This window comes from Streptomyces spirodelae, from assembly GCF_017676385.1.
In the GTDB taxonomy this organism is placed as follows: Bacteria; Actinomycetota; Actinomycetes; order Streptomycetales; family Streptomycetaceae; genus Streptomyces; species Streptomyces spirodelae.
Genome location: NZ_JAFFZN010000002.1, coordinates 228,620 through 341,060, shown reverse-complemented (window position 1 = coordinate 341,060; position 112,441 = coordinate 228,620). Strand labels below are relative to the sequence as shown.

103 protein-coding genes, 1 other RNA gene, 1 pseudogene and 1 riboswitch (1 of these 106 only partly in view) are annotated in these 112,441 nt (G+C 72.3%); of the genes and pseudogenes, 53 read left to right on the top strand and 52 right to left on the bottom strand.

Annotated elements, in window-relative coordinates; all coding sequences use genetic code 11:
* The 9 genes from JW592_RS03825 to JW592_RS03785 form a co-directional block, all read left to right on the top strand.
* Positions 1-1,216: the 3' portion of an NHLP family bacteriocin export ABC transporter peptidase/permease/ATPase subunit gene (locus JW592_RS03825; protein ID WP_229375172.1), read on the top strand. It extends 902 nt beyond the left edge of the window; 1,216 of the gene's 2,118 nt are visible here — the last part of the coding sequence; its start codon lies off the left edge, out of view; it ends in the stop codon at positions 1,214-1,216.
* Between the two features lie 50 nt (positions 1,217-1,266).
* A complete protein-coding gene (locus tag JW592_RS03820; RefSeq protein ID WP_372446446.1) occupies positions 1,267-4,215 on the top strand; it encodes an NHLP bacteriocin export ABC transporter permease/ATPase subunit in 2,949 nt (982 codons plus the stop codon).
* Positions 4,216-4,354: 139 nt separating this feature from the next.
* A complete protein-coding gene (locus tag JW592_RS03815; protein ID WP_209263397.1) occupies positions 4,355-5,533 on the top strand; it encodes a substrate-binding domain-containing protein in 1,179 nt (392 codons plus the stop codon).
* A 156-nt stretch (positions 5,534-5,689) separates the two neighbouring features.
* The gene (locus JW592_RS03810; protein ID WP_307805275.1) at positions 5,690-7,039 is read left to right on the top strand and encodes an ABC transporter substrate-binding protein; all 1,350 of its coding nucleotides are present in this window, start codon (positions 5,690-5,692) and stop codon (positions 7,037-7,039) included.
* The gene (locus JW592_RS03805; protein ID WP_209263396.1) at positions 7,036-8,049 is read left to right on the top strand and encodes a carbohydrate ABC transporter permease; all 1,014 of its coding nucleotides are present in this window, start codon (positions 7,036-7,038) and stop codon (positions 8,047-8,049) included. Before JW592_RS03810 ends, JW592_RS03805 begins: the two co-directional genes overlap by 4 nt.
* Complete coding sequence (locus JW592_RS03800) at positions 8,046-8,912, top strand: carbohydrate ABC transporter permease (RefSeq protein WP_209263395.1); 867 nt, start codon at positions 8,046-8,048, stop codon at positions 8,910-8,912. The genes JW592_RS03805 and JW592_RS03800 overlap by 4 nt, the downstream gene beginning before the upstream one ends.
* Before the next feature lie 44 nt (positions 8,913-8,956).
* Entirely contained in the window at positions 8,957-9,967 is a 1,011-nt protein-coding gene (locus JW592_RS03795; protein ID WP_209263394.1) for a hydroxyacid dehydrogenase, read from the top strand.
* Entirely contained in the window at positions 9,964-11,997 is a 2,034-nt protein-coding gene (locus JW592_RS03790; protein ID WP_372446445.1) for a DUF2264 domain-containing protein, read from the top strand. Before JW592_RS03795 ends, JW592_RS03790 begins: the two co-directional genes overlap by 4 nt.
* Positions 11,998-12,089: 92 nt before the next feature.
* Positions 12,090-13,337, top strand: a complete 1,248-nt coding sequence (locus JW592_RS03785; RefSeq protein WP_209263393.1) for an MFS transporter — start codon at positions 12,090-12,092, stop codon at positions 13,335-13,337.
* A 33-nt stretch (positions 13,338-13,370) separates the two neighbouring features.
* Here the strand turns inward: JW592_RS03785 and JW592_RS03780 are convergent, their stop codons facing one another.
* A complete protein-coding gene (locus tag JW592_RS03780) occupies positions 13,371-13,616 on the bottom strand; it encodes a hypothetical protein (RefSeq protein ID WP_209263392.1) in 246 nt (81 codons plus the stop codon).
* 144 nt (positions 13,617-13,760) lie between these two features.
* Between JW592_RS03780 and map the strand changes: the two genes are divergently transcribed.
* Both map and JW592_RS03770 read left to right on the top strand, forming a co-directional pair.
* Positions 13,761-14,618, top strand: a complete 858-nt coding sequence (gene map, locus JW592_RS03775; protein ID WP_209263391.1) for a type I methionyl aminopeptidase — start codon at positions 13,761-13,763, stop codon at positions 14,616-14,618.
* A gap of 145 nt (positions 14,619-14,763) precedes the next feature.
* Positions 14,764-15,462 (top strand): biliverdin-producing heme oxygenase, encoded by a 699-nt coding sequence (locus JW592_RS03770; RefSeq protein ID WP_209263390.1) that lies wholly within the window; start codon positions 14,764-14,766, stop codon positions 15,460-15,462.
* A 127-nt stretch (positions 15,463-15,589) separates the two neighbouring features.
* Here JW592_RS03770 and JW592_RS03765 read toward each other — a convergent pair whose 3' ends face one another.
* Positions 15,590-15,769 carry a hypothetical protein gene (locus JW592_RS03765; RefSeq protein WP_209263389.1) on the bottom strand — a complete coding sequence of 60 codons (180 nt, stop codon included), beginning with the start codon at positions 15,767-15,769 and terminating at the stop codon, positions 15,590-15,592.
* A gap of 235 nt (positions 15,770-16,004) precedes the next feature.
* Between JW592_RS03765 and JW592_RS03760 the strand changes: the two genes are divergently transcribed.
* On the top strand, positions 16,005-17,198 hold the full coding sequence (locus JW592_RS03760; protein WP_209263388.1) for an RtcB family protein: 1,194 nt from the start codon (positions 16,005-16,007) through the stop codon (positions 17,196-17,198).
* Between the two features lie 105 nt (positions 17,199-17,303).
* Here the strand turns inward: JW592_RS03760 and JW592_RS03755 are convergent, their stop codons facing one another.
* Genes JW592_RS03755 through JW592_RS03745 form a run of 3 tightly spaced genes read right to left on the bottom strand, consistent with a single transcriptional unit; the run spans position 17,304 to position 19,473 of the window.
* A complete protein-coding gene (locus JW592_RS03755; RefSeq protein WP_229375099.1) occupies positions 17,304-17,876 on the bottom strand; it encodes a TetR/AcrR family transcriptional regulator in 573 nt (190 codons plus the stop codon).
* 9 nt (positions 17,877-17,885) lie between these two features.
* Positions 17,886-19,265 (bottom strand): amidase, encoded by a 1,380-nt coding sequence (locus JW592_RS03750; RefSeq protein ID WP_209263387.1) that lies wholly within the window; start codon positions 19,263-19,265, stop codon positions 17,886-17,888.
* Positions 19,252-19,473: a hypothetical protein gene (locus tag JW592_RS03745; RefSeq protein ID WP_209263386.1), complete on the bottom strand. Its 222-nt coding sequence runs from the start codon at positions 19,471-19,473 to the stop codon at positions 19,252-19,254. The genes JW592_RS03750 and JW592_RS03745 overlap by 14 nt, the downstream gene beginning before the upstream one ends.
* Positions 19,474-19,543: 70 nt before the next feature.
* Between JW592_RS03745 and JW592_RS03740 the strand changes: the two genes are divergently transcribed.
* On the top strand, positions 19,544-20,455 hold the full coding sequence (locus tag JW592_RS03740; protein WP_209263385.1) for an MBL fold metallo-hydrolase: 912 nt from the start codon (positions 19,544-19,546) through the stop codon (positions 20,453-20,455).
* Positions 20,456-20,464: 9 nt separating this feature from the next.
* Here JW592_RS03740 and JW592_RS03735 read toward each other — a convergent pair whose 3' ends face one another.
* Complete coding sequence (locus tag JW592_RS03735) at positions 20,465-20,827, bottom strand: MerR family transcriptional regulator (protein ID WP_209263384.1); 363 nt, start codon at positions 20,825-20,827, stop codon at positions 20,465-20,467.
* A gap of 83 nt (positions 20,828-20,910) precedes the next feature.
* Positions 20,911-21,684: an SDR family NAD(P)-dependent oxidoreductase gene (locus JW592_RS03730; RefSeq protein WP_209263383.1), complete on the bottom strand. Its 774-nt coding sequence runs from the start codon at positions 21,682-21,684 to the stop codon at positions 20,911-20,913.
* Positions 21,685-21,996: 312 nt separating this feature from the next.
* Between JW592_RS03730 and JW592_RS03725 the strand changes: the two genes are divergently transcribed.
* Positions 21,997-23,547, top strand: coding sequence for a sugar transferase (locus tag JW592_RS03725; RefSeq protein ID WP_209263382.1), 1,551 nt, complete (start codon positions 21,997-21,999; stop codon positions 23,545-23,547).
* Between the two features lie 122 nt (positions 23,548-23,669).
* Here JW592_RS03725 and JW592_RS03720 read toward each other — a convergent pair whose 3' ends face one another.
* Complete coding sequence (locus JW592_RS03720) at positions 23,670-24,653, bottom strand: GDP-L-fucose synthase family protein (protein ID WP_209263381.1); 984 nt, start codon at positions 24,651-24,653, stop codon at positions 23,670-23,672.
* Positions 24,654-24,751: 98 nt separating this feature from the next.
* Here JW592_RS03720 and gmd point away from each other — a divergent pair, with 98 nt between their 5' ends.
* From gmd to JW592_RS03700, 4 genes are all read left to right on the top strand, one after another.
* Positions 24,752-25,768: a GDP-mannose 4,6-dehydratase gene (gmd, locus tag JW592_RS03715; protein ID WP_209263380.1), complete on the top strand. Its 1,017-nt coding sequence runs from the start codon at positions 24,752-24,754 to the stop codon at positions 25,766-25,768.
* A gap of 233 nt (positions 25,769-26,001) precedes the next feature.
* Positions 26,002-28,092, top strand: coding sequence for a CBM96 family carbohydrate-binding protein (locus JW592_RS03710; RefSeq protein WP_209263379.1), 2,091 nt, complete (start codon positions 26,002-26,004; stop codon positions 28,090-28,092).
* Entirely contained in the window at positions 28,089-28,589 is a 501-nt protein-coding gene (locus JW592_RS03705) for a hypothetical protein (RefSeq protein ID WP_209263378.1), read from the top strand. Before JW592_RS03710 ends, JW592_RS03705 begins: the two co-directional genes overlap by 4 nt.
* A 41-nt stretch (positions 28,590-28,630) precedes the next feature.
* Complete coding sequence (locus JW592_RS03700) at positions 28,631-29,479, top strand: glycosyltransferase family 2 protein (RefSeq protein ID WP_209263377.1); 849 nt, start codon at positions 28,631-28,633, stop codon at positions 29,477-29,479.
* Here JW592_RS03700 and JW592_RS03695 read toward each other — a convergent pair.
* Complete coding sequence (locus JW592_RS03695) at positions 29,436-30,632, bottom strand: glycosyltransferase (RefSeq protein WP_209263490.1); 1,197 nt, start codon at positions 30,630-30,632, stop codon at positions 29,436-29,438. The two genes, JW592_RS03700 and JW592_RS03695, sit on opposite strands and share 44 nt — an antisense overlap.
* Positions 30,633-30,716: 84 nt before the next feature.
* Between JW592_RS03695 and JW592_RS03690 the strand changes: the two genes are divergently transcribed.
* Positions 30,717-32,249, top strand: coding sequence for an O-antigen polymerase (locus tag JW592_RS03690; protein ID WP_209263376.1), 1,533 nt, complete (start codon positions 30,717-30,719; stop codon positions 32,247-32,249).
* On the opposite strand, the gene JW592_RS03685 is transcribed toward JW592_RS03690, so the two are convergent.
* The 3 genes from JW592_RS03685 to JW592_RS03675 all read right to left on the bottom strand — a co-directional run bounded on the left by JW592_RS03685 (position 32,222) and on the right by JW592_RS03675 (position 36,883).
* Complete coding sequence (locus tag JW592_RS03685; RefSeq protein WP_229375165.1) at positions 32,222-33,520, bottom strand: MATE family efflux transporter; 1,299 nt, start codon at positions 33,518-33,520, stop codon at positions 32,222-32,224. The genes JW592_RS03690 and JW592_RS03685 overlap by 28 nt on opposite strands.
* Positions 33,521-33,746: 226 nt before the next feature.
* Positions 33,747-35,408 carry a lipopolysaccharide biosynthesis protein gene (locus tag JW592_RS03680; RefSeq protein WP_209263375.1) on the bottom strand — a complete coding sequence of 554 codons (1,662 nt, stop codon included), beginning with the start codon at positions 35,406-35,408 and terminating at the stop codon, positions 33,747-33,749.
* Positions 35,405-36,883: a glycosyltransferase family 4 protein gene (locus JW592_RS03675; RefSeq protein ID WP_209263374.1), complete on the bottom strand. Its 1,479-nt coding sequence runs from the start codon at positions 36,881-36,883 to the stop codon at positions 35,405-35,407. Before JW592_RS03675 ends, JW592_RS03680 begins: the two co-directional genes overlap by 4 nt.
* 162 nt (positions 36,884-37,045) lie before the next feature.
* On the opposite strand from JW592_RS03675, the gene JW592_RS03670 reads away from it, so the two are divergent.
* Positions 37,046-37,510, top strand: coding sequence for an FAD synthase family protein (locus JW592_RS03670; RefSeq protein ID WP_209263373.1), 465 nt, complete (start codon positions 37,046-37,048; stop codon positions 37,508-37,510).
* Here the strand turns inward: JW592_RS03670 and JW592_RS03665 are convergent.
* Positions 37,501-38,250: a CDP-alcohol phosphatidyltransferase family protein gene (locus JW592_RS03665; RefSeq protein WP_209263372.1), complete on the bottom strand. Its 750-nt coding sequence runs from the start codon at positions 38,248-38,250 to the stop codon at positions 37,501-37,503. The two genes, JW592_RS03670 and JW592_RS03665, sit on opposite strands and share 10 nt — an antisense overlap.
* A gap of 128 nt (positions 38,251-38,378) precedes the next feature.
* On the opposite strand from JW592_RS03665, the gene JW592_RS03660 reads away from it, so the two are divergent.
* Positions 38,379-39,365, top strand: a complete 987-nt coding sequence (locus JW592_RS03660) for an SCO2278 family lipoprotein (RefSeq protein ID WP_229375098.1) — start codon at positions 38,379-38,381, stop codon at positions 39,363-39,365.
* 159 nt (positions 39,366-39,524) lie between these two features.
* Here JW592_RS03660 and JW592_RS03655 read toward each other — a convergent pair whose 3' ends face one another.
* Positions 39,525-40,412, bottom strand: coding sequence for a bifunctional DNA primase/polymerase (locus JW592_RS03655; RefSeq protein WP_229375097.1), 888 nt, complete (start codon positions 40,410-40,412; stop codon positions 39,525-39,527).
* Between the two features lie 215 nt (positions 40,413-40,627).
* Here JW592_RS03655 and JW592_RS03650 point away from each other — a divergent pair, with 215 nt between their 5' ends.
* Positions 40,628-41,500, top strand: coding sequence for a glycerophosphodiester phosphodiesterase (locus tag JW592_RS03650; RefSeq protein WP_229375096.1), 873 nt, complete (start codon positions 40,628-40,630; stop codon positions 41,498-41,500).
* 59 nt (positions 41,501-41,559) lie between these two features.
* Here the strand turns inward: JW592_RS03650 and JW592_RS03645 are convergent, their stop codons facing one another.
* Positions 41,560-42,177, bottom strand: a complete 618-nt coding sequence (locus tag JW592_RS03645; protein ID WP_209263371.1) for a TetR/AcrR family transcriptional regulator — start codon at positions 42,175-42,177, stop codon at positions 41,560-41,562.
* Positions 42,178-42,320: 143 nt separating this feature from the next.
* On the opposite strand from JW592_RS03645, the gene JW592_RS03640 reads away from it, so the two are divergent.
* Positions 42,321-42,491, top strand: a complete 171-nt coding sequence (locus JW592_RS03640; RefSeq protein WP_209263370.1) for a DUF6243 family protein — start codon at positions 42,321-42,323, stop codon at positions 42,489-42,491.
* A gap of 145 nt (positions 42,492-42,636) precedes the next feature.
* Positions 42,637-43,443: a dimethylargininase gene (gene ddaH, locus JW592_RS03635; protein WP_209263369.1), complete on the top strand. Its 807-nt coding sequence runs from the start codon at positions 42,637-42,639 to the stop codon at positions 43,441-43,443.
* 81 nt (positions 43,444-43,524) lie between these two features.
* Here ddaH and JW592_RS03630 read toward each other — a convergent pair whose 3' ends face one another.
* From JW592_RS03630 to JW592_RS03620, 3 genes are read right to left on the bottom strand one after another with little or no spacing between them, the layout of a single operon-like run.
* The gene (locus tag JW592_RS03630) at positions 43,525-44,550 is read right to left on the bottom strand and encodes a small ribosomal subunit Rsm22 family protein (protein WP_209263368.1); all 1,026 of its coding nucleotides are present in this window, start codon (positions 44,548-44,550) and stop codon (positions 43,525-43,527) included.
* 43 nt (positions 44,551-44,593) lie between these two features.
* Entirely contained in the window at positions 44,594-45,769 is a 1,176-nt protein-coding gene (locus JW592_RS03625) for a serine hydrolase domain-containing protein (protein ID WP_209263367.1), read from the bottom strand.
* A complete protein-coding gene (locus tag JW592_RS03620; RefSeq protein ID WP_209263366.1) occupies positions 45,751-47,079 on the bottom strand; it encodes a multidrug effflux MFS transporter in 1,329 nt (442 codons plus the stop codon). The genes JW592_RS03625 and JW592_RS03620 overlap by 19 nt, the downstream gene beginning before the upstream one ends.
* Before the next feature lie 201 nt (positions 47,080-47,280).
* Here JW592_RS03620 and JW592_RS03615 point away from each other — a divergent pair, with 201 nt between their 5' ends.
* Both JW592_RS03615 and rnpB read left to right on the top strand, forming a co-directional pair.
* Complete coding sequence (locus tag JW592_RS03615) at positions 47,281-48,066, top strand: SDR family oxidoreductase (protein ID WP_209263365.1); 786 nt, start codon at positions 47,281-47,283, stop codon at positions 48,064-48,066.
* Positions 48,067-48,129: 63 nt separating this feature from the next.
* Positions 48,130-48,541, top strand: an RNA gene (rnpB, locus tag JW592_RS03610) — RNase P RNA component class A.
* 140 nt (positions 48,542-48,681) lie between these two features.
* Here the strand turns inward: rnpB and JW592_RS03605 are convergent.
* From JW592_RS03605 to JW592_RS03585, 5 genes are all read right to left on the bottom strand, one after another.
* Positions 48,682-48,912: a hypothetical protein gene (locus JW592_RS03605; protein ID WP_209263364.1), complete on the bottom strand. Its 231-nt coding sequence runs from the start codon at positions 48,910-48,912 to the stop codon at positions 48,682-48,684.
* Complete coding sequence (locus JW592_RS03600) at positions 48,909-49,064, bottom strand: hypothetical protein (RefSeq protein WP_209263363.1); 156 nt, start codon at positions 49,062-49,064, stop codon at positions 48,909-48,911. The genes JW592_RS03605 and JW592_RS03600 overlap by 4 nt, the downstream gene beginning before the upstream one ends.
* Entirely contained in the window at positions 49,057-49,281 is a 225-nt protein-coding gene (locus tag JW592_RS03595; protein WP_209263510.1) for a hypothetical protein, read from the bottom strand. Before JW592_RS03595 ends, JW592_RS03600 begins: the two co-directional genes overlap by 8 nt.
* 308 nt (positions 49,282-49,589) lie before the next feature.
* The gene (locus tag JW592_RS03590; RefSeq protein ID WP_229375095.1) at positions 49,590-49,838 is read right to left on the bottom strand and encodes a hypothetical protein; all 249 of its coding nucleotides are present in this window, start codon (positions 49,836-49,838) and stop codon (positions 49,590-49,592) included.
* 100 nt (positions 49,839-49,938) lie between these two features.
* Positions 49,939-51,192, bottom strand: coding sequence for a helix-turn-helix domain-containing protein (locus JW592_RS03585; protein ID WP_307805272.1), 1,254 nt, complete (start codon positions 51,190-51,192; stop codon positions 49,939-49,941).
* A 430-nt stretch (positions 51,193-51,622) separates the two neighbouring features.
* On the opposite strand from JW592_RS03585, the gene JW592_RS33120 reads away from it, so the two are divergent.
* Positions 51,623-51,754 (top strand): hypothetical protein, encoded by a 132-nt coding sequence (locus JW592_RS33120; RefSeq protein ID WP_267877955.1) that lies wholly within the window; start codon positions 51,623-51,625, stop codon positions 51,752-51,754.
* A gap of 265 nt (positions 51,755-52,019) precedes the next feature.
* Here JW592_RS33120 and JW592_RS03580 read toward each other — a convergent pair whose 3' ends face one another.
* From JW592_RS03580 to JW592_RS03570, 3 genes and pseudogenes are all read right to left on the bottom strand, one after another.
* Positions 52,020-52,436 carry a nitroreductase/quinone reductase family protein gene (locus tag JW592_RS03580; RefSeq protein WP_209263361.1) on the bottom strand — a complete coding sequence of 139 codons (417 nt, stop codon included), beginning with the start codon at positions 52,434-52,436 and terminating at the stop codon, positions 52,020-52,022.
* 441 nt (positions 52,437-52,877) lie between these two features.
* Positions 52,878-53,543: pseudogene (gene erm / locus JW592_RS33290) on the bottom strand (23S ribosomal RNA methyltransferase Erm); the annotation flags it as partial.
* 562 nt (positions 53,544-54,105) lie between these two features.
* Entirely contained in the window at positions 54,106-54,414 is a 309-nt protein-coding gene (locus JW592_RS03570; protein WP_209263360.1) for a hypothetical protein, read from the bottom strand.
* 273 nt (positions 54,415-54,687) lie between these two features.
* Here JW592_RS03570 and JW592_RS03565 point away from each other — a divergent pair, with 273 nt between their 5' ends.
* The 3 genes from JW592_RS03565 (at position 54,688) to JW592_RS03555 (ending at position 57,097) form a co-directional block, all read left to right on the top strand.
* Positions 54,688-54,840 carry a hypothetical protein gene (locus tag JW592_RS03565; RefSeq protein ID WP_307805271.1) on the top strand — a complete coding sequence of 51 codons (153 nt, stop codon included), beginning with the start codon at positions 54,688-54,690 and terminating at the stop codon, positions 54,838-54,840.
* 243 nt (positions 54,841-55,083) lie between these two features.
* The gene (locus JW592_RS03560; protein ID WP_229375163.1) at positions 55,084-56,382 is read left to right on the top strand and encodes a radical SAM protein; all 1,299 of its coding nucleotides are present in this window, start codon (positions 55,084-55,086) and stop codon (positions 56,380-56,382) included.
* Between the two features lie 103 nt (positions 56,383-56,485).
* Entirely contained in the window at positions 56,486-57,097 is a 612-nt protein-coding gene (locus JW592_RS03555; RefSeq protein WP_209263358.1) for a dihydrofolate reductase family protein, read from the top strand.
* A 17-nt stretch (positions 57,098-57,114) separates the two neighbouring features.
* Here JW592_RS03555 and JW592_RS03550 read toward each other — a convergent pair whose 3' ends face one another.
* Together JW592_RS03550 and JW592_RS03545 are read right to left on the bottom strand one after the other, a co-directional pair.
* Positions 57,115-57,627, bottom strand: coding sequence for a DinB family protein (locus JW592_RS03550; RefSeq protein WP_209263357.1), 513 nt, complete (start codon positions 57,625-57,627; stop codon positions 57,115-57,117).
* Between the two features lie 90 nt (positions 57,628-57,717).
* The gene (locus JW592_RS03545; RefSeq protein WP_209263483.1) at positions 57,718-58,287 is read right to left on the bottom strand and encodes a Uma2 family endonuclease; all 570 of its coding nucleotides are present in this window, start codon (positions 58,285-58,287) and stop codon (positions 57,718-57,720) included.
* Positions 58,288-58,511: 224 nt separating this feature from the next.
* Here JW592_RS03545 and JW592_RS03540 point away from each other — a divergent pair, with 224 nt between their 5' ends.
* The 3 genes from JW592_RS03540 (at position 58,512) to eda (ending at position 61,763) form a co-directional block, all read left to right on the top strand.
* Positions 58,512-60,065, top strand: coding sequence for an FAD-binding oxidoreductase (locus JW592_RS03540; RefSeq protein WP_209263356.1), 1,554 nt, complete (start codon positions 58,512-58,514; stop codon positions 60,063-60,065).
* Between the two features lie 80 nt (positions 60,066-60,145).
* Positions 60,146-60,943, top strand: a complete 798-nt coding sequence (yaaA, locus tag JW592_RS03535) for a peroxide stress protein YaaA (protein WP_209263355.1) — start codon at positions 60,146-60,148, stop codon at positions 60,941-60,943.
* Positions 60,944-61,016: 73 nt separating this feature from the next.
* Positions 61,017-61,763: a bifunctional 4-hydroxy-2-oxoglutarate aldolase/2-dehydro-3-deoxy-phosphogluconate aldolase gene (gene eda / locus JW592_RS03530; protein ID WP_209263354.1), complete on the top strand. Its 747-nt coding sequence runs from the start codon at positions 61,017-61,019 to the stop codon at positions 61,761-61,763.
* On the opposite strand, the gene JW592_RS03525 is transcribed toward eda, so the two are convergent.
* Genes JW592_RS03525 through JW592_RS03515 form a run of 3 tightly spaced genes read right to left on the bottom strand, consistent with a single transcriptional unit; the run spans position 61,732 to position 64,692 of the window.
* Positions 61,732-62,988 carry a bifunctional RNase H/acid phosphatase gene (locus JW592_RS03525; RefSeq protein ID WP_209263353.1) on the bottom strand — a complete coding sequence of 419 codons (1,257 nt, stop codon included), beginning with the start codon at positions 62,986-62,988 and terminating at the stop codon, positions 61,732-61,734. The genes eda and JW592_RS03525 overlap by 32 nt on opposite strands.
* A gap of 25 nt (positions 62,989-63,013) precedes the next feature.
* A complete protein-coding gene (locus JW592_RS03520; RefSeq protein ID WP_209263482.1) occupies positions 63,014-63,757 on the bottom strand; it encodes a zinc ribbon domain-containing protein in 744 nt (247 codons plus the stop codon).
* A complete protein-coding gene (locus JW592_RS03515) occupies positions 63,754-64,692 on the bottom strand; it encodes a Nif3-like dinuclear metal center hexameric protein (protein ID WP_209263352.1) in 939 nt (312 codons plus the stop codon). The genes JW592_RS03520 and JW592_RS03515 overlap by 4 nt, the downstream gene beginning before the upstream one ends.
* 249 nt (positions 64,693-64,941) lie before the next feature.
* Here JW592_RS03515 and JW592_RS03510 point away from each other — a divergent pair, with 249 nt between their 5' ends.
* A complete protein-coding gene (locus tag JW592_RS03510; protein ID WP_209263351.1) occupies positions 64,942-66,327 on the top strand; it encodes a hypothetical protein in 1,386 nt (461 codons plus the stop codon).
* A gap of 328 nt (positions 66,328-66,655) precedes the next feature.
* On the opposite strand, the gene JW592_RS03505 is transcribed toward JW592_RS03510, so the two are convergent.
* The 6 genes from JW592_RS03505 to JW592_RS03480 form a co-directional block, all read right to left on the bottom strand.
* Positions 66,656-67,564: a 3-oxoacyl-ACP reductase gene (locus tag JW592_RS03505; protein WP_209263350.1), complete on the bottom strand. Its 909-nt coding sequence runs from the start codon at positions 67,562-67,564 to the stop codon at positions 66,656-66,658.
* Between the two features lie 194 nt (positions 67,565-67,758).
* Positions 67,759-68,847, bottom strand: coding sequence for a Zn-dependent alcohol dehydrogenase (locus JW592_RS03500; RefSeq protein WP_209263349.1), 1,089 nt, complete (start codon positions 68,845-68,847; stop codon positions 67,759-67,761).
* A 13-nt stretch (positions 68,848-68,860) separates the two neighbouring features.
* A complete protein-coding gene (gene chsH3 / locus JW592_RS03495; protein ID WP_209263348.1) occupies positions 68,861-69,721 on the bottom strand; it encodes an enoyl-CoA hydratase ChsH3 in 861 nt (286 codons plus the stop codon).
* 234 nt (positions 69,722-69,955) lie between these two features.
* A complete protein-coding gene (locus JW592_RS03490; protein ID WP_209263347.1) occupies positions 69,956-71,392 on the bottom strand; it encodes an MFS transporter in 1,437 nt (478 codons plus the stop codon).
* Positions 71,393-71,433: 41 nt separating this feature from the next.
* Positions 71,434-72,732 (bottom strand): hypothetical protein, encoded by a 1,299-nt coding sequence (locus JW592_RS03485; RefSeq protein WP_209263346.1) that lies wholly within the window; start codon positions 72,730-72,732, stop codon positions 71,434-71,436.
* On the bottom strand, positions 72,729-73,910 hold the full coding sequence (locus tag JW592_RS03480) for a hypothetical protein (RefSeq protein WP_209263345.1): 1,182 nt from the start codon (positions 73,908-73,910) through the stop codon (positions 72,729-72,731). Before JW592_RS03480 ends, JW592_RS03485 begins: the two co-directional genes overlap by 4 nt.
* Positions 73,911-74,064: 154 nt before the next feature.
* Between JW592_RS03480 and JW592_RS03475 the strand changes: the two genes are divergently transcribed.
* The 4 genes from JW592_RS03475 (at position 74,065) to JW592_RS03460 (ending at position 77,956) form a co-directional block, all read left to right on the top strand.
* On the top strand, positions 74,065-74,706 hold the full coding sequence (locus tag JW592_RS03475) for a class I SAM-dependent methyltransferase (protein WP_209263344.1): 642 nt from the start codon (positions 74,065-74,067) through the stop codon (positions 74,704-74,706).
* Between the two features lie 222 nt (positions 74,707-74,928).
* Positions 74,929-75,816, top strand: coding sequence for an N-acetylmuramoyl-L-alanine amidase (locus tag JW592_RS03470; protein ID WP_209263343.1), 888 nt, complete (start codon positions 74,929-74,931; stop codon positions 75,814-75,816).
* Positions 75,817-75,937: 121 nt separating this feature from the next.
* A complete protein-coding gene (locus JW592_RS03465) occupies positions 75,938-76,825 on the top strand; it encodes a DUF5336 domain-containing protein (RefSeq protein WP_209263342.1) in 888 nt (295 codons plus the stop codon).
* A gap of 123 nt (positions 76,826-76,948) precedes the next feature.
* A complete protein-coding gene (locus tag JW592_RS03460; protein ID WP_209263341.1) occupies positions 76,949-77,956 on the top strand; it encodes an LLM class F420-dependent oxidoreductase in 1,008 nt (335 codons plus the stop codon).
* 34 nt (positions 77,957-77,990) lie between these two features.
* On the opposite strand, the gene JW592_RS03455 is transcribed toward JW592_RS03460, so the two are convergent.
* From JW592_RS03455 to JW592_RS03445, 3 genes are read right to left on the bottom strand one after another with little or no spacing between them, the layout of a single operon-like run.
* On the bottom strand, positions 77,991-79,058 hold the full coding sequence (locus tag JW592_RS03455; protein ID WP_209263340.1) for a prenyltransferase/squalene oxidase repeat-containing protein: 1,068 nt from the start codon (positions 79,056-79,058) through the stop codon (positions 77,991-77,993).
* Positions 79,055-79,834, bottom strand: a complete 780-nt coding sequence (locus JW592_RS03450) for a class I SAM-dependent methyltransferase (RefSeq protein WP_209263339.1) — start codon at positions 79,832-79,834, stop codon at positions 79,055-79,057. The genes JW592_RS03455 and JW592_RS03450 overlap by 4 nt, the downstream gene beginning before the upstream one ends.
* Before the next feature lie 59 nt (positions 79,835-79,893).
* Positions 79,894-81,264 carry a glycosyltransferase family 4 protein gene (locus JW592_RS03445; protein ID WP_209263338.1) on the bottom strand — a complete coding sequence of 457 codons (1,371 nt, stop codon included), beginning with the start codon at positions 81,262-81,264 and terminating at the stop codon, positions 79,894-79,896.
* 262 nt (positions 81,265-81,526) lie between these two features.
* On the opposite strand from JW592_RS03445, the gene JW592_RS03440 reads away from it, so the two are divergent.
* Positions 81,527-82,186 (top strand): TetR family transcriptional regulator, encoded by a 660-nt coding sequence (locus tag JW592_RS03440; protein WP_229375093.1) that lies wholly within the window; start codon positions 81,527-81,529, stop codon positions 82,184-82,186.
* Positions 82,187-82,200: 14 nt separating this feature from the next.
* Here the strand turns inward: JW592_RS03440 and JW592_RS03435 are convergent, their stop codons facing one another.
* From JW592_RS03435 to JW592_RS03425, 3 genes are read right to left on the bottom strand one after another with little or no spacing between them, the layout of a single operon-like run.
* Positions 82,201-83,088, bottom strand: a complete 888-nt coding sequence (locus tag JW592_RS03435) for a 5-oxoprolinase subunit C family protein (protein WP_209263337.1) — start codon at positions 83,086-83,088, stop codon at positions 82,201-82,203.
* Positions 83,088-83,858, bottom strand: a complete 771-nt coding sequence (locus JW592_RS03430) for a 5-oxoprolinase subunit B family protein (protein ID WP_209263336.1) — start codon at positions 83,856-83,858, stop codon at positions 83,088-83,090. Before JW592_RS03430 ends, JW592_RS03435 begins: the two co-directional genes overlap by 1 nt.
* Positions 83,855-84,634, bottom strand: a complete 780-nt coding sequence (locus JW592_RS03425; protein WP_209263335.1) for a LamB/YcsF family protein — start codon at positions 84,632-84,634, stop codon at positions 83,855-83,857. The genes JW592_RS03430 and JW592_RS03425 overlap by 4 nt, the downstream gene beginning before the upstream one ends.
* Positions 84,635-84,757: 123 nt before the next feature.
* Between JW592_RS03425 and JW592_RS03420 the strand changes: the two genes are divergently transcribed.
* The 5 genes from JW592_RS03420 to JW592_RS03400 all read left to right on the top strand — a co-directional run bounded on the left by JW592_RS03420 (position 84,758) and on the right by JW592_RS03400 (position 89,132).
* Positions 84,758-85,468 carry a GntR family transcriptional regulator gene (locus JW592_RS03420; protein WP_209263334.1) on the top strand — a complete coding sequence of 237 codons (711 nt, stop codon included), beginning with the start codon at positions 84,758-84,760 and terminating at the stop codon, positions 85,466-85,468.
* A gap of 73 nt (positions 85,469-85,541) precedes the next feature.
* Positions 85,542-86,336, top strand: a complete 795-nt coding sequence (locus tag JW592_RS03415) for a DUF969 domain-containing protein (protein ID WP_229375092.1) — start codon at positions 85,542-85,544, stop codon at positions 86,334-86,336.
* Positions 86,333-87,301, top strand: coding sequence for a DUF979 domain-containing protein (locus tag JW592_RS03410; RefSeq protein ID WP_209263333.1), 969 nt, complete (start codon positions 86,333-86,335; stop codon positions 87,299-87,301). Before JW592_RS03415 ends, JW592_RS03410 begins: the two co-directional genes overlap by 4 nt.
* Before the next feature lie 35 nt (positions 87,302-87,336).
* Entirely contained in the window at positions 87,337-87,999 is a 663-nt protein-coding gene (gene pcp, locus JW592_RS03405) for a pyroglutamyl-peptidase I (protein ID WP_209263332.1), read from the top strand.
* A 20-nt stretch (positions 88,000-88,019) separates the two neighbouring features.
* Positions 88,020-89,132 (top strand): DUF2891 domain-containing protein, encoded by a 1,113-nt coding sequence (locus tag JW592_RS03400; RefSeq protein WP_209263480.1) that lies wholly within the window; start codon positions 88,020-88,022, stop codon positions 89,130-89,132.
* 54 nt (positions 89,133-89,186) lie between these two features.
* On the opposite strand, the gene JW592_RS03395 is transcribed toward JW592_RS03400, so the two are convergent.
* The 3 genes from JW592_RS03395 to JW592_RS03385 all read right to left on the bottom strand — a co-directional run bounded on the left by JW592_RS03395 (position 89,187) and on the right by JW592_RS03385 (position 92,015).
* Positions 89,187-90,095: an LLM class flavin-dependent oxidoreductase gene (locus JW592_RS03395; RefSeq protein ID WP_209263331.1), complete on the bottom strand. Its 909-nt coding sequence runs from the start codon at positions 90,093-90,095 to the stop codon at positions 89,187-89,189.
* Positions 90,096-90,198: 103 nt separating this feature from the next.
* Entirely contained in the window at positions 90,199-90,432 is a 234-nt protein-coding gene (locus JW592_RS03390; protein WP_209263479.1) for a ferredoxin, read from the bottom strand.
* A gap of 95 nt (positions 90,433-90,527) precedes the next feature.
* The gene (locus tag JW592_RS03385; protein ID WP_209263330.1) at positions 90,528-92,015 is read right to left on the bottom strand and encodes an aldehyde dehydrogenase; all 1,488 of its coding nucleotides are present in this window, start codon (positions 92,013-92,015) and stop codon (positions 90,528-90,530) included.
* A 209-nt stretch (positions 92,016-92,224) separates the two neighbouring features.
* On the opposite strand from JW592_RS03385, the gene JW592_RS03380 reads away from it, so the two are divergent.
* The 7 genes from JW592_RS03380 (at position 92,225) to JW592_RS03350 (ending at position 101,463) form a co-directional block, all read left to right on the top strand.
* Positions 92,225-93,406 (top strand): MBL fold metallo-hydrolase, encoded by a 1,182-nt coding sequence (locus JW592_RS03380; RefSeq protein ID WP_209263329.1) that lies wholly within the window; start codon positions 92,225-92,227, stop codon positions 93,404-93,406.
* A 103-nt stretch (positions 93,407-93,509) separates the two neighbouring features.
* A riboswitch (cobalamin riboswitch) is annotated at positions 93,510-93,621 on the top strand.
* Between the two features lie 198 nt (positions 93,622-93,819).
* The gene (locus JW592_RS03375; RefSeq protein WP_209263328.1) at positions 93,820-95,235 is read left to right on the top strand and encodes an SCO2321 family membrane protein; all 1,416 of its coding nucleotides are present in this window, start codon (positions 93,820-93,822) and stop codon (positions 95,233-95,235) included.
* A gap of 53 nt (positions 95,236-95,288) precedes the next feature.
* Positions 95,289-96,035 (top strand): SCO2322 family protein, encoded by a 747-nt coding sequence (locus tag JW592_RS03370; RefSeq protein WP_209263478.1) that lies wholly within the window; start codon positions 95,289-95,291, stop codon positions 96,033-96,035.
* A 2-nt stretch (positions 96,036-96,037) separates the two neighbouring features.
* Complete coding sequence (locus tag JW592_RS03365; RefSeq protein ID WP_209263327.1) at positions 96,038-97,438, top strand: CbiQ family ECF transporter T component; 1,401 nt, start codon at positions 96,038-96,040, stop codon at positions 97,436-97,438.
* Positions 97,435-99,177, top strand: a complete 1,743-nt coding sequence (locus tag JW592_RS03360) for an ABC transporter ATP-binding protein (protein ID WP_209263326.1) — start codon at positions 97,435-97,437, stop codon at positions 99,175-99,177. Before JW592_RS03365 ends, JW592_RS03360 begins: the two co-directional genes overlap by 4 nt.
* A 161-nt stretch (positions 99,178-99,338) precedes the next feature.
* The gene (locus JW592_RS03355) at positions 99,339-100,214 is read left to right on the top strand and encodes an ECF transporter S component (RefSeq protein ID WP_307805284.1); all 876 of its coding nucleotides are present in this window, start codon (positions 99,339-99,341) and stop codon (positions 100,212-100,214) included.
* A gap of 673 nt (positions 100,215-100,887) precedes the next feature.
* Positions 100,888-101,463 carry a TetR/AcrR family transcriptional regulator gene (locus JW592_RS03350; RefSeq protein ID WP_209263325.1) on the top strand — a complete coding sequence of 192 codons (576 nt, stop codon included), beginning with the start codon at positions 100,888-100,890 and terminating at the stop codon, positions 101,461-101,463.
* A gap of 96 nt (positions 101,464-101,559) precedes the next feature.
* Here the strand turns inward: JW592_RS03350 and JW592_RS03345 are convergent, their stop codons facing one another.
* On the bottom strand, positions 101,560-102,729 hold the full coding sequence (locus tag JW592_RS03345; protein ID WP_209263324.1) for a steroid 3-ketoacyl-CoA thiolase: 1,170 nt from the start codon (positions 102,727-102,729) through the stop codon (positions 101,560-101,562).
* 324 nt (positions 102,730-103,053) lie between these two features.
* Here JW592_RS03345 and JW592_RS03340 point away from each other — a divergent pair, with 324 nt between their 5' ends.
* On the top strand, positions 103,054-104,301 hold the full coding sequence (locus JW592_RS03340; RefSeq protein ID WP_209263323.1) for a cytochrome P450: 1,248 nt from the start codon (positions 103,054-103,056) through the stop codon (positions 104,299-104,301).
* Here the strand turns inward: JW592_RS03340 and JW592_RS03335 are convergent.
* Entirely contained in the window at positions 104,292-106,409 is a 2,118-nt protein-coding gene (locus JW592_RS03335; protein ID WP_229375152.1) for a bifunctional glycosyltransferase 87/phosphatase PAP2 family protein, read from the bottom strand. The two genes, JW592_RS03340 and JW592_RS03335, sit on opposite strands and share 10 nt — an antisense overlap.
* A 311-nt stretch (positions 106,410-106,720) precedes the next feature.
* On the opposite strand from JW592_RS03335, the gene JW592_RS03330 reads away from it, so the two are divergent.
* Positions 106,721-107,092 carry an antibiotic biosynthesis monooxygenase family protein gene (locus JW592_RS03330; protein WP_209263321.1) on the top strand — a complete coding sequence of 124 codons (372 nt, stop codon included), beginning with the start codon at positions 106,721-106,723 and terminating at the stop codon, positions 107,090-107,092.
* An 18-nt stretch (positions 107,093-107,110) separates the two neighbouring features.
* On the opposite strand, the gene JW592_RS03325 is transcribed toward JW592_RS03330, so the two are convergent.
* The 4 genes from JW592_RS03325 to JW592_RS03310 all read right to left on the bottom strand — a co-directional run bounded on the left by JW592_RS03325 (position 107,111) and on the right by JW592_RS03310 (position 111,955).
* Positions 107,111-107,770: an HAD-IA family hydrolase gene (locus JW592_RS03325; RefSeq protein ID WP_209263320.1), complete on the bottom strand. Its 660-nt coding sequence runs from the start codon at positions 107,768-107,770 to the stop codon at positions 107,111-107,113.
* Positions 107,771-108,022: 252 nt separating this feature from the next.
* Positions 108,023-109,057, bottom strand: coding sequence for a peptidoglycan-binding domain-containing protein (locus tag JW592_RS03320; protein ID WP_209263319.1), 1,035 nt, complete (start codon positions 109,055-109,057; stop codon positions 108,023-108,025).
* A 233-nt stretch (positions 109,058-109,290) separates the two neighbouring features.
* Positions 109,291-111,291, bottom strand: coding sequence for an MDR family MFS transporter (locus JW592_RS03315; protein WP_209263318.1), 2,001 nt, complete (start codon positions 111,289-111,291; stop codon positions 109,291-109,293).
* An 82-nt stretch (positions 111,292-111,373) separates the two neighbouring features.
* Positions 111,374-111,955, bottom strand: coding sequence for a TMEM165/GDT1 family protein (locus JW592_RS03310; RefSeq protein WP_209263317.1), 582 nt, complete (start codon positions 111,953-111,955; stop codon positions 111,374-111,376).
* Positions 111,956-112,441: the final 486 nt, after the last annotated feature.

Genomic DNA, 112,441 nt, shown 5'->3' with positions numbered 1-112,441 from the left:
GCTGAACGTGGTGGCGATGCGGGTGGTCGTCCGGCTGCGGGCCACCGGGACGCAGAAGCTGCGCGCCGACCGGGCCAAGCTCACCAACACCTCCTACAGCGGTCTCCAGCTCATCGAGACGATGAAGGCGACCGGCGGCGAGGCCGGTTACTTCCGCCGCTGGGCCGGCCAGCACGCCACCACGCTCGACACCCAGCAGCGGCTCGGGGTTCCCAGCGCCGCGCTGGCCGTGGTCGCGCCCACGCTGGCCACGCTCAACAGCGCCCTGATCCTGCTGATCGGCGGGATGCGCGCCGTGGAGGGCGCCATCACGGCGGGGCTGCTGGTCGCCTTCCAGGCGCTGGTCACCAGCTTCACCGCGCCCCTGACCCGGCTGAACTCGGTGGCGGGCCGCATCCAGGACTTCGCAGCCGACGTCGCCCGGCTCAAGGACGTGGAGGCATTCCCCGCCGACCCGCTCTACACCCGCCGCGAACCGGCCGCCAGCACCCGGCGGCTGGCCGGCCATGTGACGCTGGAGAACGTCACCTTCGGCTACAGCCCGCTGGACAAGCCGCTGCTGACGGGGCTGTCACTGGCCGTGGGTCCCGGGCAGCAGATCGCGCTGGTCGGCGGCTCGGGCAGCGGCAAGTCCACGGTCTCACGGCTGATCGCGGGCCTGTACACGCCGTGGGAGGGGATCATCCGGATCGACGGGCAGCGGCTGGAGGACCTGCCGCGCGGGGCGCTGGCCGCCTCCGTCTCGTTCGTCGACCAGGACGTGTTCCTCTTCGAGGGCACGGTGCGGGACAACGTGGCGCTGTGGGACCCCTCCCTCACCGACGACGCGGTCGAGGAGGCGCTGCGGGACGCCGCGCTGTACGAGGACGTGGCGCGCCGCCCCGGCGGTCTGCACAGCCGCGTCGAGCAGGACGGCCGCAACTTCTCCGGCGGCCAGCGGCAGCGGCTGGAGATCGCCAGGGCGCTGGTGCGGCACCCCAGCATCCTCGTACTGGACGAGGTGACCAGCGCGCTGGACGCCGAGACCGAGGCGGTCATCATCGACAACCTGCGGCGGCGCGGCTGCGCCTGTGTGGTGATCGCGCACCGGCTGAGCACCGTCCGGGACAGCGACGAGATCGTCGTGCTGGACCGCGGCAGCGTCGTGGAGCGGGGACGGCACGAACAACTGCTCGCGGCGCAGGGCGCGTACGCCCGCCTCGTCAAGGAGCACTGAGGTACTTGTATCCGACGGCAGACCCGCAGCACCACTCAGCGGCGCCCGACGTGGTGGTCGCGCACTTCGGCCGGCTCGGCGAAGCGGTGCAGCACACGCCCGGCAGCGGCCTGGCGCTGGAGGGGCCGCATGTGCTGTGGCTGGTGGCCGAGGGCGCGATGGACGTGTTCGCGGTGGACGTCGCCGGGCAGGGCCACTGGCACTTCCTGGGCCGGCTGGAGGCCGGCACGCTGCTCCTCGGCCCCGTCCAGGGACCGCGGCACACCCTGGTGGGCCGTCCGGTGCGCGGCGGGGTGCTGCGCCGGATACCCCTGATGGAGCTGTTCCACCAGTCCGCCGCGCAGGGCGGCTTCGGCGGGTACGGCACCGCGGACCCGTACGACACCGGGAGCCACACGGTGTACGAGACGGGCCGGTACCCGGCGTACGACACCGGCTCCTACCCCGCCTACGACACCGGCTCCTACCCCGCCTACGACACCGGCCAGTACCCGGCGTACGGCGGCCAAGCCGGGGCCTGGGAGCAGAGTGGTGGTGTGCTCGGGCCGCTGGAGGACGCGTTCGCGCGGGGTGTCGGGCGCGGCCTGCGCGTGCTGTTCGAGGCGCCGCTGGACGGGCAGCCGGGGCACGAGCCGCACGCGGACCAGCAGGCGCCCGCCACCGACGACGACATCCTGTGGATGCCCGTGGCGCCCGGCAGCGTACGGTACGGCAGCTCGACCGAACTGCTGATCGACGGTACGACCTGGCAGCTCATGGTCGACCAGCTCTCCCGGCTGCTGCTGACCCTGGACCGCTGGATCGACCGGCTGGAGCGCGCACACGAGGACCGTACGGCAGCCGGTATGGAGGCGGGCGAGAACGTCCGCGCCGAGGCCGACGAGGCGCTGCTCGCCGCGATCGACAAGTCGGCGGGCGGCAGTCGAGGCAGCCGGCAGACCGACGACAGCACGGTGGCCGTCTGCCGGGCGGTCGCCGAAGCGGCCGGAGTCACCCTGCGGCTGCCGCCCGAAGGACTCTCCTCCGACGACCGGATGGACCCGGTCGAACGCCTCGCCCTCACCTCGGGACTGCGCACCCGCGCGGTGAAGCTCTCCGGCGACTGGTGGAAGGAGAACACCGGTCCGCTGGTCGGCTTCCGGGCCGCGAGCGGCGCGCCCGTGGCACTGCTGTGGCGGCGCGGCCGGTACGAGGCGGTACAGCCCGGCAGCGGCAGCCGCTGGCGGCTCGGCAAGCAGAACGCGGCCACCCTCGCCGCCCGCGCCGTGATGTTCTACCGGCCGCTGCCCGAGAAGCCGCTGCCCGCACGCCGTCTGCTCCGCTTCGCGCTGCACGGCGCCCGCGGCGACCTGCTCACCCTGGTGCTGAGCGGGCTGGTCGCGATCGGCCTCGGCACGCTGGTGCCGGTGGCCACCGGGCAGGTGCTGGGCGAGTACGTGCCCCGCGCCGAGAAGGGCCTGATCGTGCAGGCAGCGGCGGCGCTGATGGGCACCGCGGTGATCGCGGCCGCATTCATGCTGCTGCAGAACACCGCGCTGCTGAGACTGGAAGGCCGCATCGAGGCCGGCCTCCAACCGGCCGTATGGGACCGGCTGCTGCGGCTGCCGACCCGGTTCTTCGCCGAACGCTCCACCGGGGAACTGGCCAGCGCCGCCATGGGCGTCAGCGCCATCCGGCGGGTGCTCTCGGGCATCAGCTCGATCGTCGTACAGTCCGGCACCATCGCCGCGGTCAATCTCGTGCTGCTGCTGGCCTACAGCGTGCAGCTCGCCCTCGCCGCGCTCGGTGTCCTCGCGGTGGTCGCGACCGTGTTCGCCGCCACGGGACTGTGGCAGCTGCGCTGGCAGCGCCGCCTGGTGAAGCTCAACAACAAGCTGAACAACCAGGCGTTCCAGACCCTGCGCGGCCTGCCGAAGCTGCGCGTGGCCGCGGCCGAGTCCTTCGCGTACGCGGCGTGGGCCAAGGAGTTCGCACGCAGCCGGGAACTCCAGCGCCGGGCCGGACGCATCCGCAATCTGAGCACCGTCGTCAACGCGGTCTATCTGCCGCTCGCCACGCTGCTGCTGTTCGTCCTGCTGAGCGGCCCGGCGCGGGGCGCGCTCTCCCCCAGCGGGTTCCTCACCTTCACCACGGCGATGACGATGCTGCTGACGTCGGTCACCCAGCTGACCAACGCGCTGATCTCCTGCGCCGCCGTGCTGCCGATGTACGAGCAGATCAAGCCGGTGCTGCACGAACTGCCAGAGGTGCGGGGCGGCAGCGTACAGCCGGGCACCCTGTCGGGAGCCGTCGAGGCGCGGGAGCTGACCTTCCGCTACTCCGAGGACGGGCCACTCGTCCTGGACGGCGTCTCCTTCCGCGCCGAGCCCGGCGAGTTCGTCGCCGTCGTCGGCGCCAGCGGCTGCGGCAAGTCGACGCTGCTGCGGCTGCTGATCGGCTTCGACCGGCCCACCTCGGGGGAGGTCCGCTACGACGGGCAGGATCTGGCGGCGCTCGACCAGTCGGCCGTACGCCGCCAGTGCGGCGTCGTCCTGCAGAACGCCCAGCCGCATGCCGGCTCCATCCTGGAGTGCATCTGCGGCGCCGAGACCTTCCCCCTGGACGAGGTGTGGGAAGCCGCCCGGATGGCCGGAGTCGCCGACGAGATCAAGGCCATGCCCATGGGACTGCACACCATGCTCTCCGACGGCGGCAGCACCGTATCCGGCGGCCAGCGGCAACGCCTGATGATCGCCCAGGCACTGGTACGCCGCCCCCGGCTGCTCTTCTTCGACGAGGCGACCAGCGCGCTCGACAACGAGACCCAGCGGGTGGTCACCGAGGCCACGAGTCAGCTGCGCGCCACCCGCATCGTGATCGCCCACCGGCTGTCCACCGTGCTGGACGCGGACCGCGTGCTCGTCATGGACCAGGGCCGCGTGGTCCAGGAGGGCACTCCGTCCGCCCTCCTCGCCGACCCGGGCGGCCTCTTCCACGAACTGGTCCGCCGCCAGCGGTAACCGCGGCGGACGTTGTGGTTGCGGACCGGACCTCGGCTTTTCCAGCGGATTCGGCGGCAACCTCGGCCCCTACGTTCCGCTCACCCCGCAGGGGGGGTCGTATCGTAGGGAGAAACGGTCAAACGAAAGGGCTACCGCCGTGCGCGAGGGGGCCGCCGTCAGGCGGGAGAGGGTGCTGGAGGCGGTCCGTACGCGCGGGGAGGTGCGGGTCACCCAACTCGCCGCGGAGCTCGGCGTCTCCGTCGTCACCCTGCGGCGGGACGTGGAAGAGCTGGCGCGGCGTGGGCAGTTGCGGCGGGGGCACGGGGTGGCGCGTTCCCTCTCTCCGGTGCCGGTACAGCACGACGCCTCGGCGCCGGCGGTGGGTCTGATCGTCCCGGAGAACCACTCGTATCTGTTCGAGGCGGTGCGCGGCGCCCGGGACGCGCTGGAGGCGGCGGGTGTGCGGATGTCCCTGCACATCGCCCCGCACCGGGCCGAAGCGGAGCGGGCGATGGCCCGGCAGGCGGTGCAGCAGGGGGTGCGGGGGCTGCTGGTGTCGCCGCGCTGGCAGACCGCAGCCAGCGCTGTGCGGGACGAGGAGTGGCTGGCCGAGCTGCCCGTGCCGACCGTCCTGATGGAGCGCCGGCCCGCGCCGGGCTCGCCCCTGCACGCCCATGACTCGGTGCGCAGCGACCACTGGTACGGCGCTCATCTGGCGCTGGACCACCTGGTGTCGCTGGGGCACCGCCGTATCGTGCTGGCGGCGCGGGACGACAGCCCGACGGCCCGCACGCTGCGCGCCGCGTTCGCGCAGATCGCGAGCGAGCGCGCGGAGGTGGCCGAGTGGGCCGTGGTGCTCAGCGCGGGCGTGCGGGACGGCGCGGACAACGACCTGGACGACGGCACGGCCGACGGCACGGACCGGCGCCCCGCGGCGCTGGTGGATCTGCCCGCTGTGCTGCGCGAGCACGGGGCGACAGCGGCCGTGCTGCACGCGGACGTGGACGCGCTGATGCTGGTTCAGCAATTGCGCGAACAAGGCTTGCGGGTGCCCGAGGACTGTTCGGTTGTGGCGTACGACGACGTGGTGGCGGCGCTGGGCAGTCCGCCGCTGACGGCAGTGGCACCGCCGAAGGAGGAGATCGGCCGGGCAGCTGCCGAGCTGCTGCTGCGCCGGCTGCGGCATCCCCGTGGTGAGGCGCCGGAGGCGGTGCGCAGGATCGAGCTGCTGCCCCAGCTGAAGGTGCGGGGCTCGACGGCTCGGGTCGCCTCGGCGGTCCCTCGGACGGCCCCGGAGGCGGCCTCCGAGGCAGAGGCGGAGGGCGCCGCCGGGTAGCGGGCCGAGGGCCCCGGTCGTGCAGGGGAGCAGCCAACTCCCGGACTCGAACGATCGTTTGACCGCTTTATTTTCTCCTGATCGATCCATTGACCCTCTTCGTTCGAGCGCTCAGGATGCGGATGTCCCCCTCCTCCCACGAAGGAGGCCCCCACCGTGCACCGCCGTATCCCGCGGTTCGCCCGCACCGCCCTGACCGCCCTGGCCGCATTCCCGCTCCTGCTGACCACCGCCTGCACCGGCGACGGTTCGGCGGCGGCCGGGGCCGCGGCGGGAAGGCCGGGCAAGGGCCCCGTCCACATCACGTTCTGGTCCGCGCTGCGCGGCAGTCAGGAGGTGGTGGACGCCTACAACAAGAGCCAGAGCCGCGTCCACGTCGACTTCCAGCAGATCCCCTCCGGCAACCAGGGCGGGTACGCGAAGCTGAGCAACGCGGCCCGCGCAGGCAACGCGCCCGACGTCGCCACCCTGGAGTACCCGCAGGTACCCGGGTTCGCCATCGACGGGGTGGCCCGCGACATCACGCCCCTGGTCGGCGAGCGCCTGCGGAAGAAGCTGCTGCCGCAGGCGCTGGCGCTCACCACGTTCGAAGGCCGCACGTTCAGCGTGCCGTTGGACGTGGAGCCGATGGTCTTCCTCTACCGCCAGGACCTGTTCGAGAGGTACGACATCGCCGTACCGCGCACCTGGTCGCAGTTCGAGCGGGCGGCGCGGAAGATCAAGCGCGCGGCGCCCGGCTCGCGTATCGCCACCTTCCCCACCGACGGCGGCACCCAGCTGGCGGGCTGGGCCTGGCAGGCGGGGGCGCGCTGGTTCGACACCCGCGGCGGGACCTGGACGGTCTCCATGACGGACAAGCCCACCAGGAAGGTGGCGGCGTACTGGCAGCGGCTGATCGACGAGAAGCTGGTCTTCGTCAACTCGGTCGACACCCAGGAGGGTTCGGCGCAGGTCGGCAGGGGCGCGGTGTTCGGCAAGCTGGCCGGTGCCTGGGACGCGGGCGGGACGATGTCCTCCCAGCCGGGCCAGAGAGGCAAGTGGCGGGTGGCTCCGATGCCCCGGTGGGACCTGGCGCGCCCGCGCGTCGGCACCCACGGCGGCTCCACGTTCGCCGTCACCAAGGACAGCCAACACCCCAAGGAGGCCATGGACTTCATCGAGTGGCAGGTCTCCAGCCCCGAGTCGCTCAAGGCCCGGCTCTCCAGCGGGACGAGCAGCGCGTATCCGGCGGCCACCGGGCTGGTTCCCGTCGCCCGGAAGGCGATGGACACCAGCTACTTCGGCGGCCAGGACATCTACCCCCTCTTCCGGCGGGAGGCCGAGCGCATCTCCGGGCAGTGGAAGTGGGGTCCGCGGATGACGGCCACGCTCAAGACCGTCCAGGACCGGCTGGCGCGGGTGGGCGAGGGGCGGGGCACCGTGCTGGACGCGCTGCGCGCGGGCCAGCGGGGGACGATGCCTGATCTGAAGTCCCTCGGGCTGAACGCGCGGGAGGGCTCCCGATGACCACGACCACCACCACGCAGACCGGCGCGGCAGGCGCGCCCGGCCGGGCGGGGGCCGGCGCCCGTCCGGCCGCCGTCCCGCGGAGCGGGGCGCCGGACACCGCGCGGCGGCGCAGACTGGGCGCCTGTGCGGCGCTGATGACCCCGTTCTTCGTCCTGCTGGTCGTCGTCTTCCTGGTTCCGGTGGGCGGCGCGGTGTGGCTGAGCTTCTTCAGCGACGACCAGCCGGGGCTCGGTTTCGGCCCCGAGCGCACCGTCTTCGCCGGGCTGCGCAGCTACCGGGCCGTACTGTCCGACCCCACCTTCCTGGCAGGGCTGGGGACGACGGCGCTCTACTGTCTCGTCTACATCCCGCTGATGGTGCTGCTGGCCCTCGCGCTGGCGCTGCTCCTGGACTCGGGCGCGGTGCGGCTGCGGCGTACGGCGCAGCTGGGGCTGTTCCTGCCGCACGCGGTGCCGGGCCTGATCGCCGCCGTCATCTGGCTGTATCTGTACACGCCGGGGCTCAGCCCGGTCGTCGAGGCGCTGGCCGAGGCCGACATCACCGTCGACTTCCTCGGCGTGGACACCGTGCTGCCGTCCATCGTGAACGTCGCGATGTGGAGCAATCTCGGCTACAACGTCGTCATCTTCTACGCCGCCTTGCAGGCAGTGCCGCGGGAGCTGACGGAGGCCGCGCTGGTGGACGGCGCGGGTCCGGTCCGTACGGCGCTGCAGATCAAGGTGCCACTGGTGCGTGCCTCCGGGGTGATGGTCGCGATGTTCACGCTGATCTGGTCGCTGCAGCTGTTCACCGAGCCGATGCTGCTCAGCCAGGCCACACCGATCGTCGGCAGCCGCTTCACGCCGAACATGTACATCTACGACGCCGCCTTCACCCGCAACAACTACGGCCTGGCCGCGGCCGCCTCGGTGGTGCTGCTCGCCGTCACCGTCGCGCTGTCCTACGGGCTGAGCCGGTGGAGCAACCGCACGGGCGCGGCACACGCCGCTCAGGAGGGTTCCCGATGAGCGGCTTCGCTCCGCCGCGCGCGGCGCGGCCCCGGCTGCTGGGCCGGACCGCCGTCAACGCCGTCGTGGGCCTGTCCGTCCTCTACACCCTGCTGCCGGTGCTGTGGCTTGTGCTGGCAGCCGCCAAGAACCGGGACGCGCTCTTCAGCAGCGATCTGCTCTCGCTCGGCGACTTCTCCCTCGCCGACAACATCTCGACGCTGTTCGCCACCCAGGACGGCATCTACGGGCGCTGGTACGTCAACAGTCTGCTGTACGCCGTGCTGGGTGCGGCGCTGGGCTCCATGGTGAGCGTCGCGTGCGGGTACGCCTTCGACAAGTACCGCTTCCGCGGCAAGGAGAAGCTGTTCGGGCTGGTGCTCGCGGGCGTCATGGTGCCGCCCACCGTGCTGGCGCTCCCGCTGTATCTGATGGCCTCCGAGGTGGGAGTGGTCAACACCTTCTGGTCGGTGTTCATCCCCGTGCTGTTCAACCCGTTCGGGGTGTATCTGGGGCGGGTCTTCAGCCAGGGCTACGTACCCGACGAGGTGCTGGAGGCCGCCCGGGTGGACGGCGCGGGCGAGCTGGCTTCCTACTTCCGGGTGGCGCTGCGGATGCTGGGCCCCGGCGTGGTGACGGTGTTCCTCTTCCAGCTCACCGCGATCTGGAACAACTTCTTCCTGCCCATGGTGATGCTGTCCGACCAGTCGCTCTTCCCAGTCAGCCTGGGGCTGTACATCTGGAACAGCTCCGCCGTCGTGACGCCCGACTACTACCCCGTCGTCATCACCGGCTCGCTGCTCGCCGTCCTCCCGCTGATCGTCGCCTTCGTACTGCTGCAGCGCTACTGGAAGTCGGGCCTGACAGCGGGCAGCGTGAAGTGAGCCGGTCCGTACCACGCACACGCATCCACACCACCAGGAGCCGAATGCCCCGCAGCAAGCCTCTCGCCGCCCTCGCCATGGACGTCCGCGCTGCGGACGCCGTCCTGAAGCCCGCCGTACGGCGCCGCCTCGCCGAAGTGGTCGAGCTCACCGAGCCGGTACTGTCCGACTTCACCTGCCAGGCCGCCGGCAGAGTCCTGCCCCAGGTGGAGCTGCTCATCACCGGCTGGGGCTGCCCGCCGCTGGACGAGGCCGCGCTCGCACGGGCCCCTCGGCTGCGTGCCGTCGCGCACACGGCGGGCAGCGTGCGGGGGCACCTCACCCCCGCTTGCTGGGCACGCGGTATCGAGGTCTCCACGGCGGCGGCCGCCAACGCGGCACCTGTCGCCGAGTACACGCTGGCCATGGTCCTGCTGGCGAACAAGCGGGTGCTGCCGGTGGCCCGCGCCTACCAGCGGCAGCGCAGCCGTACGGACTGGCTCTTCCCCGATCCGCAGCTGGGCAACTACCGCCGCACCGTGGGCATTGTGAGCGCTTCCCTGATCGGCCGCCGCGTCATCGAGCTGCTGGCCGCGCACGATCTGCGGGTGCTGCTGTACGACCCGTACGTGGACGCGGCCCGGGCGGCGGAGCTCGGTGCGGCCAAGGTCGAGTTGGCCGAGCTGTTCGCGTCGTCGGACGTGGTGAGCGTGCACACCCCGCTGCTGCCCGAAACGCGCGGGCTGGTGAGCGGCGAGCTGCTCGCCCTGCTGCGGGACGGCGGCACGCTGATCAACACCGCGCGCGGCGCGGTCGTCGACCAGGAGGCGCTCACCAAGGAGCTGCTCGACGGCCGTGTCCACGCGGTGCTGGACGTCACGGAGCCCGAGGTGCTGCCCGCCGGCCATCCGCTGTGGGACTGCGAGAACGCGCTGCTCACCCCGCACCTGGCCGGCTCGCAGGGCAACGAGCTGGACCGGCTGGCGGAGCTGACCCTCGACGAGGTGCGCCGCTGGGCGGCCGGTGAGGGCTTCGCCCATGCCGTACACCCCGAGCGGAAGGAGCTGTTGGCGTGAGAGAGCACAGCGCCGCAGGCGGCCCCGGCGTCCTCGGCATACCGGAGCCCGACCACGTACGCAGCCCCCGGACCGGCTACACCCGCGCCCACTGGGAGGCCGCCGCCGACGGGCTGCTGCGCGCCGCGTGGCGCTGGGCCACCCCGCACGGCGCGCTGCTGGACCTGCCCGGGCGTGCCTCCCGCTCCGGCACCCGCTCGGACGGGCTCGAAGGGTACGCGCGCACCTTCCTGGCCGCCGCCTTCCGTACGGCCGGTGCCTCAGGTGCCGATCCGGCGGGGCTGCTGGAGCGCTACGCGGACGGGCTGACGGCCGGCACCCGCACCCCGGGGCGGGATGACGCCGAGTCCTGGCCGCTGATCGGCGACTACACCACGGCCGGGCAGCCGATGGTGGAGGCCGCGTCCGTGGCGCTGGCACTGCGGCTCACCCGGCCGTGGCTGTGGGACCGGCTGGACGACGACACCCGGGCCAGGGCCGAGGAGTGGCTGCGCGGCGCGCTGCGGCACACCCCGGCGCCGAACAACTGGTATCTCTTCCCGCTCGGTGTCGCGGGCTTCCTGGAGTCGGCCGGGCGCGGTGACGCCGAGACGCGGGCGGCGATCGAGCGGGGGCTGGAGCTGCTGGAGTGCTGGTGGCGCGGCGAGGGATGGTATGCCGACGGTGACGGCCGCGCCTTCGACCACTACAACGGCTGGGCGCTGCACCTCTATCCGCTGCTGCACGCCCATCTCGCGGGCGACGAGGCGCTGTCGGCCCGCTACGGGCCCCGGCTGCGCGAGCACCTCGCGGGCTACGCGCCGACGTTCGGCGGTGACGGAGCCCCGCTCCACTTCGGCCGCTCGCTCACCTACCGCTTCGCCGCGTGCGCGGCGGTCGGGCTCGGCGCGGTGACCGGGTACACGCCACTGGCGCCCGGCGTCTCCCGGCGGCTGCTGAGCGGCACGCTGCGCTATTTCCTGGAGCGGGGCGCCGTCGACGCCGACGGTCTGCTGACCCTCGGCTGGCACGGCCCGCACGACGCGACGCTGCAGACGTACTCGGGACCGGCTTCCCCGTACTGGGCTTCGAAGGGGTTCGTGGCGCTGCTCGTACCGTCCGAGGACCCGCTGTGGACGGCGACCGAGGAGGCCGCGCCGAGCGAGGGGCCCGACCGGGCGCTGGCCCTGACCGCGCCGGGGCTGCTGGTCCACAGCACCGGCGGCGACGGTCTTGTGCGGCTGCACAACCACGGCAGCGACACCCTACGGCCCTGGCAGGCCGAGGTCTTCGAGGAAGAGGACCCGCTGTACGCGCGCTTCGCGTACTCCACAGCCACGGGACCCACAGCCCGCGGCAACCCGCCCGACAACCACCTGGCGCTCCGGCTCACGGGCCGGCCCGGCGCACCGGCGGCCTGGAGCGTACGGCGGCGGGTGCACCCGCTGGGGGCAGCCTCGGCCCCGGACGGGGAGTGGGGCTGGGCGGCGTCCTGGCACCGGCCCGTCTTCCCCGCTGCCGTACCGGCGCCGCCGTCGCTGCGGGTGGAGAGCGTGACGGTGGTGTGCGGGCGCTGGGAGGTGCGGGCGCACCGGGTGGTGGGCGCACCCGCCGGTACCCGCGTACGGCTGACCGGCTGGGCGGCCGGCGAGGACCTGGCGGCGGAGCTGGTACCGCTGCACGGCCTGGCGGCCACCGACCCGCTGCGGGCCCCGCACGGGACCGCGTACGCGCGGTGGGTGCGCCTCCCGGCGGTGGAGGGAGAGGTGAGCGGTACGGGGGTGTACGTGGCGGCAGCTGCGCTGGGGGGCGGCGCCGGGCGCGAGGGCGGGCGCGACGGCGGGCGCGATGCAGTGCGTGACGCAGCGCGGCCCGCAGTGGGTGACGCAGCACGTGACGCAGCACGTGACACCGCGCGTGACGCAGCGCCCAGGGTCACCGTGTCCGAGGGCGCGGAGCAGGCCGTGGTGATCGAGTGGGGCGGCGGGGCGGGCCGCAGGGTGCGGGTCGCGTTCGATCCGCTGACGGTCGAGCAGCCGGCGGGCGACTGAGGGGCCCGGGTGGCTTCGGGGAGGGCCGAGCCGGGGCCCGGGGACCGAAATCCGGTTGCCGTCCTCCGGGGGCGGCGGAAGGATGCCCCCTCGTGCTTCCGGACCTCTCCCCCTGGCGGGAATCACGCGACTTCCGCACTCTGTGGACCGCGGGACTGATCACCACCTTCGGCAGCTTCCTCACCTTCGTGGCGCTGCCCCTCCAGGTCAAGGAACTGACCGGCTCGGCGGCCGCCGTGGGCGCGCTGGGGGCCGTGGAGCTGGTGCCGATGATCGTCTTCGGGCTCTACGGCGGGGCGCTCGCCGACGCCTTCGACCGGCGCACCCTGATCCTGGGCAGCGAGGCCGCGCTGAGCGTGGTGGCGCTGGGTCTGCTGCTCAACACGCTGCTGCCGCACCCGATGGTGTGGCCGCTCTACCTCGCCGCGGCACTCAGCAGCGCCCTGAGCGGTATCCAGCAGCCCGCGCTGGCCGCGGTGCTGCCGAGGATCGTCGAGCACCGGCACCTGAGTGCCGCTGCGGCGCTCAACTCGCTGCGCTGGCAGGTGGGCGGCGTGGCCGGACCAGCGCTCGCGGGCTTCCTGATCGCCTACGCGGGGCTGGAGACCGCCTACGCGCTCGACCTGGCCACCTATGTGCTCTCGCTGCTGCTGGCGGTGCGGCTCGCGCCCTCGCCGCCCGCGCACGACGCGGCGAAACCCTCACTGCGCGGCATCTGGGAGGGTGCGCGGTACGCGATCGGCCGCAAGGACCTGCTGGGCACCTACGCGGTGGATGTCGTGGCGATGCTGTTCGCGTTCCCGCTCGCCCTCTTCCCCTTCCTGGCCGACCAGTTGGAGGCCCAGTGGTCGCTGGGGCTGATGTATGCGGCGCTGCCGTTCGGCTCGATGCTGGTGAGCGCCACCAGCGGCTGGACCTCGGGGGTGCACCGGCACGGACTGGCGGTGCTGCTGGCCGCCGCGGGCTGGGGCGCCGCGATGACGGTGGCCGGGGTGGTGGGGAACGTGTGGCTGGTGCTGTTCTTCCTCGTGCTGTCCGGAGCCTTCGACATGATCAGCGGGATCTTCCGATCCACGATGTGGAACCAGACCATCCCGGACGAGCTGCGCGGCAGGCTGGCCGGGATCGAGCTGCTGTCCTTCTCGGCCGGGCCGCAGCTGGGACAGGTCCGCTCGGGATCGGTGGCCTCGCTCACCTCCGTCCGTACCTCCGTGTGGTCGGGCGGCCTGGCGTGTGTGGCGTGCGTGGCGCTGCTGGCGGCGGCCCTGCCGAAGCTGCTGGCGTACGACGCGCGCACCAGCGAGCACGCGCGTGCGGTGCGGGAGGCCAGGGAGGGGTAGCCGGCCCCCCGCGCCCGGCCCGCCGCAGGCGGGTCAGTCGCCGCTCGCGGCGGTGGTACCGCCCCCGGGGTCGCCGCGCTCATGCCAGCGCGGATCGTTCTCCCACTCGGAGGTGCGCTCCCGCGCCGTCTCCAGCGCCCGGGCCGCCTCCTCGCGGCTGGCGTAGGGGCCCATCCGGTTCTTGCCCGCCGACTGGGGGCCCTCCTCCACGGTGCCCGTCTCGACGTTGAAGAACCACTCTCCGGGTTTGCCGACCGTCTTGCGCTTGAACAGAGCCATACGGACATCGTCCCGCACCGGTCCACCGGACGCAGCCCCGCGGAGGGCCCGCGAAGTGCCCTCGCGAGAGTGCCCGGCGGAGCGTCACCGCGAAGGGTCCCCGCGGCCGGAGGGGAGCCCGGGGCCCGGATTAGACTCGCAGACATGTCTGGCCAGTCACTCCTCGTCCCCGGCACGATCTCCCCGCCGCGCGCCGTGCCCGCCTCGATCCCGCGCCCCGAGTACGTCGGCAAGCCCGCGCCCACCCCGTACGAGGGGCCCGAGGTGCAGGACGCCGAAACGATCGAGAAGATGCGCGTCGCCGGGCGGATCGCCGCGCGCGCCATGGAAGAGGCCGCAGGGCACATCGCCCCCGGCGTCACCACCGACAAGCTGGACGAGGTGGCGCACCAGTACATGATCGACCACGGTGCCTACCCCTCCACGCTGGGCTACCGCGAGTTCCCCAAGTCGCTGTGCACCTCCGTCAACGAGGTGATCTGCCACGGCATCCCCGACTCCACGGTGCTGCGCGACGGCGACATCGTGAACCTGGACGTGACGGCGTACATCGACGGCGTGCACGGCGACAACAACGCCACCTATCTGTGCGGGGACGTGGACGAGGAGTCACGGCTGCTGGTGGAGCGGACGCGCGAGGCGCTGAACCGCGCGATCAAGGCCGTCAAGCCGGGCCGGCAGCTCAACATCGTCGGCCGCGTGATCGAGTCGTACGCGAAACGATTCGGCTACGGCGTGGTGCGCGACTTCACCGGGCACGGCATCAACACCTCGTTCCACTCCGGGCTGATCGTTCCGCACTACGACGACCCGCGTGCCACCACCGTGATGAAGCCGGGGATGACCTTCACCATCGAGCCGATGCTGACGCTGGGCACCTACGAGTGGGACATGTGGGAGGACGGCTGGACGGTCGTCACCAAGGACCGCAAGCGCACCGCGCAGTTCGAGCACACGCTGGTGGTGACGGACAGCGGCGCCGAGATCCTGACGCTTCCCTAGCGGCTCGGCGCTTCCCCAGCGGCTCAGCGGGGTACGGGTTTTCCGACAGGGTGTCGGCAAATGCTTGACTTAGGTAAGCCTAAGTAGCAGGATCGCACCGTGTCGGAGCCCCGCACGCCCCTGTCGTCCACCCTGGGAGCCAGTCTTGCCGTCTGCCGCATCCCCCTCGCAGGACACCTCGACGGACCACACCACGGCCTTCTCCATACTGATCCGCACCGCGTCGCACCAGCAGCACACCGAGGCCGAGAACTCCTCCTTCATGAGCGAGATGCTCGGCGGCAGGCTCGGGGTGGAGGCATACACCCGCTACACCGAGCAGCTCTGGTTCATCTACAGCGCGCTCGAAGGGGCCGCCGACGACCTGGCACCCGACCCGGTGGCCGGCCCCTTCGTCCGCGGCGAGCTCTTCCGGCTGCCCGCGCTGGAGCAAGACCTCGCACACCTGCACGGCGGCTCGGCCGACTGGCGCGCAGGCGTCGCGCCCCTGCCCGCCACGGCCGCATACGCGGACCGGATCGCCGAGGTCGCCCGCACCTGGCCCGGCGGCTATGTCGCCCACCACTACACCCGCTACCTCGGCGACCTCTCCGGCGGCCAGGTCATCCGCGGCACCGCCGAGAAGACCTGGGGCTTCACCCGCAAGGGAGACGGCGTCCGGTTCTACGTCTTCGACGCCATCGACAATCCCGCCGCCTTCAAACGCGAGTACCGCGCCCTGCTGGACGCGCTCCCCTGCGACGAGCTGGAAAAGCGCCGCATCGTGGAAGAGTGCAAGCACGCTTTCGCTTTGAACACAGCCGTCTTCCAAGAACTGGGCGCCCATTTCCGCCTGACCGCCTGAGGCCCGCTCTTCCCCGGAGAGGGCGGCCCTCGGTGAGGCGTGCAGCTTGCCCAGGCGCAGGTCGCGGAGCTGGGCCACCGACATCTTCTCCGTTTCGGCCATGTCCTCGTCTCCCCCCGTTGGCCGCCTACTTGATCCGGTCGTCGAGCGTCGCGATGGACGACATGGCCGTGGTGATGTCGTCTTCGTCCTTGCCGTGGGCCGCGCGGGTGTAGTCGAGGTGGTTGGAGATCTGGCCACAGGCGTCCTCGACCGTCTTGAGCTTGGTGTCCCAGGCGTCGCACAGCTCACTGAGGGCCTGGCCCATGTCGCAGCCGTCGTGCGAGAGCGATCCGGCCGCCTCGTAGGACGCGGTGCGCGCGCTTTCCGTCGACGGTGAGCCGGTGGCGCAGGCCGGAGGCCGCCCGGCAGAAAATCCTTTGCCGTCACGGGTGCCGGGCGGCCCACAATGACGTGCGGGGAAGCCCGGTGACAGGGGGGCGGACTTCCCTTCTCATCGCCTCGATTTCATCGACGTTCCGTTACGGGGGAGTTGAACGACCATGGCTCATGTGGAGATGCCCGGCGCCCGGGTGCCGATCCGGATGTGGGCGGACCCGGGCACTGTGGAGGACGCGGCGCTGCGGCAGCTCCAGAACGTCGCGACGCTGCCCTGGATCAAGGGCCTCGCGGTGATGCCCGACGTGCACTACGGGAAGGGCGCGACGGTCGGCTCCGTGATCGCGATGCACGGTGCGGTCTGCCCGGCGGCCGTGGGCGTGGACATCGGGTGCGGGATGTCGGCGGTGCGTACGTCGCTGACGGCGAGCCAGCTGCCCGGCGACCTGTCCCGGCTCCGGTCGCGGATCGAGCAGGCCATCCCGGTGGGGCGCGGGATGCACGACGAGCCGGTGGAGCCGGGCGCTGTGCACGGGCTGCCGACCTCGGGCTGGGACGACTTCTGGGCGCGCTTCGGCGGTGTCGCCGAGTCGGTGCGGTTCCGGCAGGAGCGGGCCACCAAGCAGATGGGCACGCTGGGCGGGGGCAACCACTTCATCGAGGTGTGCCTGGACACCACGGACCGGGTGTGGCTGATGCTGCACTCCGGTTCGCGGAACATCGGCAAGGAGCTCGCGGACTTCCACATCGGCGAGGCGCAGAAGCTGCCGCACAACCAGGGCCTGGTCGACCGGGACCTGGCCGTCTTCGTCAAGGACACCCCGCAGATGGCGGCCTACCGGCACGACCTGTTCTGGGCGCAGGAGTACGCCAAGTACAACCGGGCGCTGATGATGGGGCTGCTCAAGGACGTGGTGCGCAAGGAGTTCAAGAAGGCGAAGCCGGTCTTCGAGGAGACCATCTCCTGCCACCACAACTATGTGGCGGAGGAGCGGTACGACGGCCTGGACCTGCTCGTCACCCGCAAGGGCGCGATCCGCGCGGGCAGCGGCGAGTTCGGGATCATCCCGGGCTCGATGGGCACCGGCTCGTACATCGTCAAGGGTCTGGGCAACGCGGCCTCGTTCAACTCCGCCTCGCACGGCGCCGGCCGGCGGATGAGCCGGAACGCGGCGAAGCGTCGCTTCACCGAGCGGGATCTCGCGGAGCAGACGCGCGGGGTGGAGTGCCGTAAGGACGCGGGTGTGGTGGACGAGATTCCGGGCGCCTACAAGCCGATCGAGCGCGTCATCGAGGCGCAGCGCGACCTGGTCGAGGTCGTCGCCAAGCTGCGGCAGGTGGTGTGTGTCAAGGGCTGACCGGTCGTGCGCGTGATGGGCCGACCGGTGCCCGGCGGCCGGAGCGGGGCCCCTGGATACGGGGGATACGGGGGCCGCATCGGGGGTGGCCGGCGAGGAGGTGACTCATCGCCGGTCCCGCTCCGGCGTCAGGCAGTCCGCCACCAGGCGGCGCGCGTAGTCGGCGTCGAGCCCGCCGGGCCTGAAGAGGATGCGGTACATCATGGGTGCCACGACGCGGTCGAGCACCGTCTCCGCGTCGGGCACCCGCTGCTCGCCGCGGTCGGCCGCGCGCCGGAGCACGGTGCCGATCTGTTCCGCGGCGTAGGCGGAGCACTGCCCGGCGTTGGCTCCCTCCGGGTCGCCGAGCAGGGCGTCCCGGATGTAGGCGCGGCCGGAGGGTGAGGCCATCTCGTCCAGGAACTGTTCGGCCCACACGGTCAGGTCGGCCGCCAGCTCCCCGGTGTCCTCGGGTTCGGCCTCCGGGCGCAGGTGCTCGACGGCGACGTCCGAGAGCAGTTCCCGCAGGTCACCCCAGCGCCGGTAGACGGTGGACGGGGTGACCCCGGCGCGGGAGGCGATCAGCGGGACGGTCAGCGCCTCCCGGCCCACCTCGGCTTCGAGCTCGTGCACGGCGGCGTGCACGGCCTGCTGCACCCGGGCGCTGCGCCCACCGGGGCGCGCCATTGTTCTGGCCATGGCTCCATGCTAATGCGAAATCATTGCGTCAGCGCTGCCCGGTACCGGAGCGAGGAGACGGGGCGGCTGGGTCCGCTCCAAGGCGCGGCCGGCCCTCAGGAGCACCGCCTCGTCCAGCGGCCGTCCCATCAGCTGCATACCGATCGGCATACCGGCCCGGTCGTGGCCGACCGGGAGGGACAGGGCCGGCACTCCGGTGATGTCGGCGGGCGCACAGAGGCGTACATAGGCGTCGGAGACGCTCTCGACCGTGCCGTCGGGCCAGCTGAGGGTGGGCCGGTCGGCCTGGGCGGCCGTGGTGGGAACGGTCGGCGCCGCGATGACGTCGACCTGCTCCAGCATCTCCAGCCAGCTCCGCCGCATCAGGGTGCGGGCCCGCTGGGCGCGCAGATAGTCCCCCGCGGGCAGCAGCTCACCGGCTTCGAGGAGGATGCGTACGTCCGCCGCGTAGCGCTCGGGCACCGACCTGAGTGTCCGTTCGTGGTAAGCCGTGGCCTCGGGGACCATCAGGCCCCACTGGACGGCCTGGATGTAGCGGGTCATGGGGATCTCGACGTCGACGAGGTGCGCGCCGAGCGCTTCGAGCCGGGCGATCGCCTGCCGGACCGCCGCCTCGACGTCGGGGTCGACATGGTCGAAGTAGTAGTTGGCCGGTACGCCGACGCGCAGCCCGGTCAGGTCCGCGTCGCCGGTTTCTCCGGCTGCGTGTCCGGTCAGGACGGCGAGGACGGGCGCGATGTCCTGCACGGTGCGGGCGAGCGGGCCGACGTGGTCGAGGGACCAGGACAAGGAGGTCACGCCGTGCCGGGGGACGAGGTCGTAGGTCGGCTTGAGGCCGACGACACCGTTCAGCGCGGCGGGCACCCGGATCGATCCGCCGGTGTCGGTGCCCAGCGCGAAGGTGGCGGCGCCGGCCGCCACGGCGACGGCCGATCCGCCGCTCGACCCTCCGGCGACGCGCCCGGGGTCCCAGGCGTTCCTGGTCTGAGGTGTGGTGAGGCCGTAGGCGAATTCGTGCGTGTGGGTCTTGCCCAGCAGCGCGGCACCGGCCGCCGTCAGGCGTGCGGCGACCGTGCTGTCGGTGCGGGCCCGGTGGCTTTCGCGCACCCGGGAGCTGGCGGTGGTCGCCACACCGGCCACGTCGATCATGTCCTTCAGCCCCATGGGGATGCCGTGCAGGGGCCCGGCGGCGTGGCCGGCGGCCAGCTCACGCTCGGCCCGGCGCGCCGAGCGGCGTGCGTGCTCGGCCGTCACCGTGACATAGGCCCGCAGGTGGGGTTCGGTCTGCTCGATCCGGTCGAGCACCGAGTCGACCAGTTCGACGGGTGACATCCGCCGGGCCCGTATCTCCTGCGCCGCCGCGGTCAGCGAGAGCTCATACGGCTGCATCGCCCGCCTCCTTCCCTGCCGAGTCGTCCGCACGGTAGGCAGCCGCGGGTGGTGTGTCGCCGAAGTCCAGCTCGCGGAGGACGGAGACGACGGAGTGGATGTGGTCGGCGGTGGCCGCGACCTCTGCGTGGCGGTCGGCGGGCAGCGGAAGGCCGGTACGGGCGGCCCACCTGGCCGCTTCGGGCGGTGTGAGTCCGGCGACTGTCATGAGCACTCTCTCCGGTAGGGCAAAAGCTATTCTTTTGCGTTAGCTGCACCGTAAGAGCTACGGTGACTTAATGCAAACCGTTAGCTTTAGCTCTCCGGAAGTAGCCCCCTCCTGGACCGTGGGAGACCTCACGGTCCACCGCGTGGACGAGGTGTCCCTGCCGGCGCCGACGGGGCGTTGGCTGCTGCCCGGTGCCACAGCCGACGTCGTCGCCCGGCACGGCTGGCTGCGGCCCGACTTCGCCGACCAGGACGGCACACTCCGGCTGGCCAGCCACAGCTTCGCGTTCTCGGCCGGCGGACTGCGGGTCGTCGTCGACACCGGCATCGGCAACGGCAAGCCGCGGGCGAACCCCGCCTGGCACGACCTGCGCACCGACTACCTGGAGCGCCTGACAGCGGCCGGATTCCCCCCGGAGTCGGTCGACCTGGTGATCCTCACCCATCTGCACACCGACCACGTCGGCTGGAACACCCGCGCGACAGCCGACGGCTGGGTCCCCACCTTCCCCAACGCCCGCTATCTGACCTCACGGACCGAGCGGGAGTTCTGGGCCGGGTACGCCATGGACGAGGCACGGGCGCAGATGTTCCGCGACTCCGTCCACCCGGTCGAAGGCGCCGGACTGCTCGACCTCGTCCACCTCCCGGCCGAGGGCCGTCAGGTCGCCGACGGCCTGCGCCTGCTCCCCACCCCCGGGCACACCCCGGGTCACCTCGCGGTCGAGCTGACCAGCCGCGGCTACCGGGCGCTGATCACGGGCGACTGCGTCCACCACCCGGTCCAGCTGCCCGAGCCCGGCATCGGCAGCTGCGTCGACATCGACCCCGGGCAGTCGGAGGCCACCCGGCGCAGCCTGTTCGCCTCGCTCGCCGACACCGGGACGCTGGTGCTGGGCACGCACTTCCCGCCGCCCACCGCCGGCCACATCCACGTCCGAGCCGACGGCGGCTACGGGCTGGCTCCGGTTCCCCCGGCCTGAGCGGTGCCCTCAGGCGACGGTCCGCACCGTCGCTCCCCGCAGGGCGTGCCGCAGCCGGTCGCGGAGCTCGGTCTGGGCCGCGATCCGCGCCTCCAGGACGGCGAGCCGCTCCTCCGCGATGCGCAGGCCCTCGGGCGAGGGCTGGACGGTGGTCATGTCGCCGTCCAGACAGGGGGCGAAGAAGCCGACGTCCTCCAGGGTCAGCCCGGCGTCGAGGAGGTAGCGGATGTTGCGGACCCGCACCTCGGCGCCCGCGTCGTAGACGCGGTATCCGTTGGGCGCCCGCTCGGAGGTGAGCAGCCCGGCCTGCTCGTAGTGCCTCAGCGCCCGCGCCGTCGTCCCCGTACGCCGTGCCAGCTCCCCGATCTGCATGCTGCCACCACCTCCCGGAGGGAGTGATACCACGACAACGGTCCGCACGGTCCGTGCGGACCTCACCGCGGGCACGGAGCCCCTCACGCCACCACCGCGCCGCCGTCCACCGGCAGCACGGCGCCGGTGACGAACGACGCCTCGGGCGCGGCCAGCTGGACGATGGCCCAGGCCACCTCCTCGGGCCTGCCGACGCGGCCGAGCGGGGTGTGGGCGATCTGCCAATCGCGGACCGACCGGAGCTGCTCGGGGGTGAGTCCGCGGTGCTCCCCGATGGGAGTGTCCACGGCACCCGGTGCGACGGCGGCCACCCGCACCCCGTGCGGCGCGAGCTCCACTGCCCAGCTCCTGGTGAGGAGTTCGAGGGCCGTCTTGCTCGCGGCGTAGAGGGAGTTGCCCGGCCAGGCACGCCGGCCGACGGAGGTGGAGACGTTGACGACCACGCCGCCCGCCGGGGCCTCCTGCAAGGCCGTGAGCGCGGCCTGGGTCAGCAGGACGGGAGCGGTCAGGTTGGTGGCGAGCTGGGCCTCGATCCCCGCCCGGGTGTAGTCGCCCAGGGTTTCGCCGCCGACCACGCCGGCGTTGTTGACGAGGACGTCGAGCCGTCCGGTCGCCTCCAGCGCGGCAACCACGATGCGCTCGGGTGCGTCCTCTTCGGTGACATCGGCCGGGTACGGGGTGATGGTGCCGGGCCCCGGCCGGGCTGCGGTCTCCTCCAGCGGCGCCGCGCGCCGGCCGACGGCGAGCACATGCGCTCCGCGTGCCGCGAAGGCCCGCGCGGTGGCACGGCCGATCCCGGTTCCGGCACCGGTGACGACGACGGTACGGGGCTGGGGCGGGGTGATGTTCTCGTTCATGCCCGCATCCTCGAACCCTGCCGTCTGCGTCAAGGTCAAGCCCGCGCAGGAAGCACGCGCAGGGAGCCCGCGCAGGGCGGCGGCCCGGACGGGGACGGCACCGTTCTCCGGTGGGGATGCTGCGCGGCGAATCACCCGGAATATACGCGCACTGCCCGACAACCCCCACCACACTCTCCGCACTTCTCATGCGGAAGTGAACACTTGGGCACGCAGAGTGCTCATATGACTTAAGGTCTGGGAAGTCGGCGCATCCCCACAAAGGGGGCGGGATCGGTGCGCCGTGGGGGTTCCGCGTACCTGGGGGGGTTCATGCGGCGCGACTCTGCGTTCGTGTCCGAGGTGGGGAGGCCGGCCGAGCCGGCAACGGGGAGAGGCAACAGGGGTGAGGTGCCGGGACGGTCCGGCACGCGCCCCGCCGACAAGGACACGTCCGGCTGGCACCGGCCTGCCGACAAGGACAAGTCCGGCTGGTACCGGCCCGTGGCGCTGGCCGTGGACATTCTCGGCGTCGCACTTCCGGTGGCGTTCTTCTACCACCGGGCCGGGCAGCCGCACGCCGCCGCTGCCACCGTGACGGCCACCCTGGCGTGGTCAGGGATCATGGTCGTACACCAGCGGTACGGGCAGCGCTGGCTCGGTGAGACGCGCGGGGTGCTCAACACCCTGCGGGACTGGCTGACGCTTCTCGGGATGCTGGCCGTCGTCCGGGTTCTGACAGGCGAGAACTCGCCGCCCGCCCTCGCGCTGCTGGCGCTCGCTCCGGCGCCGCTGCTCACCGCGTCCTGCCGGTCGCTGACCTACCGCCATCTGGCGGGACAGCGCCGCGAGGCCCACGCCGTACGGCGGGCGCTGGTCGTCGGCGAGGGCACCGCCGTCGACGGGGTCGTGGAGCAACTGGCCAGCCGTACCGACCATCCGTACGTCGTCATCGGTGCCGTCGCGGTCGGCCCGACGGCCAACAGCAGCGGAGTCCCGGGGGCCGGGCGGCTCGACGCAGCGCCGCTGGGACCGGAGAGCGGTGGCGCGGACGGCACCGCCGTCGTGGCGGCGGCGCGACAGCACGGCGCCGACACCGTACTGGTGGCCCCCGGCTCGCTGCTGTGCGGGGAGCGGCTGCGCGCGCTGACCTGGGCCGTGCACGACGCGGGGCTGCCACTGGTGATCGCCTCCGGGCTGGCCGAGGTCGCACTGCGCCGGGTCCGCCCGTCCACCGCCGCCGGGCTGCATCTGCTCCATGTGGACCCGCCGGTACGGCGCGGCCCGCAGCTCGTTCTCAAATCGCTGCTCGACCGGGCGGGCGCCGCGCTGGGACTGCTCCTGCTCGCACCGCTGTTCGGGATCATCGCGCTGGTGATACGGCTCGACTCGGCCGGGCCCGCGCTCTACCGGCAGACCCGCATAGGCCACCGCGGGACACCCTTCACCATGTGGAAGTTCCGCTCCATGGCCGTGGACGCCGACCGGCTGCGGCCCCAGCTCGCCGCCGCGAACGAGGTGGACGGCCCGCTGTTCAAGATGCGGGCCGACCCGCGGATCACCCGGGTGGGGCGCGTACTGCGCCGCACCTCCCTCGACGAGCTGCCGCAGTTGGTCAACGTGGTGCGCGGCGAGATGTCGCTGGTGGGACCGCGGCCCCCGCTGCCCGAAGAGGTCACAGCGTACGGCTCCGCGGCGCTGCGGCGGCTGCTGGTCAAGCCGGGGCTGACCGGGCCGTGGCAGGTCAGCGGGCGCTCGGACCTGTCATGGGACGAGAGCCTGGCCCTCGACCTGCGCTACGCGGACAACTGGTCCCTGACCATGGATCTGGACCTGCTGGCCCGCACGGTGCGGGCTGTCGTCGACGGCCGGGGGGCGTACTGATGGGTGCGGCGGGTGCGAGGTGCCGCCTGTCGCCCGGGAGGGACGGCCCCTTCGGGCGCGTCGCGGGCTGCGGGTGTGCGGAGGCCGAGCGCGCAGCTCCCCGCGCCCTTTCGGGGCGCCCCTTACGACGACGTCAGCCACCACTCGTACGTCGAGCGGATGCCCTCCCGCAGGGGGATCTCCGTGTGGAAGCCCAGCTTCGACAGCCGCGAGACGTCCAGCAGTTTGCGCGGGGTGCCGTCCGGGCGGCTGGTGTCCCACTCGATACGCCCGCCGTAACCGACGACCTCCCGCACCGTTGCGGCGAGCTCGGCGATCGTCAGGTCCTCGCCGCAGCCCACGTTGACCGGCGCGGAATCGTCGTACGCGCGCAGCAACAGCACGCACGCCCGTGCCAGATCGTCGACGTGCAGGAACTCGCGGCGCGGGGTACCGCTCCCCCACAGCACGACTCGCTCCGCGTCGTCCTGCTTGGCCTCATGGAAGCGGCGGACGAGCGCGGGCAGGACGTGCGAGGTCTCCAGGTCGAAGTTGTCGCGGGGGCCGTAGAGATTGGTGGGCATGGCGGAGATGTAGGAGGCGCCGTACTGCTCGCGGTACGCGCGGATCTGGGTGATGCCCGCGATCTTCGCCAGCGCGTACGGCTCGTTCGTCGGCTCCAGGGCACCGGTGAGCAGCGCGTCTTCGGTGATCGGCTGCGGCGCGTGCTTGGGGTAGATGCACGACGAGCCCAGAAACAGCAGCCGGGGCACGCCCGCCGCGTACGCGCCGGCTATGACGCTGAGCTGGATGCGGAGATTGTCCTCCAGGAACGGCACGGGCTGCGTCTTGTTCGCCATGATGCCGCCGACCTTGGCAGCGGCCAGCACCACCGCGTCCGGCCGCACCTCCCGCAGCCAGCCGGCGGTGCGCTCCGCGTCGCGCAGGTCGAGCGCCGTGCGGTCCCGGGTCAGCACCTGATACCCCTCCGCGGTCAGCCGGCGCGCCACGGCCGAGCCCACCAGCCCGCGGTGGCCGGCGACGAAGACCCGTGCTCCGGGCGGCAGCAGGGTGCGGTCGGCGGCGGGGGCGGGCTCGGGCCCGGCTGTGTGCGGCTTCGGCGTCATGCTGCGGGATTCTGCCAGCAGCACCTCCCATTAGGGGAGGTAGCCGACAAAAAGAACGTCACGATGACCACCCTCGATCACCACCAGGACGGCGGCACATGGCCAAGAGCGCACTGATCACCGGGATCACGGGCCAGGACGGGTCGTATCTGACCGAACTCCTGCTCGGGAAGGGCTACACGGTGCACGGGCTGCTACGCCGTTCCTCGTCCTTCAACACCGGCCGGATAGACCACCTGTACCAGGACCCGCACGACGAGGGCCGCTCCCTCGTCCTCCACCACGCGGATCTCAGCGACGGCGTCGCCCTCGTCAACCTGCTGCGCGACCTGCGCCCCGACGAGGTCTACAACCTCGGCGCCCAGTCCCATGTGCGGGTCTCCTTCGACTCCCCCCTCTACACCGGGGACGTGACCGGGATGGGCACCATACGGTTACTGGAGGCCATCCGGGCCAGCGGCATCGACACCCGCATCTACCAGGCGTCGTCCTCGGAGATGTTCGGCGCGGCGCCGCCCCCGCAGCACGAGGCGACGCCGTTCCACCCGCGCAGCCCCTACGGCTGCGCCAAGGTGTTCAGCTACTGGTCGGCGGTCAACTACCGTGAGGCTTACGACCTGTTCGCGGTGAACGGCATCCTCTTCAACCACGAGTCGCCGCGGCGCGGTGAGACCTTTGTGACCCGGAAGATCACCCGGGCCGTCGCCCGCATCCGCGCCGGACTGCAGCGCCACCTGTACCTGGGCAACCTGGAGGCCGTACGCGACTGGGGCTACGCGCCCGAGTACGTCGAGGCGATGTGGCTGATGCTGCAGGCCGACGAGCCCGACGACTACGTCGTCGCGACCGGGGTCGCCACGACGGTGCGCGAGTTCCTGCACGAGGCGTTCCGGGCCGGCGGGCTCGACTGGCGGGAGCATGTGCGGTTCGACCCCAAGTACGAGCGGCCCGCCGAGGTCGACGCGCTGATCGGTGACGCGGCGAAGGCGGAGGCCCGGCTGGGCTGGAAGCCGCGCGTGATGTGGCACGAACTGGCGCGGATCATGGTCGAGGCCGACATCTCCGCGCTGGACGCGGAGCTCTCGGGCGAGGCGGTCCGCGTTGATCGCGGCTGACAACCCGTACCCCGCTTGGGGGCTGCGCTTGCCCACCCTGCGCCCTGGGGGTACCTCCCGGACGGAGTCCGGGGGAGCAGACTGCCCAAGCTTCGCAGGGAGAGCGCCCCATCAGGGGCGCGGGGAACTGCGCGACCAACCACAACGCTCCCGCAGTCCGCAACGCAACAGGCAGGCAGGGCCACCCCCTCACCGGAAAGAACAGACGCAGTACCAAACCCTGGGGACAGCACATGAAACGCAGAAAGAGCCCGCGACAAGTCATGGCAGCCGCGACAGCGGTAACCGCGCTGACCGCCACCGCCCTCGTCGGCCCCGCCCTCACCCAAGGCGGTGTCCCCAGGGCGAAGGCCCTCACCGCTCCGGTCGCCATGACGGCCGACGACTTACCGACATGGCAGACGAACGGTGTCGTCTGGGCGATGGCCCAGTCCGACGGAGTCGTCTTCGCGGGCGGCACGTTCTCCGCGATTCGTCCGCCCGGTGCCGACCCCGGCACCGGCGAACAGCAGGCGGTCAATTTCGCGGCGTTCGACGCCGCGACGGGCGCACCGACCGACTGCCGGCTCAACTTCACGGTGGGCAGCGGCGCCGCGACCGTCCGGGCGCTGACGGTCTCCCCTGACGGCAAGACCCTCTACGCGGGCGGCAACTTCGCCGCCGTCAACGGCACCCACGTCAGCCGCGTCGCCGCCATCGACATCGCGACGTGCAAAGTGAAGCCGGACTTCAATGTGTCGGTCTCCTCGACCGTGCACGCGCTGGCGGCCACCGACGACACCGTCTACCTGGGCGGTGACTTCACCTCGGTGGAAGGCCAGAGCCGCAGCAAGTTCGCGGCGCTGAGCACCAGCGGCCAGCTGCGCTCCTGGAAGGCGGACGCGGATCTGACCGGGCGCGCCGTGGAGGTCACCCCGGACGGGAAGAGCGTGGTGCTCGGCGGGGACTTCACCCGCGTACGCGGTACGTCGTCACGTGCGCTGGCCGTGGTCGAGGCGTCCTCCGGAGCGATCAAGCGGGCTTACGGGAGCACCTTCGTGCCCCGCAACTCCGTGGTCAAGGGCCTGTACGTGGACGAGACCGGGATCTACACCGCCAACGAGGGGACCGGCGGCGGGGTGTTCGACGGGCGGATCGCGCTGAACCTGAGCGACTTCTCCCAGCGCTGGCGGGACACCTGTCTGGGGGCCACCCAGGATGTGACCGTCTACAAGAATGTGCTCTACAGCAGCTCGCACGCGCACAACTGCGCCAGCATGGGTCAGTTCGGTGAGCTGTACGAGCGCCAGCATCTGCTGGCCGAGTCGGTGAACGACCCCACTCCGCTGCTGTCCTGGTTCCCCGACACCGATGACGGGCCGTTGAACGTGGAGCAGGTGGGGCCGCGCGTGATGGTGGTCTCCTCCCGCGGTGGCACCGACTACATGTGGGTGGGCGGCGCGTTCTCCCGGATCACCAGCAACGGCAACCGGCCGCAGCAGGGGCTGGTGCGCTTCGCCAATGGGCCCGACACCCGGGACCCGACCGTTCCCAGCGGGGTGAACGCGTCCAACGTCACCTCGGGTGTCCGGGTGACCTGGCCGGCCGGCACCGATCTGGACGACCGCACGCTCACCTACCGCGTCTACCGCAACGGCGGCTCCGAGCCGGTGGGGACCGTGCGGGCCAACTCCACCTTCTGGGACCGGCCCACGGTCGGCTTCACCGACACCACCGTGAAGCCGGGCACGGACTACACCTACCGGATCACCGCGAGCGACGCGGACGACGCCAACACCAGCGCCCGTTCCGAGGGCGCGACGGTACGCACCCCGGGTACGCCGACGGAGACGACGGTGGAGCGGGAGGCGACCGCCGACGCTTATGTGAACGGGGCTTCGACCGGCTCCACCTACGGCACCCATCAGCAACTGGCCGTGCGCGGCTCCTCGCCGTACGAGAGCTATGTGCGCTTCACCGTTCCCTCGGCGCCCAGCGGCATGGTGCTGGACAGCGCCCGGCTCACCGTCACCACCAGCAACGACAGCTATGCGGCGACTTCGGACACGATCAGCGTGAGGCCCGTCAGCGGATCGTGGTCGGAGTCCTCGGTGACCTACGCGAGCCGGCCCTCCCTCGGGTCGACGGCACTGGGCACGTTGAACGGCGCGCCGGAGCGCAACACGGCCTATGACATCCCGCTCAGCAAGAGCGCGGTCGGCGACGCGGCGGGCGGCAGCTTCGATGTGGCGCTCACCAGCACCGGCAGCGACAGCCTGTGGCTGCTGGCGCGCGAGTCCGGGGGCACCGGCCCCAAGCTCACGCTGACCTTCAGGAAGCCGTGAGCGTCCGTAAGGCCGCGGGAGTCTCGGTGGCCGCCCTGGCGGCGGCCACCCTGGCGCTGACGGCCGGCTGCGGCGCGGGCGGGGACGAGCCCGCGAAGGCGAAGGAACGCGACAACGGCGGGCGTCCCACCGCGAGTTCCCCCGCGGCCCAGGACAAGGAGCCGCCTCCCGGCGAGGACGGCAGGGAGCGGAAGCCGAAGAAGCCGAAGGGCGAGACCACGCCGGTGGTTCCGCGCGCTTCGCTCACCCCTGCCACCGGCTCGTTCACCAAGAAGGAGAAGAAGTACCTCGTCGGCCGGGTGCCCGAGGGACTGGAGCCCGCCGCCGTGCTGGAGGCGGGCCGCACCGCCTGTGCGCGGCTGCGGACGACGGCGAAGGCGAGCCGGAAGGACGCGATCAGCGCGCTGAAGGCGGGCGAGATCGACAACGCCGAGCCCGCGGTCGAGCACCTGTGCCCGGAGTTCGAGCCGCTGCTGAAGGCGGCGGGCAAGAAGTGACACCACCCATCGGAAGCACCGGAAGCCAGGAGAGAACCCCCGTGGAGAAGCTGCCCGTCGTCGTCGCGATACCGACGAAGAACGAGGCCGAGAACATCGCCACGACCGTGCGGTCCGTGATCGGCCACTTCGCACACGTCGTCGTGGTCGACTCGGACAGCACGGACGACACCCGCGCGCTCGCCAAGGCCGAGGGCGCCGAAGTGCTGCCCTACACCTGGGACGGACGGTATCCGAAGAAGAAGCAGTGGTGCCTGGAGAACGTCCACCCCGAGCTCGACTGGGTCTTCTTCCTCGACGGCGACGAGCGGCCCGGCCCCGAACTGCTGGCGGAGATGCGGCACATCTTCGACCCGCCGCCAGGACACGCCGTGCGCCCCGCCGCCTTCGACGTCCCGCTCGGCTACTGGTTCGCGGGGCGCAGGCTGCGGCACGGGTACACCATCGTCAAGCGGGTGCTGCTGGACCGCACGCGCTGCCGCTTCCCCGAACCCGACGATCTGGCGGCGCCCGGCATGGGCGAGCAGGAGGGCCACTACCAGCCACTGGCCGACCCGGTGGTCAGACTGCGCTCCCCCATCGAGCACCAGGACCTGGACCCGGTGCGCACCTGGTTCGAGCGGCACAACCGCTACTCGGACTGGGAGGCGTGGCTGGAACGGCATCCGGCCGTACGGGAGCAGATCCGGCAGGCCAAGACCCGGCAGGGCCGTCTCTTCCACCGCGCCCCGCTCAAACCGCTGGTCTCCTTCGCCTACGCCTACGGCTGGAAGAGGGGCTTCCTCGACGGCCGCGCCGGGCTCGACTACGCGCTGGCGATGAGCTTCTACCGCTGGCAGATCGGGCTCAAGGCACGCGAGTCGGCGTCGGGCGGACCGGCCCGGCGGTGAAGCGGTCCCGCAGCACCGTCGCATAGGTCTCCCGCAGGCTGCCGATCACCGCGTCGAGCGTGAAGCTGTCCCGCGCCAGCCGCCAGGCGGCCCGCGAGGCGGCGGCGTTGGCCGCCGGGTCCAGCAGTTCCAGCACAGCGCGGCCGATCCGGACCGCGTTGTCCGGGTCGTCCGGCGCGCTGTCCACCAGCCGACCGGCACCGGCCGCTGCCACATCGGGAGCCAGCCCGCTGGTGCGGGTGACGACGACGGGCAGTCCCACCGACAGTGCCTCCAGCACGGAGACGGAGAAGGCGTCCTTGATGGACGGCAGCACATATACGTCGCAGGAGCGCAGCCGCTCCAGCACACCGGCGTGGTCGAGCGCCCCGATGTACTCCAGCGCGTGTCCGACCCCCAGTGATCCGGCCAGCGCCAGCATGTCGCCGGCCAGCGCGCCGGTGTCGGGGCCGGCGAGCACGAACCGCGCGTCGGGGTACTTCTCCAGCACCGTGGGTATCGCCCCGACGAAGTCCTGCGGGCGCTTGCCCTCCTGCACACGGGCGCAGTACAGCACCGTCGGGGGCCTGCCGTCGCCGGGCGCGCGCATCGGCTGCGGCGTTACCCCGTTCACCAGCCGGTACGCCGGGCCCATCGGTTCGGGGGCCACCACCGCCTCGGTCAGCTCCCGCTCGCGCGGGGTGAGGTGGAGCACGGCGTCGGCCTTCTTCAGCACCCTGCGCAGGCCCAGCACGTCCACGGCCTGTGCCACCCGGTTCTGCGTCGGGTCGATCATGCCGTGCGTCTGGAGTACGAGGGGGCGGCCCATCCGCGCTGCCAGCATCGCGACGGGGAGGGTGACCAGGTCCCGCATGAGATGGACATGGACGACGTCCGCCGAGCGCAGCATGCGGGGCGCCGCCGCGAGCAGCGCCGGTGAGGTGATGCCGCTGACCTCGAAACGCGGCAGCACGTGGCGGGCCTGGAAGAGCCGGGCCGGGACGCCGTCGACGCTGCGGGGCAGTCGCTTCTCCTGGAAGCCGTCACCCAACGCCACCAGCACCGCCTGGTCGCCCTGTGCCCGCAGGCCCCGGCACAGATTGAGGGCGACCCTGGTGGGACCGCCGAAGTCGTGGGTGGGCGTGTGCAGCGTGACGATGTGCAGCGCCTTCAATGGAGCCCCCTCGGTGGATACTCCGGCTGACATTAACCCTTTTATCATCTCCTGTCCCACTCTTTCACCGTTTTACGAGGGGCGATGAACACCAGCATTCATCCGGACACCCGCGCCCCGGCACCGCACCACCTCCACGCCACCGCGCCGCGCGCCGTACTCTCCCGCGCGCTGGCCATCCCGTTGGTGGCGGCCCTGGTCGCCGTACTCCCGGTGACGGTGGCCACCCAGCCGGGACCGGGCCCCCACGACGCCGCCTACTGGCTCCAGTTGGCGACCTGCGCCTACTCCGGAACCCGCCTCTCGGCCATGGTGCTGACCGCGCGGCGCCGCCTCATCCAGGGCGCCTTCTGGCTGTTCTGCTACATCGCCATGGGCATAGCGCCGCTGGCGCAGACCGTGCTGGACAGCACACCCACCCCGGTGGTCGGCCCACGCTCGGACACCGTGCTGGCCTCGGCGCTGGTCCTGGCGGGCATCGTCGCGTTCGACGTGGGTGCACTGCTGGCCCGGCACCGGCCGCCGCTGCGCAGCCGGATGCACGAGCGCAACCGGCGGCCCGCGACCGTGCACCCGCGGCGGCTGTATGTGCTGTGCGTCCTGGCAGCGGTGGGCAGTGGCGTGCTGATGGCCCAACTCGGCGGCCCCGGCGTCTTCTTCAGCAACCGGCAGGAGATCAGCGAGACGCTCGCGGGCGCGGCGGGAGCGGAGGCCGGTTCGCAGGCCGGGTCGGCGTTCCTGCGCGGCTTCGGCACCGTACCCGCGCTGCTGGCGCTGCTGTTCCTCACCCGCTGGCTGGTGGTCTCCCGCGCGGCGCGGCGCCGGCCGCTGGTTCCGGTGCTGTGGCTGGCGATGCTGGGGCTCAACGTCGTCGTCAACAACCCCGTCTCCAACCCCCGCTACTGGTTTCTCACGGTGCTGTTCTCGCTGCTGTTCACCGCGTTCCCCCGCAGCCCGGTGATGTACCGGGCAGCGCTTGCGACGGGCGTCGCGGTGGCCCTGGTGGTCTTCCCGTTCGCCGACCGGTTCCGCTACGAGGAGGGCGCCGACCGGCCCCGGCAGTCCACGGGCTCCCTGCTGGAACCGCTGACGATGAAGGACTACGACCAGACCGGCATGCTCGCCAACACCGTCACCTTCGTCGGCTCCGGCGAGGGACACAGCTATGGGCGCCAACTGACGGGCACCGCACTGTTCTTCGTGCCCCGCACGGTCTGGACCGGCAAACCCCACGACCCCGGCACCCGGGTGGGCGAGTGGATGGGCATGCCCTACCCCAACCTCTCCTCGCCCCTGTGGGCCGAACTGTGGTTGGACTTCGGCCCGCTGGGCATGGCGCTGGGCTTCGCCGCCGTCGGATACGGCGCCGCACGCGCGGACCGCCGGTACGCGCGGCGTACGGCGGAGGAGTCCCGCGCCGGTCCCGGCCGGTGGGGGCCAGGCAGCGTGGCCGCTGTGGCCGTGCCGCTCGTCGCCGGTTACAGCTTCATCCTGCTGCGGGGGTCTTTGCTGCAGGGCATGGGACGGGTGGCCATCGCGGTGCTGTGCGTCAGCTTTGTGACGACGTTCCGCCGAACCTCCCCCTCACCTCAGGGCTTGCCCCGCGTGGAGCGCTGAGAAGGAGGGTGCCCCTGTCCGCCGTCCGCAGACCGCGGGGGAACCGTGGCTGTTCGCGCGGTTCCCCGCGCCCCTGACGGGGCGTCCAGGAGCCGGGCCGTACGCAACCAACTGGCAGCGCCCTTCGCCGCCGAGCCCAGACACAGCCCCCACGCCGCGCCGAGCACACCACCCAGCGCGTAACCGCCCAACAGACACCCCACGGCGGCGAGGGAGAAGACGAGCTGGATCGGCAACGTCGTCCGCGGCTTCAGCACCCGCAGGGCCAGCAGCCCGCAGGTGCCCAGCGCCATGGCCGCGTACTGGCTGCCGGTGGCGGGCAGCAGCCGGGCCGCCGAGGCCCAGGTGTCGCCGAGCAGGGCGCGCCCGGCGCTGTCCGGCAGCAGCGCCAGCACGGTGGCCCAGGCGGCGGCCAGCACGGCCAGCACTCCCCCGGCGGTCCCGGCCGCGCGGGCGGCGTGACGCGCGCCGCCGGCCCGGTCGAGCAGCGGAGGCCCGAACCCGGTGGCCGCGTTGAACAGCACGTTCATCGGCCCGAAGAGCGTGGTGGCGCCGCGCAGCGCGCCCACCGCCAGCGGGTTGGCGAGCAGTCCGAGGCCGATGATGGCCAGTTGGCTGCCCGCGTTGCCGACGCCGAACTCCACGGCGAACCTGCGGCCCAGGTGGTCCCGGCGCAGACAGTGGCGCGGGTCCTGGCCCGCGCCACGGGTGTGCCGCAGCAGCAGCCACAGCGCCAGTGCGAGCGCCGGCAGCGTGGACAGGCCCCATGCCAGCAGCAGCCGGGCCGCGCCGGCGCCGTGCGGCTGGAGGGCGAGTGCGGGCAGTACGGCCGCCAGCCGCACCAGGTCCGCGGCCAGGGCGTACTGGGGGCGGTGGAGGGTGGAGAAGGCGTAGCGGGTGGTCTCCTGCGTCAACGCGAGCGGCAGCACCAGCGCGAGGGCGGCCAGTGCGGTGGCCGTTGCGCCGCCGGCCGCGCCCAGTACGAGCGCGGCCGGGACGCCCAGCGTGGTCGCCGCCAGCGCGGTGAACGCCACGGCCGAACGGCAGGCCCGGGCCACGGCTGCGGGTTCGCCCTTCTCCAGGACGAGGGCCTGGCCCACGTAGGCGGCGGTGAGGCCGAGGAGGACGGTGAAGACCGTGTAGACGAGGGAGAAGGTGGCGAACGCGTGCACGTCCGATCGTCGCGCGGCGACGATCACGACAGCGATGTTCGTCCCCGCCGCCACCCCTTGATCGGCAACGGAACATATGAGGGCCGTACCGTTTCTCAGCCGCCGCGACATGGCGGGTCCCTCCTGTCCTGCGTACGCGGCATGGGGGCTGCGCTTGCCCACCCTGCTCCCCCAGACTTCGTCCGGGAGGTACCCCCAGGGCGCAGACTGCCCAAGCGCAAGAGGTAGCCATTCAGGGGCGCGGGGAACTGCGCGACAAGCCACAACGGACCCGCAGCCCGCGACGGCCGGCAGGGGCACCCCTCCCGAAACAGGGACTGGCCCCTCACCGGACCATGACGCGCAGGGCGGCACCCTCCCGCGCGGGGGACCCGCGATCGGGTGGGGCCGGAGGCCCCGAAGAGGCTCCCCGGCGCCGGGGCTCGCCCGAGGCACCCTCCGCATGGAGCAGCGCCCCGAGCACGCGGCCCCCCGCGCCGACGACCAACTCCCGCACCCTCGCCAGGTCGTCCCTGCGCACCTCGCGCGGGTCGCAGACGAGCAGCGCGCAGTCGACCCGGTCGATGAGCGCTATGGCGTCGGCGTACGACAGCACGGCCGGCGCGAGCACGATCAGTACCGAGTCCCGTTCGTCGGCGTGTCCGATCAGCTGGGTGACGGCGGAGGAGGTGAGCGCGCGCGGCACCTTGCTGACGCGGTGTCCAGGCACCAGGTCGAAGACGCCGGACTCGCCCGCGTCGATGGGCACCCGGTGTCCGGTGGGCCAGCCGATGGTGCCGTGACCGGGGGCGCGGGCCCACCCCGCGGGCTGGACTCCGTCTGCCTGCCTGAGGCGTTCGGTGAGGGAGGGCGTGCGCAGGTCGGCCTCCAGCAGCAGCACGTCCTTGCCCATCTCGGCGAAGGAAGCGGCCAGGTTGACGGAAGCGGCCAGCGCCGTGGCGATGCTGCCGCGCGGCGGGACGACGAGAACCCGGCGGCGCCGTGCGAACGTCTCGTCGTAGGCGAGCCGGAAGGCGACGGAGCGGTACTCCTCGGCGAGCCGGCCCGCGGCGAGCAGGGAGCGCGGGCGCGCGCGGGTACGGCCGCGCGGCAGCGTACCCAGCACGGGCGCGTGCAGGGCCCGTACGACGTCGCCGGGGGTGCGTACGGCGGGGTCGAAGACGAGCCGTACCCAGGCCGCGAGGAGGCCGAGGCCGATGCCGACGGCCGCGCCGAGGCCGAGCATCATCGGCAGCGCGGGCCCGGAGGGCGAGGCGGGCGGGGTGGCCTTGGTGACGACCCGGCCCGGGGTGGTGTCCTCGGCGCGCAGGTCGCTGATGCTGCCGTTGATCTCGGCGATGCGGTTGACGACGGAGGAGTGCGCGGACAGCGTGCCGTCGAGGGCGCCTTCCTTGCCGGAGGAAGCGATCTCCTTGGCGAGCCGGTCGCGCTCCTTGACCAGCGGGGCGCGCTGTTTCTCGTAGGAGGAGACCATGCTCCTGACGCGGGTGGCGGCATCCTTCTCGCGGTTGGCGAGGTAGGCCGTGGCGAAGGCGTTGGCTCCGCGGGCCGCGGCCTGGGGGCTGGGTGCCGTGTAGGCGAAGCGCAGCATCCGGGTGTCGGGCGGGTTGGTGACCTGGAGGTCGGCAGCGAGCCGCTGGGGGCGCGCTTCGGAGCGCAGGGTGCGTGCGGCGCGTGCGGCGACGACGCTGCTGAGCGCGGTGCGCCGCTCGGAGCCCATGCTGGTCTCGCCGGGTGCCGTCTTCTCGCCGCTGCTGTCGATGGGCAGCGGCCGGACGGTGACCTCGGTGGTTGCGGTGTAGGAGTCGGCGCCGCGCAGGCCGAGCCAGCCGCCGCCGAGCACACCGAGGACGATGCCGAGCGCGATCAGCCAGCGGTAGCGCAACAGCTGGCGGAACTGGTCGCGCAGCAGATCGGGTTCGTCGTGGACGGGGACGGAGGCGGCGGCCACCCGCGCCTCACCGGCCGGGGTGGAGGTGCCGCTCATGCGGTGCCGCCCTGGTGCCGGGCGGCGCCCTCGGCCGCGCCGGGCAGCGGTCCGCGCCTGCCGCGTGCGCGTTGCGCGCGGAGTCCGGCGGGGCGGCGTCCGGGTGCGGGGGCCAGGGTGAGGGCCTCCTCCAGCAGGGCCGTCAGCCTCGCCAGTGCCGCTGTACGGCCGAGGTGGCCGGTGGCGTAGGCGCGGCCCGCAGCGCCGAGCGCGGCGGCGCGGGCCGGGTCGGCGGCCAGGTCACGGAGCGCTGCGGCGAGCGCCGCGGGGTCCTCGGGCGGCACCAGGACTCCGGCGCCGGAGCGGCGCACCTCGCCCGCTGTGCCGCCGCCCGCGGCGACGGAGGCGACGACCGGGCGCCCGGCGGCGAAGTAGGAGGTGAGTTTGGAGGGGACGCTCATGTCCAGCACGGAGGCGCGCTGGGTGACGGCCAGCACGTCGGCAGCGGCGAGCACTTCGGGGAAGTCGGCGTCGGCGGCGGGCGGCAGCACTTCGACCCCGGGCAGGGGTGCGGCCAGGCGGGCCAGGTGCGGGCGCTGGTTGCCGTCGCCCATCAGGACGACGCGTAACCGCTTCGGCGCCGCTCCGCCGGGCGCCCGAGCGCCCTGTTCACCGGCTTCCCCGGCTTCACCGGCGGTGCTTCCGCGTCGGCCGTCGAGCAGCCGGGCGGTCTCGATCAGCACCTCCAGGCCCTGTTTGAGGCCCATGTTGCCGGAGTGCAGGACGACGGTCTCGTCCTCGCGCCAGCCGAGCCGGGCGCGGGTCTCGGCGCGCGGGCGGGAAGGGTCCGCGATATGCGTCCAGTTGGGGACGGTGCGGATGCGCGAGCGGGGTACGCCGAGCGCCGCGACGCGGTCGGTGAAGCTCTCGTGGATGACGCCGACGAGGGTGGCGGCGGCCAGCACCCGGCGCTCCACACAGCGGGCCGGCGCCGCGGCACGGTCACCGCCCCGGATGCCGCTCTGGGCCGCCGCCGCGCCCATCAGGTCCTGTACGACAGGTATGAACGGCACCCCGGCACCGCGCGCCAGGCGGGCTCCCAGGAGCGCCCCCGCGAGGCTGGGCAGCTGGGCGACGACGGCGTGCGGCCGCCCGCCGAGACGGGGCGGCGCGAGCAGGCCGTGGGCGAGGATGGACGCCTCGTACAGCGCCCGGCGCCCGGCGGTCTGCCGCGGCGGGACGGTGTGTCTGCGGCGGTGTACCCGCACCCCTTCGCGCAGCTCGGTCGCCCGCCAGACGCCCCGGTAGTCGGGGGCCGTACGCCAGGCGGGGTAGTGCGGCATACCCGCCAGGACGTGGACGTCCCAGCCAGGTTGTGCGGCCCAGTGCTCGGCGAGCTGCGCGGCGTAGGGTCCTATCCCCGCCTGCTCCGGCGCGTAGTTGGTCGATACGAGAAGCACCCGGCGTCCGGGGCCCCGTTCGCGCCGTTGTCCGGTCGCGGTGCCGTTCGCGGGCACGGCATCGCCGTTCACCATGAATCCCCCCACAGTTCTTCCCCTCGGGCAGCGTAACGCCTGTCGTGCGCGCTTTCGCCAACCTGTCCCTGTTTCTTGCGGGTTGTGGTTGCATGCAGCGATGTACGACGGCCGGGGAGGGCCGCGGTACATCCAACGGCACGCGCCCAGGGGGGACTTCGCATGACCCACACCGTCGGCTACGCGCCCGGTGCCTACGACCTGTTCCACGTCGGCCATCTGAACCTGCTGCGGCACGCCCGCTCCCGGTGCGACTACCTGGTGGCGGGCGTGGTCTCGGACGAGATGGCCGAGCGCGCCAAGGGCCGTCCACCGGTGATTCCGCTCGTCGAGCGGCTGCAGATCGTACGCAGCATCCGCTTCGTGGACGCGGCGTTCGTGGAGACGGTGCCGGACAAGCTGGAGACCTGGCAGCAGGTCAGGTTCGACGTGCTGTTCAAGGGTGACGACTGGCGCGGTACGCCCAAGGGCGAAAAGCTGGAGGCGGATTTCCGTACCGTCGGCGTAGAGGTCGTCTACTTCCCGTACACCGTCCATACGTCCAGCACTCAGCTGCGGCGCGCGCTCGACGCCCTCGCCGGGCCCGCCGCCGGCTCCGCCCTCGCGCAGGAGACCGGTCAGCACTGAGGCGCGGCCGACAGTTCCCGGAACCACTTGACCGCGAACGCGGCGAGGAACAGCGCGTAGCAGGCGAACAGTGCCGCGTAGCAGGCGCGGAACAGCCCGGGGGCGCCGAGCAGCAGGAAGACGGCGCAGAAGACGCCGTGGTCGACGGGGAGCAGCGCCACCGCGCGCAGCCGTGAGGGGGGCCGGTCATGCGCTCCCCCGCCGGGCCGCGCGGGGCGCAGCTTGTCGGTCAGCAGCCCGCCGAAGAAGATCAGCACGGCCACGAGCTGGAAGCCCAGCGGCAGCAGCAGCCAGCCCTCGCCGGGCAGGTCCGCGAACCGGTGGAAGGAGATCAGGACGGCCGCGTGCAGCCCGGTGATCTTGGCGCAGTCCACGACGTGGTCCAGCCACTCCCCCGCCGGGCTGCCACCGCCCCGCAGCCGCGCCAGCTGTCCGTCGGCGGAGTCCAGCGCGAACCCGACGACGAGCGCGGCCCAGACGCACCACCCCAGCGTCCAGGACGGCCGCACCAGCGCGACCGCCGCGACGCCCGCGAAGCTGCACGCCGCGCTCAGCAGCGTCACCTGGTTCGGGGTGAGCCCGGCGCGGTGGGCGGCCGCCGCCAGGACGCGGCCCAGCGGCCGGTTGACGTATCGCGAGTAGAGCGAGACGCCCTTGGCCGTCTTCTGGGCCTCCCGCAGGCGGCGCAGCGCCGTGCCGAATGCCGCGGGTTCCGGGTGCCGTTCGGCAGCCTGAGCCATGTGCCCCCCTTGATCGTCCCCTTGGTCCCCCGCCGCGCATACTGTGCCAGGCACCACGCGGCGCGCCAGACCGCGCGCGGTAGGGTGCCTTCGCCGACAGCACCGGGAGGGTGGAACAGGTGAAGGGGTTGAGGGCTGGCAAGCCCCCGCGTATACCGTTCGCAGCGGCCGTGACGGCCGGGGCGCTGCTCGCCTCGCTCACGGGCTGTGTCACCGTGCACGGCGAGAGCGCCGTCGTTCCCGCGTTGAGCAAGGCGGAGGCCGCCAAGGTCCTGGGGACCTTCGTGAAGAAGAACAACCAGGCCAACACCGCCTACGACGCCGAGCTCAACGCCACCATCGAGTCGGGCGCCCTCGGCGCCATCGACCAGGCGGGCCTCAAGTCCCGTAAAGAGGTCCGCCCCAAGGGCAACCCCGACTACCGGCCGCTGGAGCTGACCGACACCCGCTATCTGATCCCCGAACAGGCCGGCTGGCCCAAGTTCTTCGTCACCGACTCCAAGAGCAACCGCAAGGGTCAGGGCCGCTGGCTGTTCGTCTTCCAGCGGGACCGGGCCGACGGGCCGTGGACGGCCTCCTACCTCTCGGTCGTCGATCCCGGCGAGATCCCCCGGTTCGCGCGCGACGAGCACGGCCATGTCAAGGCCGTGCCGGTGGGCGGCGGCTCCGGGCTGACCGTGTCGCCGGACCAGCTGAGCAAGCGCTACGCCCGCTACCTGCAGGAGGGCGCCGGAGAGGACTTCGCCCCCGGCCCGCACACGAGCAAGGTGCGCGAGCAGCGCGAGAAGGCGATGAAGCGCACCAGCGTGCGCAACGAGTTCGCTGACCAGCCCGCACAGCCGCCGCAGTACGCGCCGTTCGGGCTGCGCACCAAGGACGGCGGTGCGCTGGTGTTCTTCGCCTCGCACCACCACCACAAGCAGACGCTGCCCAAGGGCTACCAGCCGCAGATCAAGGACCCGCTGGTCAAGGCGCTGATGTCGGGCACACCGAAGCATTCGGTGACCTTCAAACGGGTCTCGGAACAGGTCGTGACCGTCCCGGCCAGGGGCAAGAAGGGCAAGGTCACCTTCCTGAGCCGCATCGAGGGCCTGACCGCGGCCCAGGGCAGCTAGCCGGCGCCCCGTCAGAGGACGCGCCCCCTCAGGGGCGCGGGGCAGGGTCTGATTGGCGGCTCCGCCGCGTGGGCGCGACCAGCCACCCACAACCGGCAGCCTGCGTCAAGCACCAGGGGGCAGCCTCTCCCCGGCATCACCGCCCCAGCGAGCGCAGCGTCACCGCACAGGCCAGGGCGCGGCCTCCTCGCGGCCGTCCGCCGTCAAGGCGTACTCCGCGCACGCGTCGGTGAGCGTCTCCAGCAGGACGAGGGGCTCGGGGAGCCCCCTCCCCGGCTCGGGGGACCGCAGCCAGCGGACCCCCTGTCCGTCGTCGGGCAGCCGCGACGGCGGCAGCAGCACATAGCTGCCCCGGCAGTGCCACCGCAGACCGGGGTGCTCTTCCATCGTCTCGGGGTGGCTGTCCAACTCGCAGGGCCACCACTCGTCCTCGTCCTCGGGGGTCCCCCGGGTCTTGGTGAAGAAGAGCATCCGGTCCTCGCCCAGCAGCGCGACGGGCCCCAGCACCGCCTCGGCACCGGGCTCGGCAGCGCCCTCCCGCTCCTCCAGCCGGGCGAGCGCCGCGTACCCCGCCTCGGCGGGGACGTCCAGTACGTCGTGGGCACGGCCTGTGGCGGTGATGAAGTTCGCGTCCGGCTCGGCACGCAGCCAGCGCTCGATCTGGGCGCGGTCGGCGGTGGCCTGGGTCTGCCAGGCGAAGGAGACGGGGTGCCTGCCGGGGGTGGGACAGCCGATCCGTACACAGGAACAGCCGTACCCGGACGGGTGGGCGGCGGGGGCCAGCGGGAACCCGGCCTCGGCGGCCGTGAGCAGGAGGGTCTCGCGGTCCCTGGCCGCTTCCGCGGCCTCGGCGGCCGGCTGGCCGCCCCGCCCGCCCCAGCGCCGTACACCCGAGCGGGCCGAACCCTCACGCGACCTGCGGCCGGGAGCCGTCCCCGTCGTCCCGTCCCGGGCATCGGGCCGCGCGGCCGCCGTTCGCTCGGCGCGCTCGGCTGCGCGCTCGGCCCGGCGGCGCAGCCATTGGGCGATCCTGCTCTCGCGTTCCATCTACCGCCTCACTCCGCGACCGAGAACCATGAACTCCGAGGGTACGCAGCCGTACGGCACGCTGAGGTGGAATCCACGGATCACGGATGTCTCTCCTCTATCCTGCGCTCCCCCGCGGCCGCTCCGGTACGCGGGGTCGGGCGCGTCACCCCTGAGGGCCACCCGGCCGGACGCCCCACCCGGCGTATCGTCCCGGTCACCCCTAGCTTGGGACCATGGTCACAAAGGCGGTTTTTGTCCCGATGGTCCCGTTGATCGCCCTGACCCTCGCCACAGCTCCGGCCACACCGGCCGCACCGGTCGGGCGCACCGGCCCGTCGGTCGCCGCACCGGAGGCCCCGAGCGAGGTCGTACCCCGAGGCGCCCGGCTCACCGGCACCACCTTCACCGCACACCGGGGCGGTGCCCTGGAAGTCCCCGAGAACAGCATGCAGGGGATGATCGCGACTCAGCAGCGCGGGTACGCCCGGGTTCTGGACGCCGACATCCGCCAACTGCGCGACGGCACCCTGGTGGCGATGCACGACGCCACACTCGACCGCACCACCGACAAGCACGGCAAGGTCAGCGCGCTGGACTGGAAGGACTGGCAGAAGGTGCGGATCGTCCCCAAGCGCAGCCTGCCGGGCCACTGGCGGCGCGAGCGCCCTCCGGCAGCGCGGGAGATCCTCGACCGCTTCGGCGGCGACACGCTGCTGATGCTGGAGCTGAAGGACTCCGAGGGACTGTCCCGGCTCGCCCGGCTCATCCGGGAACGGCATCTGACCCGCTCGGTCATGGTGGAGTCCAACGACCCCCAGGTGGCGGAAAAGGCCCACAAGATGGGCCTGCTGACGGCCGTATGGCGCTCGGCACGCCAGCTGGCCCACGACCAGCCGAAGGAGTGGCAGGACTTTGTGACGATGCTCAGCGTCGACCACCGGGCCTCGGCGCGGCACGTACGCAAGGCCGTGGAGTCCGGCATCACCTATGTGTGGTCGCACACGGTCAACACCCGGAAGACCCGCGACCGGATGCTGAAGCTGGGCTGCGACGGCATCGTCACCGACCGGCCGGGCAGCCTGGCCCTCACCGGGGCCGAGCCGTAGACACGGGAGGGGGACGGACGGGCGGCGACGCCGCCCCGGCGCGCGCCGTCGCACGGCGATCAGGGCTTGCCGTCGCGTGGTGCGAGGGCCCGCAGGACGAGCTCGACCAGCCGGTCGGTGAACTCGTGGGTCAGCGGGCCCGAACGGCTGAGCCAGCGCTGCTGGAAAGGGCCGAGCAGCAGCTCGACGGCGAGGTCCAGATCCAGCTCGGGGTCGATCTGCCCGGCCTCCTGGCCTGAGCGCAGCCGCTCGGTGTACACCTTCAGACCCGGCTCCCTGAGCCGCGTGACGAACTGGTCGGCCAGCTTCGGATCGGTGGCGGCGGCGACGGCCAGCGCGCGGTAGGGGGCCTCGAAGGCGGTGTCGGAGAACTCGTCGGCGGTGGCCCTCAGCACCGTCTTGAGGTCGGCCTCGATGTCACCCGTGTCGGGGAAGCCGCTGTCGTAGTCCTGGTCGTGCACGACCTCGGTGAAGGCGTCGAGCAGCACGGCCGCCTTCGAGGGCCACCAGCGGTAGATCGTCTGCTTGCCGACACCGGCCCGCGCCGCGATGGCCTCGATGGTCAGCTTGGGGTATCCGACCTCGCCGACCAGTTCCATGCTGGCCTGAAGGATCGCCTTGCGGGAGCGCTCGCTACGACGCGAGACGTCGGGGTGCTTCGCCGTGGTGGATGACATGGTCCGAATCTAGCAGCGTGCAGAGACGAGACGAACCGTCTTGACAAGACGTATCGTCTCGCCGCATGCTTCATGGACAGCTCAGCGAGACGATACGTCTCGTAGCTCTTACCTTGTTCCGTTCACCAGAAGAGGAGATGTCCATGAGCAAAGGACGCGGCGGAAGGATGCTCGGCGTCGGCGGCACCCGCGCACACCTGTCCCGCAAGCAGCTGCGGGGCGCCACGGGCGGCGGCCACGGCCCGGGCGGCGGGACCGACCCGCTCGCCCAGAAGCGCGAACTGCTGCGCAGGCTGCGGGAGTCACGGGATTAGCGCGCACCACCGTTGTGCGCTCCCGCTCCTGCTCCCGCACTCCCGGTCCGCGATCCGACCAACTTGACCGGCAATCCATCCGAACAGGCTCCTCAGGGCGCACCATGGGCGCACCGCATCACGCATGTGCCCTGAGGAGCCTGAGATGTACGCAACCCGTCGCTATCTGATGTGCCCTCCGACCCACTTCCGCGTCACCTACTCCATCAACCCCTGGATGGACCCCGGAAAACCCGTGGACCTCCGCCTCGCGCTCGCCCAGTGGGAAGCCCTCCGCGACCGCTACCGCGCCCTCGGCCACACCGTCGAGCTCCTCGACCCGGAGCCGGGACTGCCGGACATGGTCTACGCCGCCAACGGCGCGACCGTCGTGGACGGGAGAGTGCTCGGCGCCCGGTTCGCGCACCCCGAGCGCGCCGACGAGGCGGCAGCGCACCGCGCCTGGTACCGGGCACACGGCTTCGCCGACGTGACCGAGCCCGTCCACATCAACGAGGGTGAGGGCGACTTCGCCGTCACCTCCTCCTGGCTGCTGGCCGGCCGCGGCTTCCGCAGCAGCCCGCTCTCCCACGGGGAGGCCCAGGAGTTCTTCGGCCGCCCCGTCATCGGCCTCGATCTGGTGGACCCGCGCTACTACCACCTCGACACGGCCCTGTGCGTGCTGGACCCCGAGAGGGACGAGGTGATGTACCACCCCGCCGCCTTCTCACCGGGCAGCCAGGCCGTCCTCGCACGGCTGTTCCCCGACGCGCTGCTTGCGGAGGAGTCCGACGCGCTCGCCCTCGGCCTCAACGCCGTCAGCGACGGCCACCATGTGTTCCTGCCCGAGGCTGCCGCCGGGCTCTTCGCACCGCTGCGGGCACGGGGCTATGAGCCCGTGCCCGTCGATCTGACGGAGCTGTTGAAGGGTGGCGGCAGCGTCAAATGTGTGACGGCGGAGTTGCGGCCGTAGGCCACCCGTCCCCGCCGAATGGTGCGGCACCCCTTCTCCTTGTGCTGGGGAGGGGGTGCCACTTGCTCCATCTTCGCGGGGTCAGGGGTGGGTGTGCGGGAAGGCGCCGCCCCATTCGGCTTTGCGGGCGGCGCGATACGTGGGGCCCTCGCGCTTGGTGACCGTCCGGCGGCGCAGGCCGCCACCGTCCTCGCCCTCGACCTCGTCCTCGCCCTCGCCCTCGCACAGATCGAGCAGCACCTGACCCTTGCGAAGCTGGGGCCTGCGCACGATCCGGGCCGGAGCGGGGGCACCCGGAACCCGCTCGTGTACGGCCACCACGTAGCTGAACTTCTCGTCCTCGTACGGAAGCTCCCCGCCCTTCACCCGGCGGTGCAGCGAGGAGCGGGCGACCCGTACCGCGAAGTGGCACCAGTCCTGCCCAGGCACGATCGGGCAGGCACCGTCGTGCGGACACGGCGCCAGCACCCGCAGTCCAGCGGCGATCAGCGCCTCACGGCCCTCGCGGATGCGCAGGTAGCCGTCCGGCGTACCGGGCTCGACCAGCACGACCGCACCCCGCGCGGCCCGCGCCGCCGCCTCCACCACGGCGCGCCGGTCGGCGTCGGCGAGCTCGCCCAGCACATAGGAGACGGTCACCAGGTCAGCGGGCTCCCACTCGGGCGCCGTACCGCCGCGCAGCGACCCGCGGCGCCACTCGGCACCGTGCAGCGCCGCCGACCCGGCTCCGGACGCGAGCCGGCGGCCGAGGGCGAGCGCGGGCTCCGCCCAGTCCAGTACGACGGTGGAACGTGCCGTATCCCACACCTGGGCTGCCGCCCACACGGCGGCACCCGTACCGCCACCCACGTCCAGATGGCCGGCGGGGGCCCAGCCGGGGGCGCGCTCGGCCAGCGCTTCCAGCGCTGCGGAGGCGGCGGCGAACGTGGCGGGCATCCGGTAGGCGGCGTAGGCGGCCGCGTCGGCGCCGTCCCGCAGTACGGGCGCCGTGGTGGGGGTTTCCCCCCGGTAGTGGGCGATCAGCCGTTCGACGGCGGCCGACGCCTGCCGCGCGGGCAGCCCGTCCAGCGCTGCGGCGAGCGCGCCGCGCAGTTCTTGCTCGATCACCTCGACAGTGTAGGAAAGCCGAAGACCGTACCGTCCCGGCAGCTCACAGCACCGCCCGGGCCAGCCGGGTGGCCGCCGCCGCGCGGGGGCGGCTGTCCGGGGTCCGCCGTACGGGGTGGACCGTGTTGGCGAGCAGCACCAGAAAGGTGTCGGTCGCCGGGTCGAGCACCAGGCTGGTGCCGGTGAAACCGGTGTGCCCCGCGGCACGCGAACCGGCCCCGGCAGCCAGCTCCCCCATGAACCAGCCGGCGCCGGTGTGGAAGCCCAGTCCCGGTGGGGCCAGCAGCTCGGCGACCGAGGAGCGGGCCAGGATGCGGGCCTGTCCGTACGCGCCGCCCGCGAGCAGGGTGCGGCACAGCACGGCGAGGTCGCGCGCCGTGGAGAAGAGTCCCGCGTGCCCGGCGACGCCGCGCATGGCGTAGGCGTTCTCGTCGTGGACGCGGCCGTGGATCAGACCGCGGTTGAGCTTGGCCCAGGGCCTGCGCTGGTCCTCGGTCGCGGCGATACGGGAGCGCCAGGAGCGGGGCGGGTTGAAGCGGGTGCGGTCCATCCCGAGCGGGGTGGTGATGCCGTCCCGTACCAGGGCGTCCAGCGGCCGGCCCGTCACCTGCCACAGCACGCTCTCCACCAGCAGCAGGTTGAGGTCGGAGTACAGATACGCCGTGCCGGGTTCGGTCACCGGCTTCTCGGCCCACAGCAGGGCGAGGTGCTCGGCGGTGTTGTGCTCGTAGAACGGCAGTTCGGGCCGGAGTCCGGAGGTGTGGGTGAGCAGGTGGCGGACCGTGATGCCGTGGTCGGTGACCAGCCCGGCGCGCGGGTCGGCGTACCCGACGACGGGCGCGTCGAGGTCGAGTGTGCCGCGCTCGGCCTGCTGGACGGCGGCTATGGCGGTGAACAGCTTGGTGAGCGATGCCAGATCGAAGACGGTGTCCGCGCGGACCGGCAGCCACTTCTCGCGCGGCAGCTCCACGGGCAGCCCCCGCTCCGGATCCCAGGCGGCGTACCGCAGCGCCCAGCCGGTGGCGTGCTCCAGCGCGATGTACGGGCCGCGCCCCGCCAGCACGACGGCACCGGCGCACCAGCCCGCTGCGGGCAGCGCGTCGGTCTCGTCGGCCAGCGCGGCCAGGTGGTCGTCGTCGAGCCCGGCCTTGTCCCGGAAGCGGCGCCGTGCTTGCGCGTCGTCCAGGGCGGCCACGCTCCTCAGTCGCGTGCGCGCCATGGACGGCAGAGTGCCACGAAGGCGAGCGCGGCCAGAACCACGGAGCTGAGCTGGACGAGTGCCATGGGCACGGCGGTCCCCTCGCCCGCGACTCCCACCAGCGGGGAGGCGACGGCTCCGATGAGGAACTGCGAGGTGCCCAGCAGCGCGGAGGCCGAACCGGCCGCGTGCGGGGTGCGCATCAGCGCCTGGGAGTTGGCGTTCGGCATGATCAGCCCCATGCCGGACATCATCACGCACAGTCCGGTGGCCAGCGGAGCCAGGCCGACGTGTCCGAAGACCCCGGTGGTCATCAGCAGCAGCGCCACGGTGGCGGCACCGACCATGCCCAGCCCGAACGTCAGCACCCGGTCCAGCGGCACCCGGCCGACCAGGATCTTTCCGTTGAGCTGTCCGAAGGCGACCAGCCCGATGGAGTTGACCATGAACAGCAGGCTGAAGGTCTGCGGCGAGGCGCCGTAGATCTCCTGGACGACGAACGGCGAGGCCGCGACGTAGGAGAACAGCGCCGCGAACGCCAGCCCTCCGGTGAGCAGATAGCCGGTGAAGACGCGGTCCGCGAGGAGCCCGCGCATGGTGCGCAGCGCGTCGGGCAGGCCGCCCTTGTGCCGCCGCTCGGCGGGCAGCGTCTCGGGCAGCTTGCGCAGCACGACCAGGACGAGCAGCAGTCCGATCGCGGCCAGGATGCAGAAGACGCCCCGCCAGTCGGTGAAGCGCAGTACCTGGCCGCCGAGGACCGGCGCGAGAATCGGCGCGGTGCCGGAGATCAGCATGAGCGTGGAGAAGAACCGCGCCATCGCCAGCCCGTCGTACATGTCCCGTACGACGGCGCGGGCTATCACCACGCCCGCGGCGCCCGCGAGGCCCTGGGCGAGCCGGAAGACGGTGAGGGTGGCGGCGGTGGGCGCCAGCGCGCAGGCGAGACTGGCGACGATGTAGCAGCCCATGCCGGTCAGCAGCGGGCGGCGCCGCCCGAACCGGTCGCTCATCGGCCCGGCCACGAGCTGCCCGACGGCCAGCCCGACCAGGCAGGCGGTGAGGGTGAGCTGAGCGCTGGCGGCGGGGATGTGGAGCGCTTCGCCGACCTCCGGGAGCGCCGGGAGGTACATGTCGATCGAGAGGGGCGGAAGCGCGGTCAGTCCGCCGAGGATGAGGGTCAGCAGCAGTCCGGCACGGCGGCGGCGCGTCAACTCGGGGGCGGCGGCGGTGGCTTTCGGGGTGGATTCCGGGGCGGGTTCCGCGGTGGGTCCGGGCTGGTGCCCGAGGTCGGTGGGTGGGGCGGCCGATGGCTGGGGGCCGGGCTTGGTCATGCACCTCTCCAGGAGATTGTCACGGGCCCGAACATTCTCCCAGGGATTCCCGGAACGGCCCACACGTTTGTTCCCCCGTCGGGCGGCAGCGACGACCCCCGGCCGCCGTCGACGACGCCTCCCAGCCACCGGGCGACGACGCCTCCCGCCCACCCGGCCACGACTGTCCGGCCGCCGGGCGCCCGCACGTACGCTCAGCTCATGACGCAGCAGAAGCACGAGGCACACGAGCACCCCGCCGAGACGGCCGGTACCGCCGTGGTGACCGGAGCGGGCTCCGGAATCGGCCGCGCCGTCGCCCTCACTCTCGCCGACGCCGGCTGGACGGTCGTCCTGGCGGGCCGCCGCCGGGAGACGCTGGAGGAGACCGCGCAACTGGCCGCGGGTGCCCCGACCCGGTGCGTCCCCACGGACGTCACGGACCAGGCCGACGTCACCGCGCTGTTCGACTCCGTACGCGAGCACGAGGGGCGGCTCGATCTGCTGTTCAACAACGCGGGCACCTTCGGCCCCGCCGTACCGCTGGAGGACCTCTCCTTCGAGCAGTGGCGCGGTGTCGTGGACGTCAATCTGCACGGCGCCTTCCTCTGCGCACAGGCCGCCTACCGGCTGATGCGCGACCAGCGGCCCAGGGGCGGCCGCATCATCAACAACGGCTCCATCTCGGCCCACACCCCGCGGCCGGGCTCCATCGCCTACACCGCGACCAAGCACGCCATGACGGGCCTGACCAAGTCCCTCTCACTCGACGGCCGCGCCTACGACATCGCCTGCGGCCAGATCGACATCGGCAACGCCGCCACCGAGATGACGTCGGCCATGTCCCAGGGCGTCCCCCAGGCGAACGGCAGCCGTGCCGCCGAGCCCACCATGAACACCGACGACGTGGCCCGCACCGTGCTGCACATGGCGTCGCTGCCGCTGGAGGCCAACGTCCAGTTCGCGACGGTGCTGGCAACGAAGATGCCGTACATCGGCCGGGGCTGAGCCCGCCACCCGGTGGCCGCCCGGGCGGCCGGCCGTGAGCGGGTACGATGGCCGCACGGCGGACGAGCCGGCCGGGCGGTCGCGTCGGGAGTGCCCAGCGCATTCCCGCCGAGGAACGTCCGGGCTCCACAGGGCAGGATGGTGGGTAACGCCCACCCGGGGTGACCCGCGGGACAGTGCCACAGAAAGCAGACCGCCGGGGACCGTTGCGTACGGTGCCCGGTAAGGGTGAAACGGTGGTGTAAGAGACCACCAGCGCCCAGGGTGACCTGGGCGGCTAGGTAAACCCCATCCGGAGCAAGGTCAAGAGGGAGCACCCTGGTGCTCCTGCGCGGACGACCGAGGGCGGCCCGCCCGAGTCCGCGGGTAGACCGCAGGAGGCCGGTGGCAACACCGGTCCTAGATGGATGACCGCCACCCGGAACGCCGCAAGGCGCCCGGAGCACAGAACCCGGCGTACAGGCCGACTCGTCCGCCCCCACCTGGGGGCTTCACTTCGAGAAGGGCCTCTGACCTGCGAGGGAGCCCTCCGGAGATCTCCGGCGTCCCCACTGTTTTCGGCTCCTGGCGGCACGGGAGCCGTGTCTGGTGCCGCTCCGGCCGGGACGGGAGCCATCAGGCGTGCGCGATCAGCCGCAGTTCTGGTGGCCCTGGATGCTTGGCCTCTCGATGCCGCCGCATCACGAAGGCCAGGGCGTACTCGACCTCGGTCTCCTGCCTGTGCTGCGCGAGGGCGAGCATGTGGTGGATCTGGTCGCACAGGTCGCACGGTGCATCGTCGAGCTCGGCCTCGTCCTCGGCGGCGCGCAGTCGCACAGCCGCCGACACCAGGTCGTCTTCCGTCACGGAGTGTCTCCCGGCTGGGCGTCGCGCGGCGTGGTCTTCCACACCGCCAGGAGGAAGGGGATCCGTGCCGCGCGTCGGCGCCCGTGCAGATGCAGCTGCTGACGCAGATGGCGGCTCAGGGACTGCAAGGGGCTGTCGGGGTTCTCAGGCATGCCGGGCCTCCAGCGCGGCGGCCGCGGCAGCACGCTTCTCCGGCGCGGCGATCGCTTCCACCGCGTCGGCGGAGGTGCTCCACTGGTCGACCAGCGGCCGGGCACACGGCAGGCACGCATACGCGCCGCCTCCGGCCCCGGAGCCCTGCTCGTGGACGACGATCAAAGCGACATCGTCGGCCATGCCTTGGTGCCACGCGCAGTATCCAGCAGTCATCTGATCTCCTCCTTGTCCGCGGGTGGGCAGGCACAGCAGCGGCTGCTGACAACGCGGACCTGACCGTCGCGGTCGGTGGTAAGGGAGAGCGGCCTCTTGCAGCGCGGGCAGGTCCCGTACCAGGTCCCGCGCCGGGCCGTGACCGCCGCGGGCTCAGGTGCCATTGCGATCACGCTTTCGTCGGCAGCGCGGGCACCGGCACGGCGGGTAGACCATGGACCACGAGGGCAACAGCTTGGTACAGCGAAGGGTGCGCCACCTCGACCAACTTCGGCCGCTGTCGCGGGAGATGCGGATCTTCATGGTGCTCACGGCTCCCCGCGGCGGGAGACTGCAGCGTCGTAGGCAGCCCGCTCGTCGGCGGTGGCTTCCCGCACGTCGTCGGGACGGGCGCGCCATTCGTAGCCGTTGGCCGTGACCAGCACGTACCGGTCTTCGAAGGCGAGCTGGACGCGTCCGGTCCACGGCGGTTCGGGCGGTACCTGTTGCGCAGTGGCCCCATCCACCAGGTACGCGCCACGCTGGTGGCGCTCGGTGACCTGCTGTGCGGCGTCCATGACGACCCCTCGCGACGTACGTGATCAGGTAGTCACTGTCGGTAGGAGTCCTGCAACGCGAGAAGGGGCACAGGATGTGCCCCCTCTGAACGAGTGATACTCAGGCAGCCAAGACGCCAATCTTGACTGCGAGTTCGGACGCCCGCCGCCGCCGCTCCGGGCTCTTGGCCTCCGTCTCTTCCAGCACGATCCGCCGCGCGTAACCGTTGTAACGGATCGTCTCCGGCGCGGCTTCGAAAGCCTTATTCAGCGTGGCCAGCGCCGCCTCCGGCTGCCCATCCAGCTGGTACCCACGGGCTTCTTCGATACGGTGCCGAGATCGGCGAGGCCGTGACGGGATGGTCGTCGCGTCCGCTGCGGCGGCCTGACGGACGCTCTCGCCACCCGCATGCAGTTCTACTGCGACCGTCACCGCGTGCGCCCTGATGATGGCCTGCGAAAAGGACGTCACCGGGTGGTAGTACGTCGCGGGTAGACGTGCTGCTTTCGCGCGAGCCTTATCCCACCAGCCCCAGGCGGACCCAATATCGCCACGGCGTGCGGCTGTGTACCCAGCCTCGAACTCCAGCGCCCCGATGATGGCCAGCACGTCGTCAGCGGCGTCCGGCAGGAGAGGGGTCAGGTACTCCAACGTCGCCATGGTGATGTCGTCAGCTGCGCCGAAGTGAGCGGGGCCGCTGTCACGGTGTGCCTGCGCCGTGAGCCATGCAGCTACGCCCATGGCGTGCGGGTCCTCAGACTCCTGAGCGGCAACCATCCCCCGCTCGGCGACCCTCCACAGAAGCGAGGCATCAGGCTGGTAGGCGACGAAGAACTGCGACAGCGAGTACACCTCAGAGAGGATGGCCTGTGCCGTGCGCCGCTCGGCAGCGGACTCAGCTTGCCGGACAGCGAGTTGCGCGTCCCGGATCAAGTCAGGCAGCAGCTGCCCTAGAACTTCCCGGTGGTTCGGCGCCTGGTGCCGGGCGGCCCAGGCGCGGGCCAGCCGCGCGGCCACGTGCTCGCGTGGCGGCGCTTCCCGGTCCGAGGAACTGATCGGGTAGGCGTTCACCGCAGCCGCGACGGCAGGCAACCGCGGGTGCCCTGGGCCTGTGAACAGGTCCACCTCCACGCCTTGGTCGCCAGTCAGGTCTGACAGCGACCGCACGCGGAGGATTTCGGCAATACGAAGGATCATCGGCAGTTTCGGGGTCTGGAGCCGTCCGTTCTCGATCTGCTTGACCCAGCTCGGCGACATGCCGAGGAGCCCGGCCAGCACGGTGCGGGGCATGCCTCGGCGTTCGCGGAGGATCTGCATACGTTGGCCGAATGCCAGCGGCTCGGTGTACGGGTCCGGGGTACCACCTTGAGACACGGCCTTGCCCCTCTCTGAACAGCTCGACGCTGTCAGGATATGAGGTGAGGCCGTAACTCTGCGCCTACACAGGGTGGATGTACGCGGCGGGCCAGCGCCACAGACAGGCGGGGCAGTGCCCCCCAGGATGCGAGCCGACCGATCGAGGGCGCAGCCTGGAGACATGGGTGCCGCCCGGAAGGGCTGACCCGAGAGTACGCGAGGCGCGGCCTGGAGCCACCCCGGGCGTACGGCCAGGTCGGCAACCGGCCCGCTCGAACACGTCGATGGCCAGCCATGGGCGTGTAACGATCCATCAAGACACCGCCATCGCTTGGGCGATATGCTGCTCGCGCTCGACCTTCCTCGCTCCAACTTGCCGCCCCGCGCAGCGAGTCGGCGGCGAGCCCCCGGCCTACCACCGGGCGGTTCACAGAGGAAGGGAGAGAGCATGGACGATGAGGAAGTGAGCGCGCCGCCAAAGCCGCCGTGGAGCAGCTTTGAGCGGTGGTCGATCATCCTCGCGATGTCTGGCGTGCTCACGGCGATCATCTCCGTGGTGGCGCAGTTCGCGATGCGGTGACACACCGCGGGCCCGGAAGCGACCGACAGCCGCTGCACACGCAGCGAGCCCGGTCTCCGAGTGCGCGACCGGGCTCGTGAACTGCGAAGGGCCTGTCGGGTGGAGCCGGCGGGCCCTTCACCATGTTCAGCAAGGACACCTCGGCGTACTTGCTGGTGCGCAATTCTAGTGCACTTTCTTGGAGGATAGTTCAACAGCTCCGCACTGATTGACCCCTGTATTGCGAGGCGAAGGTGGCCGGGCTGGTCGCGGGCCCGCTCGCTGTTCAGTCCGTGTCGAGGTCGACGCGGATGGTCAGCAGTTCGGTGCCGACGGCACGGACCACGGCGCTGTTGAGCCGGGGCAGGGTGGTGAGGCGGGCACGCGGGTCGTCGTCCGGGAGGAGGTGGGCCGTGCCGGGGTACCAGCGGCCGGAGAGCCGGACGCGGACGCGCGGGTCGGCCTGGATGTTGCGGACGTACTGCGCCCTGCTGCCGTGCTCGGACACCAGCCAGAACTCCTGCCCGGTGCGGCGGCCGCCGACCGGGGTGCGGCGCGGGCGGCCGGTGGTGCGGCCCGTGGTCTCCAGGAGGATCTGGCCCGGCATCCGGCGGGAGAGCGGGTTGACCACATGTCGCTGGAGCGCTGTGACCGCTCGGAACTTCCGGCCGCCGCCGCTGCTGCCGCCCGCCACGCCTGTCATTCCGTCCTCCGCTTGTTGAGCGGCCCCGCCGCGCTGTCGGCGGGGCCTACCGTCCACACGCAGCCAGCATGATGGTTACGGATGAGCAGGAGTCTGTCACTCGCCACTGACAGTCTTCCGGCGCCGGGCGCGAGTGCCCTCGCGGGCGCGGCTGCGGTGCGCAGGGGTGTCTGCGCGCGTGCCCGGCGCCGGGGCCGCGTCCGCGCCCGTCGACCGGTCGGCGAGGTGGTACAGCTCCGTCCACTGCACCGCGGTCAGCGACTTGGGCAGGGCGCCCGGCCGGATGCCGTGGCCGCGCAGCCAGGCGAGGAGCCGGCCCCTGGGCAGGGCGGCGCCTCGCCCATCGCCTCCCCGGGCCTCTCGTCCAGCGCCGCCGGCGTCTCGTCCAGCGCCTCCCGCGGTGCCGCGTCCAGCGCCTCCCCCGGCGCCACGTCCGGTGCCGCGTGGGCCGCCCCGGTCGCGGGCCGCTCGCGGGATGATCTCGATCAGTCCGCGGCCGGAGCCGGTGAAGACCCGGTGGACGAAGTCCTGGTAGCGGTGCCGCTCGTGCGGCGCGAGCAGCGGTTCGGTGCGGCGGCTGACGGTGAGCAGGCCGCCGTCCACGCCGGGCCGGGGCCGGAACGCGGCCGCCGGTACACGCTGAACCAGCCGGAAGTCGTACCAGGGCCACCACTGCGCCGTCATCATCGTCGCGCCGCCCACGCCCGCACGGCGGCGCGCGACCTCCCATTGGACGAGGAGGACCGCGTCGGTCCAGTCGGAAGCGTGCAGGATGCGGCGGAGCATGGCGGTGGTGCGGTGGAACGGAAGGTTGCCGACGAGGACGTGGGGCGCCCGCGGGGCCTTCCAGCGCAGGAAGTCGGCGTGCAGGACGGTGGTCGGGGCTGCCGTACGGCGCCGGAGCCTGGCGGCCGTACGGGAGTCGGCCTCCAGGACGGTCAGCGGTCTGCCGAGCCGCTGCAGCGGAACCGTCAGCGCTCCGTCCCCGCCGCCGATCTCGACGACGGGGCCTTCGGTTCGGGCGACGAGGGCGACGAACGCACTGATCGTCGCCGGGTCGGTGAGAAAGTTCTGGCCGAGTTCATGGCGGCCTTCGTGCCTGGGCAACGGGATCTCCGCGGCTTCGTGGGGAAGCCGGGCGGCACGACGGGCCGCCCGGCGCTGGCGCGCTGAAGCGGCGGGGTCCTCCCGAACGCGTCGGAGAGTGCGCCGCCGCTGGGCCGTGCCCGGCGATCCCGCTGTTGTGGCCACGGGGTGCCCTGCCTGAGGTGTGCAGGCTGCGGGTCAGGTGTGGCTGTGGGGGCACCCCTGCTCGAAGAGGTTGGGGAGCCGTTTCTCCGCGCCCCTTCGGGAGGGGGCGCGGGTCCCATTTCGGGTGCTGTGGATGCGCTGGACGGGCCCTAGACGCCGCGGATCCGCGTGAGGGCGCAGCACGCGGCGCAGGCGCAGGCCGCGCAGGCGCAGGAACAAGCCGACATGGGCGGCACTGTAGGCGTTCCCCCAGTCGGCGCCAACCGGTTTTCCCGGCACGGACGCGGGCCGCCCCGCGCCCGTGCGGGCACGCAGGGCCCGGGCGGGCACGCAGGAAGGGCGCGGCTCCCACGTAGGCCGCGCCCTTCGGCTGCTCGCGGCTGCCCGGGGCAGCCGGCCGTCACATTCCGGGCAGTTGTCAGATGCCCATGGGGCGCATGTTGTCCTGCATACCACCCATGTCTGCCATCCGGCCCTGGTCGCCCATACCGCCCTGGTCCTGCTGGGGCATGGCGTCCTGCCGGCCCGCAGGCGGCATGGCCCCCTGGTCGGCCGCCGGGTCCATGGCGGTCTGGCCGTCCTCGCCCTGCTGGTGCGGCGGCGGCAGGACCATTCCGTGGTCGTCGCGGCCGTTCTGGTGCTCGGGGCACGCGGCTGCGGTGCCCGCGGTGGCGAGGAGCGCGGTGGCGGTCAGGGCGACCGCTGCGAGGGCTGTGCGCTTGCGCATGGGGGGTGTGCCTTTCTGTGGTGCCCCGGTAGGGGCTGGTGGACCACCGAACACGTGCGGGCTGCCCTGGCTGCGGTCCGGTCATTCGGGACGTATGCGCACTTCACCCGATGGCCCGTCACCCGGACGGAAACGCTCACCCTCGCCGAAACGCTCGCCCCCTTGTCTCCCCCGCCTCCCCCCACACATGCGAACCGTTGGCCACGGTTGCACGCTGGAGCTATGACCCCACCTATCGTCGTACACCCTCCGTCCGGTACCAGTGGACGGAAAGTGACAGCACACACCGAGAGCCTCGGCTTCGCGCACCGGCCCGAGGATGTCGTCGAGTTCCTGCGCCGCGCCGGGCTCGACCCGGCCGACATCCAACTGGACGATCCCAACCTGATCGAATGGCGCGGCGGTGGCCCGGAGGTATGGGAGTGAACCTCCCCGGGGAACCCCCGGCGCGCCGGGCCAGACGTACGGAACAAGAGGCAGGTGTGCGGCTCTTTCGGGCACGGCGGTACCGTCGGGTACGCCCCCGGGCCGCGAAGTGAGGAGCCTGATCACACCATGCCGTCAACGCCGACTCCCCTGCCGATGCCGTCCCCCGCACCGTCGGGGCGCAGCCAGCAGGGCCAGCGGGACCAGGAGCAGGGAAACCGGACCGCGCTGGTCGAGGACCTGATGGAGCGCTTCCCGCACATCCCGCGGGAGGCCGTGCTGAAGGAGGACCTGCTGCGGGGCGGGATGGCCTTCGACGACTCGGCGCTCAGCGACACCGCCGACAAGGCGACCGGCGAGATCAAGCCGAAGTCCTACTTCATCTTCTCCTTCGACCACCGCACCCTCCCCGAGCTGGGCGAGGCGGCGCTGCGGCGGCCGCCGGAGGAGGTCGTCCTGACGGGCGGGCCCTACGACCTGAGCCGCACCGTCGTCTCCGTACGGGTGAACCCGAGCTCGCCGTACCGCGTGCAGGCGGGTGAGGACGGCGCGCTCGGCCTCTATCTGGACGGGCGGCGGATCGCCGACGTCGGACTGCCGCCGATGCCGGACTACTACCGGCACACGCTCGCCAACGGGAAGTCCGTGATGGAGGTGGCACCCACCATCCAGTGGGGCTATCTGATCTATCTGACGGTCTTCCGGGTGTGCCAGTACTTCGGCGCCAAGGAGGAGTGCCAGTACTGCGACATCAACCACAACTGGCGCCAGCACAAGGCCGCCGGGCGCCCGTACACCGGGGTGAAGCCGGTCGAGGAGGTGCTGGAGGCCCTCCAGATCATCTCCGACCACGACACCCTCGGCGCCTCCAGCGCCTACACCCTCACCGGCGGCTCGATCACCTCGCAGGTGCAGGGCAAGGACGAGGCGGACTTCTACGGGCAGTACGCCAAGGCGATCGAGGAGCGCTTCCCCGGCCGCTGGACCGGCAAGGTGGTGGCCCAGGCGCTGCCCAGGGAGGACGTGCAGCGCTTCCACGACTACGGCATCCGCATCTACCACCCCAATTTCGAGGTGTGGGACAAGCGGCTGTTCGAGCTGTACTGCCCCGGCAAGGAGCGCTACGTGGGCCGTGAGGAGTGGCACCGCCGCATCCTCGACTCGGCGGAGGTCTTCGGCCCGCGCAATGTGATCCCGAACTTCGTCGCCGGGGTGGAGATGGCAGCGCCGTTCGGCTTCGACTCGGTGGACGAGGCCATCGCCTCCACCACCGAGGGCCTGGACTTCTTCATGTCCCACGGCATCACCCCGCGCTTCACCACCTGGTGCCCGGAGCCGACGACGCCGCTGGGCAAGACGAATCCGCAGGGCGCGCCGCTGGAGTACCACATCCGGCTGCTCGACGCCTACCGCGCCGCCATGCAGCGGCACGGGCTGTCCTCGCCGCCCGGCTACGGCCCGGCCGGCGCGGGGCGCGCGGTCTTCTCCGTCAGCTCGTTCATGGACACACTGCCGGCGGAGGAGGGCGCGCCGGTCGCGTGAGCCGCGCTGCGCGCCGCCGATGAGTTCTCCTGAGGGCTCCGGTCTTCTTCTTACGGGAAGGGACCGGAGCCCTTCCCCTGTGCACCAGAAGGAGACGAGAACCATGGCGAAGCTGACACTGACCACCATGCTGTCGCTCGACGGTGTGATGCAGGCACCCGGCGGCCCCGAGGAGGACCCGCGCGACGGTTTCGACCTCGGCGGCTGGGTGGTGCCCTACGCCGACGAGGGCATGGTGGACCGCATCACCAACTGGTTCCAGCGCGCGGGCTCCTTCCTGCTGGGGCGGCGCACCTACGAGATCTTCGCCGCGTACTGGCCGCAGGTCAGCGACGAGGAGGACCCGGTGATCGCCGGCCGGCTGAACCGGCTGCCCAAGTACGTCGCCTCGACCACGCTGGAGCGCGCCGACTGGCAGGGCAGCACGGTGCTGGGCGGCGATGTGGTGGCCGCCGTACGCGAGCTGAAGCAGCAGCCGGGCGACGAGTTGCAGATCCACGGCAGCGGGGTGCTGGCCCGGTCGCTGATGGCACACGACCTGATCGACGAGTACCGGCTGCTGGTCTACCCGGTGGTCCTGGGCAAGGGACACCGTCTCTTCGCGGAGGGCGCCGTGCCCACAGCCCTGCGGCTGGAGGCCACCGACGCGCTCCCCTCGGGCGTCACCACGCAGACCTACACCCCGGCCGGGCGGCCGACGTTCGGCTCGTTCTGACCGGCACCGGTGCCGCCTCAGCGCCCCGTGGCGCCGTCGGTCTGTTCGCGGAGGATGTCGGCGTGGCCCGCGTGCCGCCCCGTCTCCTCGATCATGTGGACGAGGGTCCAGCGCATCGACGGCGGTTCGCCGTCGCGCAGGGAGCGCTCACCGCGCCGGTCCAGGTCGTCGCAGGCGGCGATGATCCCGTCCGACGCGCGGATCGCCTCCTGGTAGGCGGCGATCAGCGAGGCGCCGGTCTCGCCCGGCAGGGGCGGCTCGTCGTCGTCCAGGGGCTGTTCGCCGCGCCCGGCGTACGCCCAGCCGAACCAGTTGTGCTCCACCCGGGTCAGGTGCTTGACCAGGCCCAGCAGGCTGGTGCCCGAGGGGACGCCGGGTGCGAGGCCGACTTCGTCGGAGAGCCCGGCCGCCTTGGCGATCACCGCCTCCCGCAGATACCCCAGGAACGCCGTGAGGGTCTCCTTCTCGCCACCCGTCGCATAGGGGGGCCTGACATCGCCACGCGCGGAAAATCCGGTCACATCAGTCATGCCGCCGACTGTAACCAGAATTGGCTGGCGGGGGCGCGGTGCTGCTGGTTGGCTTCCGGGGTGACGGTCACCCCGGAAGTTGCTGTGCCGCTAGGCGAAGTCGGTTGTCTCCAAGGTCATGGAGAAGGGCGCGGGGACCTCGATCTCCTTGCCGAACGGCATGGTGACGACCTGCTGGTAGTCGTCGTTGCCGGGTTCGCTGAAGAGGGTCACGGAGCCGCGCTCGCGGTCGACGAGGAGGTAGAGGGGGATACCCGCGAGGGCGTAGCAGTGGCGTTTGGTGTCCCGGTCGCGCTCGGGGCGCGTCGAGGTCACCTCCGCGACCATCGCCACTCCCTCGGCAGGCATCCAGGGCTCGGCCCCCCAGAAGAGACGGGCCGAGGTGGGGGTCCAGGTGGCGTCCGGGATCACATAGTTCTTCGGGCAGCGCCCTCCTCTTTCCAGCTTGAGGCCCTTGTTGCCGGAGACATCCATATCGGTGGCGGACTTCCGCGTCACCTGCTTCACCACCACACTGATGTGGCTCTCATGGTCCCCGTCCGGCGGCGGCGTCACGACGATGTCCCCCTCGATGAACTCGGCCCGGTAGCCCTCGGGCGTATCCAGGGCCAAGAAGCCCTCCAACAGGAGCTCTTCCTGCGAAAGCGGCTCGTGTGCCATGGCTGTCATGTCACACCCTTTCCTTGGTCACGATCAGTCTCAGCTGCCGCCCGCGTCGGTGCCGGGGGACGGGTCGCCCTTCACTCGATCGTGGCACACAGAGCGCAACCAGACCGCCTTCCACACGGAACCGCCATACCCGCACATCCGTCCCCTTCCATGACGGAGTCGATCTTCGTCGGCGACCTGGGGAACGAGCGGGACAGCAGGGGGCGGCGACAGCGATGGCGAGCACAGGGGCGGGGACGACGCGGCGTGGGCTGTTGCGGAGCGGGATCGCCGTCGGGATCGCGGCGGCCGGGGGGACGTGGATGACGGGGCGCGGCGCGTACGCGGCGGCGGACGACACCGGCGCGGCGTGGAAGGCGCTGGGCAAGGGGCTGGACGGGACGCTGCTGCGGCCCGGCGACCGGGACTTCACGGCGGCACGCAAGCTGTTCAACCCCCGCTTCGACGCCATACGGCCGGCCGCGGTGGCGTACTGCGCCGGGCCCGGTGACATCGCCGAGTGCCTGTCCTTCGCGCGCCGGCACGAGATACCGGTGGCCGTGCGCAGTGGCGGCCACTCGTACACGGGCTGGTCCAGCGGCAAGGGCCGGCTGATCGTCGATGTGCAGAAGATGGCCTCGGTGAAGGCGTCGGGGCGCAGTGCCACGGTGGGGGCCGGGGCCAAACTCATCGATGTCTACGCCGGGTTGGCCGCGCACAAGCGGACGATACCGGCGGGGTCCTGCCCCACGGTCGGGGTCGCGGGGCTCACGCTGGGCGGCGGGATCGGCGTCGTCGCCCGCGCGTACGGGCTGACCTGCGACAGCCTGACCGGCGCCACGGTCGTCACGGCCGACGGGAAGCGGCGCGAGGTGGCCGAGGACCACGACGGGGATCTGTTCTGGGCGCTGCGCGGCGGCGGAGGCGGCAACTTCGGTGTCGTCACCTCCCTGGAGTTCCGCACCCATGTGGCGCCCTCCTGCCAGACGTTCTTCCTCTCCTGGCCGTGGTCACGGGCGGCCGCCGTGGTGCGCGAGTGGCAGCGGTGGGCGCCGGTGGCGCCCGAGGAGATCTGGGCGAACCTGCATCTGTCGGCGCCGGCCGGTGGCCGTCCCGGCAGTGTCCGGGTCGGCGGGCTGTCACTGGGGGCGCGCCGCGAGCTGGAGAACCAGCTCGACCGGCTGGCCGGCCGGATCGGTACGCCATCCTCCGACACCTCGCTGCGACGGCACTCCTATCTGGACGCCATGAAGGTGATGGGCGGCGTCTCCGGCTGGACGCTCGCGCAGGCGCACCAGCGGGGCACGCTGCCGGGCCGTACGAAGCGGGGGAGGGTGGCCCGCGAGTCGTACGCCGCGCGCTCCGACTTCTACACCCGCTCCCTGCCGACGGCCGGGATCAAGGCGCTGCTCGACCGCGTCGAGCGGCTTGCCACGCTGCGCGGCGGTGGGGCCGGGAGTGTGGCGCTCGACGCGCTGGGCGGTGTCGCGAACCGGCCGCGGCCGGACGCGACGGCGTTCGTGCACCGGGACGCGCGCTTCCTGGCGCAGTACATCGTCTCCTGGCCGGACTCCGCCGATCCCGAGACGGTGGCCGGGCACCGCGGCTGGCTGGACGGTACGCACACGGCGATGCGCCGGTGGGCCAGCGGGTTCGCCTACCAGAACTACCCCGACCCGGCGCTGCGCGACTGGCGGCACGCCTACTACGGCGCCAACGCCGACCGACTGGCCAAGGTCAAGGCGGTGTACGACCCCGACCGGGTCTTCTCCTTCCCCCAGGCGGTGTGAACGTCACCTGCTGAGGAGGTGACGTCTCCCCGGTACGTACGCTGGGGTCCCCGCCACCGTACGTACCGAGGAGAAGTGCCGTGCTCGTTCTGTTGCCGCCGTCCGAAGGGAAGGCCGAGGGCGGCAAGGGCCGTCCGCTGGACCTGGAGACCCTGTCGCTGCCGGGGCTGACGCAGGCACGGGAGACGGTGCTGGAGGAGCTGGTGGCGCTCTGCCGCGCCGACGAGGAGAAAGCGCGCGAGGTGCTGGGCCTGAGCGAGGGGCTGCGCGGCGAGGTGGCCAAGAACGCCGGGCTGCGCACATCCCCGGCCCGACCCGCGGGCGAGATCTACACCGGAGTGCTGTACGACGCGCTGGGCCTGGCCACCCTGGACGCGGCCGCCAAGCGGCGTGCGGCGCGCTCGCTGCTGGTCTTCTCCGCGCTGTGGGGCGCGGTCGGGATCAAGGACCGCATCCCCTCCTACCGGCTCTCGGGGGGCGTGAAGCTGCCGGGCACCGGCGCCCTGGGCCGCTTCTGGCGCGGCCCGCTGGAGTCGGTGCTGCCCGAGGCCGCGGGCGGCGGCCTGGTGCTGGACCTGCGCTCGTCGGCGTACGCGGCCATGTGGAAGCCCAAGGGGGACCTGGCGCGGCGCACCGCGACCGTGCGGGTGCTGCAGTCGCGGCTGGTGGGCGGGGTGGAGAAGCGGTCGGTCGTCAGCCACTTCAACAAGGCGACCAAGGGCCGCATCGTGCGGTCCCTGCTGGAGGCGGGCGCCGCGCCGAAGACCCCGTCCGAGCTGGCCGGGACGCTGCGCGAGCTGGGTTACGTGGTCGAGGGCGCCGAGAACGGCGACGGACCGAAGGCCACCGCGCTGGACGTGGTGGTGACGGAACTCTAGGCGCGGATCCAGCGAAGTTGCATGCCGTGCAACGGCTGTTGCACCCTCCGAACCTCCCGGGCACGATACGGGCATGACTCCCCCGCCGCCCGTGCCGCACGCCATGCCCACCTCGGTGCTCGGTCTCGCCCCCGTCATCCCGGTCGTCGTGCTGGAGGACGCGGCGGACGCCGTGCCGCTCGCCCGGGCGCTGGTCGACGGCGGACTGCCCGCGATCGAGGTGACGCTGCGCACCGCGGCCGCACCGGAGGCGATCCGCGCCATCGCGGACGCCGTACCCGAGGCGGTCGTCGGCGCGGGCACGGTGCTCGGACCTGAGAACGTGCGCACGGCCGTGGGGGCAGGCGCGCGCTTCCTGGTCAGCCCCGGCTGGACGGAGGCGCTGCTGGAGGCCATGCGGGCTTCCGGGGTGCCGTTCCTGCCCGGCGTCTCGACGGCCTCGGAGGTGCTGGCGCTGCTGGAGCGCGGGATCACGGAGATGAAGTTCTTCCCGGCGGAGGCGGCGGGCGGCACCGGCTATCTGAAGTCGCTGGCCTCGCCCCTGGCCCGGGCCCGGTTCTGCCCCACCGGCGGTGTGACGGCGGCCAACGCGGCCGACTACCTGGCGCTGCCCAATGTCGCCTGCGTGGGCGGAACCTGGATGCTGCCCACCGACGCACTCGCGGCCAAGGACTGGGACCGGATACGGTCACTGGCCGCCGAGGCGGCCAGCGAAGCTTGGGCAGTCTGCGCCAGGGGCGCGGGGTGGGCAAGCGCAGCCCCCACGCGGGGTACGCGGGATCGAGCGGTCAAGCCCACCGCAGGTGACCCGTGTCGTTGAGCAGACGCAGCGACGCGTTGCCGTCGGCGTAGTAGGCGACCGCCGAGAGGGAGGCGGCGGACAGCTCCATCCGGTAGAGGGACTCGGGCGGGGCGCCGAGGGCGAGGCGGACCAGGGTCTTGACCGGGGTCACATGGGTGACGAGCAGCACCGTGCGGCCCTCGTAGCGGGCCAGGAGCTCGTCGCGGGCCGCCGCCACCCGCTCGGCGACCTCGGCGAAGGACTCGCCGCCTCCTGTCGGGCGGACCGAGGGAGAGGCCAGCCAGGCGTCCAGGTCCTCGGGGTGGCGCTCGCGGACCTCCGCGAAGGTGAGACCCTCCCAGGCGCCGAAGTCCGTCTCGCGCAGCCCCACGTCGGTGTGGACGCCCAGCCCGAGACGGCCCGCGACAGTGGCGGCGGTCTCCTGGCAGCGGCGCAGCGGGGAGGAGACCACGGCCTGGACCGTGCCGCGCGCTGCCAGCGCCTCGGCGACGGCGGCGGCCTGCCGCCGCCCCACGGCTGAGAGCTCGGGATCGGAACCACCGCTGCCGGAGAACCGCTTCTCGGGCGTCAGCGGCGTCTCGCCGTGGCGGAGGAGCACGAACGTGGTGGGGGTGCCCAGGTCGGGGCCCCAGCCGACACGGGTGCCGGGCGCGGTGGGGCCAGGATCGGTCGCGGCAGCCGACTCGGGCGCGGCAGCCGACTCGGGCGCGGCAGCCGGCTCGGGCGCGGTGGGCCCGGCGGCAGCCGGCTCGGCGGCAGCGGCCGGCGTGTGCGCGTCCAGTTCCGCGCGTGAGGCGCCCGCGTCCCACCGCTCGCCCCGCTTGCCCGCGTCCATCGCCTCGTTGGCGAGGCGGTCGGCGTGCTTGTTCTGCTCGCGCGGAATCCACTCGTAGGTGACGGCATCCGGCGGGAAGACAGCGGCGGCCTCCAGGGCCAGGGGGCGCATATCGGGGTGCTTGATCTTCCAGCGGCCCGACATCTGCTCGACGACGAGCTTGGAGTCCATCCGCACCAGCACGGCGGCGTGCGCGTCGAGCTCGTAGGCAGCGCGCAGTCCGGCGAGCAGGCCCCGGTACTCGGCGACGTTGTTGGTGGCCCGACCGATGAACTCGGCGGTCTCGCACAACGTTTCACCGGAGGCGGCGTCCCTGACGACGGCACCGTATCCGGCCGGGCCCGGGTTGCCCCGCGAACCGCCGTCCGCCTCGACGACGAAGGTACGCCGCGCCTGGGCCCCGCTCACCGCAGCCCTCCGCCCGCCGCCGCACTCACAGCCCGGAGTCCGGGGTGCGCACCAGGATGCGGCGGCAGTTCTCGCACCGGACCACGGCGTCTGCGGGCGCCTCGCGCACCTCGTTCAGCTCGGTGATGTTCAGCTCCAGGCGGCAGCCCTCGCAGCGCCGCTGGTAGAGCTTGGCCGCGCCGACGCCACCCTCGCGCTCACGGATCTTGTCGTACAGCTTGATCAGCTCGTCGGGGACGGCGCCTGCGACGGTCTCGCGCTCCTTGCGGACACCGGCCAGCTCGGCCTCGATCTCGGCCAGTGCGGCGTCCCGGCGCTCGGTGGCCTCCTGGAGCCTGCCACTGACGGACTCGACGCGCTCGCCGAGTTCGGCGGCGCGCTCGGCGGCGGACTCGCGGCGCTCCATGACCTCCAGGACGACGTCCTCCAGGTCGCTCTGGCGCTTGGCCAGGGAGGCGATCTCGCTCTGCAGGTTGGCCAGGTCCTTGGGGTTGGTGACGGCGCCGGAGTCGAGGCGCTGCTGGTCGCGGGTCGCGCGCTGGCGGACCTGGTCGACGTCCTGCTCGGCCTTGGTCTGCTCGCGCGCGGTGTCGCTCTCCTCGGTCTGCGCGGCCACGAGCAGGTCGCGGAGCTGGGCGAGGTCGGCCTCCAGCCGCTGGATCTCCTCGTGCTCGGGCAGGGTCTTGCGCTTGTGCGCGAGCTGCGTCAGGCGCGTGTCGAGTGCCTGGACGTCGAGCAGGCGGATCTGATCGGCGGGCGCGGCGTTCAGTTGGGGGCTCCCGGGGTGAGGTCGTTGTCGGTCAGTGCGGTCTGCTGGGCCGTGTCCTGCGCCGAAGGCGCGGCGAGCGGGGACGTCTGCGGCAGCGAGGGCGCGTGCGCGGTCCACGGGTCGGTGACGGTACGCGAGACCTCGGTGCGCAGGTCCCAGCCCTCCCGTTCGGCGACGGCGTCGAGCTGCGCGGCGGCCTGCTCGCACCACGGCCATTCGGTGGCGAAGTGCGCGGCGTCCAGCAGGGCGAGCGGGGAGTGCTCGCGGGCCTCGGAGGCGGGGTGGTGGCGCAGGTCGGCGGTGAGGTAGGCGTCGACGCCCGCTGCGCGTACGGTCTCGAAGAGGCTGTCACCGGAGCCGCCGCAGACGGCGACCGTGCGCACCGTCATGGCCGGGTCACCGGCGGCGCGGACACCCTGTGCGGTGACGGGCAGCGAGGCGGCGGCCCGCTCGACGAGGTCGCCGAGCGCCAGCGGGCGCTCCAGCTCGCAGATCCGGCCCAGCCCCCGCCGCCCGTCCGGGTCGGTGGCGTCGGGCACCAGGGGGCGCAGCACCCGCAGCCCGAGCGCGGATGCGAGCGCGTCGGAGACGCCGGGGTCGGCGGTGTCGGCGTTGGTGTGGGCGACGTGCAGCGCGACGCCGTTCCTGATCAGCGTGTGGACGACGCGGCCCTTGAAGGTGTCGGTCGCGACGGTTGTGGTGCCGCGCAGATAGAGCGGGTGGTGGGTGACCAGGAGTTCGGCGCCCTTGGCGACGGCCTCGTCGGCGACCTGTTGCACGGGGTCGACGGCGAACAGGACACGGCTGACGCGCGCTTGCTGGTCGGTCACGTCGCCGCAGACGGTGCCGACGGCGTCCCACTGCTCGGCGCGGTCGCGCGGCCACAGGGTGTCGAGCGCGGCGATGACTTCGGAGAGTGTGGGCTGTGCTGGCACGGGGCAAGGCTACCTGCCCGCTGCCCCGGAGCCGTCGGCCCGGTCGACGGCTGCGCTGCGGTCCACAGCGCGGGCCCGGGCCGCCCGGTTTTCGAACGAGGGGAAGGCCGTCAGCTCGGTGTCAGCACACCCTCCGGCGCCTTCGCAGGCGAACGGCATATGCGGTCACCCGTCCGCGTGAAGCGGTTCAACTGTCGTTGTTCGACTGCGAGTACGACGCCTAGCTTCGTGACCGGAGGTGACCGAGGCATGACGGCGAGTGTCGCAAGGGTCATGAACGAGAGCTTCACGGTCGCGGCGGACGGCTCCTACGCCGCCAGGCTCACCACACGGCCCGGCACGGAGCTCTGGTACCCGGAGCGCTGGACGCTCGACGGCCCGGAGCCGTACGCGGTGCCGCTGCCGGTGGAGCAGCCCGAGGAGGCCGACAGCCAAGTGCTGCCGCTCAAGGACGGACGGGTGCTGATCGCCCGCCCGGCGCCGGGGCGTCACTCCCTGGCCCTGCTCTACCCCTCGGGCCCGGAGACCGGCGAGCGGCGGCTGGGCACTGTGGAGACCGACGAGCTGCGGCTGCTGCCCCCGGCACCGTGCGGCATGCGCACCTACGCCCTGGCCCGCGAGCCCGGCGGCCGCACCACCGGCGTCTGGCTGGTGACCGACGGCTCCTCCCGCCCGCCGGCCCGGGTCGCACTGCTGCGAGGCCGCTGCTCGGGCGGCGCCTGGCTGGACCGGGAGGGGCGGCTGCTGGCCCTCGACACCGCCGGCCCGGACGGGGAGGGTCCCACCAAGACGGTGGCGGTCGACCTCGGCACGGGCGGCGAGGTCTCGCCCCTGCTGGAGATCACCGAGGACAGCGACGACCGGCTGCTGCTGGCCGACCCGGACAGCGGGCTGCTGCTCGTCCGCTCGAACGCGCCCGGGACGGAGCGGCTGGGCTGGGGAGTGCTGGGCAGCCACCGCCCCGTCCGGTTCCCCGAGGCGCTGCACCCCCAGGGCGCCCGGCTGACGCCGATCGCCGTCCAGCCGGGTCAGACGCTGCTGCCCGAACGGTGCGCGGTGGCGCTGCGGGTGGACACCCCGACTGGAGTGCCGCCCCGGCTGCCGGGGCCCGGGGGTGGCACCTGGCTCGCCGTCTGGCGGCCCGGACTGCGGGAGTTGCGGCATCTGGCGAGTCCGCCCGGTTGGCTGACGGGACACGGACTGTGGACGGCGGACGGGGAGTTGCGCGTCCCTTACTCGACGGCGCACACGCCGTGCGGGCTGGCCCGGATGCGGACACCGCTGCCGGACGAGGAGAAGACGGCGCCCGCGTCGGCACCTGCGGCGGCAGCACCGGCAGCGGTCGGTCCGGTGCCCGCGCCCGAGCCGATGCCCGCGCCCGGGCCCGCGCCCGGCCCAGCGGCGGCGCACGCGTCCACGCCCGCACCCGCACCCGCACCCAGGCGGAGGGAGTCCGGGGATGACGTCACGGCTCTACAACATCACGATCACGGAGTGCCGCCCTCCGGACTGCTGGGTTCCATGGTCCGCAGAAGGGTTTCCGCAGGCAGTGCCCGGTCGTTCGGGGCCACGGAGGAACCTGTGCCCAAGCCGGTGCCCCTCCAGCAGGCTCCGTTGGCCAGCGGAACGGCGTGACCGGCCGGTGAAACGGATCGAAGGGCGCTCGTACAGATCGATAAACTCCGCCGGGTACGACGGCAGAGCAAGAGATTGACGGAGTGACATCACGATGTCGGACACCCAGACCGAGACGCCCAGCAACACGCAGACGGCCGGCGAGGGGACTCACCGGGGGAAGCACAGGGGGGAAGCCGCCGCACAGGAGGAGCAGACCGTACCGGCCCGGGGCCGCCACCGCCGTCCGGAACCGGCCCAGTAACGGACGGGCCCGGTAACCGGCGGCCCCGACCGCCGCCGGACCCAGCGGTGGCCGGGGCCGCGCCGTCGGCGTCCTCGGGGAACCTCATCCCTTCCTGAGGCCGAGGACCTCAGGCGCGGCGAACGTCTCCTGCGGTGAACGCTGCGCGAAGAACGGGGTCAGGCGCTCGTCCAGCTCCGCAACGGTGAACATGTCCTTGGCGGTGTCGAACTTGGCCGCCGCCCTGGGCCGTTCCAGCAGCGCGACCATGCCCCCGTGCACCACCAGCACCTGGCCGCTGATCCGGGAGGCGGCCGGGGAGGCGAGGTAGCCCACCAGCGGGGAGACGTGCGCGGGCGCCAGCGGGTCGAGGCCGTCCACCGGCGGCTCGACGGACCGGAAGACGTCCTCGGTCATCCGGGTGCGGGCACGCGGACAGATGACGTTCACCGTCACTCCGTACTTGGCCAGCGCGCCCGCCGTCGAGGTCGTCAGGCCGACGATGCCGCCCTTGGCCGCCGCGTAGTTGGGCTGGCCCGGTGAGCCGGCCACGAACGCCTCGGACGAGGTGTTGACGATCCGCCCGTAGACCGGGCCACCCGTGGCCTTCGAGGTCTCGCGCCAGTGCGCGGCGGCGAAGCGGATGGTGTTGAAGTGGCCCTTGAGGTGGACCCGGATGACCGCGTCCCACTCCTCCTCGCTCATCGAGAAGACCATCCGGTCCCGCAGGATGCCCGCGTTGTTGACCAGGATCTCCAGCGAGCCGAACGCCTCGACGGCCAGCGCGACCAGTTCGCGGGCCTGCGCGAAGTCGGCCACGTCGCCGTGGTGGGCGACCGCCTCGCCCCCGGAGTCGCGGATCTCGGCGGCGACCTGTTCTGCGGCCTCGCCGAGGTCGTTGACGACGACGCGGGCGCCCAGGCGGGCCAGCTCCAGCGCCTCGGCGCGGCCCAGCCCCTGGGCCGCGCCGGTCACGATGGCGGCCTTGCCCTCTAAACAACCCTGCACAGACATGGGTCCTCTCTTCGTCTCACGTACCCCGCATGGGGGGCTACGCTTGCCAGCCCTGCGCCTCTGGCGCAGACCTCCCAAGCGCAGGTGGGTGACCATTCAGGGGCGCGGGGAACTGCTCCCCCAGCCTTCGGCCGGGAGGTGCCCCCAAAGCCACTACGCACCCGCAGTCTGCGAACTACGCCAGGGGGCACCCCCTACATCGCGATGCTGGTGCGCAATGCCTCACCGGTGCGCATCTGGTCGATGGCCTCATTGATCTCACCCAGCCGCACCCGGTGGGTGATCATCCCCTCCAGGTCGATCCGCCCGGCGCGCCACAGCGCCACCGCACGGTCGTACGAGCGCAGCACGTCCCCACCGCCGTAGAGAGAGGGAAGGATGCGCTTCTCGTCGAAGAAGAGCTCGAACATGTTGAACTGGAGCTGGTCGTCCATCGCACCGGCGCCCACGACGCACAGCGTGCCCCCGCGCCGGGTGGCGTCGTAGGCGGCCCGCGCGGTCGCGGATCTGCCGACGACCTCGAAGACGTGGTCGAACCCCTCATCGGCGGTGATCCGCCGCTTGGCGTCGGCGAGTTCGTCCGGTGCGACCGCCTCGGTCGCACCGAAGCGCAGCGCCGCCTCCCGCCGCCCGGCGACCGGATCGACGGCCACGATCTGCGCGGCACCGCAGGCCCGCGCACCCTGGACAGCGCTGATGCCCACGCCGCCGCAGCCGAGGACGGCGACCGAAGCGCCGGCCTCCACCCGCGCGGTGTTGAACACCGCTCCCAGCCCCGTGGTGACACCGCAGCCGATGAGCGCGGCGATCTCGAACGGCACATCGTCGGGGACCGGCACCGCGCACGGCGCGTCCAGGACGACCTCCTCGGCGAAGGTGCCGGTGCCCGCGAAGCCGAACACCTCGCCGCCGCCGTCGCCGGTTGTGCGGCGGAAGTTGGGAGTGCCCGCGTTCATGAAACCCGTCAGGCACAGATGGCTCTGGCCCCGGCGGCAGGCGGGGCAGCTGTTGCAGGCGGGCAGCCAGCACACCACGACGCGGTCTCCCTGCCGGGGGCGGGTCACCCCCTCGCCCACCTCCAGCACCTCGCCGGCGCCCTCGTGGCCCGGTACGAACGGGGCCGGCTGCGGGAGGACCCCGCTCATCGCGGAGAGGTCCGAATGGCACAGGCCCGTGGCCTTGATACGGACCCGTACCTTGCCGGGGCCGAGCCCGGCCGGTTCGATGTCGTCGAGGACTTCGAGCTTGTCCTGGCCGGTTTCGAGCAGTACCGCTGCGCGCATGGTTCAGCTCCCGTCAAGGTAGGTGGGTCACCACGCCGTCCCCCAGCACCGGCGCGTCGTCCCGCTCCACCGCCGTCGCCGTCAACTGCAGTCGGCCCTCGTCCAGTTGCCAGGCCCGCACCCGCAGGGTCTCGCCGGGGTGCACGACTCCGGCGAAGCGGACGCCGTACGACGTCACGCGGCTGACGTCGCCGTCCAGCACCCCGTCCACCAGCGCCTTCAAGGCCATCCCGTACGAGCACAGCCCGTGCAGAATGGGCCGCTCGAACCCGGCGAGCTGGGCGAAGTCGGGGTCGGCGTGCAGCGGGTTCCAGTCGCCGGAGAGGCGGTAGAGCAGCGCCTGGTTCTCGCGGATGGGGAGCTCGGTGACGAAGTCGGGTTTCCGTTCCGGCGGCGTCACCCGCCCGGAGGGTCCGCGCTCACCGCCGAAGCCGCCTTCGCCGCGTACGAAGAGCTGAGCCTCGGTGGTCCACAGCGGCCCGTCCTCGTCGGCGACGTCGGTGCGCAGTACGAGGATCGCGGCCTTCCCCTTGTCGTAGACGTCGGCGACCCGGGCTGTGGCGGTGGCCCGCCCGCCCACGGGGATCGGGCGGTGCAGCTCGACGGACTGGGTGCCGTGCAGCACCGCGGCCAGGTCGACCTCGATACCGGGCGCCGAGAGCCCGCCGACCACGCCCATGTCCGCGCCGGCGACGGTGGCGAACGACGGCAGGACGTGCAGCCTGCTCTCCAGGGTGTAGCGCAGTTCGGCCGGGTCGGTCGCGGGTACCCCGGCGCCGAGGCCGAGGTGGTAGAGCTGGACGTCCTTGTGGCCCCAGGCGATCTCGGTGCTGCGGGGCTCGGCTGCGAGGGCCTTCGCTACGTCGATGGGCATCGGGGAGTGAGCTCCTTGTTCCTCGGCGTCCGATCGTAATGGAACACGTTCTAGCTGCCACCGGCTCCCTGTATAACGCAGAGCCCTCGACATGGGAAGAACTGATGCAGCGTCAGCCGGGGGTCCACACGCCCCGGAGGGGCTCGGGGCAGTTCTCCATGGGCGGCTCCGCCGCGTGGGCGCGAGGAACCACGACGCGCCCGCAGTCCGCAGCACAGGGCCAGGGGCACCCCCTCAATCGGTCTTCGCGGCGGCGCGCGGCAGCGCAATCAGCATGAACAGCACACACGCCCCGAGCAGCGCGGCACCCGCGTAGAAGGCCGTGCCGTACCCGGCGGCCAGTGAGGCCGGGTCCTCGCGGCCGTCCGTCCGGGCGGCCGCAACCGTCGACAGCACGGCCAGACCGAGCGCACCGCCCATGGTGCGGCCGGTGCCGAACAGGCCCGACAGCAGGCCCGCCTCGCCCGGCTCCGCGGTCGCCGTCGCGATGGTGGCCAGCGGTGTCGCGGCCAGCCCGGCGCCGAGCGCCATCAGCACGCCGGGCCCCAGCAGCGTCGTCAGATAGGCGCCGTCGGCGTCCATGGAGCCCTGCCACACATAGCCCAGCCCGGCCATGGCGGCGCCCGTCACGGCGAGCCAGCGGTCGCCGATCCACCCCATCAGCATCGGCGCGATCTTGGAGCCGAGCACGATGGTCAGCGAGTGCGGGATCAGCGCGAAGCCCGCCTGGAGCGGCGTGTAGTGCAGCACGTTCTGGGTGAAGAGGGACAGGAAGTACCACATGGCGAACATCGCCAGCCCGGTGATGAAGATGGCGATGTTGGCCGAGAAGACCGCGCGACTGCGGAACAGCCGCAGCGGCACCAGCGGTTCGGGCGAGCGGGCCTCCACCGCGACGAACAGCGCGAGCATCACCAGGCCCCCGCCCAGCGGACCCAGCGCGCTGAGCGACGTCCAGCCGGCGCTGTCGGTCCGTACGATGCCGTACGCCACGGCGCCCAGGCCCAGCGTCACCAGCAGCGCCCCGGGCACGTCCAGGCGCCGGACCGACTCCTCGCGGCTCTCCGTCAGCCAGGCGACGGCCGCCAGCAGCACCAGCACCCCCACGGGGACGTTGATCAGCAGCACCCAGCGCCAGGACAGCGCGTCGGTGAGCACCCCGCCCACCAGCCCGCCGGCGGCACCGCCGCCCGCGCCCACGGCCGACCAGGTGGCTATGGCGCGGGTACGGGCCGGGCCTTCCGGTACGGAGGTGGTCAGCAGCGTGAGGGTGGCCGGCGCCAGGATCGCGGCGCCCATGCCCTGCACCCCGCGGGCGGCCAGCAGGTGCCAGGGGGCCTGTGCGAGGCCGCCCGCCAGGCTGGCGGCGGTGAACAGCGCCAGCCCGGTCACGAAGACCCGCTTGCGGCCGAAGAGGTCGGCGGCCCGGCCACCGAGCAGCATCAGGCCGGAGAAGGTGAGGGTGTAGGCGTTGACCACCCACTGCAGGCCGACCTGGGAGAGGGAGAGGGTGGCGCGCATCGAGGGGAGCGCGACGTTGACGACGGAGACATCGAGGACGACGAGGAACTGCCCGGCACATGCGGCCAGCACGACCGCCCACAGGCGTGGCGCGGTGGCGCCGGGTCCGGATATGGAGCGAGAACTCGCGGGCTGAGCGGTCTGCGGCATGCGCGTCAGTGTGACACCTCCGGCCCCGGGGTTCCGTACGGTTACGAGGCCCGCTCCGGACCCGTCACCCGCACCTTCCCGCAGCCGATCCGCTTCGCCTCGGCCGCGACGTAGGCGGGCAGCAGCTCGATCATCGGCGCATGCTTGCCGACGAGGTCCTCCTGCTGCACCAGGAAGGCCACGTGCCCGGTCTGGCAGGTGGCGACGTAGACACTCATATCGCCGAAGACGCCGCCGAATCCGTCGCCGCGGAACCGCACGGGACTGCTGTAGGCCAACGGCTCGACGAAGCCCGCCAGGCGCGGGTCCTCGATGGTGGTGAACCGGGTGGCGTCCAGATCGAAGTTGCGGCCGTACTCGCACGAGTGGGCCGGGCCCGTGATGTCGGTGGTGACGCGCATCGACTTGCCGAAATCCCCCTCACCCTTCATCCGCGCGGGCAGCCGCGTTCCCTTGAGCCCGCACAGTTCGTCCGCACCCGGGGTGTCCGCGTCCCGGCGCTCGGGCAGCGGGGCCAGCTTGCCCGGCTTCGGATAGCTGCCCTGGCACTCCCTGCTCGCCAGCACGCCGTTGGTCAGCTCGACCACGGCATCGGCCAGTACCTTCCGATAGGTACGCGCCTCGCCCGGGTCGCTCTCGTACGCGTCGAGCGAGCCCGAGGAGAGCGAGACCACCGTCGGGGGGTCGTCGCGCCCGCCCCCGGTGCAGCTCTGGGGCAGCGCCACCCACGCCCGGGTGCCGGAGACCATGCCGGGTATGCCGTCGCCCAGCGGAACCATCGCCGGCGAGAGGAACTCGCGCGTCCATTCGCGGGCGCCCCGGCCGTTGAACTGCTCCAGTTGCCGCACCCGGGCCGAGATCTGCCACTTGAGCTCGTCGTCCTCCCAGCGCTGGAGGCGGCACTCGGTGCTGTACCCGTCCTCTTCGCCGGTGCTGCGCAGCGACAGTTCCCTGGTCCGTATCTCCCCGTCCGAGAACAGACGGTCGACCGTGTCCGGTGACAGCGAGCCCCAGCACAGGTCCCGCGGGACGAACGGCAGCTCCCCCGCCCGCCACGCCATGGTGCCCCCGGCCAGCAGCGCCCCCACGACCGCGCCGACGACGGCCACACCGGGCTTCCCACGGAAGAAGCGCCGCACCCGGCCGACCGGCCCCGGCGCCGGGGCGGCGGACTTGGGCCCGGGGGCGGACTTGGACTCCGGGGCGGGATCAGGCGCGGGCTCCGGCTCGGGGGCGGATTCCGGCTCCGCGTCCGGTGTCGGCGCCGGGGCGGCGTCGTTCCGCTCCTCCTCGGACATCTGGCCCCTCTCGCTGTGCTGTTCTTCCTGCCGTTCGCTCATGAGGTGGACGCCACCGCCCGGCAGCCGAGGCGGTCGGCGACGGAGTTGGCCGTGGCGGCGAACACCTGGCGCGGGCCCGGCTCGGCGTGCGCGGACAGGAAACCGTCGAGCTGCATGAAGAAGACGGTGGGCCTGCCCCCGCAGTCGGCGGTCAGCAGGGCACGCTCCTCCCCGACCTCGCCCCTGCCGCGCCAGCCCTTGCCCGAAGCGCTGTCCTCCGCGAGACCCGTGAAGAGGGCGGCGAGCCGGGGCCGGGAGACCATCACGAACTGCCCGGCAGGTGTGGGAGCCCGCACGTCCGTCCGGTCGGCCACCGAGCACACTTGCAGGTCGTCGCGGACGGCTCCGACGTGTGCCCGGTAGTGGTCGTCCTTGCCCAGGCGGAACCGGAAGCCGGGAATCCGGCAGAGTGACGACCCTTGCGCGGCGAGGCTGTCGTCGGCGGTCGCCTCGGCGAGCGGCGAGGTGACTTCGAACGGCTCGCCGGGCGCGCACCCCGCCTGCTCTGCGGCATGGTTGGCGAGGGAGAGCAGCAGGTCTGCGACATCCGCCTCGGACCCCATGGAGGCGGCCGAGGACATCGCTGTGTCCGAGGAGCCCTCCAGGGTCACCACAGTGGGGCGCCCGTCGGCGGCGTCGCACTTCTCCGGGAGGACGAAGGCGGCGCGCCCCCTCCCCACCAGGCCCGGCAACCCGTCCGGCAGCGGCGCCGACTGTGCGCCCAGAAAGTCACTCAGCCACGCGGCACGCGCTCCCTTGCCGCGCCGAACGGGCGCGACCTCAGCGGTGATCCGATCCTCGTGCAGGTCGCCCGCCGGGGAGTCGCCGTACTCGTCGCCGGTTCCGGTGGTGCTGTCGGCGCTGTCGGCGCTGTCGGCCTTTTCCTTCAGCGTGACCGAGCAGGTGGCCCGCTCGCCCTTGCGGGGCGGGGCGGACTGCTCGCCCGTGCGCTCGTACCCTTCCGGGACCTCGTCGAGAGCACCCGGCTCGTCGTCGCTGTCGTCCTCGTGCCAGGCGCCCCAGCAGTAGCTCTCCTTGTCGAAGGGCCAGGTGTCGGTGGCCCAGCTGCCCACCCCGGCGCCGGCCAGTACGGCGAGCCCCAGCAGCACCGCGAGGCCCTTGCGGCGGCGCCGCGGTGTCCCACTGGCGGTCGCCGCGGACTCGTTGCTTCCTGTCACTCCACTCCCCCGTGTGTCCCGCAACAGTCCGGTGAGGGTACCTGCCGCCCGTGTGGGGGAGCGCAGTAGGGCAGCATGGCAGCACTCCACCCGTCCCAGGTGAAGAGCGGACCCCGGGCGCACGAGCGCGCCCATGACAGCGGAGGAACGAACGATGAACCGTCCGGCGCCGGAGCCCGAGGCCAGTACGCGCGCGGCGTTCGAGGCGGCGAAGGGGTTCATGCCGCTGGACGAAGGGCTGGCACTGTACGCGGCGGCCGTGGAGGCGGGCCGGCTGGGGCTGCCGCTGCTGGAGGTCGGCACCTACTGCGGGCGCTCCACGCTGCTGCTGGCCGACGCCGCGCGGCGCACCGGGGTGACGGCGCTCACCGTCGATCACCACCGGGGCAGTGAGGAGCAGCAGCCGGGGTGGGAGTACCACGATCCGGAGGTCGTCGATCCGGTGGTGGGCAGGATGGACACACTCCCCGCCTTCCGCCGCACGCTCCACGCGGCGGGCCTGGAGGACCAGGTGGTCGCGCTGGTCGGCCGCTCGCCGCAGGTGGCGGCGGTATGGGGGGTGCCGCTGGGGCTCGTCTTCATCGACGGCGGCCACACCGATGAGCACGCCACCGCCGACTACGAGGGCTGGACGCCGCATCTGGCGCCGGGCGGGCTGCTGGTCATCCACGATGTCTTTCCCGACCCGGCCGACGGTGGCCAGGCCCCGCACCGTATCCACGAGCGCGCGCTGGCCTCCGGCGACTTCCGCCCGGGCCCCGCCACGGGTTCCCTGCGGGTGCTGCGGCGCGGTTGATGGTGCCCCCTCTCCTTGCGCCGGGAAGAGACTGCCCCTGCCCCCTCCTTGCGGACCGCGGGTCGGCTGTGGTTGTGGGGGCACCTCCCGGCCGAAGGCTGGGGGAGCCGTTCCTCGCGCCCCTTACGGGGCGCGTCCGCAACGCAGGGCCTAGCATCTGTGCCCGTGGTGAAGAGATGCTTCGCGAGGGGGCGGCGGCGGACGAGCCGGCGAACAGCGGCCGTGGCGGTCGCGGGATCGGTGTGGCTGCTCGCCGGATGCGGAGCATTCGGTACCGGTCACGGCGGCGAGGGCGAACAGGACGGAGAGCCGCCCTCGGCCACGTCTGCCGCACCGAGCAAGGGCAGTAAGGGCGACAAGGGCAGCAACGGCGACGACAAGGGCCGCGAAAGCGGCAACGGCGGCAAGGGCGGCAAGGGGGCGCACAAGCCCGCGGACGCGCCCCTGCGAGGCAAGGTGATCGTCGTCGATCCGGGACACAATCCACACAATCGTGACCAGCCAGGCAAGATTTCCCGGCTTGTCGATATCGGCACGGGAAAGAAGGAATGCGACACCACGGGCACCTCGACCAATTCCGGTTACGCGGAGGCCGAGTTCACTCTCGATCTGGCGCACCGCGTCCGTACACAGCTACGAGAACGCGGTGCGACGGTGAAGTTCACCCACGACGGCGACGAACCGTACGGACCCTGTGTGGACGAACGTGCGAGGAAAGGGAATCGCGCACAAGCGGACGCCGCCATTTCGCTCCACGCGGACGGCGCACCCAGTGGGAGCCGTGGTTTCCATGTGATTCTTCCCGCATCGGTGCACAAGGGCGAGGCCGACACCCGGAAGATCGTGGGCCCCTCGCGCGAACTGGGCACCGAGGTACGGGACGCGTTCCGCGAGGCCACCGACGAGCCGCCGGCCAACTACCTGGGCGACGGCAACGGTTTGGACACCAGAGGCGACCTGGGCGGTCTCAACCTCAGTAAAGTTCCCAAAGTCTTCCTCGAATGCGGCAACATGCGTGACCCTGCCGACGCCGCACTCCTCACGTCGGCGAAGTGGCGTGAAAAGGCGGCGCGCGGGGTCACGGACGGCATCGCCGCATTCCTCAGCTGAGAGACGGGGAATCATGAAACGGACAGGCGAACCCCCGGGAGCGGCCCGTAGTGTCATCCGTACGATGGGGTGCTCACCCCCGGCAGACCTCAACCATGACCAGACCGATTAAGGACCCCACGTGAACATCCGCTCGCTCACGCGAGGCGACGGCGCGGTGATAGGAGCAGCGGTGCTGCTGTTCATCGCTTCGTTCCTCGATTACTTCTCCGCAGGCGACTGCGGCTCGTATTGCGACAAGATCGATCTGCCCAACGCCTGGGACGCGGAGAAGCTCCCGCTCGTCCTGCCCACGATCTTCCTGGCGGGCATCTTCGGCGCCGCCCTGCTCGTCGGTGGCCGCTTCCTGCCGGAGGGCCGTAAGTTCGGCGCCGTCTCGCTGCCGCAGGCCGGCGCGACCCTGATGGTGTTCTCGCTGTGGTCCGCGGTGTGGGGTATGGCCACCGCTCCGGACGAGGCGGAGATGGGCGCCGGCGCCATCCTGGGGCTGATCGCCGCGCTGATCGGTGCGGCCGCCGCGCTCATCAGCCCGGCGGTTCCGGCCCTCGCGGCCCCGCTGGTTCCCGCGGGCGGCGCGGCACCCGGCCCGTACGGCGGGCAGTACCCGCAGCAGGGTGGCGGCTACGGCTACCCGGGCGGCCCGCAGGGCGGCCAGCCGGGTCCCTACGGCGCCCAGCCCGGCCAGGCCCAGCCGCAGTACGGGCAGCAGCCGGGCCAGCCGCAGGGCGGTCAGCCGGGCCAGCCCGGTCAGCCCGGCCCCGGCCAGTCGGCCGGCGGCCCGCAGGGTGCCACCGGTGGCGCCCCGGACCCGAACTTCCAGCCGTTCTGGTTCGCCGTTCCGATGGCGCGCCCCCTCTTCCCGGAGGACGGCTCGCCGCAGCCGATCGCCGAGCTGGCACCCGGTACCTGGTACCTCGCGGTGGAGCAGCGCGGTCAGGCGCTGATCGCGCAGACGCAGGACGGCCGGCGCGGCGTCCTGCAGGACACCTCCAACATCCAGCGCGGCTGAGCCCGGCTCCGCCGCCCGAACGCGGCCCCTCGCCCTTCCGGGCGGGGGGCCGCTGCCGTACGCTGCCGCGGACCGGTTCACTGACGCCCCGTCAGCCGGAACCACGCGGAGGGGAGGCGGCACATGCGGCTCGGACTGGCGCTCGGCTACTGGGGGCGCGGCCCCGACCCGCGCGACCTCCAACTCGTCCGTCAGGCGGAGGAGTTGGGCTACCACTCGGTGTGGACGGCCGAGTCGTGGGGCTCGGACGCGTTCACGGCGCTCACCTGGATCGCGGCGCACACCTCCCGCATCCGGCTGGGCACCGCGGTCGCCCAGATGGCGGCCCGCACCCCGACAGCGACCGCCATGCACGCGCTCACCCTCGACCATCTCTCCGGCGGCCGGATGCTGCTCGGCCTCGGCCTGTCGGGGCCGCAGGTGGTGGAGGGCTGGTACGGCCGCCCGTTCCCCGCCTCACCGCTCACCCTGACCCGCGAGTACGTGGACGTCGTACGGCAAGTGCTGCGCCGCCAGGCGCCCGTACGGCTGGACGGGCGCTACCACTCGCACCCGTACGCCGGTGAGGACGGCACCGGTACGGGCAAGCCGCTCAAGCCGATCACTCATCCGCTGCGGCCGGATCTGCCGGTGCTGCTGGGGGCCGAGGGACCCAAGAACGTCGCCCAGACAGCGCGGATCGCCGACGGCTGGCTGCCGCTGTACTGGTCGCCCACCCGGGCCTCGGTGTACGAGGAGGCGCTGGCCGAGGCGCCGCCCGGGTTCCTGGTCGCACCGATGGCACAGGCCCGGATCTGCGACGACGTCGCAGAGGGGCTGCTGCCCGTCAAAGCGATGCTCGGCTTCTACATCGGCGGCATGGGCCACGCCCGGCGCAACTTCCACGCGGAGCTGATGGGGCGCATGGGGTACGCCGAGGACGCCGCCCGCATCCAGACCCTCTTCGCCAAGGGCCGCCGCGAGGAGGCGGTACGCGCCGTGCCCGACGCCTTCGCCGACGAGATCTCCCTGGTCGGCCCCCGCGAACGGGTCGCAGAGCGGCTGGAGTTGTGGCGCGCGGGGCCGGTGACGGACCTACTGGTGACGGCGCCCGATCCGGCGACGCTGCGGGTGCTGGCGGAGTTGAACTGAGGGGGCGCCCCGGTAGCAAAACGCCGCACGGGTCTCAGCAGCAGTCGGGCTCCAACCCATGAGGCAACCGATCGCCCCCGAACACCTGGACCGTCGCGTCGTCCCCTCCCAACGCGGCGACAGCCAACAGCAGGGCTGCGGCAGTCCAAGTCGTCCGCTCCACCGGCCAGATCACCTCGTCGTCGAAGACGAAACCCGTCCAGTACATGCCGTCGTCGGCGCGCAGATGCTGCATCCAGCGCAGGATGTCCAGCGCGTGGTCCGACTCGCCCGTCGCCCACAGGGCCAGCGCCAGCTCGGCGCTCTCGCCGCCGGTCACCCACGGGTTGGGGGTCACGCACCGTACGCCGAGGCCGGGCACCACGAACCGGTCCCAGCCCTCCTCGATGCGCTCCTTGGCCGCGGGCCCGCGGAGCGCTCCGCCGAGCACGGGGTAGTACCAGTCCATGGAGTAGCGGCTCTTGTCGAGGAACCGCTCGGGGTGGCGGCGGATGGCGTGGCCGAGCCACCCGGCGGCCAGCTCCCAGTCGGGCTGCGGCTCCTCGCGCCGTTCGGCCAGCGCGAGCGCACACCGCAGGGCCTGGTAGACGGAGGAGGACCCGGTCAGCAGCGCATCGGTGCAGGCGGTGCCGTCGGCTTCGCGTTTCCAGCCGATCTGGCCGCCCGGCTGCTGGAGGCGCAGGACGAATTCGACGGCTGACACCACCATGGGCCACATCCGGTCGACGAAGGTGTCGTCCCCGGTGGAGAGGTAGTGGTGCCACACGCCGACGGCAGCGTACGCGCAGAAATTGGTCTCGCGCGTGCGGTCGGTGGGCGCGGCCGCGTCCCCGTCGGCGTAGGCCGCGTACCAGGAACCGTCGGGCAGCTGGTGGTCGGCCAGCCAGCGGTAGGCGGCCTCGGCGCGGGCGTGCTCCCCGGCCGCGTCCAGTGCCATGGCGGCCTCGACGTGGTCCCACGGGTCGAGGTGGTGCCCGCGGAACCACGGTATGGCGCCGTCCTCACGCTGCCCGGCCACGATGCCCTCGACGGTCAGTCCGGCCTGCGCGGCGGTCAGCACGCCGGGCAGCACCAGCCGCTCGGTCCGCTCCGGGCTGGTCACTTGGCCGCCGCCGCGGACGCGCCGGCCGCCTGGGAAACGGTCGGCTCCGCCGGAAGGCGCGGCAGGTGCGGTTTGGTCGCGTAGGCGACGAAGCTCTTGCCGATCAGCGGGTCGAGGGCGCGCTCGGCGAGCCGGGTGGCCAGCGGGCGTTTCATGATGTCCCAGACCAGCAGCTTGTGGTAGGCGCGCACCGGCAGCGCCTTGTCGTTGTCCACGCCGAAGGCGCACTTGAGCCACCAGTACGGCGCGTGCAGGCCGTGCGCGTGGTGGGTGCCGTACGGGCGCAGTCCAGCCTCGCGCAGCTTGGCGAGGAGTTCGGTGGCGCGGTAGATGCGGATGTGGCCGCCCTCGACCTCGTGGTAGGCGTCGCTCAGTGCCCAGCAGACCTTCTCAGGACCGTAGCGCGGCACAGTCACGGCGAGCCGGCCGCCCGGCTTGAGGACCCGCACCATCTCGGCGAGTACGCCCTTGTCGTCGTGGATGTGCTCCATGACCTCGGAGATGATGACGACGTCGAAGCTGTCGTCGGGGAAGGGCAGCGCCAGCGCGTCGCCCTCCATGGCGGTCGCGGTGGCGCCCTCGGGCACCTCCCCCGCCTCGGCCATGGCCGTGAACCAGGTGGCGACCTCGCGGATCTCCTCCGCGTTCCGGTCGAGCGCCACCACGCGCGCACCGCGCCGGTAGCACTCGAAGGCGTGCCGCCCCGCCCCGCAGCCCAGGTCGAGCACACGGTCGCCCGGGGCGAGCGGGAAGCGGGAGAAGTCCACGGTCAGCACGGGGGATCAGCCTTCCACAGGGTTTCAGGTGGTGGTGGGCGGGGAGGCGGGTGGGCCGGTCACCGGCTGTCGGCGACGGCGCGCACAGGCTCGGCGGGCAGCCGCGCCATGGGAGCCTGCACCAGCGCGGTGGAGGGCGCTCCCGCCCCCATGGCAGCGCGATAACACTCAACCGTGCCGATCGCCGCCCGCTCCCAGGTGAACTTCCGCAGCACCCGCTCCCGCCCGGCGCCCCCGAGCCGGGCCCGCAGCGCACCATCGTCCAACAGCCGGACCAGCCCGGCGGCAAGCGCACCCGCGTCGCCGGGCGGCACCGCCAAGCAGGTCTCGCCGTCCCGCCCGGCGACCTCCGGGATGGCTCCGCCGGTGGTGGCCAGCAGCGGGGTGCCGGTGGCCATCGCCTCGGCGGCGGGCAGCGAGAAGCCCTCGTACAGCGAGGGCACACAGGCGATCTGCGCCGAGCGGAGGAGCTCTGCCAGCTCGGCGTCGCTGATGCCCTTGACGAACTCGACGGCGCCGGCCAGCCCGTGGGTCTCCATCGCCTCGGCGACGGGGCCTTCGGCGGGGCGCTTGCCGACGACGACCAGGTGGGCCTCGGGCCGCTCGGTGCGCACCTTGGCCAGCGCCTCGATCAGGAAGACCAGGCCCTTGAGGGGGACGTCGGCACTGGAGGTGGTGACGATACGGCCCGGCACCTCGGGCACGCCCTGCTCGGGCGCGAACAGGCGGGTGTCGGCGCCGATGGGCACCACGTGGACCCGCTCGTGCGGTACGCCCAGGTCGTCGGCGATCTCCTGGCGGGACGAGCCGGAGACGGTGACGACCGCGGGCAGCCGGCGGGCGACGCGGCGCTGCATCCGGGTGAACCCGTACCAGCGGCGGACCGAGGCACTGCGCCGCCAGCCGGTTGCCGCCTCCAGCTCCAGCCGCCGGTCGACGGTGATGGGGTGGTGGATGGTGGTCACCAGCGGCGCGCCCAGGGCGCGGGGGCCGCCCAGCAGCCCGTAGCCGAGCGTCTGGTTGTCGTGGATGACGTCGAAGTCGCCGCGCCGCGCGGCCAGGTGGCGGCGGGCGCGCAGGGAGAAGGTGAGCGGCTCGGGGAAGCCCCCGGTCCACATCGTGCCGACCTCCAGCAGGTCGACCCAGTCGCGGTACTCGCCCAGCTTGGGGGTGCGGAAGGGGTCGGGCTGGCGGTAGAGGTCGAGGCTGGGCAGCTCGGTGAGGGTGAGCCGGCCGGAGCCCGGCCCCTCGGGCACCTCGTCCAGCACCGGGTAGGGCTGGGCGCCGATGACCTCGACGCTGTGGCCGAGGCGGGCGAGTTCCCTGGACAGATGGCGTACGTAGACGCCCTGGCCGCCGCAGAAGGGGTTGCCCTTGTACGTCAGCAGCGCGATGCGCAGCGGGCGGTCGGTTACGGCCTCTGCGGTCACTCGCGGCCCCCTTCGTCACTGCGTTCCGCCGGAGCGTAGCCGCTCGCGCTAACCTAGAACAAGTTTCAGGATTGACATTCGCAAGGGACGGGCCCCGGCGGGCGGACCACCGCGGACTCGTGCCCGGACTGCAGAATTTACCGGCCAGTCACTTCGGGCGAGCCGTCGGAGCAGGTGATTCGCGCCACCTCGCGGCGCCTGGAAGAATGCACGGCTCCCCACAGGGCTGAGAGAACGCCACGGAAACGGGACCAACAACGCGATGCCGACACCGCCGCAGCCCAAGCCCAAGCCCACAGGCGGAACCCCCCGAGGCGGGACCGGGCCGCTGCCGGGCCGGTCGCTCCCGCACGCGCCGCCGCTGACCGAGCGCCAGGAGGCCAGGCGCCGCCGCATCCTGCAAGCCAGCGCCCAGCTCGCCCGCCGGGGCGGGTTCGACGCGGTGCAGATGCGGGAGGTCGCGGAGTCCTCGAACGTGGCACTGGGCACCCTCTACCGCTACTTCCCCTCCAAGGTGCATCTGCTGGTCGCCACCATGCAGGACCAGTTGCAGCACATGCACGAGACGCTGCACAAGCGCCCCCCGCAGGAGACGGAGGCCGCCGCCCGGGTCGCCAAAACGCTGATGCGCGCCTTCCGCGCCCTGCAACGGGAGCCGCAGCTGGCGGACGCCATGGTGCGCGCCCTCAACTTCGCGGACCGCTCGGTCAGCGCCGAGGTGGACACGGTCTCCCGGCTGACCACGGCGATCATCCTGGAAGCGATGGGTCTGGAGGGCCCGCCCACCCCCGAACAGCTCTCAGCTGTCCGCGTCATCGAGCACACCTGGCACTCGGCGCTCATCACCTGGCTCTCGGGCCGTGCCTCGATCGCCCAGGTGAAGATCGACATCGAGACGGTTTGCCGCTTGATCGAGAGGTGAGGGGCAGCCCCTGTTCAGCCTCCTCCATGGATACGGCCCGTCAGGGTGAAGCGGACAGCCGTACCCGGCGCGGCCTGCGCGGCAGCGCCCAGTGCAGCGGAGGGGACGACGCCGATGACCGGGTAGCCGCCCGTCGTGGGGTGGTCGGCGAGGAAGAGGACGGGCCGCCCCTCGGGCGGCACCTGTATCGCGCCCAGCGGCATACCCTCGCTCGCCAACTCCCCCCGCCTGGCCCGGGCGAGGGCCGGGCCCTCGGTGCGCAGGCCGATCCGGTTGCTGGCGGCCGACACCCGGTAGGTGGCGGTCACCAGTGTGCGCAGCCCCTGCTCGGTGAACCAGTCGTGCCGCGGCCCGTAGGCGACGGGGAGGACGAGTTCGCGCGGGGGCGCAGCCCAGGGGGCCGCATCAGGCACGGTGCGCCCCGTCACCGGGCGCGTGGAGGCGAGCGGGAGGGTGTCGCCGTCGCTCAGCGGCGCCGGGCCCAGCCCGGAGAGCAGGTCGGTGGCACGGCTGCCGAGCACCGGCTCCGCGTCGAGGCCCCCGGCGAAGCCCACATAGGAGCGCACCCCATGGGTGGCGGCGCCCACGTCGAGCACGGCACCGGCCGCGAGGCGCACCGGCTGCCCCCAGGGCACGGGCCGTCCGTCGGCCGTCACGGGACAGGGGGCCCCGGTGACGACGGCGGTGGTGGGCGCCAGCGCGCGCACCGCGCAGCCGGTGAGGGTGGTCTCCAGCGTGGCGGCGGTCTCGGGGTTGCCCAGCAGCCGATTGGCGAGGCGGTGCGCTGCCGGGTCCAGCGCGCCCGAGCGGGGCACGCCCAGGTGTGCGTACCCGGGGCGGCCCAGGTCCTGGACGGTGGTGAGGGCACCGGCGCGTACGGTCTCCAGTCCCGGCTGTGCCATCACGGCCGCTCCCTCACGGAGCGGGGCCCGTCCTGACGGGGGACGTCAGCGGGCAGGTCGGCACGTGGACCGGCGGGCAGGTCGGCGGGCCGGGCGAGCGGGACGAAGCGCACGCGCGTGCCGGGGGCCAGCAGCGCCGCCGGGGTGCGGCCGGGGTCCCAGAGCACGGTCTCGGGTGCCGTCCCGATGAGCTGCCAGCCGCCGGGCGACGAGCGCGGATAGACGCCGGTGTAGCCACCGGCGAGGCCGACGGCTCCGGCCGGGACTCTGGTACGCGGGGCGGCGCGGCGCGGCACTTGGTACCGCTCGGGGAGCCCGGTCAGATAGCCGAAGCCGGGCGCGAACCCGCAGAAGGCGACACGGAAGTCGGTGGCCGCGTGGATGCGGGCCACCTCGTCAGGGGTGACGCCCCACAGCTCGGCGACGTCGGCGAGGTCGGGACCGTCGTAGCGCACGGGGATCTGCACCGCCTCCGCGCTGCCACCGGTCAGCGGCGGCACCTGCCAGCCGGGCAGCTCGGCGGCCAGCCGCCGCGCCTCGTCGCGGCTGCCGAACTCGTCGAGCAGCACGGTCCTGGCCCCCGGCACGATCTCACGTACGGGCGGCAGGGTGCCCTCGGCCCGGCGGCGCAGCAGCTCGGCGTGGAGCGCCTCGGTCTCCTCGGCCGTCGCGAGCTCGACGAGCAGGCCCCGGCTCCCCACCGGCCGGACGACGGGAAGGGCGGCGGTGTCCTGGCGGGCCACGGCGGCCGGGCCGGTCGGTGTGGTCATGCGAACGCCCGGACCAGGACGCCGGCCGTGGCCAGTTCCTCGCGTATCCGGCGGGCGAGGCGGGCGGCGGCGGGCGTGTCGCCGTGCACGCACAGCGAACGGGCCCCGGCCGGCAGCACGGTGCCGTCGGCTGCGACGATCTCACCGTCCCTGGCCAGCCGTACCGAACGCTTGACCACCTCTTCGGGGTCGTGCAGCACGGCACCGGGCTCGGTGCGCGGCACCAGGGTGCCGTCGGACCGGTAGGCGCGGTCGGCGAACGCCTCCTCGACGGTGGGCAGCCCCGCGTCGGCGGCGGCCGCCAGCAGCCGGGAGCCGGGCAGCCCCAGCACCGGCAGCGGCGCACCGTCGCCGGTGGCGGCGCCGGAGAGCCGGACGCCCGCCACGACGGCCGCGGCCTGCTCCGCATCGCGTACGACACGGTTGTACAGGGCACCGTGCGGCTTGACGTAGGCGACGCCGACGCCTGCCGCGCGGGCGAACACCTCCAGCGCGCCGATCTGGTACGCGACTTCGGCGGCCAGCTCGGCGGCGGGGACGTCCATGGCGCGGCGCCCGAAGCCGGCCAGGTCCCGGTAGGAGACCTGCGCGCCGATGCGCACGCCGCGCTCGGCGGCCAGCTCGCAGACGCGGCGCATGGTGACGGGGTCGCCGGCGTGAAAGCCGCAGGCGACATTGGCGCTGGTGACCGAGGCGAGCAGGGCCTCGTCGTCGGTGAGCTGCCAGCGGCCGAAGCCCTCACCGAGGTCGGCGTTAAGGTCGATCTTCCGGTCCATCAGCAGCAACGTAAGCGATTGTTGAACAATCCGGCAAGGGGGTCGGCGACCGCGTGCTCCGCGTGCGCCGTACCGCCCGCCGCACCGGGCCCGGCCGGCGCCCGCTCACCCAAGGGAGACACGATGACCGCCGACCCGTCCGACGCCCTCTCCGAGCTCGCCGCCGACCGGGAACTGCTCGGGCGCACGAGCACGGCCGAGCGGGTGGCGGCCATCCTGCGCGAGCGGATCGCCCAGGGCTCCTTCCCGCCCGGCACCCGGCTCTCCGAGGAGCGGATCTGCGGCGCACTGGGGGTTTCGCGCAACACGCTGCGGGAGGCGTTCCGGCTGCTGAGCCACGAGCGGCTGCTCGTACACCGGCTCAACAGGGGCACCTTCGTCCGCGTACTGACCGACACCGACATCCGCGACATCTACCGCGTACGGCGCCTGGTGGAGTGCGCGGCCGTACGGGGGCTGGGCGAGCCGCCGTACGACGTCACCGAGGTGCGGGCGGCCGTCTCGGCGGGCGAGCAGGCGGCGGCCGCCGGGAAGTGGCAGGAGCTCGCCACCGCCAACATCCACTTCCACCAGGCGCTCGCCGCACTGGCCGGCAGCGCCCGTACCGACGAGATGATGCGCGGCGTGCTGGCCGAGCTGCGGCTCGCCTTCCACATCATGGGCGACCTGCGCCGGTTCCATGACCCGTATCTGACCCGGAACCAGGAGATCGTCCGGGCGCTGGAGGCGGGTGACGCCGCGGGCGCCGAACAGCTGCTGGACGCCTATCTGCGGGACTCGCTGCGGCAGTTGCTCGACGCCTACCCGGAGGAGGCCGGCGAGACCGACGAGTGACGTGCCTCACTCTTGTCGGATCGTTCAACAATCCCCTAGCCTCCCGAGGAATCGCTCACGGAAGGCGGACGACATGATCGTTCTCCTCGGCGTCCTCGTAGTGGTCCTCGGCTTCGCGACGCGCCGCAACCCCCTGCTCGTCGTCGGCGTGGCGGGGATCGTCACCGGACTGCTGGGCAAGCTCTCCCCCGTCGAGATCCTGGGGACCTTCGGCGAGAGCTTCGCGTCCAGCCGCTCGGTGACGATCTTCGCCATCACGCTGCCCGTCATCGGCCTGCTGGAGCGCAACGGCCTCCAGCAACAGGCCCGTACGCTCATCGGCAAGCTCGGCACCAAACTCACCACAGGGCGCTTCCTGACCCTGTATCTGCTGCTGCGGCAGGTCACCGCCGCAGTGGGCCTGCAGACCATCGGCGGGCCCGCGCAGAGCGTCCGCCCCATGATCGCGCCGATGGCGGAAGCCGCCGCCGAGCGCCACAACCAGGGGCGGCCGCTGCCCGAGAAGGTCCGCGAGAAGGTGCGCTCGCACGCGGCCGGCACCGACAACGTGGGGCTGTTCTTCGGCGAGGACTGCTTCCTCGCCATCGGCTCCATCCTGCTGATCACCGGCCTGGTCAACAGCACGTACCACACACACCTGGAACCGCTGCACCTCGCGCTGTGGGCGATACCCAGCGCCGTGTGCGCCTTCCTCATCCACGGCGGCCGGCTGCTGCGGCTGGACCGCACGCTGGAGCGCGAACTGGTCACCGCGAACGCGCGGATGACCGTCGAGCGGGAGGACGCACTGGAGCGCGGCGTTCCCGGGCAGAGTGGTCCGGGCCCGGACCGCAGCGCTCCCAGCGAGGAAGGCGGGGCCGCCAAATGATCAAGTCCGAGTGGTTCTTCTGGCTCGTCGGCGCCGTCTTCATCGCCATGGCGGCGCAGATGGTCTTCGACCGCACCAACCCCAAGCGCCACGGCACCGCCGCCTTCTGGGGGCTGCTGGGCATCTGCTTCATCTACAGCACCTGGGTCAACGAGAAGACCCTGCCCGCCGAACCGCTGGGCGTGGCCGTACTCGCCCTCATCTGCCTGGGCGGTTTCAACCTCACCGGCAAGGGCAAGCCGGACACCACCAGCGAGAGCGAACGCACCCGGCTCGCCGCCAGGTTCGGCGGCAAGCTGTTCATCCCCGCGCTGACCATCCCGCTGGTCGCCATGGTGTGCGCCGTGTTCGCCGACAAGTGGAAGATCGGGGGCCGGCCGCTGCTGGAAGAGGGCAGCGAGACCATCCTCGGTCTCGGCCTGGGCGCCGTTCTCGCGCTGGGTGTGGGCATGTGGGTGCTGCGCGAACGCCGGGCGGCCGTACCGCTGCACGCGGGCCGCGGACTGCTGGAGTCGATGGGCTGGGCACTGCTGCTGCCGCAGCTGCTCGCCGTGCTGGGCGCGATATTCCAGGCCGCGGGCGTCGGCACCCAGGTGCGGAAGATCACCGAGTCGGTACTGCCCGACGGGCAGAAGCTGGCCGCCGTGGTGCTGTACTGCGTGGGCATGGCCGTCTTCACGATGATCATGGGCAACGCCTTCGCCGCCTTCCCCGTGATGACCGCCGCCGTCGGCTGGCCGGTACTGATCGAGCAGATGAACGGCAACCCAGCCGCCGTACTCGCCGTCGGCATGCTCGCCGGCTTCTGCGGCACGCTGTGCACACCCATGGCGGCCAACTTCAACCTCGTACCGGCTGCCCTCCTCGAACTCAAGGACCAGTACGGGCCGATCAAGGCCCAGGTACCGACCGCCGGGGCGATGCTGGCCTGCAACATCTTCATCATCTACCTGTTCGCGTTCTAGTCGCATTCCCAGTGGACCGAGCGGAGCCGTCTGCCATGTCTTCCACGAAAGTTCTCGTCACCGGGTTCGCGCCGTTCGACGGCGAGGAGGTCAACCCCTCCTGGCAGGCCGCCGAACTGCTCGCCGCCGACCCACCGGCCGGACTGGAGGTCGGCGCGGCGCGGCTGAGCTGCGTCTTCGGCACGGCACTCGACGAGCTGCGGAGCGCGGTGGACGCGGCCGGGCCCGGCCTGGAGCTGGTCGTCTGCCTGGGGCAGGCGGGCGGACGCGCCGACCTCACCGTCGAGCGCGTCGCTCTCAACGTGGACGACGCCCGGATACCCGACAACGCGGGGCAGCAGCCCGTGGACGAGCCGGTCGTCCCGGGCGGCCCCGCCGCCTACTTCGCCACCCTGGCCGTCAAGGCGTGCGTCGCCGCGGCCCGCGCCGCCGGGGTGCCCGCCTCCGTCTCGCAGACGGCAGGCACCTTCGTGTGCAACCACGTCTTCTACGGCCTGGCCCATCTGATCGCCACCGAACGGCCGGGAATACGCGGCGGCTTCGTCCACGTCCCCTACACGCCGGAACAGGTGGCGGCCCGCCATCCGGCGCCGCCCTCCCTCTCCGTACGCGACGCCGTACGCGGCCTGTCGGCGCTTCTGACAGCCGCGGCCCACACCACCACCGACCTCCGCGAACCGGGAGGGGCGACTCATTGAGCACGGGCACCGGAGCGGGGATGGACGCGGGAGCGGGGGCCGGGGTTGGGGGGCGGGTGCCGGTCGGGCGGTTCGCGGAGGTGGCGTTGGCCAATATCGTCCGCGAGTACCCGAACGCCCCGGCGCATCTGCTCGCCGGCCCGCACGAACTCGTTCCGCCCCGGGTTCTCCATCCCGCGTTCTACGGTTCGTACGACTGGCACTCGAGCGTCCATATGCACTGGCTGCTCGTCAGGCTGCTGCGGTTGCCATGGGACGGTGACGAGGACGGGCAGCGGCGCGCGGCGGTGGTGCGGGCGCTGGACGCGCAGCTGACCCCCGAGGCGCTCGCCGCCGAGGCCGCGTATCTGCGTGCCCATCCCACGTTCGAACGGCCCTACGGCTGGGCGTGGCTGCTGGCGCTCACGGGCGAGAGCGCTGCTCTCATAACGGACGAGAGCACCGCTCTCATAGCGGAGCGGCGAACCGGCCGGGAACGGGAGCAGCGAGAGGAGGCGGCAGCGCGGCGATGGCGCGCAGCGTTGGAGCCTGCCGCCGATGCCGTGGCCGGACTGGTGCTGGACTGGCTGCGGAAGGCGACCTACCCGGTACGCCACGGGACGCACGCCAACAGCGCCTTCGCTCTGGGGCTGCTCCTCGACAGCGCCGAACGGGCGGGCGCGCAGCGGCTCGTGGGGTCTGTGGAGGCCAAGATCCGCGAGTGGTACGTGCCCGACCACGGTGCCGCCACCCGGTGGGAGCCGTCCGGGCAGGACTTCCTCTCGCCACTGCTCTGCGAGGCGGACGCGGTGCGCCGGGTGCTGCCGCAGCGCGAGTTCGCCGCATGGCTGGCGCGTTTCCTGCCCGAACTGGACCGCGCCACCGGCCCGGAGTTCCTCCCACCGCCCCACGTCTCGGACCCTGTCGACCCGCAACTCGGACACCTGCTCGGGCTGTGTCTGAGCCGGGCCGTGGCGCTGCGCGGCATCGCCGCCGCGCTCCCGCCCGGTGACCCGCGCGCCGCCACCCTCGCCACGGCGGCCGAGGCCAACCTGGCAGCGGGGCTGCCGGCCACCACCTCGGGCGACTTCACCACGGAGCACTGGCTGGCAACGTTCGCCACGCTCGCGCTGGGAAGCCCGGTCACCCGCTGAGAGCGGGCAGCTGCCGAGACCGGGCGGCCGGTCACCCGTTGGCCGTGTGGCGGCTCATGACAGCAGGGGGCCGACCTCCTGGGCGGCGAAGCGGACGAATCCCTCCGGGTCCGGCTCGTCCGCCGTGGGCTGGAGGACGACCGTGTCGGCCCCGGCGTCGAGGGCCTGGCGGACCGCCTCCGCCACCGTCGCCGCGTCGCCCGCCACACCCGGCCCGGTGGCGGGGTCGTGGCCCTCGCGTTCGAGCTCCGCCCGCAGGCGGATCGCGGCGTCGGCGCCGGTCGCGGTGGTGAGGTAGTGGACGACCTGGTGGTGCTCGGTACGTCCGGCCGCGGTCCGGCCCTCTTCGATGAGCTGCCGCGCGCGACGGATGCCCGCGAACGAGGTGTTGGCGTCGAGCACCGTGCCGTCCGCCGCCTCGCCGCTCAGCCGCAGGGAGCGCGGCCCCCGCGCCCCCGCGTACACAGCCGTGTCAGCGGCGGCAGTCGGCGGCGGCCAGTCCAGGGCGACGCCGTCCAGTTGGACGTACCGGCCCTTGGAGGTGACCCGCTCCCCGCGTAGCAAGGCCCTCATGGCGTCCAGGTGTTCGCGCAGCAGGGTCACGGGCGAGTCGACACGCGCCCCGACCTGCCCCATCCAGTCCTGTACACCATGACCGAGCCCCACCAGGAACCGGCCGGGGAAGAGGCGGCGCAGAGTGGCCGTCTCCATGGTGGTCAGCGCGACGTTGCGGAGCGGGACGGGGAGCAGGCCGACGCCCACCTTGAGCCGTTCCGACCAGGCGAGCGCGGCGGCAGCCGTGGCGATGCCGCTCTCCAGGAAGCAGTCCTCCCACAGCCACAGCTGATCGAGACCCGCCTCGTCGGCGGCGCGGACGACGCTCCGCAGCCGCTCGGGCGGCAACTGGGGCCGGAAGACCGCGCCGAGAGAACCGCCACCGCTGTCAGCACCGAAAGATGTCATACGGCTGTTCCTATCCCGCCGCGCGCTCCCCCGGCAACGGATTACCCCGGATTTCACGGACCGTCGCGGACGGTCAGCTGCGGGCCCCCGGCCCGGCTCCCCGTCACTCCTCCGGGGGGAAGACCACTTCGCCCGTGGCCGCGCGGGTGATGGAGATGGCTTCGACAGGGCAGCTCTCGGCGGCGGCCAGCACCTCTTCGGACGGCTCGCGGTCGGGGCTGACGGGGTGCGACTGGCGGGCGGCATCCAGCCGGAACTCCTCCGGCGCCCCGCCCACGCACATGCCCGAACCGATGCACAGGTCCCGGTCCACCTCGATGTGCCAGCGGTCGGCCATCGACGCCTCCTCCGTTTCCTCCACGTCCGTCTCGTCCTCCACGCCCGCCTCGTCCTCCACGTCCGTCTCGTCCTCCACGCCCGCCTCCGCGAGACTCACGCTTCCGGGGGCAGGTGGATCATCTTGTGCTCCAGGTACTCGGCGTACCCCTCAGGGCCGAACTCGCGGCCGATGCCGGAGTTCTTGTAGCCGCCGAAGGGACCGAGCATGTCCAGACTGAAGGTGTTGACGGAGTAGGTGCCGGTGCGTACGCGGCGGGCCACGTCGATGCCGTGTTCCGTGTCGGCGGTCCACACGCTGCCGGAGAGCCCGTAGTCGGAGTCGTTGGCGATACGGACCGCCTCCTCCTCGTCGTCGTACGGCAGCAGGCAGATGACAGGGCCGAAGATCTCCTCCCGGGCGATCCGCATGGCGTTGTCGACGTCACCGAAGAGGGTGGGCTCCACATACCAGCCGGTGGGCATGGACTCCGGCCTGCCGCCGCCGGCGAGGACCTTGGCGCCCTCCTCCTGACCCAGCGCGATGTAGTCGAGGGAGCGGCGGCGCTGGCGTTCGGCGACCAGCGGGCCGACCTCGGTGGCCGGGTCCAGCGGATCGCCGACGGTCAACCCGTCGGCGGCGGCCTTGAAGCGCTCCGCGATCTCGTCGTAGTGGCTGCGCGGCGCCAGAATGCGGGTCTGGGCCACACACGCCTGCCCGTTGATCATCCAGGCGAACGGGGTGATCCCGGCGACCGCGGCGTCCAGATCGGCGTCGGCGAGTACGACCGCGGCCGACTTGCCGCCCAACTCCAGGGTGACCCGCGTCAGATTGCGTGAGGCCACCTCCATGACCCGCTTGCCGGCGGCCACGGAGCCGGTGAAGGACACCTTGTCCACCCCCGGGTGCCCGACCAGGTACTCGCTCACCTCCCGGTCGGCGGGGAGGATCGACAGCACGCCGGGAGGCAGCCCGGCCTCGTCGGCGATCTCGGCCAGCAGATAGGCGTCCAGCGGGGTCTCCGGCGAGACCTTCAGCACGGCCGAGCAGCCGGCCAGCAGCGCGGGCGCCAGTTTCGCCGCCGCGGTGAACTGCGGCACGTTCCACGGCACCACGGCCGCCACCACACCCACCGGCTCCCGGCGTACCAGCAGGGGGCCCAGCACCCCGGCCCTGCGCTCCTCGTAGGGGAAATCGGCGGCGATCTTGAGCGCGGTGTCCCACACCATCATCGCGGCGAGGGACTGGACCATCACGGCTGAGGTGTAGGGCGTCCCGTTCTGGGCGCTGATGACCTTGGCGATCTCGTCGCTGCGCGCGGCGATTCCGTCCTTGATGCGGGCGACGGTCTCGATCCGCTCGGCCAGCGGGCGCTGTGCCCACACCCCGGAGTCGAAGGAGTCGCGTGCGGCGCGCACGGCACGGTCGACGTCCTCGCACGAGGCGTGCGGAACGTGCCCGATGGGCTGCTCGGTGTGCGGGGAGACCACCTCTATCGTCCGGTCACCGGCCGGATCGGTGAAGCTGCCGCCGATGTAGAGCTGTTGGTGGCCGGTGTAGGGGATGCCGCCGCTCGCCTCGGGTCCGCTGGGGGTGTCCGTCATGGCCGTGCCCTCTCTCTTCCGCCCGCCCTCTTCCGCCCGCCTGCTGCCGTCAGCCTTCTGACGGCGCATCAGAACTAGTACCAGTTCCAGTTCTAAGGGACAATGCCGGTGACGAGGCTCTGCCGGACCGCCGCCCATGGGGACGCGGCCGCCGTCAGACCCGCGCGACCCGCGCACCCGCGCACCCGCGCACGGAACCGGGAGCCGCCATGACGAACAGACCGCAGGCAGCGGACGACGAGCCGCAGGCAGCGGACGACGGGCCGGGGGTCGGTGATCACGGAGGCGGTGTCTGGAGCATCCCCGTACCCATCCCGGACAACCCGCTCGGCCACACCCTCGTCCACCTGATCGAGACGGACGCCGGGCCCGTGCTGATCGACACCGGCTGGGACGACCCCGCCTCCTGGCAGGCCCTCGCCGACGGGCTCGCCGCGTGCGGCACCTCCGTCGACGCGCTGCACGGCGTGGTCGTCACCCACCACCACCCCGACCACCACGGCCTGTCGGCGCGCGTACGGGAGGAGTCGGGCGCCTGGATCGCCATGCACCCGGCGGACGCCGCCATCGTCCGCCGCACCCGCGACTCGGACCGCCGCCAGTGGCTCGGCTACCTCGCCGAGAAGCTCGCCGCCGCCGGCGCCCCGGACTCGCATACGGCACCGCTGCGCACAGCCCTCGCACAGGGCGGGAGCGGGACGCTGCCGGGGGCGCGGGCAGCACTGCCCGACCGGGAGATCGAGCCGAACGAACTGCTGGCCCTGCCGGGGCGGCGGCTGCGCGCGGTGTGGACCCCGGGGCACACGCCGGGCCATGTGTGCCTGCACCTGGAGGAGCAGCACCCGGGCCGGGAGGGAAGTCGGGACGACGCACGGGAGAGGCGGCAGGAGGGAGGCGAGGAGAGGTCGCTGGAGGGGAGCCGGGAGCGGCAGCAGGCGGGGCGCCGGGGAGGGCGGCTGTTCTCCGGGGATCATCTGCTGCCGACGATCAGCCCGCACATCGGTCTGTACGAGGACCCGGACAGCGACGAGATCACCGATCCGCTCGGTGACTACCTCGACTCGCTGGAACGGATCGCCAGGCTGCGGCCCGCCGAGGTGCTGCCCGCCCACCAGCACGCGTTCGCGGATGCGCGGGCCCGGGTCGACGAGCTCACCGCTCACCATGCGGAACGGCTCTCCGATCTGAGAGCACTGCTCTCGGACCGGGACCTCACCCCCTGGCAGCTCGCCGAGGCCATGCGCTGGAACCGCCCCTGGGAGCAGATCCCGTTCGGATCCCGCAACATCGCGGTGGCCGAGGCCGAGGCCCACCTGCGCCACCTGGTCGAACTCGGCCACGCCGAGGCGGTCCCCGGCAGCGCCCCGGTCACCTACCGCGCCACCGGCTGACCCCGCCACCGGCACCTGCGGACGAACCGGGACCGGGCCGACGGAACGCCCCGGTGGACGGTCCCGCTACAGTGGCCGACAGCCAGACAACGCCTCCGACCGGGGGAAGCCGGTGCAAATCCGGCGCTGACCCGCAACCGTGAGCGGTCCGCCACCCCGTCGTCGTCCGTGGTCCGTCGGCCGTGGTCGCGCTCTGTGGCCGCGACCCGGCGACCGCGTACCGCACAGGTGGCCGGCCGTGAGCCGGAGCACCCGGGCGGAGGTGGGCTCCTGTGGCCGAGAGGCCACCGGCCCGTCGAGGTATACGGAGCCGAGCCCGGTGCGCCGCGATGCGGGGCCGCGAGAACGCGAGCCCCTCGGCGGGGTGGCCGTGCCCGGCTGCGGTCCGCTCCCGTCACCGAAAGGCACTCGCAATGTCACCGCGCCGCCGCCGCGCCACGGTCCTCGCCGCCGCCACCGTGCTGTGCGCGACAGCCGCACCCGTGGCATCCGCCGCACCCTCCGCACCCCACGTCACTTCACGGGGGACCGGCGTGGCCGCACACGCTGATGTCGCCGCGCGGGGAGCCGGCGTCGCCGAGAAGCCGTCCGAGCTGCCGGACGGGCTCTACGGGACGGCCGATCCGAAGTACGACGGGGTGTGGCGGCAGTCGATGGCGCTGCTGGCGCTGGACGGTGCCGGTGCGGTCCCCGCCAAGAAGGCCGTGGACTGGCTCGCCGAACAGCAGTGCGCCGACGGCTCGTTCACCGCGTACCGCGCCGACACCACCGGGAAGTGCGACCCGGACGCCACCCCCTCGGACACCAACGCGACCGCCCTCGCCGTGCAGGCACTCGCCGCCGTCGGCGGCCGGAGCGACGCCGTACGCGAGGCGGTGGAGTGGCTGATCTCGGTCCAGAACAAGGACGGCGGCTGGGGCAGCGCCCCGCACGCCCCCTCGGACGCCAACTCCACCTCGCTGGCCATCGGCGCCCTGCACGCCGCGGGTGAGGACCCGCAAAAGACCACGGCCGAGGGCGGCAAGTCGCCGTACGACGCGCTGCTCTCCTTCCAGCTGACCTGCGGCTCCAAGGGTATCGAGGAGGCCAGGGGCGAGCAGGGTGCCTTCGCCTACCAACCGGACAAGAAGGGCAAGCTGGTCCCGAACGCGGACGCCACCGCCGCCGCCTCCCTTGCCGCGCTGGGCAAGGGCGCCCTGACCGAGCCGCCCGCCAAGGACGCCGAGAACAAGCCCGTCACACCGCTGAAGTGCGCCACGGGTGCGGACGGCGGAAACGGCGGGAACGACGGGGACGGTGCGGACGGCGGAGACGGCAAGGGCGTCCCGGGTGGCCGGAAGGCGGCGGCGGGCGCGGGTGCCGCCTATCTGGCCGCGACGCTGGAGAAGAACGGCGACCACTTCAGTACGGTCATGCCGGGCGCCTCCAAGAAGCAGCCCGACTACGGGAACACCGCGGACGCCGTCGTCGCGCTGGCCGCCGGCGGTCACCTGAAAGCGGCGAAGTCCTCCCTGAACTGGCTCGCGAAGAACCTCGACAAGTGGGACAAGGCCAAGAACGATCCGGCCGCCATCAGCTCCCTCATGATCGCCTCCCGCGCCACGGGCGGTGACCCCGGCGAACTCGGCGGCACCGACCTGCTCTCGCGCCTCAACCACACCGGGCCCAAGCCCGCCAAGATGCCCGCCGCCGACGGGGACTCGTCCTCCTCCGAGAAGAAGGACGACGGCACCACCATCCCCGTCTGGGCGTTCATCCTGGTCGGTCTCGCCATCGGCGCCGGCTTCGGCATCCTGCTGAGCGGCCGCCGCAAGAGGCAGCAACTGTGAGCGCCCGGACGGCAACCGCCCTCGCGGCCCTCGTACTGCTGCCTACCACCACCATGGCAACGGGCTCCGCAGCGGTGGCCGCCCCCGCGGCGGCGACCGCCCCAGCAGTTGCGGCCGCACCCATGGCGGCGACCGCGGACTCGGACGGCTACCGCTACTGGTCGTTCTGGCAGCAGAAGAAGGACGGCTCCTGGTCGTACGCCACCGAGGGGCCGGCCACCCTGCGCCCCGAGGACGGCGACACCGTGGGCTTCCGGTTCGCCCTGAGTACGAACTCGCAGCAGGCCGACACCCCGCGCGGTGCCGTCTCGTTCGCCGACGCCTGCGCCCGGACAGCGGCCAAGGAGGGCAGCAAGCGAGTCGCCGTCCGCGTCGACTTCGGCGTGCGCGCCGACGCGCCCAAAGGCGAGTCCCGGAAGCCGCCTGCGCCCCGCACCGGCTGCGCCCGCATCCCGGGGAACGGCACCGCCGCCGACGCGCTCGCCAAGGTGGCCGGACCCCTGCGCTACAACTCCGAAGCGCTGCTGTGCGCCATCGACCGCTACCCGGCCAAAGGATGTGGCGAGCAGGCGAAGGAAGGCGACGGGAGCGAGAAGAACGGCGAGGGCGGAAGCGAGAACGAGAAGAGCGCCGATACCAACGGCACCGGCAGCAGCGACCGCAGCAGCGACCGCAGCAGCGACGGCGGGGGCGGTGGAGGAGGCGGCCTGTCGACGGGGCTGGGGCTCACGGCGGGGGTTGCGGCTGTGGGAATCCTCGGCGCCGCGGCGCTGTGGCAGGCGCGCCGCCGGAAGCAGTAGCGATGCACCGCTCCACGTCGAGAGCACCGCTCACCACGGAGGCGGTGGCTCCTGCATCAAGCCGCCGCTCTCTCCTGAGAGCACCGCTCTCCACCCGTAGCACCGCTCTCCACCCGGGCGCCTGGTGGCTCTGGGCCCTGGGCCTGGCCACCGCCGCCTCCCGTACCACCAATCCCCTCCTCCTCGCCCTGCTGGTCGTGGTGGCGGGCTATGTGGTCGCAGTACGGCGCACCGACGCGCCATGGGCCCGCTCCTACTCGGCGTTCCTCAAGCTGGGCGTCCTCGTACTGGCCATCCGTCTGGTTTTCGCCTTCTTTCTCGGCTCGCCCATCCCCGGCAGCCATGTGCTCGCCGAACTGCCCGAGGTCCCGCTGCCCGACTGGGCACGCGGCGTGCGGATCGGGGGGAGGGTGACGGCGGAAGGGATGGTCTTCGCACTGTGCGACGGGCTGAAACTGGCGACTCTCCTGGTGTGCGTCGGTGCCGCCAACGCACTGGCCAACCCGGCCCGGCTGCTCAAGTCCCTGCCCGGCGCGCTGTACGAGGCAGGTGTGGCGGTCGTGGTGGCGATGACCTTCGCTCCCAACCTGGTCGCCGACGTACGACGGCTGCGGGCAGCGCGCAGGCTGCGGGGGCGGGACGACCGGGGGCTGCGCGGCGTAGTGCAGGTGGGACTGCCCGTGCTGGAGGGCGCGTTGGAGCGCTCGGTGGCGCTCGCGGCGGCGATGGACGCGCGCGGCTACGGCCGTACCGCACGGGTACCGACCGCCGTTCGGCACACCACCACAGCGCTGACACTCGGCGGGCTGCTGGGCGTTTGCGCGGGCACCTACGGTCTGCTCGCCGCCAAGGGAGCGGGCTTCGGCCTGCCCGTACTGCTGGCCGGACTGGCCCTCGCGCTGGCCGGTCTGTGGCTGGGCGGCAAGCGGGCCGCCCGTACCCGCTACCGTCCCGACCGCTGGGGCATGCGCGCCTGGCTGGTCTCCGCGTCCGGCGCCGCCGTGGGCGCCCTTATGATCACGGCTGCCGACGTGCTGCCCGCATCGCTGAATCCGCCCGCCGTGCCGCTCACCGCGCCTGGCCTCCCCCTCTGGCCGGCCGCCGCCGTCCTCCTCGGCCTCCTCCCCGCCGTCCTCGCCCCCGCGCCCCCGCCGGCCCCGGGCAAGCCCGCACCCTCCCCCGTACGCACCGCGCAGCCCGCCACAGCTCAGCGCGCTGCTGACAAGAGCGCCGCCGAGGGAAGCGGCGCCCCCGGGGGCGCCGCCGGGGAAAGCGCGGCCGGGGAGAGCGCGGCCGGGGAGAGTGCCGAGGTGCCACGGCCCCGCACGCACCGCACGTCACCGGTGCTCCGGACGCCACGGGCGCTCCGAGGCCGGGAGCACGACGAGGAGAGTCCCCAGTGATCACCTTCGACCAGGTCACCGTCGTCCACGACGGCGCGAAGGTCCCCGCCCTCCCGATGGTGGACGCCCACCTCCCGGAGGGTGAACTGTGCCTGCTCATCGGTCCGAGCGGAGCGGGCAAATCCACCCTGCTGGGCACCGTCTCCGGGCTGGTCCCGCACTTCACCGGTGGCACCCTGCACGGTCGGGTGACCGTGGCGGGCCGCGACACCCGTACCCACAAGCCCCGCGAACTCGCCGACGTCGTGGGCACCGTGGGCCAGGACCCGCTCGCCCACTTCGTCACCGACACGGTCGAGGACGAGCTGGCCTACGGCATGGAGTCCCTGGGCCTGCCCCCCGGCACCATGCGCCGCCGCGTGGAGGAGACCCTCGACCTGCTGGGCCTCAACGAGCTAAGGGACCGTCCCATCACCTCCCTCTCCGGTGGCCAGCAACAGCGCGTGGCCATCGGCTCCGTCCTCACCCCGCACCCCAAGGTTCTCGTCCTCGACGAACCCACCTCCGCGCTGGACCCGCCTGCCGCAGAGGAGGTGCTCGCCGTCCTGCAGCGGCTCGTCCACGACCTGGGCACCACCGTCCTGATGGCCGAACACCGGCTGGAGCGCGTGGTGCAGTACGCGGACCAAGTGCTGCTGCTGGCGCCGGAGGAGGAGTTGTCGAACGTGCCTCCCTCCTCGCCGTCCCCTCCGTCCCCTCGGGGAACGGCGCGGCTCGGGGAGCCCGCCGCGCTGCTGGCCGTCTCACCCGTGCGGCCGCCCGTCGTGGAGCTGGGCGAACTCGCCGGCTGGGACCCCCTTCCGCTCTCGGTGCGGGACGCCCGCCGCAGGGCAGGCCCACTCCGCGAACGCCTGGCCCCACGCCTCTCCCCCGCCGCCAACCCCGGCACCGGTGCCGCCACCACGGCGGCCTCACCGCGTTCCGCCGCCGCCTTCCGGTTCCGTGCCGGGTCAGCGGCGACCGGCCCGCAGCCCGCCACGCAGGGCGCGCGGCCGCTCGCGGAGGTCTCACGGCTGACCCTTGTCCGCAGCCGTGTCACCGCCCTTCACAACGTGTCCCTCTCCCTCGGCGCGGGAGAGACCCTGGCCCTCATGGGGCGCAACGGAGCAGGAAAGTCCACTCTGCTGAACACCCTGGCCGGGATGTACAAGCCCACCTCGGGCGAGGTCACCGTGGGCGGCAGAACTCCGCACCGTACGCGGCCGGCCGAGCTTCTCCGCCATGTCGGCCTGGTGCCGCAGGAGCCACGCGATCTGCTCTACGCGGACACCGTCGCCCACGAGTGCCGGGCCGCGGACGCGGACGCCGAGGCCGAGCCCGGCACTTGCCGGGCGCTGGTCTCCCGGCTGCTCCCCGGTATCTCTGACACGACGCACCCCCGCGATCTGTCGGAGGGCCAACGGCTGGCCCTCGCCCTGTCGATCATCCTCACGGCACGGCCACCGCTGCTGTTGCTGGACGAGCCCACCCGAGGACTGGACTACGCCGCCAAGGACCGGCTGGTCACGCTGCTGCGCGAACTGGCGGCCCGTGGCCATGCCATCGTGCTGGCCACCCACGATGTCGAGCTCGTCGCGGAGCTGGCGCACCGCGTCGTCGTCCTCGCCCAGGGCGAGCCCGTGGCCGACGGGCCCACCGACGAGGTCGTCACCTCCTCCCCCGCTTACGCTCCGCAGGTCTCCAAGATCCTCGCTCCACAACCCTGGCTGACGGTCAGCCAGGTACGGGAGGCGCTGTGATCCGCCGGCCCACCTCGCCATGGGCTCGCCGGAACGACCGCGCTACGCCGCCGCTCCCGGCCGACCGGGCCTCCCCGGCGCCGGCCGCATCGCCGACGCCCCCGGAGTCGGTGACGCCCAAGCCCGTCCAGACCGTCCCGGACGTCCCGGGCGCCCGGTCCATCCAGACCGTCCGGGCCGTCCGGCTCGGGCCGAAGTCCCTCGCCGCGCTGGCCCTCACCAGCGCCACCGGTGTTGTCGCGTTCGGCTGGCCCCTGCTGGCCGACCGGACCTCCGGGCTGGCGCACTCGCAGGACGCCCCCTGGCTCTTCGCCGCGCTGCTCCCCCTTCTGCTCGCTGTCGCCGTGGCGACCGTCTCCGAGACCGGGCTGGATGCCAAGGCCGTGGCCATGCTGGGCGTGCTGGCCGCGGCCGGTGCCGCGCTGCGGCCGCTGGGCGCGGGCACCGCTGGTCTGGAGCCGATGTTCTTCTTGATGGTGCTCTCCGGCCGGGTGCTGGGGCCGGGCTTCGGGTTCGTTCTCGGTGCTGTCTCGATGTTCGCCGGTGCCCTGCTCACCGGTGGGGTGGGCCCGTGGATGCCGTTCCAGATGCTCACCATGGGCTGGGTGTCCATGGGCGCGGGCCTGCTACCGGGTCCCGGCACGGTTCGGGGCCGACGTGAACTCCTCCTCCTCTCCGCCTATGGAGCGGTTTCCGCGCTGCTCTACGGCCTGATCATGAACCTGCAGGGCTGGCCCTACATCGCGGGGCTCGGCTCGGGTGTCTCGTTCGTGCCCGGTGATCCCCTCCAGGAGAACCTCGCCCGCTACGGCGCCTATGTGCTGGCCACCTCGCTGGGCTGGGACGTGCCCAGAGCGCTGCTGACCGTCGTACTGACCCTGACGTTGGGCGGTACGGTGCTGCGCGCGCTGCGCAGGGCCACCCGTCGCGCCGCCTTCGACGCCTCACCGGTGTTCGAGCCGTCGGGGCAGGAGCGCAACCACCGGTCGGAGCGTGACCAGCCGTCCTCGCATGCTGAGGAGCCGACGAGCGAGTGAAGTGAGGTTCCCGTGTTCCTGCCCGACCCCGACGGGCAGGAACACGGGCGCTGGAGCGAGTACCGCTGGTTGCGCGGACTCGCGGCTCCGCCCCGGCGACACGGCCTCGCATCGGCCCGCATCGGCCCGGGGATCGGGTGGGCTCCCGGGATACGGCGGGGTGCTGCCGGGTCTGTGTGCCGGTGTGCTCTGGTGGTGCGGCGGGCTGTGCGCTCAGCCGCGGGCGGCGGCGCCTATGAGGCCGCCTATGTGACGGCCTGTGCGCCGCAAGGGTCTGGTCTCGGCATGGCGGCCACGGCCGACGCTGATACCGGTACCGGTCGGCCGCTGGTCGGATATCCGCCCCGCGGGTGGCACGGCGGCTCCATGCCTCCACTCGGCTCGCGCCGACGGGCGCGCACGGCGCCCGCTGGTCGCGAGGAGAGCGGTCTTCGGCGGCGCGGCAGTGTCGTATGCGCCGACGGCGACCGGGGCTGCGAACAGCCCGGCCCCCGCCGGCTCACCCAAGCCTGTCCAATTCCGCAACGTCTGCTCGGCCATGCTTGGGTTCCCCCGTTCCTCCCCGTTGGTGGCCCGGAGAACGTTCGTTCTCCCGACCAAGCAAGACTGTATCCTAGAGAACGGCGGTTCTCAAGGCCGGGGGAGACGGGGAGAAGCGGGGAGTACGGAGAACATGGACAGCGAAGCCACGACCGAGGCTCGCATTCTCAGCGCGGCGGACGCGCTCTTCTATGAACACGGCGTGCAGGCCGTGGGCATGGACCGGATCCGCGACGCCTCCGGCGTCTCACTGAAGAAGATCTACAAGTGCTTTCCGTCCAAGGGCGCCCTGGTCGAGGCGTATCTGCGCCGCCGGGACCGGTGGGCCCGGACGGCGCTCGAGGAGCGCGTGGCCCGGCACACCGATCCCCAGGAGCGGGTGCTCGCGGTCTTCGACTGGCTCTACGACTGGGTGGACGGGCCGGACTTCCACGGCTGCGCGTTCATAAACGCCTTCGGCGAACTGGGCGCGGACTCCGAGGCGGTGGCCGACGCCGTGCGCGACCACAAGACGGCGGTCCGCACCTACCTCAAGGACTTGGCCCACGAGACCGGTGCGACGGAACCCGATTGGCTGGCGGCGCAGTTGGCCGTGTTGCTCGACGGGGCGATGAGCAACGCCTCCATCACCGACTCGCCGGCCCCGGCACAGCATGCCCGCTCCGCCGCACTGACGTTGCTGAACGGCGCGACCGGCCCCGCCACGTAGACGAGTAAATCCGATGCGATCAGTGGTCGTATGCGATCCGCGCCCCTTCGGGGCGTGACCTCGCGAAGTCGCCTTCCACGCCAACCGCTACAACCGCTACAACCGCTGGATGATGGTGGCCGTGGAGAGCGCGCCGCCCGCACACATGGCGATCAGGGCGAACTCCTTGTCGGCACGTTCGAGTTCGTGGACCGCGGTGGTGATCAGCCGCGCTCCGGTCGCGCCGACGGGGTGGCCGAGGGCGATGGCGCCACCGTTGACGTTGACCTTCGTCAGGTCCTGCTCGAAGACCTGGGCCCAGGAGAGCACGACGGAGGCGAAGGCTTCGTTGATCTCGACCAGGTCGATGTCGTCGAGGGTCATCCCGGCCTTTCCGAGGACCGCACGGGTGGCATCGATGGGCCCGTCCAGGTGGAAGTGGGGGTCGGAGCCGACCAGGGCCTGGGCCACGATCCGGGCGCGCGGGCGGAGTTTGAGTGCGCGGGCCATACGCTTCGAGGCCCACATCACGGCGGCGGCGCCGTCGGAGATCTGGGAGGAGTTCCCGGCGGTGTGCACGGCGGTCGGCATGACGGGCTTGAGCCCGGCGAGGGCCTCCATGGAGGTGTCGCGCAGCCCCTCGTCGCGGTCGACGTGGCGCCACATGCCCTGACCCGCGGCCTGCTCCTCCTCGGTGGTGGGCACCTGGACGGCGAAGGTCTCCCGCTTGAAGCGCTCTTCGGCCCAGGCGGTGGCGGCGCGCTCCTGGGAGAGGAGGCCGAGGGAGTCGACACGTTCCCGGGTGAGGCCCCGGTGCCGGGCGATGCGTTCGGCGGCCTCGAACTGGTTGGGCAGGTCGACGTTCCACTCGTCGGGCCAGGGTTTACCCGGGCCGCCTTTGGAGCCGCTGCCCAGGGGCACCCGGGACATGGCCTCCACGCCGCAGCCGATGCCGATGTCGATGACTCCGGCGGCAACCATGTTGGCGACCATGTGGTTGGCCTGCTGGGAGGAGCCGCACTGGCAGTCGACGGTGGTGGCGGCGGTCTCGTAGGGCAGGCCGACGGCCAGCCAGGCGTTGCGGGCCGGATTCATGGCCTGTTCTCCGGCGTGGGTGACGGTGCCGCCGACGATCTGTTCGACGCAGTCGGCGGGGATGCCGGTGCGGCCGAGCAGTTCGCGGTAGGTCTCTCCCAGCAGGTAGGCCGGGTGCAGGTTGGCCAGGGCGCCGGCGCGCTTGCCGATGGGGGTGCGTACCGCTTCGACGATGACGGGTTCGGCGGCCATGAGTCGTCCTCTCCAGCCCGGCTGGCTCCCCACCAGCACAACTAGTACGCGTTCTAGTTCTTCGGTCAGTGTGCGGAGCACCCTCGCCGCGACGCAAGGGGCTTGCACGCCCTGTGTGCACTCCGCGCCGATCTTTGCCCTACGCTCCGTACACAAGAACCGGGCGAGAAGCCGCCCAAGTACGGGTGACGCACCCCTTGCCAGTTGTAGAACCCGTTACTACCTTCAGGGCGATTCTGACAGCCCGTCAGGAGATGCGCCGGGAGCGGCCCCCTGGGCACAAGGACGAGCCGTCAGCACGTCGAAGAGGGAGCTGAGCTGCCGATGTCCTCCTGTCCAGCGCTGCCCGACGGGTTCGACTTCACCGATCCGGATGTCTACCAAGAGCGCGTCCCGCTGCCCGAGTTCGCCCTGCTGCGCGAGACGGCGCCCGTGTGGTGGAACCGGCAGCCGCGCGGTGTGGCCGGCTTCGACGACGAGGGGTACTGGGTGGTGACACGCCACGCGGACGTCAAGGAGGTGTCCACCCGCCCCGAGCTGTTCTCCTCCAACCTCAACACCGCGGTCATCAGGTTCGCCGGCCATATGAGCCGGGACCAGATAGACGTCCAGAAGCTGATCATGCTCAATATGGACCCGCCCGAGCACACCCGGGTCCGCCAGATCGTGCAGCGCGGCTTCACGCCCCGCGCCATCCGGGCGCTGGAGAACGCCCTGCGCGAGCGCGCGGAGCGCATCGTACGGGAGGCCACGGACAGGGGCAGCGGCGACTTCGTCACCGACATCGCCGTCGAACTGCCGCTGCAGGCAATCGCCGAACTCATCGGCGTCCCTCAACAGGACCGGACCCGTATCTTCGACTGGTCCAACAAGATGGTCGCCTACGACGACCCCGAATACGCCATCACCGAGGAGATCGGCACCCAGTCGGCGGCGGAGCTCGTCTCGTACGCGATGACGATGGCCGAGGCTCGCAAGGAGTGCCCCGCGCGGTACGCCGGGGACATCGTCAGCCGCCTCGTGGCGGCCGAGGGCGAGGGCAATCTCAACCCGGACGAGTTCGGCTTCTTCGTCATCCTGCTGGCCGTCGCAGGCAACGAGACCACCCGCAACGCCATCAGCCACGGCATGCACGCCTTCCTCACCCACCCCGACCAGTGGGAGCTCTTCCGCGCTGCACGCCCCGATACGGCGGCGGAGGAGATCGTGCGCTGGGCCACACCGGTGGTCTCCTTCCAGCGCACCGCGACCCAGGACACGGAGCTGGCCGGCCAGAAGATCTCCGCGGGCGAGCGGGTCGGCCTCTTCTACTCCTCGGCCAACAACGACCCCGAGGTGTTCGAGGACCCGCACCTGTTCGACATCGCCCGGGACCCCAACCCCCACCTCGGATTCGGGGGCGGTGGCCCGCACTTCTGTCTCGGCAAGAGCCTCGCCGTGCTGGAGATCAACCTGATCTTCAACGCCATGGCCGATCTCGCCCCCGGCATCTCCCTCGCCGGGCCGGGCCCGCGCAGGCTCCGCTCCGCCTGGCTCAACGGGATCAAGGAGCTGCGCGTCGACTACGGCTGAGCCCCGCGGGAGCTCACCGGCGACTCGGCCCCCGGCGTCACCGGCTCCTCGGCACCTGGCTTCGACGACTCTCCGGCCGCCGGCCCGCGCCCGGCCGTCGGCCCCTCCCCAGCGGTCGGCCCGTCTCCCGCCGTCTGCGCCGCCGCCTCGCCCACGCCCCGCATTCGGGCGAGCCACCGCTGGCCGAGGAAGCCCGCCGCCACGACGACGACGCCGCCGACCGCGTCGAGCAGGTAGTGGTTGGCGGTCGCCATCACCACGAACGTCGTCATCAGCGGATAGAGCGCGCCCAGCGCCCGCAGCCAGCGGTTGCGGGTGAGGAAGAAGACGACGATCGCGCACCACAGCGACCAGCCCACGTGCAGCGAGGGCATCGCGGCGTACTGGTTGGACAGCTGCGTCAGCGCGCCGAAGTCGGGGTTGGACAGGTCCTGCGGGCCATGGGCCGTATCGATGTAGCCCAGACCCGGCATCAGCCGGGGCGGCGCCAGCGGGTAGAGCCAGAATCCGACCAGCCCGAGCAGCGTGGCGAAGCTCAGCGCGGTGCGAGCCGCCCGGTACTGCGGCACTCGGCGCATGTACAGGAAGGCCAACAGGGTGATGGGCACCAGGAAGTGGAATGTCGTGTAGTACGTGTCGCAGGCGTCCCGCAGCCACTCCGTGCGTGCGGCCAGTTTGTTGAGACTGTGCTCGATGTCGATATGGAGGAAGGACTCGGCTGTCAGTATCTGGTCGCCGTGCCCCTCGGCCAGGGAACGTGAATCGGGCGCGTGGCCGCGGACGTAGGAGTACGCCCAGTAGCCGACGCGGATCAGCAGCAGTTCCAGCATCAGGTTGGGGCGGCTCAGCGGTCCCGAGTGCTGCGGCTGTGACCAGCCGGCCGAGTCGCGCGTCAGGAACGGAACCGCACAGGCGCCCAGCAGTGCGGCCAGCAGTACCGCGTTCTCGCCGAGCATCGCGAACGCGGCGACCTTGGGCACCAGTGCGGTGCCGTCCAGTGTCATCACCAGGACCACGAAAACCGGCCACACCAGCCGGTCCCCGGTCCGCCGGCCGACCCGGCCCACCACGGCCAGCAGCACCCAGAGCTGCTGGTGCTGCCAGGCCATCGGGGAGGCGACCACAGCGGCGCAGCCCACAACGGCCGCGGCCAGCAGCAACTGCCCGTCCCGCGCGTACCGCACCGCACGGAGCAGCGCCAGGCAGCTCACGGCGGCCATCAGTACGGCGAGCAGTACCGCTTCGGGCACCCCGCGCAGTCCGGCGCGCAGCAGTGCGCCGTGCAGCGACTGGTTGGCGGTGGCGTCCGCCGCATCGCCCAGGCCGACACCCGCGACATGGTGCACCCAGTACGTCCACGAATCGTCCGGCATGGCGGCCCAGGTGGCGAGGGTGCAGATGAGGAACGTTCCCCCGCCCAGCACGGCCGCTCTGCGGCGCCCGGTGAGCCACAGCAGCGGGACGAACAGCAAGGTGGCGGGCTGCAGCGCGCCCGCGACGCCGATCAGTACGCCGCCCGCGCCCCCACCGAAGCGGCCCACGAGCGCGCCGTACCGCCTGGCCTGTGCACGGAGTTCGCGCTGTCCCAGCCGGCCGGGCTGTCCCAGCTGTGCTCGCTGCCCCTGCTGTCCCAGCTGGCCGGGCTGTTCAGGCTCGCGCCCCAGCAGCCAGCCCACCAGCACCAGCAGCACCGGCAGGACGCTGGTCTGACCCAGGTGGAAGGTGTTGCGCACCGGTACCGAGAGGACCAGCAGGCTCAGCGCCCCCGGCACCGCGAACAGCGCCGTGCGCCGTGAGACCGGCCCGGGCAGCGCCCGGGCGGCCACCACGCCCAGGGCGACGACCAGCAGCAGCGTGCCGAACGTCCAGGCCACGCCCAGCCCTTGTTCAGCGGCCCGGGTGAGCGGCTTGAGCACCAGCCCGGCGAACGGCGTCCCGGTGAAGGGCGTCTCCGAGTCGTAGAGCGAACCGTGCACCCGCAGTACGCCGTTGTCACCGATCCAGGTGAACAGATCCACGAAGCGCTCGTCCTGAGGGAGTCGCAGCACGGCGGCCGCCTGCCGGACGGTCAGCGCCAGCGCCAGCAGCCACAGCCCCGCCAGCAGCATGCCCGAGCGGGAACCCAGTTGCTCCCACTGCCGGACCAGCCGCCGGTACGGTCCGCCTCCGGAGGGATGCCATTCACCGCCCCCGTCCGGCCCTTTGGGTCCCTCCGCCACCGATTCCGCCGCCACGCCCCGCCGTCTCCGTCCTGTCCACCGGTCTGCCGTCCACGGGATTCCCGCGCTTGTCCGGATGCCCCCCCGAATCCCGAGGGTCGGCCTCAGGTCAGACGCCAGAAACCTACTCGCTACCTGACAGCTCCGCTCGACAGGACGCCACGCCGGAGCCGGGCCCTGAGGTGAGGCAGGATGGGCGCATGAGCATCGTCAAGATCAACGCGCTGACCGTACCGGCCGACCAGCGGGAGGTACTGGAACAGCGCTTCGCGGCGCGCAAGGGGTTCGTGGAGAGTGCCGACGGGTTCGAGTGGTTCGAACTGCTGCGTCCGCTGGAGGGAAGCGACCGCTACCTCGTCTACACGCGCTGGCGGGACGAGGAGTCCTTCCAGGCGTGGATGAACGGCCCCATGAAGGAGGCACACCAGCGCGCCAAGGGCGCGGACAGCGGCACGGAGGGCAAGCCTGCCGGCTCGGGTGGCGAGGCCGGCGGCGAGCGCCCCAAGCCCGCGGCGACCGACTCGGAGACCTGGTCGTTCGAGGTCGTCCAGCAGGCACCGCCGAAGAAGTGAGCCGGCTCGGCCCCTGGTTCAGCCGTCGAACGTGAGGCGTACGCGGCCGTCCGGGAGCCCGGTGACCCGCACCTGCTCCAGATCCGGTATCTGCACCGTGGGGCCGTGTTCCCGGGCGCGCGTGCCGATGCCGACGACCGGCATTCCGGCGGCCAGGCCGGCCGCGATGCCGGCGCCCGAGTCCTCGAACACGACGCACTCTTCCGGGGGATGGCCCAGTTCCGCCGCGCCCTTGAGGAAGCCCTCCGGGTCGGGCTTGCTCGCGCTGACGTCGGCGGCGGTGACGCGCACCGCGGGCATGCGCAGTCCGGCCGCGGTCATCCGCGCCTCTGCCAGTGCGCTGGTGGCCGAGGTCACCAGCGCGTGCGGAAGGTCCTGGAGCGCCGCGAGGAAGGCGGGAGCGCCGGGCACGGGGACGATGCCCTCGGTGTCGGCGGTCTCCATCGCGAGAAGGCGGCGGTTCTCCGCGTAGTTCTGCTCCATGGGCCGGTGCGGCAGCAGGGTGGCCATCGTCAGATGCCCCTGGCGGCCGTGTGCCACCCGCAGCACCTCGTCCGGGTCGAGACCCTGCTCGACGGCCCAGCCCCGCCACACCCGTGCCACGACGGCGTCGGAGTTGACAAGCGTGCCGTCCATGTCGAGCAGCAGCGCGCGGACGGTGAGCGGCGGTGTGGACATGCGAGGGCTCCCGGAGGGCAGTCGTCGGCGCACAGCTCGGGAAAGCTGACGGCAAAGGGACAGGAAGGCCGGCGGCAAAGGGACGTGGCGAAGGCTGGAAACGCAGGACGGCAAGCAAGGGGTGGAGAACAGATGGCCCGCCCGCCGGTCAGGGACGCCCTTCCCGTCAGGTGAAGGGCACGGGCGGGGCCATTTGTTTCCTCATCATACAAAGCAGTCGGGCAAACCGGCCAGCCCCGCACGTCACGCCGCTCAGCCCGTCGTCCTGGCCTCCAGATGGCGCCGCGTCGCAGGGCCGTACTCGCCGGGGGTGTCGTCCCACAGGTGGTGGCGCGCCTGGTAGCGGAAGACCGCCTCCTGGACCTGGGAGGTGTACTCGCCGTCCTCCGGCGCGTTGCGGTCGTAGTAGCCGACCTGCTTCAGCCGCCGCTGGAGCTCGACGACCTCGTTGCCCGAGTCGCCGGGCCGCAGGGTCTCGTCCGAGGAATGACCCGGCCACCGTGGCCGCCGGCCGTCGTGGCCCCGCTCCCCCTTCCCTGAGGAGCCCGGCCTGCCGGACGCGTGCTTCTTGCCGCCCCGGGAGGGGGACGGGCTCGCGGTGTGCTCGCTGCTGTCCCGGTCGGCGCGCGGCGTCGCGGAGGCGCCGCCGGCACGGGAGGGAGTGGGCCGGGGCCGCTCGCCGCGCTCCGGCTTCTCCTCGGTGGACGGGGAAGAGGTGGGCGGGGTGTGCGTGGGCGCTCCGGTCGGCATATGGCGCAGTGCGCGGCCGTCCCCGGAGCGGCTGCCGTTGTCGGTGAGGAGCTGAGTGGTCAGCAGGCCGCCGCCGAGCACGGCCGCCACCCCGACCCCGGCGAACACCGCCGTGCTGGGTCTGCGGCGCTCGCGCGGCCTGCGGTGGTCGACGGGTGCGGCTCCCTCGGCGGCGCCGGGGGCCCGACGACGGGTCCCGGCGACGCGTTCGTCACCCGAACCGGTGACGGCGGGCAGCTCGGCGGTCTCGTCCGTGCCGTGGACCGCGAACGGCGACAGATCGGGCAGCGGCACATGGGCGTCGTCCGGGGCCGCCGCGTCCCCTGTGCCGTCCGTCGCTCCGTCCCGCGCCTGCTCGGCGGGGTGCACCGGACCGTTCTCACGGAGCTGCACATAGGGGCGGATGTGCAGCGGGTCCTCCGGTTCGTACGGGGCTCCGCCGCGGCCGTCAGGTCGGCCGTCCGTGGCCGCCGGCTCAACGTGCGCGCAGGGCTGCTCGTTTCCGCCGCACTCGGGACATCGCCCGTCCCCCGTCATCCCGTCCCCTCCCTTGCACAGCCGCACCGTCCGGTTCACGGCGGGCGTACCCGAATCGTCGGCAACTGTCCAGTGCTGGACCATACGCGGTCGAGGTCGGTCAGGGTCAAGCGCACGGGAAAAGCCTGACAGAGGCGGAATGGTCCTACTGTGCACGACTGCGCCGCGGCACCCGGACGGTCTCCGGAAGCCGCACGGCCGAGCCGGGGGCGCCGGAGGAAGCCACCCGTGCCTCACACCGCTCGGGGTGGCTCCGCCTGCCCGGCCTCCGCGTTCAATTGCCGTACCAGCTCCGTCAGGTCCGCGGGACGGTCCGGTGTCCACCAGTCGCCCAGCAGCTCGGCAAGCTGCTCCTGGCGGGCGTCGGAGAGTGCACGCGCCGCCTGTTCACCGCGCGGTGTCGCCACCAGCTCCAGACCCGCACGGGTGGCCAGCCCGCGCTCCTCCAGCTCCCGCGCCCCGTCGGCGACCACCCGGCGCGGTACCACCCCCGCGTCCTCCAGCAGCGCGGGCTCGACAGGGCCGTCGAAGTGGACGCGCAGCAGCATCCAGGTGGCGGCCGGGGCCAGATCGACTCCGGCGCCGTGGGCGATCCGCGCGTACAGGTCGTGCCGCCCCTCGATGGTGCTGAGCCTGGAGAGTGCCCGGGTGACCTCGTCTGCGGGGCTGCGTTCGACGGGACAGGCGCCCAGCGTCTCGCTCTCGTCGGGGACCTGCACGCTGCGCCGCAGCCGCTGTTCGCGCAGCAGCCAGGTCAGGACGAAGGCCAGCCCGGCGAGCGGTGCGGCGTAGAGGAAGACGTCCGTGATGGAGGTTGAGTACGCCTCCAGCGCCCCGCGCCGGGCGCCGGGCGAGAGGCGCCCGATGGACTGCGGGTTCCGCTTCAGGGACTCGGGGGTGACCCCACCGGGCAGGGAGCGGCCGCGCAGCGCTTCGGTGAGTTCGCTGCCCAGCCGGGAGGCGAAGACGGCCCCGAAGACGGCGACACCCACCGCGGCGCCCACCGAGCGGAAGAAGGTGACACCGGAGGTGGCCACGCCCAGCTCCTCGTAGCGCACGGCGTTCTGCGCGACCAGTACCAGCACCTGCAGCACCAGTCCGAGGCCGAGGCCGAAGACGGCGAAGTAGGCGCCCATCTCCCACTGCGAGCTGTCCGGACTCATCACGTGCAGCAGGAGCAGCCCCCCTGTGGTGACCGCGGTACCCACCACAGGGAAGATCTTCCAGTGTCCGGTGTGGGTGATGAGCTGGCCGGACAGCGTGGAGGAGAGCAGCAGGCCGAGCACCATCGGCAGCATGTGCACACCCGAGAGCGTGGGTGTGATTCCGTGCACCACCTGGAGGAAGGTCGGCAGGTAGGTCAGCGCGCCGAACATGGCGAAGCCGACGACGAAACTGATCACCGCGCAGAGGGTGAAGTTGCGCACGGCGAAGATGCTCGGCGGCAGCACCGGTTCCGCGGCCCTGCGCTCCACCGCGACGAACCAGCCGAGCGAGATGACGGCCAGTACGGACAGTCCGTAGATCTGTGCGGAGTTCCACGGCCAGGAGGTGCCGCCCAGTGAGGTGACCAGTACGACGCAGGTGGCGACAGCGGCGATCAGGAAGGTGCCCAGATAGTCGATCCGGTGCGGCTCGGCACGCACCGGGATGTGCAGTGCGAGCAGGATCACCACCATGGCGACCGCGCCGATCGGCAGGTTGATGTAGAAGACCCAGCGCCAGTCGAGATGTTCGGTGAAGAACCCGCCCAGTAGCGGGCCGAGCACACTGGTGGTCCCGAACACCGCGCCGAACAGACCCTGGTAGCGGCCGCGCTCCCGGGGCGGCACCAGGTCGCCGACGATCGCCATGGACAGCGTGATCAGCCCCCCGCCGCCCAGGCCCTGCACCGCGCGGTACCCGATGAGCTGCGGCATGTCCTGCGCCACCCCGCACAGTGCGGAACCCACCAGGAAGATCACGATGGCGGTCTGGAAGAGGCGTTTGCGCCCGTACTGGTCGCCGAGCTTTCCCCACAGCGGGGTGGCCGCCGTGACGGCCAGCAGGTAGGCGGTCACCACCCAGGACAGGTGCTCCATGCCGCCCAGGTCGCTGACGATGGTGGGCAGCGCCGTGGCGACGATCGTCTGGTCGAGCGCGGCCAGCAGAAGCCCCAGCAGGAGCGCGCCGATCGGCAGCAGTACCCCGCGTGTGCGAGGGGGTGCCGGTTCCGCCGCGTGTTCCCCGCTCATGGGCCCACGGTGCCCCGCGGCGTGCAGCGCAGCCCGTCGACCGCCTCCATTCGAGGGAGCGGGGAAGACGCGCGGGCAGGCCCTAGGCCAGCGCCTCGTACAGGCTGAACGCGGCCAGTGCCAGCATCAGCAGCGCGGCGATACGGGTGATCAGCCGCAGCGGGACGTACGTCATCAGGGTGCGTCCGCCCAGGATGCCCAGCGCGGCCACGGCCCACAGTGCGAGCACGGCGCCCACCCCCACCGAGAGGGGATCGTCGTAGCGCGCCGCGAGGTTGGCGGTCATGATCTGCGTCAGATCGCCGAACTCGGCGACCAGGATCAGCATGAAGCCGCTACCCGCCACCTTCCAGAACGACTGGTCGGCCGGCTTGCGTGCCTGCTCCTCCTCGTCGTCGTCCTTCTTGAGCAGCAGCATCGCGGCACCCAGCAGGAACAGCACGCCCACGATGCCCTGCACCAGCCGGTGCGGCAGCAGGGTCAGCACGCTGCCCGCCGCGACGGCGAGGGTGACGTGGACGAGGAAGGCGGCGGCGACGCCCGCGAAGACGTAGGACGCGCGGTAGCGGGTGCCGAGCATCAGCCCGGCAAGGGCCGTCTTGTCCGGGAGCTCGGCGAGGAAGACGACGCCGAACACGACGGCGGCGACGGTGAGGCTGAGCACGGGGTTTCCTCCGTGGTCGGGCTGCCGCACCGGCGCGGGCCCTGGGGAGCGCACTTCGGCACGGCAGCGTCATGGACTGCCGTGCGCTGGGCACGGAAGCGGACACTGCGGCCGAAGGTCTCGCTGGCGCGGCACCGCCACCGGGTGGCGGGTGCCCCGCTCCGGGCGCCGGGCCCGCACGCGGCGGGCCAGTGTGTCGACGGTCCGGCGAAGAGCTACTCCCCTTCAGACGCGTACGACTGTACGCGATGTCCGTCCCCCGGGGGCGATCGGCTGGTCCGCGCGAACGTGACGGCAGTGGGACGAGCAGTGGGACGGGCAGTGCGCACCTGGGGGCGGTGGAATCCGCTCTGGTGTCCAACTCCCGTACGGCATCCGTCGGGTGGGTGTATCGCGTGTAGCCGGAGGCGTATTACCGGGCAGGCTCTTGATGTGACGTGCACACGACCGTCAGGCTGTGAGCCGCACCACCCGAGCACCACCACG

Coding starts and splice junctions, on each gene's coding strand:
- JW592_RS03805 (WP_209263396.1), top strand. CDS start 7,036: ATGACCACGACCACCACCACGCAGACCGGCGCGGCAGGCGCGCCCGGC.
- JW592_RS03800 (WP_209263395.1), top strand. CDS start 8,046: ATGAGCGGCTTCGCTCCGCCGCGCGCGGCGCGGCCCCGGCTGCTGGGC.
- JW592_RS03795 (WP_209263394.1), top strand. CDS start 8,957: ATGCCCCGCAGCAAGCCTCTCGCCGCCCTCGCCATGGACGTCCGCGCT.
- JW592_RS03780 (WP_209263392.1), bottom strand. CDS start 13,616: ATGGCTCTGTTCAAGCGCAAGACGGTCGGCAAACCCGGAGAGTGGTTC.
- map (WP_209263391.1), top strand. CDS start 13,761: ATGTCTGGCCAGTCACTCCTCGTCCCCGGCACGATCTCCCCGCCGCGC.
- JW592_RS03765 (WP_209263389.1), bottom strand. CDS start 15,769: ATGGGCCAGGCCCTCAGTGAGCTGTGCGACGCCTGGGACACCAAGCTC.
- JW592_RS03760 (WP_209263388.1), top strand. CDS start 16,005: ATGGCTCATGTGGAGATGCCCGGCGCCCGGGTGCCGATCCGGATGTGG.
- JW592_RS03755 (WP_229375099.1), bottom strand. CDS start 17,876: ATGGCCAGAACAATGGCGCGCCCCGGTGGGCGCAGCGCCCGGGTGCAG.
- JW592_RS03750 (WP_209263387.1), bottom strand. CDS start 19,265: ATGCAGCCGTATGAGCTCTCGCTGACCGCGGCGGCGCAGGAGATACGG.
- JW592_RS03745 (WP_209263386.1), bottom strand. CDS start 19,473: ATGACAGTCGCCGGACTCACACCGCCCGAAGCGGCCAGGTGGGCCGCC.
- JW592_RS03740 (WP_209263385.1), top strand. CDS start 19,544: ATGCAAACCGTTAGCTTTAGCTCTCCGGAAGTAGCCCCCTCCTGGACC.
- JW592_RS03735 (WP_209263384.1), bottom strand. CDS start 20,827: ATGCAGATCGGGGAGCTGGCACGGCGTACGGGGACGACGGCGCGGGCG.
- JW592_RS03730 (WP_209263383.1), bottom strand. CDS start 21,684: ATGAACGAGAACATCACCCCGCCCCAGCCCCGTACCGTCGTCGTCACC.
- JW592_RS03725 (WP_209263382.1), top strand. CDS start 21,997: ATGCGGCGCGACTCTGCGTTCGTGTCCGAGGTGGGGAGGCCGGCCGAG.
- JW592_RS03720 (WP_209263381.1), bottom strand. CDS start 24,653: ATGACGCCGAAGCCGCACACAGCCGGGCCCGAGCCCGCCCCCGCCGCC.
- gmd (WP_209263380.1), top strand. CDS start 24,752: ATGGCCAAGAGCGCACTGATCACCGGGATCACGGGCCAGGACGGGTCG.
- JW592_RS03710 (WP_209263379.1), top strand. CDS start 26,002: ATGAAACGCAGAAAGAGCCCGCGACAAGTCATGGCAGCCGCGACAGCG.
- JW592_RS03690 (WP_209263376.1), top strand. CDS start 30,717: ATGAACACCAGCATTCATCCGGACACCCGCGCCCCGGCACCGCACCAC.
- JW592_RS03680 (WP_209263375.1), bottom strand. CDS start 35,408: ATGAGCGGCACCTCCACCCCGGCCGGTGAGGCGCGGGTGGCCGCCGCC.
- JW592_RS03675 (WP_209263374.1), bottom strand. CDS start 36,883: ATGGTGAACGGCGATGCCGTGCCCGCGAACGGCACCGCGACCGGACAA.
- JW592_RS03670 (WP_209263373.1), top strand. CDS start 37,046: ATGACCCACACCGTCGGCTACGCGCCCGGTGCCTACGACCTGTTCCAC.
- JW592_RS03665 (WP_209263372.1), bottom strand. CDS start 38,250: ATGGCTCAGGCTGCCGAACGGCACCCGGAACCCGCGGCATTCGGCACG.
- JW592_RS03655 (WP_229375097.1), bottom strand. CDS start 40,412: ATGGAACGCGAGAGCAGGATCGCCCAATGGCTGCGCCGCCGGGCCGAG.
- JW592_RS03650 (WP_229375096.1), top strand. CDS start 40,628: ATGGTCACAAAGGCGGTTTTTGTCCCGATGGTCCCGTTGATCGCCCTG.
- JW592_RS03645 (WP_209263371.1), bottom strand. CDS start 42,177: ATGTCATCCACCACGGCGAAGCACCCCGACGTCTCGCGTCGTAGCGAG.
- JW592_RS03640 (WP_209263370.1), top strand. CDS start 42,321: ATGAGCAAAGGACGCGGCGGAAGGATGCTCGGCGTCGGCGGCACCCGC.
- ddaH (WP_209263369.1), top strand. CDS start 42,637: ATGTACGCAACCCGTCGCTATCTGATGTGCCCTCCGACCCACTTCCGC.
- JW592_RS03625 (WP_209263367.1), bottom strand. CDS start 45,769: ATGGCGCGCACGCGACTGAGGAGCGTGGCCGCCCTGGACGACGCGCAA.
- JW592_RS03620 (WP_209263366.1), bottom strand. CDS start 47,079: ATGACCAAGCCCGGCCCCCAGCCATCGGCCGCCCCACCCACCGACCTC.
- JW592_RS03615 (WP_209263365.1), top strand. CDS start 47,281: ATGACGCAGCAGAAGCACGAGGCACACGAGCACCCCGCCGAGACGGCC.
- JW592_RS03600 (WP_209263363.1), bottom strand. CDS start 49,064: ATGCCTGAGAACCCCGACAGCCCCTTGCAGTCCCTGAGCCGCCATCTG.
- JW592_RS03595 (WP_209263510.1), bottom strand. CDS start 49,281: ATGACTGCTGGATACTGCGCGTGGCACCAAGGCATGGCCGACGATGTC.
- JW592_RS03590 (WP_229375095.1), bottom strand. CDS start 49,838: ATGGACGCCGCACAGCAGGTCACCGAGCGCCACCAGCGTGGCGCGTAC.
- JW592_RS33120 (WP_267877955.1), top strand. CDS start 51,623: ATGGACGATGAGGAAGTGAGCGCGCCGCCAAAGCCGCCGTGGAGCAGC.
- JW592_RS03580 (WP_209263361.1), bottom strand. CDS start 52,436: ATGACAGGCGTGGCGGGCGGCAGCAGCGGCGGCGGCCGGAAGTTCCGA.
- JW592_RS03570 (WP_209263360.1), bottom strand. CDS start 54,414: ATGCGCAAGCGCACAGCCCTCGCAGCGGTCGCCCTGACCGCCACCGCG.
- JW592_RS03560 (WP_229375163.1), top strand. CDS start 55,084: ATGGAGCGCTTCCCGCACATCCCGCGGGAGGCCGTGCTGAAGGAGGAC.
- JW592_RS03555 (WP_209263358.1), top strand. CDS start 56,486: ATGGCGAAGCTGACACTGACCACCATGCTGTCGCTCGACGGTGTGATG.
- JW592_RS03550 (WP_209263357.1), bottom strand. CDS start 57,627: ATGACTGATGTGACCGGATTTTCCGCGCGTGGCGATGTCAGGCCCCCC.
- JW592_RS03545 (WP_209263483.1), bottom strand. CDS start 58,287: ATGGCACACGAGCCGCTTTCGCAGGAAGAGCTCCTGTTGGAGGGCTTC.
- JW592_RS03540 (WP_209263356.1), top strand. CDS start 58,512: ATGGCGAGCACAGGGGCGGGGACGACGCGGCGTGGGCTGTTGCGGAGC.
- eda (WP_209263354.1), top strand. CDS start 61,017: ATGACTCCCCCGCCGCCCGTGCCGCACGCCATGCCCACCTCGGTGCTC.
- JW592_RS03510 (WP_209263351.1), top strand. CDS start 64,942: ATGACGGCGAGTGTCGCAAGGGTCATGAACGAGAGCTTCACGGTCGCG.
- JW592_RS03505 (WP_209263350.1), bottom strand. CDS start 67,564: ATGTCTGTGCAGGGTTGTTTAGAGGGCAAGGCCGCCATCGTGACCGGC.
- JW592_RS03500 (WP_209263349.1), bottom strand. CDS start 68,847: ATGCGCGCAGCGGTACTGCTCGAAACCGGCCAGGACAAGCTCGAAGTC.
- chsH3 (WP_209263348.1), bottom strand. CDS start 69,721: ATGCCCATCGACGTAGCGAAGGCCCTCGCAGCCGAGCCCCGCAGCACC.
- JW592_RS03490 (WP_209263347.1), bottom strand. CDS start 71,392: ATGCCGCAGACCGCTCAGCCCGCGAGTTCTCGCTCCATATCCGGACCC.
- JW592_RS03485 (WP_209263346.1), bottom strand. CDS start 72,732: ATGAGCGAACGGCAGGAAGAACAGCACAGCGAGAGGGGCCAGATGTCC.
- JW592_RS03475 (WP_209263344.1), top strand. CDS start 74,065: ATGAACCGTCCGGCGCCGGAGCCCGAGGCCAGTACGCGCGCGGCGTTC.
- JW592_RS03460 (WP_209263341.1), top strand. CDS start 76,949: ATGCGGCTCGGACTGGCGCTCGGCTACTGGGGGCGCGGCCCCGACCCG.
- JW592_RS03440 (WP_229375093.1), top strand. CDS start 81,527: ATGCCGACACCGCCGCAGCCCAAGCCCAAGCCCACAGGCGGAACCCCC.
- JW592_RS03435 (WP_209263337.1), bottom strand. CDS start 83,088: ATGGCACAGCCGGGACTGGAGACCGTACGCGCCGGTGCCCTCACCACC.
- JW592_RS03430 (WP_209263336.1), bottom strand. CDS start 83,858: ATGACCACACCGACCGGCCCGGCCGCCGTGGCCCGCCAGGACACCGCC.
- JW592_RS03425 (WP_209263335.1), bottom strand. CDS start 84,634: ATGGACCGGAAGATCGACCTTAACGCCGACCTCGGTGAGGGCTTCGGC.
- JW592_RS03420 (WP_209263334.1), top strand. CDS start 84,758: ATGACCGCCGACCCGTCCGACGCCCTCTCCGAGCTCGCCGCCGACCGG.
- JW592_RS03415 (WP_229375092.1), top strand. CDS start 85,542: ATGATCGTTCTCCTCGGCGTCCTCGTAGTGGTCCTCGGCTTCGCGACG.
- JW592_RS03410 (WP_209263333.1), top strand. CDS start 86,333: ATGATCAAGTCCGAGTGGTTCTTCTGGCTCGTCGGCGCCGTCTTCATC.
- pcp (WP_209263332.1), top strand. CDS start 87,337: ATGTCTTCCACGAAAGTTCTCGTCACCGGGTTCGCGCCGTTCGACGGC.
- JW592_RS03400 (WP_209263480.1), top strand. CDS start 88,020: ATGGACGCGGGAGCGGGGGCCGGGGTTGGGGGGCGGGTGCCGGTCGGG.
- JW592_RS03395 (WP_209263331.1), bottom strand. CDS start 90,095: ATGACATCTTTCGGTGCTGACAGCGGTGGCGGTTCTCTCGGCGCGGTC.
- JW592_RS03390 (WP_209263479.1), bottom strand. CDS start 90,432: ATGGCCGACCGCTGGCACATCGAGGTGGACCGGGACCTGTGCATCGGT.
- JW592_RS03385 (WP_209263330.1), bottom strand. CDS start 92,015: ATGACGGACACCCCCAGCGGACCCGAGGCGAGCGGCGGCATCCCCTAC.
- JW592_RS03380 (WP_209263329.1), top strand. CDS start 92,225: ATGACGAACAGACCGCAGGCAGCGGACGACGAGCCGCAGGCAGCGGAC.
- JW592_RS03375 (WP_209263328.1), top strand. CDS start 93,820: ATGTCACCGCGCCGCCGCCGCGCCACGGTCCTCGCCGCCGCCACCGTG.
- JW592_RS03370 (WP_209263478.1), top strand. CDS start 95,289: ATGGCAACGGGCTCCGCAGCGGTGGCCGCCCCCGCGGCGGCGACCGCC.
- JW592_RS03365 (WP_209263327.1), top strand. CDS start 96,038: ATGCACCGCTCCACGTCGAGAGCACCGCTCACCACGGAGGCGGTGGCT.
- JW592_RS03350 (WP_209263325.1), top strand. CDS start 100,888: ATGGACAGCGAAGCCACGACCGAGGCTCGCATTCTCAGCGCGGCGGAC.
- JW592_RS03345 (WP_209263324.1), bottom strand. CDS start 102,729: ATGGCCGCCGAACCCGTCATCGTCGAAGCGGTACGCACCCCCATCGGC.
- JW592_RS03340 (WP_209263323.1), top strand. CDS start 103,054: ATGTCCTCCTGTCCAGCGCTGCCCGACGGGTTCGACTTCACCGATCCG.
- JW592_RS03335 (WP_229375152.1), bottom strand. CDS start 106,409: ATGCTGCTGGCGGGGCTGTGGCTGCTGGCGCTGGCGCTGACCGTCCGG.
- JW592_RS03330 (WP_209263321.1), top strand. CDS start 106,721: ATGAGCATCGTCAAGATCAACGCGCTGACCGTACCGGCCGACCAGCGG.
- JW592_RS03325 (WP_209263320.1), bottom strand. CDS start 107,770: ATGTCCACACCGCCGCTCACCGTCCGCGCGCTGCTGCTCGACATGGAC.
- JW592_RS03320 (WP_209263319.1), bottom strand. CDS start 109,057: ATGACGGGGGACGGGCGATGTCCCGAGTGCGGCGGAAACGAGCAGCCC.
- JW592_RS03315 (WP_209263318.1), bottom strand. CDS start 111,291: ATGAGCGGGGAACACGCGGCGGAACCGGCACCCCCTCGCACACGCGGG.